Raw genomic sequence first — 111987 nt, forward strand, 5'->3', positions numbered from 1 at the left:
AGCAGCGGAGATGCACGGCCGAGTCGGAAGCGGCGGGCTGTCACGGGCGGGTCCTAACTGAAGCGGAGCAGGGTGGTGAGGTAGGTAAGGCGGGTTAGAACCCGCCTTACCACTCACGACAACTTGCGCCGGGACTCAGCCGAGGTTGATCGACTTGGCCACGTACGCCCGGGCCGGCGTCTCCAGCTGGGCGTGCAGCGCGAAGAACAGCTCGGCCGCGCGAATCCCGGACCAGCCGCGGGGCAGGAACTCCGCCGGCAGACCGGGATCGAGGTACGGCATCCGCCGCCAGCCGGTCAGCACGCGGACGTAGTCGGCGAAAGCCTGTTCTTCGGTCACCGGCTTCCGGCGCAACGCCGGGCCGTGCTCGTCGAGGAACGTCGTGTAGAGCTCGTCCAGCCGGTCCAGGTCCCACCACTGGCGGACCTTCGCCACGACGTCGCCGAAGGCGAGGTGGTCGGCGCGGAACAGGTCGGCGTACCCGGCGAGGCCGAGCCGGGTGAGCGCTTCCTCGGTCGCCGCGTGGAGGTGGGCCGGGGCGATCCAGACGCCGGAGGCCGCGGTGCCGAACCCCATCCGGGAGAGCTGGGTGCGCAGGAGGTGCCGCTTGTGGCGTTCGGTCTCGGGGACGGAGAACACCGCGAGCAGCCAGCCGTCGGCCGGGGTCGCGCGCCCGCGGCGGAAGATCCGCTCGTCGCCCTCGCGCAGGATTTCGCGGGCTTCGTCGGACAGCTCGTAGCCGGCGGTGGCGTCGCGGCGCACGGCTTCGAGGATCCCGCGCCGCTTCAGCCGCGAGATCGACGAGCGCACGGCGGGCTCGTCGACACCGACGGCGCCGAGCAGGTCGATCAGCGAGGCGACCGACAGCCAGCCGCCTTCGGTGCGCGAGTAGAGGCCGTACACCGTCACGATGAGCTGACGAGGCTGAGCGGCCCGGCCGGAGCCGTCCAGTTCGGTTGCCTCGGGTACGGCCGTCATCGGGCCACGATAGCAACCCCGTCCGGGTCGCTCCGCTACGATTTCGCCGCGATGCTGCCAGCCACCAAGGGGATCTTCGACCGGCTCACCCGCCGCGGGCGCCTGATGACCAAGCGGGCCTGCGACCGGCAGGGCCATGTCGTGCGCAGCGGGCGCTTCCTGTTCCGGACGCCGACCGCGTGGGAGTACGCCGCCGCCGTGGCCGGGGGCAGTGATCCGGGCGCGCAGCGGTGGCTCGGCTGGCAGCGCGACTCGATCGTCGCCGAGGCGTCGCGGGCGGACGCGCTGCGCGTGGTGCCCGGCACCGGGCCGGACTGGGCCTCGCCCGATCCGCAGTCGGTCGACCTGGTGATGATCGACGTCGAGGCCAACCGCTGCGTCGGGCTGGTGAGCGTGCACACCGGCGAGGACGGCGGCCCGGAGACCGGCGGCTACCTCGCCCCGGACTACCGCGGCCGCGGTCACGGGCGGGTGCTCTTCGCGGCCGGGCTGACCCTGGCGCACGACCACCTCGGCCTGTCGCGGGTGCGCGCCGGCGCGGAGGTCGGCAACGTCGCCAGCGCGCGGTCGCTGCAGGCCGCCGGGCTCGTCCGGGTCGGCGGCCCGCCGACGTACCGGCTGCCGGACGGCCGGGTCACCGAGGCGTGGTGGTTCCAGCACGACGTCCCGCGCCCGGCGCGGTGCGGTGGTCCGCAAGCGACGTGGTTCCCGGTGTCTTCGGTGCTCTGATGCTTCGGTCTTCGCCGACGTTTCCCGCAGCTACCTTCGCCGCATGACTTCGCTTTCCGCTCCCGTTCCGCCCGTGCCTTCCGAAGTTGCGCTGGGCAGCATCGCCTGGCTGCGCGCGTCCGTGGCCCGCTTCAGCAACGGCCCCGACCACACCCGGCGGCGGGCGCTCGCGGTCGACGCGCTCGCGCCGGTCGACACCGATGCCTTGCAGGGAACGGCTTTCTCGCGGACCCACCGGATCGTCGCCGGTCTCGACGTCGTCGACGTGATGGCCGAGATCGCGCGGCCGGTGCCGGTCGGGGTGCTCGCCGAGGCGTTGGGCCTGCCGGACGTCTCCGCCGACGTCACGCCGGTCGCGGCCGCCTACCACCCGCACGTGCTGCCCGGCGCGGCCGCCGAAGCGGCGTTGACGCGGCTGATCGCGGAATGCGGCGGGCCGACCGAGCTCGCGGCGGCGCGGATCGGCCTGCTCGTCCAGGCCTGCGACGCCACGGCGGGACTCGTCGGCAACGGGCTTTTGGCTTCGCTGACCGGAAAACCCGCCGAGCAGCCGGTGCTCGCCACGCGTCGCCGGATCGACGGTGAGGACGTCACGGTGTCCCTCGACGGCACGCCGTTCGGGGCCGGCCCCCGCGCCTGCCCGGGAGCGCGGCAGGCCGTGGCCCTCGCGACCGGCGTTCTCGAGGCGTTGCGCGGTTTCCGCCTGACAGAAGTGGAAACGACGTGGGTTCCGGCGCCGAATCTCCGGATGCCCGCGGTGCTGCGGGTGACCCGCGGCTGACCGGTCAGGGGGTTCTGCTAAGACTTACCGCGTTCATTCTCGGGGGAAGGTGGGGAATTGCTGTACTTCAACGGCCTGCTCGGCATCATCACGTTCGGGTTGTGGATCTTCTGCCTGGTCGACGTGATCACGACGGACGAATCGTCCTGCCGCAACCTGCCGAAGGGGCTGTGGCTGCTGCTCGTGCTGGTGGTGCCGCTGGTCGGCTCGATCATCTGGCTGGTCGCGGGCCGTCCGCAGCAGGTGATGCGGGCGCGCGGCCCGTACGAGCGCCAGGCGTCGGCGTTCCCCGAATACGACCGCCCGGGCCGCTTCGCGGCGACGAGCCCGGAAGACGACGAGGAATTCCTCCGCAAGTGCCGCGAACGCGCGGAGGCCCAGCGCAGGCTGGCCCGCGAAAAGCGCGGCGACGCCTAACAGGCCGGTCCGTCGCAGGTGCCGCGTTCGTAGGCTTCCAGCGTGGTGATCACCAGCTGCCGCTCGGCCGGGGTCAGCGGGGTCAGCGCGTCGCTCCACGCCTTGGCGCCGCGGGCCAGCCAGGCGTCGACCGCCGGGCGCTTGCCCGGGGTGATGCTGACGATCGTGCGGCGGCGGTCGGCCGGGTCCTCGTCGCGGTTCAGCACGCCCTGCCGGCTGAGGTCGCCGACCATCAGGCTCGCCGTCGTCGGCGCCACCTGCAGGCGGGTGGCCAGCTCGGTCACCGTCATCGGGCCGTCGAAGAGCAGGTACGACAGCAGCGAAAGGTGCCGCGGCGCCAGCGCGCAGCCGTTCAGCTCCTCGGGCACCGGCGTGCGCTTCGCGCGGCCGACCAGGCGTGGCATGAGCAGCAGGAGCTGCCTCACGCCGTCCTCGACACTCGGTCCGGCCTCCGTTGACACCGCTCACCTCCCGTCGGTAGTTTTGCTTGCAAAGCAAACTCTTCGCCCGAGCGTACCTTCCGCCCGCTCGAGCCTACCGGCCAGAAACAGGGGATCCCATGACCGCACCAGCCGACATGAACGAGTTCAACCAGCAGCTCGCCGCCGAGTTCCGGGCCAACGAGGGCAAGGTCGGCGGCATGTTCGCGGACAAGAACGTGCTCCTGCTCACCACCATCGGCGCGAAGAGCGGCGAAGAGCGCCTGTCGCCGCTGGTCTACACCCGGGACGGCGACCGCTACGTCATCGCCGCGTCCATGGGTGGCGCGCCGAAGAACCCGGCCTGGTACCACAACCTGGTCGCCAACCCGAAGGTCACCGTCGAGGTCGGCACCGAGAAGTTCGAGGCCACGGCCACCGTGATCGCCGACCGCGCCGAGCGCGACCGCCTCTACGCGGGCATGGTCGCGCACGCCGAGGGCTTCGCCGACTACGAGAAGAAGACCGACCGGGTCATCCCGATCGTGGTCCTGGAGCGTTAAGAACCGACCGGCGCGGGCTCGGCGCGCGTCTCGGCAGGACGCTGTTCTTCCTGCCGCTCGGCGCGCCGGGCTTCCTTGCGGGCGATGAGCCCCTTGCCGACGTCGATCAGCGGTTTCTCGACCCAGCGGTGGATCAGGTCGGCGATCGCCAGCCCGACCAGGAACACCGTCAGCGCCGAGACCGTCCGGTGCTGCCCGAGCCCGGGCACCGCCTGCACCACGACGAAGTGCACCGGCCCCTGCAGCAGGTACAGCGAGTACGACCGCTCGCCGACGAACCGCATCGGGGCGGTGCCGAGCAGCCACCGCAGCGGGCCCGGGCTCACCAGCACGATCAGCAGGAGCATCGTCAGCGCCGCGTACCCGACCAGCAGCCACAGGTTGTTGCGGGTCTCGTGCCAGAGACGGTCGAAGTTCGTGTGCAGCAGCGCGAACGCCGCGACGATCGGGATCGCCGCCAGCGGGTGCGTCAGCGGCTTCAGCAGCGCGTACCCGCGGCGGTAGTGCAGCATGATCGCCAGCAGGCAGCCGCCCGCCAGGATGAAGTAGTGGATCGTCGACCGGTAGATGGCGGTCATCGAGTTCTCGAGCACCCAGCCGCCGGAGGTCAGCGGCACCAGCGCCAGCAGCACGGCCATCGCGACCGCGACCAGCAGGAACTTGCGCTTCGCCGCGCCGATCCCCACCGCGACCAGCAGGAACGGCCAGACCAGGTAGAACTTCTCCTCGATCCCGAGCGTCCACGAGCCGCTGAAGAAGTTGTCCGCGCCGTTGGTGTACGACGGCAGGAACTCGTTGAGGAACGTCAGGTAGAACTTCAGCGCGCGCGGGAAGTCACGCGAGTAGAACTCGCCGCGGAGCAGGACGAAGGCGACGATCCCGCCCAGGATCACCAGGTACGGCGGCAAGATCCGGAACACGCGCCGGATGTAGAAGTTCGACAGCGAGATCCGGCCGGTGCGGTCCTGCTCGCGCAGCAGCAGCGTCGTGATCAGGAACCCGGACAGCACGAAGAAGAGGTAAACGCCGACCCAGCCGGACAGCCACGTCCAGCCCGGCCCGCCGAAGTGGAAGAAGATGACCATCGTCGCGGCGAGCGCGCGCAGGCCGTCGAGCCCGGGGAACCGCCGCAGGCCGAGGTAGTCCTCGTGGCTCATCGTGCGCAAGGCGGTTCCCCTATCGGTCTGATCGGCCGGCCGAGTATATGGCTACGATTTCCGCGCCATTTCCCCGGCCGGGGTGCGCATCACCCGGCCCGGAAGCGGTTCCCGGGTCGTAGCGGCGCTTGAGCTCCCGGAGCCGCCGCAGGTCAGCGGCCGGAAAGACGCTCTCCGCGACCTCCTCCGGCGCGTGCTCGCCGTACACGAAGGGCAGCAGCCGGCCGGTCGTCCACGGCGCCAGCGCGTCGAACAGCTTCGTGTGCTTGCGCCGGACGGTCGCGACACCGTCGTCGCCGACCACCGACAGGGCCCGGACGACGTACTCGGCCGAGCGGTCCCAGCCCACGCCCGGCGTCTCCGGCGTCCGCGCGAGTGCGCCGCCCAGCCGGTCGATGATCAGCACCGGCGGTGCGGCCGCGCCCGGGCCGGCGTGTTCGCCGATCGCGTCGAGCATGGCGTCGTTCAGCTGGGAGACGGTCGCGTTGGTCCCGTGGTAGCCGTGCGGCTGCCGCGGCTCGGCCGCGATCGACCCGGACTCGGTGAACGGCATCGGCCTCAGCGTGTCCAGCAGGCTCGAGGCGGTGGCCCGCAGCGGCGCGACGAGGTCGTCGCCGTCTTCGCCGAGGTAGGCGATCCGGACCTGGGCGATGTGCCGGCCGCGCACGGGCGCCGGGACCATCGGCAGGTCGGGGTACTGGACCATCGCGAGCGACGTCGTCAGCGTGTCGGGCGCGGCCGCCGACCACGTCCGCCAGGCCCGCAGCACGGCCGGCACATCGGCGCTGTCGAAGGTGAGGCTGCCGCCGTAGAGCTCGCCGACCGGCATGAGGTCGAACTCGATCGCCGTGACGACACCGAAGCCGTCACGGCCGCCGCGCAGCGCCCAGAACAGGTCCGAGCCCGGCTCGACGCGCCGGAGCTCGCCGTCGGCGGTCACGACGTCGAGCGCGCGGACGTGGTCGGCGGCGCGGCCGTAGCGGCGGGCCATCAGCCCGAAGCCGCCGCTGAGCGTGTAGCCGACGACGCCGACGTCCGGCGACGAGCCGCTGAGCGGTGCCAGACCGTGCTTGCCGGCGGCTTCGATCACCGCTTCCCACCGGGCGCCCGCTTCGACGCGGGCGGTGCGGGCCGCGGCGTCGACGTCGACGCCGGTCATCCGGCGGGTGCTGATCAGGAGCCCGTCGGTGCCGGCGGTCAGGCCGTGCCCGGTGGCCTGGACCGCGACGCGCAGCCCGTGCTCGGCCGCGTAGCGCACGGCGGCGGCGACGTCCTCCGCGCTTTCGGCGGCGACGACGACCGCGGGCGAGCTGGGCACCGCCGTCTGGAAGCCGGCGGCTTCTTCGGCGTAACCGTCCTGACCGGGGCGGAGGAGGTTCATCTCGAGTCCTTTCGTTTGCTCCTTCCAGCTTCGGACGGACTCGATCAGAAGTCCAAGATCTGGTTTGTCTACCGACTAGAATCAGAGCTTATGGAACTGCATCAGCTCGCGTACTTCGTCGCCGTCGCGGAGGAAGGCAACTTCACGCGCGCGGCGGAGCGGCTGCACGTGGCCCAGCCCGGGGTGAGTGCGCAGGTCAGGCGCCTGGAACGGGAGCTGGGACAGGAACTGCTGGACCGCTCCGGCCGGACGGTCCGGCTCACCGACGTCGGCGCCGCGGCCCTGCCGCACGCCCGGGCCGCGCTCGCGGCGGTGCAGGGCGTGCGCGAAGCCGTCGAGGAGCTGGCTGGGCTGGTCCGCGGGCAGGTCGCGATCGGCGCGGTGACGTCGGCGGGCCCGGTCGGGCTGCCGGACCTCCTGGCCGGCTTCCACCAGCGGTACCCGGCGGTGGAGATCACGCTGTCGGAAGCCAACTCGGACACGATGCTGACGGCGCTGCGCGAAGGACGTCTCGACCTCGCCGTCGTCGGCCTGGCGACCGGCCCGCCGCCCGGCATCGCGACGCAGGTGCTGCTCGACGAGCCGTTCCTGGCCGTCACCGCGCCGACGGGTCCGCTGGCCGGCCGCGACGAGGTCGAGATCTCCGATCTCGACGGCCTGCCGCTGATGGCGCTGCCGAAGGGGACGGGCCTGCGGACGGCCTTGGACGCCGCCTTCGCGCGGGCGGGGCTGACACCGCGGATCGCGTTCGAGGCGGCCGACCCGAACGTCCTGGTGCAGCTGGCGACGCGGGGTCTCGGCGTGGCGATCGTGCCGGAGTCGCTGGCCCGGTACCACCAGGCGGAGCTGTGGGTCGTCGGCCTCGCCGGACCGGGGTTGCGGGGCGTGCTGGCGCTGGCGTGGCGGGCGGACGGCCCGGTGAGCCCGGCCGCGCGCGCCTTGATCGCGTTCGCCCGGGCGGCTTACGGCTCTGGTGCAGCGCTTCCGCGACCCGTCCGCTCGGTTGAGAGTTGACCGCTCCACCCTGGACCGCGAAGGTGGGCCGATGAGCGGCGATGAGGTTCGGCACGGCGTCAAGCTGAGCAGTCTCGACCAGGAGGTTTTCCCCGACGCGGGCGTCACCAAGCGCGAACTGCTCGACTACCTCGAAGCGGTGTCCGAACGGATGCTGCCGGAGCTGCACGACCGGCTGCTGAGCGTCGTGCGGGTGCTGCGCGGCCAAGGGCCGTTCATGCAGAAGAATCTGCCGAAGTACACGCCGGAGTGGGTGGAGCGCCGGGCGCTGTGGGCCGACCGGTCCCGGCGCGAAGTCACCTACGCGCTCTGCAACGACCTTCGCACGTTGGTGTGGTTCGGCAACCAGCGGGCGATCGAGTACCACACGACGCTGTTCCGCGGTGAGCCCGCGAACGGCCCGACGCACCTCATCCTCGACCTCGACCCGCCGGAGGACGGCCCGTTTTCCCTGGCCGTGGGCGGCGCGAAACTGGTGCGGGAGGCGTTGCGCAACGACGGTCTCGACGGCGCGGTGAAGACCAGCGGCGCCAAGGGCGTCCACGTCTTCGTGCCACTGGCGCCGGGACAGTCGACGGAGGACATCGCGGCGGCCACCCGCGCGGTCGCGGCCCGCGCCGAGCGCATCGACCCGGCCCTGGGCACGACGGAGTTCGTGCGGGAGCGCCGCGAAGGCAAGGTGTTCCTGGATTCGACGCGGGCGGGCGGCGCAACGGTCGTCTCGGTCTACAGCCCGCGCCACCGCCCGGGCGCACCGGTGTCGTTCCCGGTCCGCTGGGCCGACCTCGACGGCGTCAAGCCGGCCGACTTCACCGTCCACACGGCCCCGGCCTTGCTGGCCGGCGACGACCCGTGGACCGCCGAGATGCCCGAGCCGTTCGTACTGCCCGCCGACCTGGTCGAAGAAGGGCACACCATCCCCATCGCCCGGGTGGTGGCCATGCACGAGGGCAAGCGCCGAGCCCGCGCCGCCCGCGACTCCACCCCCAAGCCGTAGCTTTCACGTGAAAGCTACCCGGAGCGCTCACTCCGGATCACTTTCGTAGGGAAAGTGGCCTCAGGCGGCCTGGTTGTGGGTGGGGTGGGAGTAACGCAGGGACGTGCGGGTGATCGTGACGATGCGGGCCGGGCGGTGCTCGACGCGGTGCCCGGCCAGCCAGACGACGTCCCGGCCGAACGACCAGACCAGCGACGCCAGGGCGAGCGCGACCGCGGCGAAGGCCAAGGCAACCGGCAGCAGCCCGGACACCGCCACCACCAGGACCACACCCTGGACCGCGGCCACCGTCTTGCGGGCCATGCTCGGGTACAGCGGCGCCGTCAGCCAGGGCATCGCCCAGGCCGCGGCCACGAACGCGTACCGCATGAGCCCGATCGCGAGCACCCACAGCCCCAGCGTCCGGGACACCTGGATGCACAGCAGCAGGATCAGGAACGCGTCGACCTCCATGTCGAACCGCGCGCCGAACTCCGACGCCGTTCCGGTGCGGCGGGCCACCTGGCCGTCGAGGCCGTCCAGGAGCAGCGCCACGCCGACCAGCCCGACGAGCCAGCCGAGGGAAAAGTCACCCTCGGCGATCAGTTCGGCCGCACAGCCGACGAGCATCGCGCGGGCGAACGTGATCCAGTCCGCCGGTCCGAAGGTGCCACGGCCGCTGCGGCGCAGCCCCCACTCCGTGAGCAGCACCAGCGCGAGGCCGTAGACGATCCCGGTGACCCAGGCGAGCGGGGCGAAACCGCCCACGACGAACCCCGCGGCGAGCACCGGCGCCGGGATCACCGCACGCAGGAGAAGGTCCTGTTTGATCATCGTCGACTCCGCGAATAACTCATAGGGTGGCGACACCAGCCTCCGGTCGCCCGCTGAGGAGAAACACGTGGAACAGGCTTTCTGGGTTCAAAGTCCCGGCTCGGGACAGCTGCGGGAGGAGCGGCTGCCCGCGCCCGGGCCGGACGACGTGCTCGTCCGCACGCTGTGCTCCGGCGTCAGCCGCGGCACCGAGACCCTCGTCTTCCGCGGGGGCGTCCCGGCGAGCCAGCACGACGTCATGCGCGCCCCCTTCCAGGAGGGCGAGTTCCCCGGCCCGGTCAAGTACGGCTACCTCAACGTCGGCGTCGTCGAGCAGGGCCCCGCGCACCTCGAAGGCAAGACCGTGTTCTGCCTCTACCCGCACCAGACCGCGTACGTCGTGCCGGCGGCCGCGGTGACGCCGGTGCCGGACGCCGTCCCGCCCGGCCGCGCGATCCTCGCCGGCACGGTCGAGACCGCGGTGAACGCCGTGTGGGACGCGCGGCCGCGGCTCGGCGACCGGATCGCCGTTATCGGCGCCGGCATGGTCGGCTGCAGCGTCGCGAAGCTCCTCACCGGATTTCCGGCGACGCGGGTGCAGCTGATCGACGTCGATCCGGCCAAAGCGGACATTGCCGCGGCGCTCGGTGTCGACTTCTCGACGCCGGAGAACGCGCTCGGCGACTGCGACCTCGTTGTGCACGCGAGCGCCAGCGAGGCCGGGCTCGGCCGCGCGCTGGAACTGCTCGCGCCGGAAGGGGAAGTCGTCGAGATGTCGTGGTACGGCGACCGCCGGGTGAGCGTCCCGCTCGGCGAGAACTTCCATTCGCGACGGCTGGTGATCCGCAGCAGCCAGGTCGGAACGGTCGCGAGGCCCGACCGCAGCTACGCCCAGCGCCTCGGCGTCGCCCTGGATCTGCTGGCCGATCCGGCCTTCGAAGCACTGGTGAGCGGCGAGTGCAAGTTTGAAGATCTCCCGTCCGTGTTACCCCGGTTGGCCGCGAATGAACTTTCCGCCCTCTGCCTCCGTGTCATGTATCAGCCGCAGTGACCACGTCCACCCGAACGCATCGGAGGTCTTGGTGTTCAGCATCACCGTCCGTGACCACGTGATGGTCGCCCACAGCTTCCGCGGGGAAGTGTTCGGCCCCGCGCAACGCCTGCACGGCGCGACTTTTGTGGTGGATGCGACGTTCCGCCGCGCCGAACTCGACGAGGACAACATCGTCGTCGACATCGGCAAGGCCACGGAAGAGCTCAAGGCGGTGCTGAGCGACCTGAACTACCGCAACCTCGACGACGAGCCGGAGTTCAAGGGGATCAACACCTCGACCGAGTTCCTCGCGAAGGTCATCGCCGACCGCCTCGCCGACGCCGTCCACGCCGGACGCCTGGGCGAAGGCGCGCGCGGCCTCGACGGGATCACCGTTGCGCTGCACGAGTCGCACGTTGCCTGGGCGAGTTACGAGCGTGCACTGTGAACGGTGAGACCTATTCCGCCGTCGCCCGCCGCACGACTTCGGCGTCCACCAGCGGTCCCAGCGTGGGCGGCGGCGGGCTAGCCGAAATAGGCCTCAGTCTTTACGTGATCCTCCCCGGGGACGTCGACGACACGTCCGTCCCCAGTGGCGGCAACACCTACGACCGCCGGATGTGCGACCGGCTCGGTGCCGCCGGCTTCGACGTGCACGAGATCGCCGTCTCCGGCAGCTGGCCGCGGCCGGACACCGAGGCCCGCGCGGTGCTCGGCCACCTCCTCTCCGCGCTGCCCACCGGCTCGGCCGTGCTGCTCGACGGCCTGGTCGCGTGCGGCGTGCCCGAGGTCGTCGTCCCGCAGGCGCGCCGGCTGTCGCTGTCGGTGCTGGTGCACCTGCCGCTGGCCGACGAGACCGGCCTGCCGCCCGCGCTCGCCGCCGAGCTCGACGCGCTGGAACGCGACACGCTGCGGGCCGCCGGCTCGGTCGTCGCGACCAGCGAGTGGGCCGCGCGCCGCCTGATCGCCCACCACGGACTGGCCCCGCACCGCGTGCACGCGGTCACGCCGGGCGTCGACCTGGCCCCGCTCGCCGTCGGCACCGACGGGATGTCCCGGCTGGTCTGCGTGGCCAACGTGACCCCGCGCAAGGGGCAGGGCGTGCTCGCCCAGGCCCTCGAGACCGTCGCCGACCTGCGCTGGACGTGCGAATGCGTCGGCGGGATCCGGCGCGAGACCAAGTACGTCGAGCGGCTGCGCGAGCACCGGCTCGGCGCCCGCTTCACGCTCACCGGCCCCCGCACCGGCGCGGCCCTCGAGGCGACCTACCACACCGCCGACCTGCTCGTGCTGCCCTCGCGCGCCGAGACCTTCGGCATGGTCGTCACCGAGGCCCTCGCCCGCGGCGTGCCGGTGCTGACCACCGACGTCGACGCGCTGCCCGACACGGTCGGCGTCGCGCCGGACGGCTCGGTGCCCGGGATGCTCGTTCCCGGCGACGACGTCGAAGCGCTCGGTGCCGCCCTGCGCCGCTGGCTCACCGAACCGGCGCTGCGGACGCGGCTGCGCGCGTCGGCGAGGCTGCGCCGCGAGACCCTGACCGGCTGGGACGACACCGCCCGCCGGATCGCCGACATCCTCCTGCGGCAGGAGGCGGCGGCATGACCGCGTTCGCCCCCGACTGGCTCTACCTGCGCGAACCCGCCGACGCCGCGGCCCGCGCCACCGAACTGCTCGACCCGCTCCGCTCGTTCCTCCCGGCCGGCGAGGACATCGTCGTCCGCGACCTCGGCTGCGGCACCGGCTCGCTCGGCCGCTGGCTGGCCGCCCGCCTGCCCGGCACCCAGCACTGGATCCTGCACGACCACGACACCGCCCTGCTCGCCCACGCGCAGGAAAGCCTCCCGGGCACTGCGCTCGACGGCAGCCCGGTCGACGTCGTCGCCGAGCGGCGCGACATCACCGCGCTGCGGGCCGCCGACCTGGCGGGGACGTCGCTGGTCACCGCGTCCGCGCTGCTCGACCTGCTGACCAGGGACGAGGTCACGGCGCTGGCCACGGCGGTCGTCGAAGCGGGCTGTGCGGCGCTGCTGATGCTCTCGGTGACCGGCAAGGTGGAGCTGTCGCCCACCGATCCGCTCGACCCCGCCCTCGCCGCCGCGTTCAACGCCCACCAGCGCCGGATCACCGACGGCCGCCGGCTGCTCGGCCCCAACGCGGTGGACGTCGCCGCGGCCGCGTTCGGCAGGCTCGGCGCCCAGGTCGTCCGCGCGGACAGCGCCTGGCGGCTCGGCCCCGACCAGGCGGAACTGCAGCGGCAGTGGCTCGAAGGCTGGGTCGGCGCCGCCGTCGAACAGCTGCCGGAGCTGCGCCCGGTCGCCGGGGTCTACCTGCAGCGGCGGCTGGAGCTGGCGGCGGCGGGCGAGCTGCACGCGGTGATCCACCACGGCGACCTGCTGGTCCTGCCGCCGAACCGGGAGGCGGCGGCGTGAAGCGCGCACTGGCCTGGCTGCGGATCCTCGGCGCGGCGGGCATCCTCGCCGTGCTGGTCTGGCAGTTCGGCAGCGCCGCCTTCCTCGACGGCCTCGGCCGGATCAGCGCCGCCGGCGTCCTGGCCGCGCTCGGCATCGGCTTCGCGACGACGCTGTTCAGCGCGGGCCGCTGGCAGATCGTCGCCACCCGGCTCGGCCTGCGGCTGCGCCTGCGCACCGCCGTCGCCGACTACTACCGCGCGCTGTTCCTCAACGGCGTGCTCCCCGCGGGCGTCCTCGGCGACGTCCACCGCGCGGTGCAGCACGGCCGCGACGCCGGCGACGTGCCGCGCGGCGTGCGGGCCGTCGTCCTGGAACGCACTGCCGGCCAGGTCGTGCTGATCGCGTCCGCGGTCACCGTCGTGCTCGCGTCCCCGGGTGTCGTGCCCGGCGCGTTCCGCGAGGTCGTAGTGGTGGCCGGGGTGGTCGTCGTGCTGGCCGCCGTCACCGCGCTGGTTGTGGGCCGCCTGCTCGGCGGGCGCTGGATCCACAGCCCGTCGAAGTGGCGCCGCGGCTTCGCCGTCACCCTCGCCGACGTCCGGCTCGGCCTGCTGACCCGCGAGACCTGGCCCGGCGTGGGCTTCCTATCGGCCGCGACCCTGGCCGGGCACCTGGCGCTGTTCGTCGTCGCCGCCCGCGTCGCCGGGGTGGCCGCGCCGGTGGGGCAGCTCCTGCCGCTGATGGTCCTCGCGCTGCTGGCGATGGGTCTTCCGCTGAACGTCGGCGGCTTCGGTCCCCGCGAGGGCGTCTGCGCCGTGCTCTTCGGCGCCGCCGGGCTCGGGGCCGCCCAAGGTGTCACCGTCGCCGTCGTCTACGGCGTGCTCACGCTGGTCGCGAGCCTGCCCGGCGCCGGTGTCCTGTTCGTTCGGAGTGTCGCCGGTGCACTTTCACGTGAAAGTGCCGCACGAACAGCCCCGCACTTTCACGTGAAAGTGCGGGGGTAGAGAGGTGGAGGCCATGACAGCAAGAGAGGCGCGCCGGGCCGTGGTCGAGCGGGTGGTCGAGACCCGGCTACCGACCCGGCACGGGACGTTCCGCGCGGTCGGGTACCTCGACCGCACCGGCACCGAGCAGGTCGCATTGGTCTACGGAGACATCGCCGAACTCGGCACGCTGACCCGGGTGCACAGCGAGTGCCTGACCGGGGACGTCTTCGGCTCGACGCACTGCGAGTGCGGCGACCAGCTGGCGGTGGCGCTGGACCGCATCGTCGCGGAGGGCTCCGGCGTGCTCGTGTACGTCCAGGGCCACGAGGGCCGCGGGATCGGCCTGCTCGCGAAGCTCGAGGCGATGCGGCTGCAGCAGGACGAGGGCCTCGACACGGTCGACGCGAACGTGGCGCAGGGCCTGCCGGTCGACGCCCGTGACTACCACGCGGCGGCGGGCATCCTGACCGACCTGGGCGTCCGCTCGGTGCGGCTGCTGTCCAACAACCCGGAGAAGGTCGAACAGCTCACGCGCTACGGAATCCGCATCAGCGAGCGGGTCCCGCTGCTGGTCCCGCCGAATCCGGAGAGCCTGCGGTACCTGCGGACGAAGGCCGAGCGGATGGCCCACCTGCTGCCGCACCTCGACCAGGCCTGCTCAGGCGCCTAGCGCCTCGAGGACGCCGGCGAAGCGCTGGACCAGCGTGTCCAGCAGGACGTGCCCCTTGGCCGCACTGGCCAGCGAAGGGCGGCCGACCACCCCCGACTCCGTGTACGCCCGCAGGCCCAGCGTCAGCAGGTGGTCCCGGTCGGTGACGTGGTCGGCCGTCTCGTGTCCCGGGCGGACCAGGTGCGGGTGGGCGTGCAGGAGGATCGACGTCTCCAGCTCGCCCGCGTGCATGTCGTCGTCCAGCGACGTCCGCAGGCCGGCCGCGGTGTGCGCCGCCTGCCAGTCCGCGACGCCGGGGAACAGCGCCATCGCGCCCGCGGCTTCCTGGACCACATTGGACAGTACGTAGTTGCCGCCGTGCCCGTTGACCAGCACCAGCCGGTCCACCCCGGACGCCGTCAGTGACGCGGCGATGTCGGTGACCACGGCGTGCAGCGTGCGCGCCGAGATGCTCACCGTGCCCGCCCACCCCGCGTGCTCGTGCGAGCACGAGATCGTGATCGGCGGCAGGTGGAGCACGGGGTACGCGCCGGCCACCGCGCGCGCGAGGGTCGCCGCGATCACCGTGTCGGTCACCAGCGGGAGGTGCGCGCCGTGCTGCTCGAAGCTGCCGACCGGCAGCACCGCCACCGACGCCCGCCGCTCCTGCTCGTCGGCGGTGGTGGCGAGCGGGAACAGATCGGTCATGACCGCGGCCCTTCACTAGGTTGGTGGCATGACCGAGCATGCCGCACTACTGGACGTCGCGCGCGAGGCCGTGGCGAAGGCGACGGAGATCGTCCGGTCGCGCCCGAGTTTTTCCGTTTCCGCGAAAGGCGATCGGGACTTGGTGACCGACGTCGACACGGCGGTCGAGGACGCGCTGCGGGAGTTCCTCTCCGCCGAGACGCCGGAGATCGGCATCCTCGGCGAGGAGCGCGGCCTCAGCGGGGACGGCGGTGACCGCTGGTGGGCGCTCGACCCCATCGACGGGACCGCGAACTTCGCCCGCGGAATTCCGCTCTGCGGGATTTCCCTGGCGCTGGTGGAGGGCGAGCACAGCACGGTCGCCGCGATCGCGCTGCCGTACCTCGGTGTCACCTACACCGCGGCGCGCGGCGAAGGCACCTTCGCGAACGGAAAGCGCGTCGGCGCCTCCACGGCGACGGAGATTTCGGACGCCATGATCGCCGTCGGCGACTTCGCGATCGGCGAGCTCGCCGAGGAGAAGAACCGGGCCCGGCTGACGCTGCTGTCGGACCTCGGCGCGCGGGCGCAGAAGATCCGGATGCTCGGCACGGCGGCGATCGACCTCGCCTGGGTGGCGGACGGAAAGCTCGACGCCGCAGTGATCTTGTCCAACAACCCGTGGGACACCATGGCGGGCGTGCTGCTCGTGCGCGAGGCGGGTGGCGCCGTCGTCGACCGCGACGGCAGCGAGCACACGGTGGGTTCCGCGGCGACGATCGCCGTCGGCACCGGGCTGCGCAAGGAGATCGTGGACGCGCTTGATCGGGCGTACGGGGTTGTTCGTTAGGATTCCTGGGTACACCGTGGGCGGCGCCACAGCGCTCTTTTGCGCTGTCCGCGCAAGGCTTTCGGTTACGTTGGTACCGGTCGGCCGCCCAGGCTGGCATGCTGACCGGATCTCGTCGGCCACTTCGGAGAATGGTGGATGCTCGTGGAAAGTCGCCGGATCCGCGATCGGTACCGGCTGCTCGAGCCGATCGGCGGCGGCGCGATGGGCACGGTGTGGCGGGCCCAGGACGAAAAGCTCGACCGCACCGTGGCGATCAAGGAACTCCTGCTGCCGCACGACCACGACGAGCACCGCACCGAAGAGGCGAAGAACCGCGCGATGCGCGAGGCGCGGATCGCCGCCCGGCTCCAGCATTCCCACGCGATCACCGTGTTCGCCGTCCTCGAGGAGGAGGACCGGCCGTGGCTGGTGATGGAGTACCTGCCGTCGAAGAGCCTGGCCGTCGTGCTCGGCGAGGAACCGGCCACGGTGGACGACGCCATCCGCGTCGGCGTGCAGATCAGCTCGGCGCTGGCCGGCGCGCACCGCGCCGGGATCGTGCACCGCGACGTGAAGCCGGCCAACATCCTGGTCTCCGAGGACGGCACGGCGAAGATCACCGACTTCGGCATCTCGCGCGCGATCGGTGACGTCAAGCTGACGGCCACCGGGGAGATCGCCGGCACGCCCGCGTACCTCGCGCCCGAGGTGGCCCGCGGTGAGGACGCGGACTTCGCCGCCGACGTCTTCTCGCTCGGCGCCACGCTGTACGCCGCCGTCGAGGGCCAGTCGCCCTACGGCGTCGCCGACAACCCGATCGCCTTGCTCTACAAGGCGTCCAGCGGGGAGACCGCCCCGCCGGAGAAGGCGGGCCGGCTGACGCCGCTGCTGGTGCGGATGCTCGCCACCGAGCCGGCCGAGCGGCCGTCGATGGACGAGGTCGAGCAGGAACTGCGGGCGCTGCTGCAGGACGCGGAACCGGGTGACTCGGTGCTCGCGGCGACGTTGCCCGAAACCGAGCCGCCGGCGGTCCCGACCGTGCCGGCCGCGGTCACCGTGCCCGTGGGGGAGGTCACCACGGTGTCGCCGGGCGCGCGCAAGGGCCTGATCGCCGTCGGGGCGGGCGCGGCGCTGCTGTGCGTGGCGGTCGTCGTGGCGATCCTGCTGGTCGTGCGGCAGAAGCCGCCGCAGGACACCGCCGCGCCGCCGCCGTCGGAGACGCCGGCGACCTCGGCGTCGGCCACCCCCTCTCCGTCGCCTTCGCCGACGCCGTCGCCGTCCGCCACGCCGACGTCGGCGCCCTCGACCGCGCCGACTTCGCAGACGGTTTCGACGGTGGCTTCGTCGAAGTCCGCCGTCGACGCCCTCACCGCTTACTACGGGTTGCTGCCGAACAATCCGGCGGCGGCCTGGAACCTGCTGACGCCGCACTTCAAGGCTTCGCGCAACCAGACGTACGAGACGTACAAGAGCTTCTGGAGCCGGTACAAGTCGGTGAACGTGAGCAATCCCCGGGAGGTCGGGCCCGGCCGGGTCACCGCGCGCGTGTCCTACGACGGCGGGAACGCCGAGAACGACACCTTCACGCTCGTCCAAGAGGGCGGCGTCTGGAAAATCGACTCGCAGAGCAGCTGAACCTTCGCGGGTCGGGGTGCGTGTGACGTATGAGCCGTCACCGCCGTCGATCCACGCTGGAGGAAGCCGTGTCCGTTCCCGAACCCGACCTGCTCCGGCGCGCGCGATGAGACCCGCCGACCCGATGGTGTTCATCCTCCCGGCCGCACCGCCGGGCAGCGACACCTACGACAAGCGGATGTGCCAGAACCTGCCCGCCGTCGGGCAGCCGGTGCTGGAGCTGCCGATCGCCGGCGACTGGCCGGAGCCGGACGCGACGTCGAGACGCCGGCTGGCGCGGTCGCTGGCCGCGCTGCCGGACCGGACGGTGGTGCTGCTCGACGGCATGATCGCCTCGGGCGTGCCGGAGATCGTCGTCCCGCACGCGCGGCGGCTGCGGCTGGCGGTGCTGGTGCACCAGGCCCTCGCCGACGAGCCCGGGCTGGCCCCGGCGCACGCCGCGGAGCTGGACGCGTGCGAGCGCGAGACGCTGCGGATGGCCGGGATGGTCGTCGCGACGAGCCCGTGGCTCGCCCGCCTGCTGATCGACCGCCACGACCTGGACCCGAGCCGCGTGTACGTCGCCAAACCGGGCACCGACGCGGCCCCGCTCGCGGCGGGCGCGGACGGCGTGTCGCGGCTGCTGTGCGTGGGCGACGTGACCCGCCGCAACGGCCACGACGTGCTGGTCCAGGCCCTCGGCGAGGTCGACCACCTGGCGCTGTCGTGCGTGTTCGCCGGCTCGCTGGAGACGGACAAGGCGTACGTCGAGGAGCTCGGCTGGTCCATCGAGCGGCTCGGCCTCGGCAACCGGATCACGCTGGCCGGCGACGCGGTCGACCTCGGCGCGGCCTACAACGCGGCCGACCTGCTGGTGATCCCGGCCCGCGCGGCGACGTCCGGCATGTTCGTGGCCCAGGCGCTGGCCAGGGGAATCCCGGTACTGGCCACCGAGGTGGGCGGGGTGTACGACGCACTGGGCGTCGACGCCGACGGCGAGATGCCGGGCCTGCTGGTCGAGCCGGAGGACCCGTACGCACTGGCGGACGCCCTGCACCGCTGGTACGCCGATCCGGAGTTGAGAAGGTCCCTGCGCACGGCGGCGCTGGGCCGCGGAAGCGCGCTGGAGGAGTGGGAGGTGGCGGCGCGCCGGCTGACCCACGTCCTGTCGCGGCTGGCGTCGGAACCGCGGATCGTCGCCTGAGGCAGCCTCCGGAGCTCACCGATTCCTTTCACCGCCCGCACCGGTCGGCAAAGGTATGACCGTGGACTTCGAGCCGTACCGCCGGGAGCTGCTGGCCCACTGCTACCGCATGCTCGGCACCCCCGACGAGGCCGAGGACGTGGTCCAGGAGACCTACCTGCGCGCCTTCCGCGCCTACGACCGCTTCGAAGGCCGGGCATCGCTGCGCACCTGGCTCTACCGCATCGCGACGAACGCCTGCCTCACCGCGCTGGAGCAGCGCCGGCGGCTGCCGCTCCCCTCGGGGCTGGGCCCACCCACGACGGACCCGGACGCCCCGCCGGTCCTGGCCGACGCCTGGCCGCGGCCGATCCCGGACGCGCTGATCACCCCGGACTCGGCGGACCCGGCAGCCATCGCCGAAGCCCGTGACGGCGTCCGGCTGGCTCTGATCGCCGGCCTCCAGCTGCTTCCGCCGAAGCAGCGCGCGGTCCTGATCCTGCGCGAGGTGCTGGCCTTCCCGGCGGCCGAGGTCGCGGAAATGCTCGGCACGAGCGTCGCGGCGGTGAAGAGCGCGCTCCAGCGAGCCCGGGCCACCCTCCACGACGCCCCGGCGGTCGGCGAGCTCACCGAGCCGGAGCAACACGAGCTGCTGGACCGCTATCTGACGGCGTTCACGAACTCCGACCTGGCCGCCTTGGAGCAGATCCTGCGCGAGGACGCGGTGATCGAGGCGCTGCCGTCCCGGACGTGGTTCGCCGGAAAGCGCACTTGCGTCGCCTTCCTGCGACACGTAATCGGCGAGCCCGGGGAGTGGCGGATGACGCCGTCGCGCGCGAACGGCCAGCCGGCGGCCGCGGTCCGGTACCGCGGCGAGCCGTTCGGGGTGGTGGTGCTGACCGCGGGCCACGGCGGCATCGCGCGGATCACCGTGTTCGGCTTCCCTGACCTGGCGGAACGGTTCGCCGGGGAGCCGGCGAACCGGACCGTCACGCCAGGGTGAGCGCGTAGAGCTCCACCCGCGGGTCGTTCGGCAGGCTCACCGACTGCACCGTCTTCGCGCCGTCCAGCGCGGCCGAAACCCCGAACAGCCGGACCGGCGGCCCGTCGACCCCGCTCCCGGCCTTGATCCGGTGCGGCATCTCGAGCACGACCGGGCTGCCCGACCCCGCCCAGTCGCCGAACGTCACGGCCAAGTCTGCGCTGGTCCCGTCGGTGTAGTGCGCCGTCACCGTCGTCGACACCGGGCCGTTGTGCGACGACCCGACCAGCTTCAACGCCGCATGCTGACCGGCCGGGAGCAGCAGCGACTGCCCGCGGGCCTCGACGAAGTTGGGCGAAGTCCCCGAAGCGTCCGGCGCCGCGTACGTGACGCCGTCCCAGACCACCGGGCCCGCCGCCGGGAGCAGCGCAGCGTCGTAGCTCCACCCGCTGCCGTCGAAGTTGCCGTCAGAGGAGGCTTCCACCGTCGCCGTGCCGTCGTGGTTGCGGTCGCGGGCCAGGTCGACCGCGCACTGCGAGCCGGCGGAAGCGCACACCGACGGCATCCGGACCTCGATCGTCGCCGAGCGCGTCACCGTGTTCGCGCCCAGCCCGGACACCTTGACGTCCACCGGGTACGTCCCGAGCGCCGCTCCCGCCGGGACGTTCACCGTGATCGGCACCGTCTGCTGCACCGGCAGCCGTCCGGACCAGATCAGCTGCAGCGGCCGGACCCGCGTCTTCCACGCACCGGCCGAGACCGAAACCGTCACCGGCTGCAACGCCGGGTTCTGGGCGAGGACGTCGAGGTCGAGGTGCACCTGCTGCGCCGGGCCGGACGGGATCACCACGGACGTCTGCCGCAACGCGGCGTCGACGTGCCGCCGGGGGTCGCCCGGCGCCTTGTTCACCGACGGCGGTGTCGCGGACGGCGAAGTTCCCCACGACGACGGCCGCGACCCGAGCTTGTGCAAAAGCGTCCCGCCGTGCGCCAGCGCCGACCAGTCGAGGGACGTCTGCCGGACGTCCCGGCCGTTGAGCGACACGCTCTGGATGTACCGGTTCGCGTCGCTCGCGCCCGGCGCCGACACCGTGAGCGTCCCGCCCTGCGCGGAGCCGTACTGTCCGATCCGGACGGTCGCCGACTCGAACTGCGGGCTCGACAGCGCGAGGAAGTTCGCGCCGCTCATCGTCGGGTACAGCCCGAGCGACGAGAAGACGTACCAGGCCGACATGGTGCCGAGGTCGTCGTTGCCGGTCATGCCGTCGGGGCCGGTGGTGAACAGCGTCATCGCCGCGCGGACCACGGTCGCGGTCTTCGACGGCGCGCCGACCCAGTTGTACATGTAGGGCGCGAGCAGGTCGGGCTCGTTGTTCGGGTTGTAGGTCGGCTTGCCGTAGTAGTCGTACGGGCTGGCGATCCAGTCCTTCCGCGCGGTGCCCGCCGGGTCCTTCAAGAGGTTGTTGTAGGCGAAGAACGCGTCGAGGCGCTTCTCCGTCGCCGTCCGGCCGCCCATCAGGGAGACCAGCCCGGCCGGGTCCTGCGGCACCAGCCACTGGTACTGGTACGCGCCGCCCTCGTGGAACTGGTGGTCGGCGTCGACCGGGTTGTACGGCGACAGCCAGGTGCCCTCGGCGGTGCGGGGGCGGAACTGGCCGATCGAGGAGTCCCAGAGGTTGCGGTACCACTGACCGCGGTCGGCGAACACCCGCGCGTCGGCCTGGTGGCCGAGCCCCTTCGCCATCAACGCGAGCGCCGCGTCGGCCGCCGAGTACTCCATGGTCGCCGACGCCGGGTGCGTGCAGTCGTTGTCGCCGCCCTTGTCCGCGCAGTCCTTGCCGAGCGTCAGCCCGCTCGGGATGTAACCGCGGTCGTTGTAGTAGTTCACGCCGGAGCGGCCGTTGTACGGCGAGTCGGCGGGCGGTGTGCTCGTCGCGTTCTTCTTGAGCAGCGCGTAGGCCTCTTCTTCGTGCCCGGCGAGCAGGCCCTTCGACCACGCCTCGACGAGGAACGGCGTCACCGGGTCGCCGGTCATGATGTTCGTTTCGCTCTCGGCCAGCGCCCAGCGCGGCAGCCACCCGCCGTCCCGCCCGATGGCGACGACCGACAGCGCGACGTCCCGCGCGACCTGCGGTTCCAGCAGCTCCAGGAGCTGGTTCTGCGGACGGTAGGTGTCCCACAGCGAGAAGTTCTGGTACGGCGTGTAGCCGCTCGCGGTGTGCACCTTGCCGTCGAAGCCGGTGTACGTGCCGTCGGTGTCGCCGGCCAGGTTCGGGTGCAGCTGCGCGTGGTAGAGCGCGGTGTAGAACGCCGTCTGCCGCTCGGTCGTGCCGCCGGCGATCTTGATCGCCCCGAGCCGGTCGGCCCACTGCTGGTGCAGCGCGGCGCGCGTCGCGTCGAAGTCGTAGTTCGACGTCTCCGCCGCGAGGTTCTTCCGCGCGCCGTCGAGCCCGGTGTAGGAGAGGCCGACCTTGAGCACGACGTCGTGGTCGGTGGTCGCGTCGAAGCTCGCCCAGGCGCCGTTGCCGCCGGTGCCCGCGGCGTCGCGGCCGCCGGGCGTGCGCGTCGAATCGCGCCAGGTGCCGAACGAGCTGAACGGCCGGTCGAAGGTCGCGGTGAAGTAGACGGTGTGTTCGTCGTGCCCGGCGCAGAACCCGCCGGCGCGGACGCGGCCTTCGAGGGTCCGGTCGCCGACCACGTGGATCTCGGAGTCCTTGACGGACTGGTTGGCCTCCCCGGTGTTGAACAGGACGTTCGCCGCGCCGGTCGAGGGGAACGTGTAGCGCTGCCACCCGGTGCGCGCGGTCGCCGTCAGCTCGGCGTTGACGCCGTACTTCTGCAGGCCGACGCGGTAGTAGCCGGGCTCGGCGTGCTCGTCGTCGTGGCTGTACTCGGACCGGTAAGCGTTCTTGTCAACGTTGTCCACGGCGCCGGTCGTCGGCATGATCGGCAGCTCGCCCATGACGCCGCAGCCGACGCCGGACAGGTGCGTCTGGCTGAAGCCGTAGATCGCGTTCTGCAGGTAGTCGTAGCCACCCTGGCCGCCCGTGTCCGGGCTGACCTGCACCATTCCGAACGGCGCACTGGCGCCGGGGAAGGTGTTGCCGAAGTTCTGCGTGCCGACGAACGGGTTGACCAGGCTCACCGGATCGACCGGCGCGGCGGCGTGTGCGGTGGCTTGGCTCGTCGCGGCGACCACGAGCCCGACGGCCGCGGCGGCGATCAGCCGTCTGCTTTGCGACCCCATGGGGCGCACCTCCCAGTGGTGACAACGTTGTCAGGAGCGGACTGTCCAGCAGCTTTTCACATCGCCGGGGATTTGAGAAGGCGGCAACCAGGTCAAACCGTTGTCATAGCCTCGCGAAGCAGCCGCGCGGCGGCGTCGACGCCGGTGTCGGCGAGGTTGCCGTAGCCGAGGACGAGGGCGGGCTCGCCCGGGGCCGAGCGGTAGTCGTCGAGATCGGCCACCTTGACGCCCGCCGCCTTCGCCTTCCGGACGACCGCCGCGGCGTCTCGGTCGAGGTGAAGCACGAGGTGCAGCCCGGCCGCGGCGCCGGAAAGCCGCGCGGGCTCCAGCGCGGCGACGAGCCGGTCGCGCCGGGCGCGGTACCGCAGCCGGGCACTGCGCAGGTGCCGGTCGTAGCCGCCGCTTTCGACGTAGCCGGCCAGCGCGAGCTGGTCGACCACGGGCGGCGGGTGCGCCCGCACTGTCCACTGTGGAGGCAGCACGGCCCAGCCGAGCCCGAGCGCGGGGCCGAGCGTCTTGCTGACCGACCCGAAGAGCGCAACCCGCCCCGGGTCGGTGCCCTGGACGGTGCCGACGGGCCGCCGGTCGTACCGGAATTCGGCGTCGTAGTCGTCTTCGAGGATCAGCCCGTCGACGTCCCGCGCCCAGGCGAGGAGCTCGGCCCGCCGCCGCGGCGAGAGGACGGCGCCGGTCGGGAACTGGTGCGCGGGCGTGACGAGCACGGCGCGCACGCCCGCCGGAATCCGCCCGACGTTGATGCCTTCGTCGTCGACCGGCACCGGATCGACGGTCATCCCGGCGCTTTCGGCCGCCCGCCACAGCCGCGTCCACCCGGGGTCCTCGACGGCCAGCCGGGTGCGGCCGCGCTCGGCCAGGGCGCGGCACACGCCGGTCACCCCGTCGGTGACGCCGCCGCAGACCAGCACGGTGCCGGGCGCGGCGCCGCGGACGCGCCGGAGGTAGTCGCCCAGGACCCGCCGCAGCCGGGGGTGCCCGGCCGGCTCGGGCAGCCCGAAGTCCGGGTGCGGCGTGGTCGTGAGGACTTCGCGCACCGCTTCCGCCCACGGCCGGCGGGGGAAGTTCCGCAGGTCGGGCAGGCCCGGAGCGAGGTCGTACCGCGGCGGCGCCGGGCGCACCGGTTCCGGTGCCGCCACGGCGTCACCCACCCGCCGGACCCGGGTGGCCGACCCGGTGCGCCCGGCCAGGTACCCCTCGGCGACGAGCTGGGCGTAGGCCTGCGTGACGACCCACCGCGAGCACCCGAGGTCGGCGGCGAGCCGGCGGCTCGGCGGGACAGCGCCGTCCAGGACGCCGTCCCGGATCGCCTTGCGCAGGGCCCTGGCCAGCTGTTCGTGCTTCGGGCCCGGTCCGGCCGGTTCCAGCAGCACGCCCCAATCGGTCTGTGATCCCGCCACGATATTGGACTGTAGTACCGGACCGATCCGGGCTTAGCGTGGTCGGCATGAAAAAGGTGGAACTGGGCCGGACCGGCCAGTACGTGAGCCAGGTGTCGCTGGGCTGCATGCTGATGGGCACGTCGACGGACGAGCCGACGTCCGCCCGCATCCTGGACGCCTACCTCGACGCCGGCGGCGACTTCCTGGACACGGCGAACTGCTACGCCTGGTGGGTGGACGAGCAGTTCTCGGGCGGGGAGAGCGAAACCCAGCTCGGCAAGCTGTTGCGGGGCCGGCGCGACCGCATCTTTCTGGCGACGAAGGTGTCGGCGGGCATCACGGATCTCCCGGCGGCCCGCGCCGCCCGGCAGCCGGACGGCACGACGGACTGGGACGCGGTGGGGCGCGCGTTCGAGGGTGCCGGCGCGGCGGTGATCGAGCGCGAGGCCGAGGCGAGCCTGCGCCGCCTGGGCACCGACCACATCGATCTCTACTACGTCCACGTCGACGACCGGCGCACCCCGCTCGAGGAGACACTGTCCGCTTTGGACAATTTGGTCCGTTCGGGCAAGGTGCGGTACATCGGCTGGAGCAACGTCCGGACGTGGCGCCTGGAGCGCATCCGGTCGCTGGCGGCGGCCAACGGCTGGGCTTCCCCGGTGGCGGTCCAGGTCCAGCACTCGTACCTGCGCCCCACTGGCGCCGACGTTTCCTCGATCGCGGGCGCCGAGCTGCTGGACTGGCTCGACGAGCACCCGGATGTCTCCCTGGCGGCGTATTCCTCGCTGCTGCGCGGAATCTACGACGACGCCGCCTACCGGGAGTCGACCCCCATCTGGCGGTCGTACGCGGGCCCGGACAGTGAGGCGCGCTTGGCCGCGGTGTCCAAAGTGGCCTCCTCGCTGGGAGCCACCGGCAACCAGGTGGCGCTGGCGTGGCTGCTGCGCAAGGGAGCCCTCCCGCTGATCGGGCCGCGCACGTGGGAGCACTACGAGTCGATCGCCCCGGCCTTCACCTTGGAGCTGCCGGACGAGCTGCTGTCGGTGCTGGACAACGCGTAGGCGGTGGCGAGCAGCGCGGCGACGCTCGGCTTGTGCTCGTCGCGCCGCCGCCACGTCATGGTGACGTCGGTGGTCTCCCCGGCCAGCGGGACGGCGACCGCGCCATCGTGGTCGACGAGGGCGGGCACGAGCCCGCACCCCAGGCCGGCGGCCACGCACCGCGCGAGGGCGGCGAGGCTGCCGACCTCGGCTTCGACGACGGGTCCGTCGATCCGGTCCAGCATCTCCCGGAAGCCGCAGCCTTTCGGCGTCGCCAGGAAGCCCACGCCGTCGAGGTCGCCGGGCCGCACTTCTTCCTTGTCCGCCAGCGGATGTCCCGGCGGGACGAGGACGACGAGCGGTTCGGTGCCCAGGGACGCACTGGCGAGCGCCGGATCGGCGGGTGCGTCGCCGAAGGTGAAGCAAACGTCCATTTCGGACCGTTGGACGGCTTGGTACAGCTCGCCGCGGCCGCCTTCTTCGAGCCTGACCCGCACGCGCGGCCAGCGCGTCCGGTAGGCGCCGAAGAGGGCCGGGATCCGTTGCGCGCACAGCGTTTCGAGGGCACCGATGGTCAGCTCGCCTTCGGGTTCGCCGCGCTCGTCGTCGACCGCGGCCTTGGCTTCCTCGACGAGCTCGAGCACCTGGTCCGCGTACCCGATGAGCCGTTCCCCGGCGCCGGTGAGGCGCAGCCGCCGCCCGCGTTCGAACAGCTTCGAGCCGAGTTCGGCCTCCAGGGCCTGGATCTGCTCGGTGACGCTGGATTGCGCGTAGTGCAGCTCGGCGGCGGCGCGGGTGAAGTTGAGCGTCCGCGCGACGACGCGGAAGGTGCGCAGGTGGCGCAGTTCCATGGCAGCCCCCATCGGCGTTCCCGATACCCGCCATCGTAACTGCCTGCTTCCACCGGCGTCACCGAGCGTCCAGGCTGCTCTGGTGGCAAGACTCCTCACCGGCCTTTCGCTGGGTTACTTCCTGGTCATGCTGGACACGACGATCGTGACGGTCGCGCTCCCGGCCCTGTCGCCGTCTTTGCCGGCGCAGCAATGGATTTCGAACGGCTACACGCTGACGTTCGCGGCGTTCCTCCTGACGGCGGGAGCGTGGTCCGACCGCTTCGGCGCCCGCCGGGTGTTCTCGCTCGGCCTGATCGCGTTCGCGGCGCTGTCCGGTTTGTCGGCGCTGTCGTTCTCGACGCCGATGCTGATCACCCTCCGGGCCCTCCTCGGCATCGCAGGCGCGCTCCTGGTGCCTTCGTCGCTGTCGCTGATCGCGGCGGCCTACCCGGCGTCTGCCGCGCGGGCGAAGGCGATGGGGGTGTGGGCCGCGGTCAGCGGAACCGGCTTGGTGGCCGGCCCGCTCCTGGGCGGTGTCCTGACGGAGGTGTTCGGCTGGCGGGCGATCTTCGTGGTCAACGTCCCGGTGGCCGCGGTGGCCTGGGCGCTGTCCCGATCGGCTCCGGCGAGTCCGGCGCGGCCCGGCCGCATCGACGTCACGGGCCAGCTTTCGGCCGTCGTCGCTTTGTCGACATTGTCCTACGCGCTGATCGAGCGGTCGTGGGTTGCCTTGCTGCTCGCCGTCACCGCGGCCGCGGTGTTCGTGCGGTTCCAGCGGGTGCTCCCGGCGCGCCTGTTCCGCGCCCGCGCGTTCCCGCTCGGGCTGGCGGCCGGCGCGATCGTGAACTTCGGGTTGTCCGGGGTGCTGTTCGTGCTGTCGCTGTATTTCCAGGAAACCCGCGGTTATCCGCCGTCGACGACCGGCCTGGCCTTCCTGCCGCTGACGATCCCGACGGCGGTCAACCCGATTTTCACCGGCCGATTGGTGGCTCGTTTCGGCCCGCGAATTCCGGCGGTTTCGGGCTTCGTGCTGATGTCGGGAGGAACGCTGCTCCAGGCGTGCACGACGGCGGCCACCCTGTCGGTGGTCGCGCTGGCCCTGCTGGGCTTCGGGGTCTCGTTGGCGATCCCGTCGCTGCTCGCGATGGTGGTGGCCGCGGCCCCGCTCGAGCTGACCGGCGTCGCCGGGGGCGCGTTGAACGCCTCCCGCCAGGCGGGTGCGGCCCTCGGAGTGGCCATTCTGGGCGCCCTGCTGACCGCGACGACGACGTCGATTGCGCTGTTCACGGCCGCGGGCGTGCTCCTGGCCGGGGCGGCGGCGCTGAGCCGGGAACTGTTTCCTGTTCGTTTATGAAACAGGAAACCCCTTGTCGGTCAATGCGGTGACGCGAATCCTCGGTGGTGGGCACGGAATTCTCCGAAGCCCGGATCGATCACCCATTCCCGAGGAGGATTCGTCATGTTCAAAAAGCTGGCCAAAATCGGTGGCTCGGTGTTCGCGATCGGCGCCCTCGCGGCGCTGCCGCTGATCGGCTCCACCACGGCGTCCGCGGACGACAACGGCGGCGCGCCGGCCGCCCCCGTCGTCACCCCGACGCCGACGCCCACCACCGACGGCAACCCCTGGCACGGTTGACGGTTCGCCGTGAGTGGCAGCCGGGGCGGCCGCTCACGGCTCACCGCGGGCCGCAGGCGCAGCTCAGCGCCGAACGTTCCTCGCGGACCTCGCCGGCCTCCGGCAGGTCGAGGGCGGCGAACTCGGCTTCGGCCGCGGCCCAGTGGGCCACCGCGCCTTCGTGGTCGCCCATCGTGTGCAGCGTCTCCGCGACACCGCGGTGCGCCCGGGCCCGGTAGGCGCGGTTCCCGTTGCCGTCGGCCAGGTCCAGGGCCGATTTGCCGGCGGTGAGCGCCTCCTGCCGGGCCCCACGGGCCAGCGCCGTCGCGGCGCGGTCCAGGTACAGCTGCGTGCGCAGGTCCGCGTCCGGCACGTTCGCCGCCACTTCCCGGGCCTTGTCGTGGTAGCGCACGGCTTCGGCGTACCGGCCGCGCTGCCGGTGCACGTTCCCGATGTTGTTCAGCGCGTAGGCCTCGACGCAGTGGTCGCCGACTTCGGCGGCGTGCGCGTGCGCGTCGGTGTAGCTGGCCAGCGCTTCGGCGAGCAGGCCGAGCCGTTCCTGCACGGAGCCGAGGTTGTTGAGCGCGTGGGCCACGCCCTGGACGTGGCCGATCTCCCGCAGCATCCGCGCGGCGGATTTGTGCTGGTGCAGCGCGACCTGGAGGTTCCCGTGCAGCTCGTTGAGGTAGCCCAGCATGCTCAGCGCGTGGGCCTCGCCCCGCCGGTCTTCGGTCTCCTCGTACTTGGCCAGCGCGGCCTCGAGGTGCGCGATCGCCTGCTCGTGCTTGCCCAGTTCCATCGTGGGGATCGCGAGCGCGCACAGCGTTGCCGCTTCGCCGCGCGGGTCACCGAGGCGGCGCCACTTGGGCAGGGCCTTGGCGGCGCGTTCCAGTGCCTCGGCGAGCTCCCCGCGCCGGTCGTGCGCGGTGGCCAGGCGCAGCAGGACGTGCGCCTGGCCGTAGTCGTTGCCGGGGTCGGCGGAGACGATCCGCCAGGCGAGCTCGAGGGTGCCGACCCAGTCCTCGAACTGGTTGGTCGTGTTGAAGTAGCGCCACAGCAGCACGGCCAGCCGCCACGTGTGCTCGGGCAGCGCGTGACCGGCGGCGTAGCGGATGGCGGCGACGAGGTTGTCGCGTTCGGCGACGATCCAGCGCAGCCCGGCGTCGGCGTCGGCGAAGACCGGCGTCACCGGGCAGGACCGGTCCGACGTCGAAGGCAGCTGAGCCCGGTCGAAGGGGTACGCGGCGTGGACCGCGGCCGCCAGCGTGACCAGGTAGTAGTCGAGCAGCCGCACCAGCGCGTGCCCGGGCGACGGCTCGTCGGCGGCGAACTCCTTCAGCGGATCGAGCATCTGGTACCGCTCGGGCGCGGCCTCCTCCAGCAGGCTGACCTCGTGGAGGTCGTCGAGCAGCGACCGCGCTTCGGTGACGTCGCAGCCGGCGAGGGCGGCCCCGCCGGTGATGCCGACGTCCGGCCCGGGCAAGCTGCCGAGCAGCCGGAACATGGCGCGCTGCGGCTCCCCGAGCTGCTGGTAGGACACCCGGACGGCGGCGATGCCGTCCGCCTCGCCCCACGGCCCGTTCTCTTCGAGCAGGCGGAGCAGGTGCTCCAGCGGCCACCGGTCGTGCCGCCGGAACAGCGCGGCCGCGACGCGGATGGGCATCGGCAGGAAACCGCACCGCGTGACCACCGCGGCGACCTCGGCCGTGCGGCCGCGCAGCCGCGCCGGACCGGCCAGAGCGTGGAACAGCTCGGCCGCTTCCCCGGGCGGCAACGGCGAGAGCCGGATGTTTTCGCCGGTGTCGGCGTCGCCCATCCGCCGGCTGGTGACGACGGCCAGGCAGCCGTCTGCATCGGGCAGCAGCGGCCGGATCTGCTCCGGCGACGCGGCGTTGTCCAGCACGACGAGCGTCCGGGTGCCCCACAGCGTCGTCTGGTAGAGCGTGACCTTGCGGCCCACGGTGGCCGGGATCTGTTCGGCGGGCACGCCGAGTTCGACGAGCAGCTCGCTGAGGGCGTCGCCGACGTCGACCGCGTCGACGCCCGGGGTGAACCCGTTCAGGCGAACCAGGAGCTGGCCGTCGGGGAAGCGGTCGCGCAGGCGGTGGGCGGCCTCGACGGCCAGGCCGGTCTTGCCGACACCGGGCGCGCCGCTGACCCAGACCGCGCGCCGCCCGGCCGCGGCGGCCGTCTCGATGGCGGCGATCTCCGCGGCCCGGCCGGTGAACCCGCCGGGCCGGGACGGCAGCGAGCTGGGCGGATCGCCCTGTTCGGCCCGCGCGGCGAGCTTGCGCAGCACCGGCCCGGGCGCCATCCGCAGCCGGGCGAGGGCATCGCGAGTCGTGTTGAAGACGCGGAGTGCGCCGACCTGGTCGCCGCCGGCGAGCAGGGCGCGCATCAGGAGCGCGGCGTGCTTCTGGCTGGCCGGATCGGCCTGCACGAGCGGCCGCAGCCGGTCGCGCGCCGAGCGGTGATCGCCGGACTCGAGCTCGAGTTCGGCCAGGTCACCGACGACGTCGGGGTAGCTGTCGTCCGGCGAAATCACCTCGGGCCCGCCGACGCGGTCGATGTCGATGTCCTCGAGGAACTTCCCCCGCCACAGCCCGACGGCGGCGCGCAGCAGCGTGATCGCCCGGCGCGGGTCGTCGACGCGGACGTCCGCGGCTTCGGCGCGGAGCCGGGCGAACCGCGCGGTGTCCAGCTGGTCCTCGCCGACCCGCAGCAGGTAGCCGGTCGGGGTGGTTTCGATGGTCGCGTCCCCGACGACGTCACGCAGCCGCTTGATGTAGCTGCGCACGAGGGTGGGGCGGGTTTCCCGGCCGGCCCAGACGATCTCGGTGAGCCGAGCGGGCGGCACCGGCTTGTTCGCGTTCAGGAGCAGCACGACGAGGACGAACCGCTGCTGCTGGTCGCCCAGCTGCACCGGCACGCCGTCGTGCCACGCCTCCAGCGGGCCGAGCATCCGAAACTCCACGCGGCCTCCCCGGCGTCAGCTTGCTGTCCTCTTTTGATGTCGCGCAATCGGCCGTCCGGGTTTCGGAAATCCGCATTTCTTCCACGTTCGGTGCACGCGGGCTTGGCACACTCCGCCGGTCCACCCGGGGTGTGAAGGAGAAACCAATATGGGGTCCGACGTGTTGCCGTGTTACGTGGCCTGCGATGTCTCGCTTTCGATGACCGACCACATCGACGAGCTGAACACCGGGCTGCGCGAGTTCCGCGGCGCCGTCCACGCGGACGCGTCGGTCGCTGGCCGCGTGTTCTGCAGCGTGGTCGGATTCGGGGAGAAACCGCAGGTGGTCCAGTCGCTGCTGCCGATGGACGACCTCGCCGAGCTCCCCGAACCGGGGCCGTGCGCGGGAACGAACTTCGGCCCGCTGTTCACGTTCCTCAGGTCCTCGATCGACCGCGATGTCCGGGCTCTGGAGCGCCACCGGGTGCGCGTCCACCGCCCGCTGGTGTTCTTCCTGTCCGACGGCCAGCCGACGGACCCGGTGACCTGGCCTTCCGCGTTCGCGTCACTGACGGACCCGTTGTGGCCCCGCTGTCCCCGGGTGGTGGCGTTCGGCCTGGGCGACGCGGACCAGGACGCGCTCGACCGCATCGGAACGTTCCGCACGTACCTGGGCCGCGACGGCATCCGCATGGGCACGGCGCTGATCGCCTCGGTGATGCACGTTCTGTCCACTTCCCGTCCACCGGCCGACCGCACCCTGTCCGGGAAGGAGGCGTCATGGAAACGCACTGAAGGAGACAACGGTGGAGCGCGCTGAGCTGGTATCGGAGCTGAAGACGTTGCGGAAGGGCCGCGGCCTGCAGGCGAGCAGGCTCCCGGACCGGGTAGGTCCTTCGCTTCGCGCGGCGTGCGGGATTGCGGAGCCGGACGGAATGGTGGCGATCCGGGAAAAGGTGTCCGGCCGGCTGTCCGAGCTGGTGGCGCATTTACCGCAGGATTTGCAGGTAGCGGCGTTGGCGGCCTTCGCGATTTCGCCGGAGGCCCGCCAGCCGCTGTACCAGGAGAGAGTGCGGTGGGCAGCGGATCGCTTGGACCGAGACCCGCGAACGGTCCGGCGCCGCGTGGACGAGGCGATCGATTTGCTGGCGGAGCTGGCATCGCCGCCCCCGTCTCCGCTCGTCGAGCCGGGCCGCTGGCACACGGCGGCGTTGACGGTGGCGCTGGTGGTGGAGGAGTCGTGTGTGTTCGAGCAGCACCGGGTGGTGGCCGATCAGGACGGTCTGCGGTCGTTCGACCTGGCCTTTTCCGCCGGCGAGGGTTTCGTGCTGTACGGAGGAACGCTGCGGGAGGGGTCCGTGGAGCTGCCGGCTGCGTTGTCGCGGGGCGAGTCGTGGGAGTTCGCGGCGGTGTTCCCGGTGGAGCAGTCGTCTCGGATGGTTTACGTCCCGCGGCACCGGTGCGAGGTGTTCGACCTGAGGGTGCGGTTCGGCAAAGAGGGCCCTTTGGAGGTGGTGGCGCTGGACGGCGCGTTCGAGAGGGACATCGCAGACCCGGGCTATCGCGGGCGTGCCCTGCAACTGGACGCGGCGGGGGAGGCGCACTTGCAGTTCCGCTACCTGACGCCGGGCCTGGCGTACGGCGCCCGGTGGGCGGACCAGCTGTGAGCAGTCAGGCCCAGACGGTGTCGAAGGCCATCGGTCCCCGGAGTTCACCAGCATGCTTCGTGCGGTACGAACGATACTATTCCACCTTATGGCCCGAAGTTTGCCGAAATCTGCGATGCGGTTGGCCGGCCGGTGGCGGATCACGGAGATGAGCGCCTGGGACCGCGAAGCGATCGACCTGGACGGACCCGGCTTCATCGAGTTCGCCACCGACCAAACCGGACAGGTCAGGTTCATCGCCGTCACCGGATGGCTGGACTGCCGCGGGATCGAACGTGACGGTTCGCCCGGCGTCGAGTTCACCTGGGACGGTGTCGACGAGGGCGACCAGGTCAGCGGACGCGGCTGGGCGCTCTTGGTCGACGACAACACGTTGGAAGGACACTTGTTCTTCCACCTGGGCGACGAATCGAGTTTCCGGGCGAAGCCGTTCACCAGCGCTGACGAACTGGACGAGCCGTGAGCGAATACCAGTACTACGAGTTCCTGGCGATCGACCGGCCACTGGACGCCGGCGAACAAGCTGAGATCAGGTCCCTTTCCACCCGGGCGAGGATTACCGCCACCAGCTTCGTGAACGAATACCACTGGGGCGACTTCAAGGGGGACCCGCGTCATCTGATGGAGCGTTACTACGACGCGCACCTGTACGTCGCCAACTGGGGCACCCAACGCGTGATGTTCCGCCTGCCGTCTGAATTGCTCGATCCGGATGTCGCGGGGGACTACTGCGTCGGCGACGGGGTGACTGCCTGGGCAACGGGCGAGTTCACCGTGCTCGACTTCACGAGCGAAGACGACACCGGCGACTTCGACTACGACCCCGAAGATCTGCTGTCGGCGATCGTCGGAGTTCGCGACGAACTCGCCGCCGGTGACCTCCGGCCGCTCTACCTCGCCTGGCTGGCGGCTTACGGCGCATGGGAGCGCGACGAGGACATGTTCGACCGCGACGCCGACAACGACACCGAACCGCCGGTGCCGCCCGGGTTGGGCGCGCTCAGTGCGGCGCAGCGAGCACTGGCTGACTTCCTCCGCCTCGACGACGACCTCCTCGCCACCGCGGCCCAGGCTTCTCCGCCGCTCGAGGACACCGCCGAAGATCCCGATGATCTGGCAGCCTGGGTGCCCGACCTGCCGACCGCCGAAAAGAACCGGCTCCTCGTGCGTGTCCTGCTGGGGGAGGGCGCGCGGGTGCGAATGGAGCTGCTGCGCTGTTACCGCGGAGACACTGCTCCGGCCGTCCCCCTCCCGGCCCGCCGGACCGTGGCCGATCTGCTCGACGCAGCGGCGCGTCGGCGGGGCGATCACGAGCGTTGTGCGGCCAGGCAGCGCGCTGAAGAGGAGGCACGTTGGCAACAAGCGCGCTCCTTGGCCCGCGAGCGACGACTCGACAGGCTCGCCGAAGAGGGAGACGCCGCGTGGTCGCGCGTCGACGCGCTGATCGCTACCCGAAAACCGGCTGACTACGACGCCGCCGTCGCGCTGCTCACCGATCTCCGGGCACTCGCCGATCGTGAGGACCTCGACAATACTTTCGCCTTGCGTACCACCGCATTGCGGCAGACGCACGCGCGCAAACCCAGCTTCATCGAACGGCTGAACCGAGCTGGTATCTGATTGCCCTATGGCGGGTTCCGCCGAAGAGGTGGTCCGCTCGTGGGGCAGTCACTGAAAGGGAGGTTTTGATCGCCGGAGTGCCCGAGCGAAACGTGGTGTGCCCCCGGCAGGATTCGAACCTGCGACACCCGCTTTAGGAGAGCGGTGCTCTATCCCCTGAGCTACGAGGGCCTGCTACTGCCGGGTCAGCTTAGCCTGCCGAAGCCACCTGCAGCAGCAGGGGCACGGATGGAGTAACCCGACTCTCGTCGTCACCCAGGTGAGTGGTTCTCGGGCCTCTCCCACATGGCGGATACACCTCACCGGGTGGCGGACCGCACCTGACCTGGACGGACCAGTGCCTCACCTGGTCGTGTCTGGTTTCGAACTGCTGAACAACAGTAGGTAACCTTCGTTAACGGGATGCGGGGAGCCGCCTCCACCGGCTGTTGCGGAGGGCTTCGTTGATCAAGCTCATGTTCGCCGACGACGAGGAACTGGTGCGCTCGGGGCTGCGCGCGATGATGTCCGGGGCTCAGGACATCGAGATCGTGGGCGAGGCCAGCGACGGCAGGTCCGCCGTGGAGGTTGCCCGGCGCTACCACCCCGATGTGGCCCTGCTCGACATCAAGATGCGCGCTCCCGACGATGGCATCCGCGCGCTGCGGGCCATCCTCGCTCTCCCCGACCCGCCCACCGTGGCCATGCTGACCACCTTCGACATCGACGAGTACGTCAGTCTCGCCCTCCGGCTCGGGGCCAACGGCTTCCTGCTCAAGGACATCGATCCCGCCGCCCTCCTGCGTGCCGTCCGGGATCTGGCCAAGGGTGGTGCCGTGCTCGACCCCGGTGTTGCTGCGCGGATGGTTCAGTCGCACCGGGACGAACAACGTGCTGCTCAGCCCGCCCGGAAGCTGCTCGCCTCGCTGTCCGAACGGGAGCGTGAGGTTGTCGCGCTGATCGGGCAGGGCCTCTCCAACGCCGAGATCGGGGGGCGGCTTCACCTCTCCGAAGCCACCGTCAAGGGGTACGTCTCCGCCGTGCTCTCCAAGATCGGCGCGGCCAACCGGGTGCAGGCCGCGCTGCTGGCCTACCGCGGTGGCCTTCTCGATCAGTAAATGCTGCTCACGGCGCTGGAGTTCGTCGGGCTCGTCGCCTTCGCCGCGTCCGGCGCGCTCGCCGCCGTGCGAGCGCGGCTCGATGTCTTCGGTGTGGTCGTGGTCGGGCTCACCACCGCGCTCGGCGGTGGTGTCATCCGGGACGTCCTGCTCGGCATCCACCCGCCCACGACCCTGCGGCACTGGCCCTCCCTCGCCGTCTGTGCCGGGACCGCCCTGGTCGTGTTCGTCTTCCACCCGCAGGTCGCGCGGCTGCGGCGCGGGGTGCTGCTCGCGGACGCGCTGGGCCTCGGCATCTTCGCCACCGCCGGGACGACCACCGCGCTCAACGCCGGCGCCACCGTCTACGCCGCGTGTCTGATCGGGATGACGACCGGCATCGGCGGGGGCGCCGTGCGCGATCTGCTGCTCCGGGAAATCCCGCTCGTCCTGCGGAAGGAGATTTACGCCGTCGCCGCGCTGGCCGGCTCGGCGCTCGTCGCCGTCGGTCACGCTGTGCAACTTCCGGAAGGGCCGGTGACCGTCGCTGCGGCCGCGGTGGTGGTCAGTGTCAGGGTGGTCGCGCTCTGGCGGCGCTGGAACGCCCCGGTCGCGCGGGGTCCGGAGTGAGAAATCCTTTGTTGGTTCTGTGTGTGTTCTTAGGCGGGTCTCAGCACGCTGCGTAAAACTAGCGCCATGCGCATCCTTGTGGTGGACGACGACCGCGCCGTCCGTGAGTCGCTCCGGCGGTCCCTGGAGTTCAACGGCTACCAGGTCCAGCTGGCCAGCGACGGTGCGCAGGCGCTGGAGGCGATCATCGCCGACCGGCCGGACGCCATGGTCCTGGACGTCATGATGCCCCGGCTCGACGGCCTGGAGGTCGCCCGCCGCCTGCGCAGCACCGGTGACGACCTGCCGATCCTCGTGCTCACCGCCCGCGACACCGTCTCCGACCGGGTGTCCGGGCTGGACGCCGGCGCCGACGACTACCTGCCGAAGCCCTTCGCGCTCGAGGAGCTGCTCGCCCGGCTGCGGGCGCTGCTGCGCCGCGCCATCCCGGAGGGCCCGAACGGCCAAGCCTCGGAGGCCCTGTCCTTCGCGGACCTGACCCTCGACCCCGGCACTCGCGAGGTCCGCCGCGGCGGCCGCGAGATCAGCCTGACCCGGACCGAATTCGCCCTGCTGGAACTGTTCCTTTCCTACCCGAAGCACGTCCTCACGCGTGGCCGGATCCTGGAGGAAGTATGGGGTTACGACTTCCCGACGTCGGGCAACGCGCTGGAGGTCTACGTCGGCTACTTGCGCCGCAAGACGGAAGCCGAGGGGGAGCCGCGGCTGATCCACACGGTGCGGGGAGTGGGGTACGTCCTGCGGGAAACCCCGCCGTGACCGAACCCGGCGATCCCCGCGGCACGCGCTGGGGAGCCCGCCGGTTCTCGCTGCGCGGCCGGGTGACGCTGCTCGCCGCCGCCTGTGTCGCCGGCGCCGTCGCGCTGGTGTCGATCGGCGCGTACATGGTCGTGCGCAACAACCTCTACCAGCAGCTCGACGACAGCCTGATGGCCCGCGCGCAGGCGGCGGCCGACTCGCCGCAGGTGCAGACCGAGCTGCGGCAGGTCCCCGGCGCGTTCCTGGCCAGCGCCGACCTGCAGATCGGGCAGCTCAACGCCGCGCCCGACGTCCAGCACGCGGTGATGACCTACCCGTTGTCGAGCGCGCCGCCGCCGTTCGGGCAGGACGAGCTGGCCGTCGCGAACGGTGATTCGGCGGAGTCGCTGCGGACGGACTTCCGCTCCGACAGCCGCGTGGTCGCGCTGCCGACCGGCCACGGCGAGGCCATCGTGCTGGCCCAGTCGATGGGTCCGACCAAGCGCACGCTGAACGAGCTCGCACTGGTGCTCTTCCTGATCGGCGGGGCCGGCATCCTGGTCGCCGCCGCGGCGGGCACCGCGGTCGCGCGCACCGGCCTGCGCCCGGTCGACCGGCTGACGTCGGCCGCCGAGCGCGTCGCCAAGACCGGCGACCTGCGGCCCATCCCGGTCAGCGGCGACGACGAGCTGGCGCGCCTCACCCAGACCTTCAACACCATGCTCGGCACGGTCGCGGACTCCCAAGAGCGCCAGCGCCAGCTGGTCGCGGACGCCGGCCACGAGCTGCGGACACCGCTGACGTCGCTGCGGACCAACCTCGAGCTGCTGCTCGCCGCGAGCAAGCCGGGCGCGCCGCCGCTGCCGGACGCCGACCGGATCGACATCGTCGCCGACATCAGCGGGCAGCTCGACGAGCTGACCCAGCTCATCGGCGACCTGGTCGAGCTCGCGCGCCAGGACGAGCCGCGCGAGCGGTTCGAGCGCGTCGAACTGCTGGAGGTCGTCGAGCGGGCGCTCGACCGGGCACGGCGGCGGGCGGGTGAGATCAACTTCGACGTGTCGCTGCAGCCGTGGGTGCTCACCGGCGACAACAGCGCGCTCGAGCGCGCGGTGCTGAACCTGCTCGACAACGCGGTGAAGTTCTCGCCGCCCGATGCGACGGTCTGGGTGCGGCTGTACCCGCTCGGCGACGGCACCGCCGTCGTCGAGGTCGCGGACGCCGGGCCGGGCATCGCCGAAGAGGACCTGCCCAAGGTGTTCGACCGCTTCTACCGCTCGTCGGAGGCGCGGACGCTGCCCGGTTCGGGCCTCGGGCTGGCGATCGTGAAGCACGCGGCCGAGCGGCACGGCGGCAGCGTGTACGCCTCCCAGGCGCCCGAAGGCGGCGCGTTGATGACGATCCGGCTGCCGGGGGCGCCCGGCTGACCCTTTGTCGGCCAGTGTGGCGCTCCTCGCGTGGTGACCTGGACATTCGAAGTTCACCCTCCTCTGGACAGCGGAATCCTTGTTGAATCGTGTAGGATTTTGTGTGGTTGATTCGACGGGGACGGAGTTGAACGGTGCTGGCGCGTCAGCGACAGGCGGTGATCCTGGAAGAGGCACGGCGGACCGGTGCGGTCCGGGTCAGTGACCTCGTGACCAGGCTGGGCGTGTCCGACATGACGGTGCGCCGCGACCTCGACGTCCTCGCCGGGCGCGGGCTCGTCGAGAAGGTGTACGGCGGCGCCACTTCGATCGTCGGCAAGAGCACCGACGAACCCGGCTTCGAAGCCAAGTCCGTGCGCCAGCGGGCGCAGAAGGAAGCCATCGCCGAGCTCGCCGCGACGCTCGTCCGGCCCGGCACCGCGATCGGCATCTCCGCCGGCACCACCACGTGGACGCTGGCGCGGGCGCTCGACGCCATCCCCGGGCTCACCATCGTGACCAACTCGATCCAGGTCGCCGACGTGCTCCGCGGGTCGACGCAGCCGGACCGCACGGTCGTGCTCACCGGCGGGGTGCGGACGCCGTCGGACGCGCTCGTCGGGCCGGTTGCCGTGCACAGCCTGCGTTCGCTGCACCTGGACGTCGTCTTCCTCGGCGTGCACGGCATGGCCGACGGGCCGGGGTTCACGACCCCGAACCTCACCGAGAGCGAGACCGACCGCGCGCTGGTCGAGGCCGGGCGCAAGCTCGTCGTGCTCGCCGACCACACGAAGTGGGGCACCGTCGGGATCTCGACGATCGCCGATCTCGACGAGGCCGACGTCGTCGTCACCGATGACGGGATTCCGGGCGAGGCCAAGGAAATACTCGCCGAAAGGGCAGGGGAACTCATGATCGCCGAAACGGCGGAGACGGTCGAGGCCGAAGAAGCGTGAAGCGAACCGTACGACACCTGGCCGACGGCCGGGAGATCATCTACTTCGACCAGCCCGGCGCGCCGGATCGCGTCGCCGAGGACACCCGCGACCTGCCGCCGGTTTCGGCCGCGTCGGAGATCCGGCTGGACCCGCTGACCGGGGAGTGGGTCGCGATGGCCGCGCACCGGCAGACGCGGACCTACAAGCCGCCCGCGGACCTCTGCCCGCTGTGCCCGAGCAAGCCCGGCAAGCCGAGCGAGATCCCCGAAAGCGACTACGACGTCGTCGTCTTCGAGAACCGGTTCCCGTCCTTCGCCGAGGACGTCGTCGGCGAGCCGTCCACTGTGGATGGCCTCGGGCTGGTGCCGGTGCGGCCCGGCCGCGGCCGCTGTGAGGTCGTCTGCTTCACCAGCAACCACGACGGTTCTTTTGCGCAGCTGAGCGCGAAGCAGGTGCGGGCCGTGGTGGACGCGTGGGCGGACCGCACGACCGGGCTGTCCGCGGTGCCCGGCGTCGAGCAGGTCTTCCCGTTCGAGAACCGCGGCGAGGAAATCGGCGTCACGCTGTCGCACCCGCACGGTCAGATCTACGGCTACCCGTTCGTCACCCCGAAGACCGAGCGGATGCTCGACGTGGCGCGCGCCTACCAGGCCGAACACGGCCGCCCGGTGCTCGGCGACGTGCTCGCGGCCGAACTCAAGTCCGGCGCGCGCGTGGTGGCCTCCGGCGAGCACTGGACGGCGTACGTGCCGCCGGCGGCCCGCTGGCCCGTCCAGGTCCAGATCGTGCCGCACCGGCAGGTCCCGGACATCCCGGCGCTGACCGACGCCGAGCGCGACGACTTCGCCGACGTCTACCTCGACGTGCTGCGCCGCTGCGACGCCCTGTACGACCGGCCGCTGCCCTACATCGCGGCGTGGCACCAGGCGCCGGTGCACCGCGACCGCGAGCTCGGCTGGCTCCACCTGGAACTGTTCTCCGTGCTGCGCGCGAAGGACAAGCTGAAGTACCTGGCGGGGTCGGAATCGGGCATGGCGGTGTGGATCAACGACGCGACGCCGGAGCAGATCGCGCAACGGCTCCGCGCGGCGGGCTGAACCCGGCCATACTCATCTCCGATGCACAGGTTCGGCTCAGGAACCTCTCAGGACCATCGCGCAAGGTGAGGACATGACCGAGAACGACCCCAGCGCGCACGACCCCGCGGCGCCGCGGCACCCCGAGACCGGCCAGCAGGCGGCTCAGGGCGGTTGGCCGGGGAGCCCGTACGGTGAGCAGGCCCAGCCCGAGTCCGGCGGTGTGCCGCAGTACTCCGAGCCGTCCTACCACGCGGTCACGGGGGCCGATCCGGGGTACGGCGCGCAGGCCGCGAACCCCTGGTCCGCCCCCGGTGCGCAGCTGCCGTCCGGCCAGAACCCGCAGAGCGTCTACCCGCCGCCGAACCCGTACGGGCAGCACGGCACGTCCGCTTACCCCGCACCCGCACCCACGGAGCCCAAGCGGTCCGGCGGGAAGCTGCTCGCCGGCGTCGCGCTGGTGGCGCTGCTGGTCGGCGGCATCGCGGGCGGGACGGTCGGGTACTTCACCGGCGGGTCGTCCGGCCCGGTCGGCAACGCGCTCGACGCGCCGAAGCCGGCCCAGCAGACCGGCAACGCGCCCGCCGGCTCGGTCGAGGCCGTCGCGCAAAAGCTGTCGCCGAGCGTGGTCGAGCTGCAGGTCAGCGGCCAGCAGGGGGCCGGCGAGGGCTCCGGGTTCGTCATCAGCACCGACGGCTACATCCTGACCAACAATCACGTCGTCGAGGTCGCCGCGAACGGCGGGCAGATCCAGGCGGTGTTCCAGGACGGCAAGAAGGCCGCCGCCAAGGTCATCGGCCGCGACCCGACGACCGACATCGCGGTCGTGAAGGTCAGCGGCGTCAGCAACCTGACCCCGGTCGAGATCGGCCGGTCCGACGACCTGCGGGTCGGCCAGTCGGTGGTCGCCATCGGCTCGCCGTTCGAGCTGGCCGGCACGGTCACCTCGGGCATCGTCAGCTCGCTGCACCGGCCGGTGCGCGCCGGCGGCAGCAGCGGCGACCAGACCACGGTGATGGACGCCGTCCAGACCGACGCGGCGATCAACCCCGGCAACTCGGGTGGCCCGCTGGCGAACATGGCCGGGCAGGTCATCGGCATCAACTCGGCGATCTACAGCCCGCAGTCGGCCTCCGGTGGCCAGGGGCAGGGCGCCTCCGAAGGCGGCAACGTCGGCATCGGCTTCGCCATCCCGATCGACCAGGCCCGCCGCACCGCGGACACGATCATCAAGACCGGCCAGGCCGTGCAGACCTACATCGGCGCGCAGGTGAAGGACGCCCCGCAGGGGGGCGCCCAGCTCGGCGCCATCGACAGCGGCAGCCCGGCGGAGAAGGCCGGCCTCAAGGCGGGCGACATCGTCACCAAGATCGACGACCGCCCGATCGACTCGGCCGACACCCTGGTCGCGGCGATCCGCACCCGGGCCCCGGACGAGAAGGCGACGTTCACGCTGGCCGACAACCGCACGGTCGAGGTGACGCTCGGCGGCAAGCCCGTCCAGCCCAACTGATCCGTTCCAGAGACGCTCGGCCGCCGTGGTGCGGCCGAGACCAGCTTCGGCTCGACCCCCGTTTTCGGGGCCGGACCCCCAAGGCCACGCGCGACCAGGCACTCGATGCCGGTCGCGCGTGGCCGCATTTGTGGCCGGGGTCAGGAGCCGGGACGGTCGGCCGGCGTACCTGGAGGGTCGGCTCGTGTGCCTGGAGGGTCGGTTGGTGTGGCTGGAGGGGTATCTCGCGTGACTGGAGGGGCATCACGCGTGATTGGGACGGCTTCTTGCGTGATTGGAGGGGCATCACGGGTTGTTGGGGGGATGGCGCGGGGGCGGAGGGCGGTCAGGACCACGGCCAGCCAGACCGTTGCGGTGGTGAGGGCCAGGCCGAGGGCCGGGTTGCCGTCGTGGAGGCCGGGCATCGGCGGGGTGCCGTACGGGCGCCAGAGCAGCGGGAACGCCAGGATCGCCAGCGCGGCGGTGATGACCGTGCCCGCGATGACGGGGGTTCGCCAGTGGGGCGGGAGGAGGCGGGACAGGACGACGCCGAGCACGGCCGTCAGCGGGGCGATGACGGCGTCGTTGACGATCGGCCCGCCGATGATCCAGCCCACCGTCCCGAAGACGTCCGGACGCAGGGGCAGCGCGTACTCGGCGAACAGCACCACTCCCCACGCTAGCGCCGCAAGACCCGGCAGGGCGAGGAGCACGCGGACGGTCTTCACAGCGCCTCCAGCTTCGTGACCCACTTCGTCTGCAGCACGCCGGGCCGGTTCGGGGCGATGATCCGGCACGGGAAGCCGTGGTCGATGTCGAGCACCTCGCCGTTCAGCTCCAGCGCCAGCAGCGTCAGGTCGTCGGCGGTGTGCTCGCCGGGCAGCACACTGACGCCGTACAGCCCGGAACGCTCCGAAGAGGACACCCGGACCGCCGTGCCCGGTGCCGCGCCGACGGCTTTCAGCAGCGTGGGCAGGGAGATCCCGCGCCAGGTGGCCGACTGGCTCCAGCCCTCCACACAGGCGATCGGCAGCTCCGCCGTCGTCTGCGGCAGCGCGCGCAGCTCGTCGAGCGAGAACTTCGTCGTGCCGCGCGGGGTCACCACGGAGAGCCGCCAGGCCGGCGACCACGTGACACCCGCGGCCGCCGCCGTGCGGTTCACCGGCAGGTTCTGCGTGCCCTTGCCCGTCTTCCAGGCGAGGCCGGAAACCCCGCGCAGGAACGGAACCGTCGCACCGGCGGTGGCGACGACCGCGACTCCGGTCGCCAGCCCGGTGGTGACCAGGAAACCCCGCCGGGACAGCCCCGCGGCCGGTGGTTCCTCGACGGTCGCCCGGCTCAGCGCGCGGCGGATGACCGGCAGCTTCACCGCGACGTGCACCAGGATCGACCCGATCGCCAGCCACGCGACCGCGTAGTGCACCTGCGGGAAGTAGAAGCCCCACGGGTAGTTCTGCGCGACGTTCAGCAGCCCGGTCGTCAGCTCGAAGAACGCCGAACCGGACAGCACCAGGATCGACAGCCGCTCCAGTGCGTGCGGCAGCGAGCGGACGAGCGGCCGGCCGAACAGCTTCGGGTAGACGCTCCACAGTTTCGCCGGCAACAACGGGATCGACGCCACGCCGGAGATCACGTGCAGCCCCTGCGTGACGCGGTAGAGCCCGATCGGACGGCTGGGCCAGGAGAACCACGTCGGCGGGTGCTGGATCAGGTGGCTGATCAACCCGGTCACGAAGCACGTCGTGAAGGTGATCGCGAGCGCCAGGCCGATCTTCGACGTCACCCGCTCGTGGTGCGCCGGGGCCTGGAACTGTGCTTCCGCCGGGATGGGGAGCTTCACGGCCGCTCCAATCGCGCGAACCAGCGCTGCCCGCACCGGGTGGTCCAGCCGACGCGCAACCCGGCGCGCGCGGCGACTTCGGCGATCGCGTCCACCCCGACCCAGGCCCAGGTGAACCAGGCGACGTCGGCGTGGCCGGGCCGGAGCCGGACGCGCTCGTGCCGCAGGCCGTGACCGGGCGGCTCCAGCTCCACGAGGACGTCGCCGTCGGCGGCGATCAGCTGCGCCGTGCGCCGCAGCAGCGCCGCCGGGTCGCCGCCGATGCCGATGTTGCCGTCCGCGAGCAGGGCGTGCCGCCACCGGCCTTCGCCGGGCAAGCGGTCGAAGAGGTTGCGCTGCAGCGCACTCCCGCCGCGCCGCCGGGTCAGCCCGACGGCCGTGCGCGAGCTGTCCACGCCCAGCGCGACGACCCCGCGCCCGGCCAGCGCCGCGGTGAGCCTGCCGGGGCCGCACCCGAGGTCGACGGTCGGGCCGGAACACGCGTCGAGCAGGACGTCGTCGCCCTCGGACGGCGCGGTCCAGCGTTCCACCGGCAGCTCGATCCGGTCGCCGTTCGCCAGTTCGAGCCAGCACCGGTGGCCGAGCAGGCCGCGGTCGAACTCGTGCCCGCCGAGCACCGGGGCCGTCATCACGCGACCGCCCGTCCGCCGACGGCCACGACGGCGCGGGCGAACCGGCCGCCCGGGCAGGCCGCCGCCACCGAGCGCGCGTCCGCCATGGTGTCCACATCGGACAACCGGGCGGCCTGTTCCGGCCGCAGCCCGGAGGCGGTGAGGGCGCGCAGCGTGCGCTCGCCGGTGTCGTCGCGGGACATCGGGACGTCCGCGAGCACGTGCGCGTGCCGCGGCTCGGCGAGGCCCAGTGCCCACCAGCCGCCGTCCGCGGCCGGCCCGAGCACCGAGTCGTGGCCGCCGTGCAGGACCGGTGCGGCCGCCGCGGCGAGGGACTCCGGCGTGACCTGCGGGGTGTCCATGCCGATCTGCAGGATCGGCAGGCCGGCGTGCGCCGCGGCGGCATCGGCGTGGGCGTTCGCCAGCCGGACGCCGAAGTCCCGGCCACGCTGGGGGAGCACGGTGGTGCGCCGCAGCGCCACGCCGATTTCGGCGGCCCGGGCGGCCGCGCCGAGCTCACCGGTCATCGCGACGACGGGCACGGCACCCGGCACCGCGCAGACGGCGTCGAGCGTGTCGAGCAGCGCGGCGGCGGCGACCTCCGCCGCCTCGGCCGGCGTCGCCGGCGGGCAGAGCCGGGTCTTGGCCAGCCCCGGGATCGGCGCCTTGGCCACGACCAGCAGGACGAACGGGCGCGTCATCGGGCCAGCACCCGCCCGAAGTCGCGGACCGCGCGCAGCGTCCCCCGCACCGACCCGGACACCTTCGACTTCGTGCCCTTGGCGCGCTCGCCGTAGCGGACGTCGAACTCGCGGACCCGCCACCCGGCGCGCTGAGCCTTGATCAGCAGCTCCAGGGGGTAGCCGAACGCCCGGTCGGCGACGCCCAGGCGGAGCAGCGCCAGCCGGTCCGCGGCGCGCAGGGGCGCGATGTCCCGGACCGGCAGCCCGCGGCTGCGCAACAGCAGCGCCAGCACGACGTTGCCCGCTCGCGCGTGCCACGGCCACACCCCGGGACCGGCCGGCACCCGGCGTCCGACGGCCAGGTCCGCCCCGTCCTCGACCGCGCTCACCAGCCGCGGCAGGTCGGCGAGGTCCAAGGACCCGTCGGCGTCGGCGAAGCACACGATGTCCGCGGTGGCGGCTTCCAGCCCCGCGTGCACGGCCGCGCCGTAGCCGCGGCGCGGTTCGTGGACGACCTTCGCGCCGAGTGAGGCCGCCACCTCGGGGGAACCGTCGGCCGAACCGTTGTCGACCACGATCGCGCGGTAGCCCGGCGGGAGGCCCGCCAGCACGCCGGGGAGGGCCCTTGCTTCGTCGAGGCAGGGAAGGACGACGTCCACTTCTGAATCAGTCACGGCGCCGACCGTAGAACCGCCCGTGAACACCGCAGAACCCTTGCGGGGCTTACCGAATCATGACATCCGGCGAGTTCTTACCGCGTCGTTACAGGTGCCGTTCCGGCGGCGCCGATCACGGCCGTCGGACCTAGGGTGGACGGCGATGAGCGAGCCGACATCGGCAGCCCGGCTCGCCGAGCCGCCTGCCCGCGAACCCGAAGCCCCGGTCCCCGGCCGCCGCGCCGACCTCCTCGCCGTCGCCGCGGCGGTGGTGCTCGTGGCCGCGGCCACGGCGGTCGGCCTGTACTACAACCGGCCGCACTCCGGTGTGGTCATCTTCGTGTCGGCGCCGCCGTTGTTCGCCGACTGGCTGCCGCACGTCGGCCCGGGCTCGGTGTTCGCCGTGCTCGTCGCTGTCGCGGTGGTCCTCCACGGCCCGGCGCTCGCCGCCCGCCTGCCGTGGCGCCGCGCGCTCGCCGCCGGCTACCTCGCCTCCCTCGCCTGGATCTTCTCGCTGGCCATGGTCGACGGCTGGTCCCGCGGGTTCGCCGGGCACCTCACCATTCCGCAGGAGTACCTCCACGAGGTGCCCGGGATCACCGACATCCCGCGGATGCTGCGCGAGTTCTCCTCCCGCATTCTCGACTTCCAGCCGCACTCGTGGACGACGCACGTGTCCGGGCACCCGCCGGGTGTGACGCTCGTCTTCGTCTGGCTGGACCGGATCGGCCTGCACGGCGGCGCGTGGGCGGCCACGGCCGTGGTGCTCGCCGGCAGCCTGGTCGCGGTGGCCGTGCCGGCCACGGTCGCCCTGCTCGGCCGGCCCGAGGCGGCCCGCGCGGTGCTGCCGTTCGCCGTCCTCACCCCCGGCGCGGTGTGGAACGGGGTGTCCGCGGACGGCCTGTTCGCCGGGGTGACCGCCACCGGGCTGGCTCTGCTCGCGTTGTCCGCGAAGGGGTTCACCGACGGCCGCCGGTACGCCGTTCCGGCCGGGCTGCCGGCCGGCGTGCTGCTCGGCTTCGGGATCTTCCTGTCGTACGGCCTGGTGCTGCTCGGCGTGCTCGCCGTGGCCGTCGCCGTCCTCGGCCGGCAGTGGCGGGCGGCGGCACTGGCGATCGCCGCGGCACTGGCCGTCGTCGGCGTCTTCGCCTGGGCGGGCTTCTGGTGGCTCGACGGTTACCACCTGGTCGTCGAGCGCTACTACCAGGGTGTGGCGCTGGTCCGGCCCTATGCGTACTGGGTCTGGGCGGACCTGGCGGCGGTGGCCGTCGCCCTCGGCCCCGCGGTGGTGGCCGCCGTCCGGCGCGGTCTCGGGTCCCCGCGCCGGGCCCTGCTCACCGATCCGGTGCTCCTCCTCGGCCTGGCCGCGCTGACCGCCATCCTCTTCGCCGACGTCTCGGGCCTGTCGAAAGCCGAGACCGAACGAATCTGGTTACCGTTCGGGGTGTGGTTGCTGCCGATGACGGCGTTGCTGCCGCGGCCCGGGCGCCGGTGGTGGCTCGCCGCCCAGGCGGCGACGGCGCTGGTGGTCAACCACCTGCTGCTGACGGGCTGGTGAGGGAGACGTGATGCACGATCAGGCCGGGCGGGTGCTCGTGGTCGACGACGACGAGACGGTCCGCGACGTCGTTCGCCGCTACCTCGAGGTGGCCGGGTTCACCGTCGACATGGCCGGCGACGGTGCCCAGGGTCTGGCGAAGTTCGCCGCCCACGAGCCCGACCTGGTCGTCCTCGACGTCATGATGCCGGGGATCAACGGCCTGGAGGTGTGCAAGCGGCTGCGCCAGGTCAGCCAGGTGCCGATCGTCATGCTCACCGCACTCGGCGAGGAGGAGAACCGCATCGCCGGGCTCCAGCTCGGCGCCGACGACTACGTGACGAAACCCTTCAGTCCCAAGGAACTCGCCCTCCGCGTGGTGTCGGTGCTGCGCCGCGCGCGGATGCCGCGCCCGGAGCCGGCCGCCGCGGAGTTCGTGGACGGCGACCTGCGCCTGCAGATGAAAGCGCGCACCGCGACCCTCGGCGGCCGCGAACTGCCGCTCACCACCCGGGAGTTCGACCTGCTGGCGTTCTTCCTCGCCCACCCCGGTGTCGCCTACTCCCGCGCGGACCTGCTTGAAAAGGTGTGGAGCTGGGACTTCGGCGATCAGTCCACAGTGACCGTCCACGTGCGACGGTTGCGCGAGAAGATCGAGCGCGACCCGGCCAAGCCGACCCGGGTGGCGACCGTGTGGGGCGTCGGCTACCGCTACGACCGGGAGCAGCCGTGATCGGCCCGGGCGAGTCCTTGCCGGAGATGCTCACGCATCTCTGGCACATCCTGCCGTTCGCGCTGCTGTTCTCGCTGCCGGTCGCGGCGCTGGGCGGCGTCGCGCTGTACGTGCTGCGCCGCGGTTCGCTGGCCACCACGCTCACGGTGCTGGTGCTGATCCCGGTGCTCGCGACGCTGGTCGGGGTCCTGGGCATCAGCGGGTTCATGTTCACCCCGGCGCTGACCACGATGCTGCTGGTCTGCCTGCTCGTCGCCCTGGTCACCGTGCCCGCGGCGATCATCCTCGGCCGGGCCATCGCACGCCGCAGCGTGTGGGAACGCGAGGCACGCGAGCGGGAACGCGCCGCCGAGGCGTCCCGGCGCGAACTGGTCGCCTGGATCAGCCACGACCTGCGCAGCCCGCTGGCCGGCATCCAGGCGATGGCCGAAGCGCTGGCCGACGGCGTGGTGTCCGAACGCGCCGAGGTCGCCGACTACGCCCAGCGGATCAGCGGCGAGACCCGGCGGCTGTCCGGGATGGTCGGCGACCTGTTCGAGCTCTCGCGGATCACCGCCGGGGCCCTCGAGCTCACGATGTCCGCGGTGCCGCTGCGGGACGTCGTGAGCGACGCCGTCGCCGCCCAGGCGCCGGTCGCCCAGCGGAAGCGGGTGCGGGTGCTCGCCAACGCGTCGACCTGGCCGGTGGTGACCGGCAGCGACCCGGAACTGGCCCGGATCGTGCGGAACCTGGTGTCCAACGCGATCCGGCACACCCCGCCCGACGGAACGGTCGCGGTCCAGATCGGTGTCGACGGCGACGAGGCCCTCCTCGCCGTCGACGACTCCTGCGGCGGCATCCCGGACGACGAGATCAGCCGGGTCTTCGACGTGGCGTTCCGCGGGACGCAGGCCCGGACCCCCGAGCGCGGCGGGACGACCAGCGGCGGCGGGCTGGGGCTGGCCATCGCCAAGGGGCTCGTGGAGGCGCACCGCGGGCGGATCGGGGTGCACAACCACGGGCCGGGGTGCCGGTTCGAGGTGCGGCTGCCGCTGGCGATGTCCTAGACGAGTGATGCGTGACCCGATCAGTGGTCGTAGGCGGTCAGGGATCGGGTGATGGGTTGGCCGGTGGTGTGGTTGTGCCGGATGGCGGCGGTGCGGGCCAGGAGGCTTCGGGCGGTGCGGACTGCGACGCCTTCGATGGTGCGTCCCTCGTCTAGGTGTCCTGACCGTAGACGCGGTTCATCGCGCGCAGGGCCCTGAGCATCTCCGATCGAAGCGCCTCCGGGGCGATGACCTCGACGTCGCCGCCGAACTTGAGGAGGTCGGGGACGGCCGCCTCGATCGATTCGATGGGGATCTCGAGCTCGGTCCAGCCCGCCCGGTCCGGTCCGGCCGTCGTCCTGCGGGCCGCGACGACGGCCGGTTCCAGCAGGTGCGGCAGCCGGTCGAGGCCGCGGCGGGACAGCCGGACGACCGCGGTGCCGCGGTGGCGCCGGCGGTCGAAGTGGGCGAGGTAGCCCTCCCAGTGGCTCGCCAGGTCGAACCCTTCCGCGCGGTCGAACGACCGGTGGAGGACTTCCACCTCGAGGATCCGGGAGATCCGGTAGGTGCGGAACTGCTCCCCGCCACGAGCGACGAGGTACCAGTTGCCGGCCTTCAGGACCAGTCCGTGCGGCTGCACGGTCCGCGTGATCTCGTGCGGCTCCGCCCAGCGCAGGTAGCGGATCCGCAGGACGTGCTGGTTCCAGGTCGCGGCCGCGATCGGTGCCAGGTGGGGAGTCCGGTCGGCGCCGAGGTACCAGGGCGGGAGGTCGAGGTGGAACCGGTCGGCGACGCGGCCCGCGCGGCCGCGCAGTTCGGCGGGCAGGGCGGCCATCAGCTTGCGCTGGGCGGTGGCCGCCGCGGACGTCAGGCCCAGCTGGGCGGCCGCGGCCGGGAGATTGGTCAGGAAGAGCGCTTCGGCCTCGTCCGCGGTGAGTCCGGTCAGCCGCGTCTGGTAGCCGTCGAGCAGGCGGTAGCCGCCCTCGTGCCCGGGCTCTCCGTACACCGGCACCCCCGCGGCACTGAGCGAGTCCACGTCCCGGTAGACCGTCCGGACCGACACCTCCAGCGCTTCCGCCAGCTCCCGGGCGGTGATCCGGCCCCGGGACTGCAGCAGGAGAAGCAGGGACACCAGGCGGCTCGCGCGCATGCTCGCAAGTCTGCCGCGATCCACTGACAGGAGGTGTCAGGAAACCCGCTTTAACGTCCTGGCCATGCTTTCACCCCTAGCCGACCGCTACGTGGCGGTGTGGAACGAGCCGGACCCCGCCGCGCGACAGCGGGTCGTCGCCGAGCTGTGGGCCGAAGACGGTGCGCAGTACACCGAAACCGCCGAAAACCGGGGACGCGAGGCCATCGAGGCCCGGATCACCGGCGCGCACGACCGGTTCGTCGCGACGGGAGCCTTCGTCTTCACCGCCGCGGACGACGTCGTGACCCACCACGACGCGGTCACGTTCACCACCCACATGGTGCCCGCGGCCGGTGGCGCCTCGGTGTGGAGCGGCACCGTTTTGCTGCTGCTGGACCAAGACGGCCGGATCCGGCGCGACTACCAGTTCACCGGCGCGGCGGCGAGTACCCGGGCCGTCGTGACCGAGTTCCTCGGCCGCTTGGCCGATGGGGAGCCGGACCGGATCGCCGAGCTGTTCGCGGACGTCGTCGACTGGCGGCTCGACTGGCCCGAGGCGGGCCACCCCGCGGTGCCGTGGATCCGTCCGCGGTCGACGCGCGCCGAGGTCGCCGACCACTTCCGGGAGCTCGGCGCGGTCCACGAAAAGCGAGGTGGGATGACGCCGAGGATCCTGGTCGACGGCCGCGACGCCGTGGTCCTCGGTGACATCCGCCAGACGGTGAAGGCCACCGGCCGGGCCTACGCAGCCCGCTGCGCGCTGCACCTCACCGTCGACCATGGCGTGATCACGCGCTACCACGTCTACGAAGACAGCCTGACCGTCGTCCAGGCGTTCACGGGCTGACGGGAGCACGCAGCTCCGCTGTGGCGAAGTCGGCGATGCCCTCCGCGAAACCGATCTCCGCGGTGAACCCGAGCAGCTCGCGGGCGCGGGCGGGATCGGCGACCACGTGGCGGACGTCGGCCGGGCGGGCGCCGCCGATCACCTCGGGGGCCGGGCCGTTGCAGGCCCGGGACAGCTCCTCGGCCAGCTCACCCACCGTGTGAGGCACGCCGGAGCAGATGTTGACCGGGGTGAGGTCGTCCGGACCGGCTGTCCGGAGGGCCAGAACGTTCGCCCTCGCTACGTCGTGGACGTGGACGAAGTCGCGTTGCTGGCCGCCGTCCTCCAAGACCTGGGGAGCCTCGCCACGGACCAGGGCCGAGCGGAAGAGCGATGCGACTCCGGCGTACGGCGTGTTCTGGGGCATGCGGGGGCCGTAGACGTTGTGGTAGCGCATTGCCCACACGGTGCCGCCCGTCTGGCGGGCCCACGCGCCCGCCAGGTGTTCCTGGGCCAGCTTCGTCGCCGCGTACGTGCTGCGGGGATTCAGCGGCGCGTCTTCGGGTACGAGCTGCCAGGCCAGCTCTGCGTCGCAGGCCGGGCAGCGCGGCTCGAAGCGGCCTGAGTCCACATCGGACCGGCGTCGTGGTGACGGCGGCACCACGCCGTGGTCCGGGCACGCGTACCGGCCTTCGCCGTAGACCACCATCGAGGACGCCAGCACCAGCTTCCGCACGCCCGCCGCGTGCATGCCCGCCAGCAGGACCGCCGTGCCGTAGTCGTTGTGCAGGGCGTACGACGGCGCGTCCGACGGGTCGATCCCGTGCCCGACCACCGCTGCCTGGTGGCAGACCGCGTCGATGCCGTCCAGCAGCTCCGCGACGATCTCCGCGTCGGTGACGTCGCCGCGCAGGAACCGGTGCCTGCCCGTGTACGGCGGTGGGGTGCGGGAGCCGTGGGCCGTGGGGAGCAGGTTGTCCAGCACCACGACCTCGTCCCCGTCGTCCGCCAGGAGGTCGGCGATGTGTGACCCGATGAACCCGGCTCCGCCGGTGACCAGTACGCGCACACCGGCCACGCTAGGGGCCTTCGGCCGGCCTCGCGGGAACCCGCGGGGTGACGTCACGCAATCGTCAGAACTCACCCGGCACCTCCCGGCGGCGGGTCGTGGAAACCGGCTACGGTGGGCGCCATGGAACGGAGTGCACAACGGCTGGGCCGGGCCCTCGTGGTCATCGTGGACGATCGCGTGGCGCACGGCGAGCACGAGGACACCACTGGCCCGCTGGTCACGGAGCTGCTCGAAGAAGCGGGCTTCATCGTCGACGGTGTTGTGGTCGTCGAGGCCGAGACCGCGGGTATCCGCAACGCGCTCAACACCGCCGTGATCGGCGGCGCCGACCTGGTGATCACCGTCGGCGGCACCGGCGTGCTGCCGCGTGACCGCACCCCCGACGCCACCTCCGGTGTGCTCGACCGCCCGATCCCGGGCATCAGCGAGGCCATCCGCGCTTCCGGCCTGGCCGCGGGCGCGGTCGACGCCGGGATCTCCCGCGGGCTCGCCGGGGTCTCGGGCAGCACCCTCGTGGTCAACCTCGCCGGGTCGCGCTCCGCGGTCCGCGACGGAATGGCCACGCTGACCTCGCTCGTCCCGCACGTGATCGACGAGCTTTCGGGCCTCGAAGAGGTGTGACGCCCGGCTTCCGCATCGGCGGCAGGCTGGGTGTCCGCAGGCTCGGTTTCGGGGCCATGCACCTGCAGGCCGAAACCGGGCCCGGCCGGGCGGACGCGATCGCCGTCGCCCGGCGGGCCGTCGAGCTGGGCGTCACGCTCATCGACACCGCGCACCTCTACGGCGGCGGGGCCAACGAGGAACTCCTCGCCGAGGCCCTGCACCCCTACCCGGAAGAGTTGCTGATCACCACCAAGGTCGGCGTTGCGCGGACCGGCCCCGGGGGTGAGTGGCGGCTCGACGCCCGGCCCGAGATCCTGCGTGACCAGGTCGACCAGGCCTTGCGCCGGCTCCGGCTGGAGCGGATCGAGCTGCTGCAGCTGCATCGCATCGACCCGGGAACGCCGCTGGCCGACCAGCTCGGCACGCTCCGGGAACTGCAGCTCGCCGGAAAGGTCGGCCTGCTCGGGCTGTCCGAAGTGACGGTGGACGAGCTTTCCCGCGCACGGGAACTCGCCGAGATCTCCAGCGTCCAGAACCGCTACAACCTGCTCGACCGCGAGCACGAGCCGGTCCTGCGGGCTTGTGCCGCGGCCGGAATCGCGTTCCTGCCCTGGCGGCCGGTGGCTCCGGCCGCGGACGGCGGCGCGGAGATCGCCGCTGTCGCGCGTGAGCTGGGTGCCACCTCCGCCCAGGTCGCCCTCGCGTGGCTGCTGGCCCGCGCACCCGTGGTCCTGCCGATTCCGGGGACCGGCCGGATCGCGCACCTGGAGGAGAACGTCGCCGCCGCCGGGCTCGAACTGACCGCTGAGCACCTGCGCCGCCTCGAAGCGCTCGGGTAGGGGCGCGTCCGGCAATGCGTGGCCGGGATCGCGGCGCTCTCACTCTCTGGAGTTGTCAAACACCACGTCGTGGGACACTGGGGTCATGCCGGCCGAACAGCGGAAACCCCAGACCAGCGAGCAGCGCCGCCGGGTCGACGACATCTTCGGGGACGTCCTGCCCGAGACGACCTCCGACGAGCGCGACCCCGAGCGGCGCACCGGCCTCCCGGACGACTGGTACCGGGAGAACCGGCCACCGCACCACGACCGCTGACCGCTTCAGCCGCGGTCGGTTTCGCGCTGGTGCTGGGCGCGCAGCAGGTCGCGGATCTCGATCAGCAGCTCCACGTCCGTCGGCTCCGACGGGCCCGGCTCCTGGCCGCGCTTGCGGCGCTCCTGCAGCTTCTTCACCGGCATCACGATCACGAAGTACACCACCGCCGCGACCAGCGCGAAGTTGATCGCCGCGTTGATCACGCCGCCGAAGTCCAGGAACGTCGCCGGGTTGCTGGGGAAGATCTTGAAGCCCAGGCCCTGCGCGGCTTCCGTGCCGCCGATGGTGTTGATCAACGGCTTGATCAGGCCGTTGGTGAACGCCGTGACGATCGCCGTGAACGCCGACCCGATGACCACCGCCACGGCGAGGTCGACGACGTTGCCGCGCATCAGGAAGTCCTTGAAGCCTTTGAGCACCTTGCTCTCCTCACGAACCGGGAAGGGGACACCTCGCCCGTCTCGGCGGGCGCAGGCTAGCGGAGAGTAACCGCTACCGGACGCTCCAGTGAAACCGCCGCCACCCTCGTCGCGATCGCTTCCGGCAGCCGGAGCAGCACCAGCGGCCCCTTGCTCGTGGACGGCTCCTGGTGGCCGACCGTCACCACCGTCGCCCCACTGGCCAGCACGGCCGCCTCCGGCTCAAGGGCCGTGACGACGTCCACGCGCTGACCGGGCCGTAGCAGCTCGGCGACGGCCGCGTCGGCCAGCCGGACGGGCACGGTCGCCGAGCCCGGATCACCCCGGGCCGGCACCGTGGCCAGCCGGACATCGGTCAGCGGCTCGCCGGCGCGGACCGCGCCCGCCAGCACCTGCCCGTCGACGGAGCCGGGAGAGTTCAGCACGCCGGACGGCCGCGCATCGTCGGGGAATTCGGCCAGCCGGACATCGGCGGCGCGCAGGATCGCGCCGGAAGGGAGGTCGTGCGCCGCCACGACGGTCGGAGTCGTCGGTGCACCCCGGGCCAGACCGGGGCAGGCGAGCAGCAGGACACCGGCCAGCAACAGGACGGCGGCGAGCCAGCGGCGGATCAGCCGCGTCCGCCGGCTCGGCAGCCGGGTGAGATCGGGTATGCGGAGCTTCGACAGGACGTCCACGGGGCCCCCTCGGCCGGATCGGGTGCGGCGCTGTGCCGCACGAGATCGACGTTAGGGAAGCCGGACGGGCCGCCGGAAGGGCCGCGTCCGGCATCTGTGGACAACCGGGGTGTTGTGGACAACCCCGGGGGTCAGGACGCCGCGGCGGCCGTCTTCGTCGTTCCCGAGGAGGAGGATGCCGAGCTCGTGTCCGGCTTCGACTCCGTCTTGGTCTCGGTCTTCGCCGGCGTCGCCACGGTGCTCGACTTGCTCGAGTCACGCGAGTCGGTGCGGTAGAACCCGCTGCCCTTGAACACCACGCCGACCGAGCTGAAGACCTTGCGCAGCACCCCGGAGCACTGCGGGCAGACGGTCAGGCTGGGGTCCGAGAACGACTGCACGGCTTCGAACCGGTGGTCGCATTCTTTGCAGGCGTACTGGTACGTAGGCACTGACGGCTCCTTTGCTGGCACTCATCCGACCAGAGTGCTAACCCGATTGTGCGGGAAAACATTCCCCGAAAGCAATTCCTGGTTGCTCACACCGGCAGCTCGACCACGCCTCGACCGGGCGTCAAGGCCCCGGTCATGCGCACGTCGTGCGGCTCGCCGGGCAGCCGCTCGACGAGCTCTTCGTCCCGGACGACGGCCAGCAGCGCGGCGCCGGCCGAGGCGAAGACCAGCGAGCGATCGTAGTGGCCGGCCCCGCGCCCGAGCCGGACGCCCCGGCGGTCCACCGCGAGGGCCGGCACCAGCACCAGCTCCGCCGCCCCCACGGCGTCGGTACCCAGGCGTTCCCCGCCCGGCTCGCGGATGCCGCGGAACCGGCTGGGCACAAGATCGGCCTCGCCCGTGTACTCGGCCCAGTCGAGCGGACCCGGCTCCGGCCGGATGACGGGCAGCAGGACGCGCGCACCCCCGGCCGCCAGCGCGTCGACGAACGCAGTCGTGCCCGGTTCGGTGCCGAACGGCAGGTACGCGCACACGGTGCCGGCTGTGACCTTCGACACCGCACTGACCAGCGCCGACGCCTCCCTGGCGTGCAATTCGGCTGCCTGCTCCGCCCGTGCGCGGCCGAGCCGGTCACGCCACTCCGCTTTGCTCAGGTGCTCATTGCCCAGCGCGTGCATGACCTCACGTTAGGCTCTGCGCCCATGACGGGCGCCGCAACCTCCCAGACGTTCAGAACCGCCATCGTGCCTGCCGCCGGCCTCGGGACACGGTTCCTCCCGGCGACGAAGGCCGTGCCCAAGGAGCTCCTGCCCGTGGTGGACACCCCGGGGATCGAGCTGGTCGCGGCCGAGGCCGCCGCCGCCGGCGCGGAACGCCTGGTCATCGTGACCTCGCCGGGCAAGGAAGCCGTCGTCAAGTACTTCGAGGCCCAGCCGGAGCTGGAGGAGAACCTCCAGGCGAAGGGCAAGACCGACCTGCTCGACAAGGTCCGCCGGGGCCCCGCGCTGCTCGCGGTGGAGACCGCCGTCCAGGAGCAGGCGCTCGGCCTCGGCCACGCCGTCGCGCAGGCCGAACCGAACCTGACGCCCGAGGACGAGGCCGTCGCGGTGCTGCTGCCCGACGACCTGGTGCTGCCCACCGGCGTGCTCGAGCGGATGAGCGCGGTCCGCGCCCAGTACGGCGGCAGCGTGCTCTGCGCGTTCGACATCCCCAAGGCCGAGATCTCGCCGTACGGCGTCTTCGACGTCACCGACACCGACGACGAAGACGTCAAGCGCGTGCACGGGATGGTCGAGAAGCCGAAGCCGGAGGACGCGCCGTCGACCTACGCCGCGGCCGGGCGGTACCTGCTCGACCGGGCGATCTTCGACGCGCTCAAGCGGATCACCCCGGGCAGCGGCGGCGAGCTCCAGCTGACCGACGCGGTCGCGCTGCTGATCACCGAGGGGCACCCCGTGCACGTCGTCGTCCACCGCGGTGGACGCCACGACCTGGGGAATCCGGGTGGTTTCCTGCGCGCCGCGGTCGATTTCGCGCTCGAAACGCCCGAGTACGGTCCATCTTTACGGGCGTGGCTGACGGAACGGATCGGGACAGAGCGCCCATGACGGAATCCCTCGACGCGGCGCGGCCCGAAGTGGCCGGGGACGAGGCCGAGCTGCGCTCGGTCGACGAGCAGATCTCGATGACCTTGGACGCCGCCGTCCGGCCTCAGCCGGTACGCGTGGCGATCTCCGAGGCCCAAGGGCTGCTCTGCGCCGAGGAGGTGGTCGCCGAGCACGCGCTGCCCGGCTTCGACCAGGCCGCGATCGACGGGTACGCGGTGCGCAGCGTCGACGTCCGCACCGCCGGGCAGGAGCCGGTGCAGCTGCCGGTCGTCGGGGAGATCGCGGCGGGCTCGCGTCAGCCGCGGCGGCTCCAGCCCGGCCAGGCCGTGCGGGTCGACACCGGCGCGCCGCTGCCGACGCTGGCCGACGCGGTCGTGCCGCTCGCCTACACCGACGGGCACCAGGCCAAGGTCACGGTGCACCGCTCGGTGCCGTCGGCGGGGTACGTGCGGCGGGCGGGCGAGGACGTCCAGATCGGGGACGTCGCGGTGCGCCGCGGCGACACGATCGGTTCGGCCCAGGTCGGCCTGCTGGCCGCGGTCGGCCGGGCGAAGGTCCTGGTCTACCCGCGGCCGCGGGTGTCGATCGTGTCCGTCGGCGACGAGCTGGTCGACGTCGACCGGACGCCGTCGGTCGGGCAGGTCTACGACGTCAACTCCTACGCGCTGGCCGCGGCCGCCCGGGACGCGGGCGCCGAGGTCAGCCGGGTCGGCATCGTGCCGAGCGAGCCGAAGCGGCTGCGGGAGGTCGTCGAGGGACGGCTGCTGATGTCGGAGATCGTCGTGGTCGCGGGCGGCGCCGGGGGCGTCACCGGCGACGAGGTCCACGCGGCGCTGTCGGACCTCGGCCGGATCGACATGACGCGGGTGGCGATGCACCCGGGCTCGGTGCAGGGGTTCGGCAGGCTCGGCCCCGACTCGGTGCCGACGTTCCTCATCCCGGGCAACCCGATGAGCGCGCTGGTGGTGTTCGAGGTGCTGGTGCGGCCGTTGATCCGTGCGGCGCGCGGCACCCGCAACCCGCACCGGCGGATCGTCGGCGCGCGGCTGCTGTCGCCGATCACCTCGACCGAGGGCAGGCGCGGCTTCCTCCGCGGCCAGCTGCTGCGCGACGAGGCCAACGGCGAGTACCTGGTCCAGCCGCTCGGCCAGTCCGGTGCGCACCTGCTCGCGTCGCTGGCGGAGGCGAACTGCCTGATCAACGTGCCGGAGGAGCTGACCGAAGTCGCCGCGGGCGAGCAGGTGCAGGTCACCTTCCTGGCCCAACGGGCCTGATGAATTCCGTGTCGGGCGTGTCCTACCCGGTCGAAAGCCGGCACCCGGGCTGGCCGGCCCGGCTCGGCCCGCTGCGGGTGCCCGCGGGCGAGGTCGCCGTCCGGCCGGTCCGGCTGCGCGACGCCGGCGAGTGGAGCCGGATCCGGCTCCGGGACCGCGCGCACCTCGAAATGTGGGAACCGACGGGTGTCGGACCGTGGCCCGAACGCAACGCCTTCTGGTCGTGGCCGTCGCAGTGGGCGGCGTTGCGTTCGCTCGCTCGGCGTGGTCAGTGCCTGCCGTTCACGATCACCCTGGACGGTCGTCTCGCGGGACAGATCACTGTGGGTAACGTCATCCGGGCGTCGCTCCGGTCGGCCTGGATCGGCTACTGGGTGTCGTCCGACGTGGTTCGCGGCGGGGTGGCGACCGCCGCCGTCGCGCTCGTCACCGACCACGCTTTCGGCCTGGCCGGGCTGCACCGGCTGGAGGCCACCGTGCGCCCGGAAAACACGGCCAGCCTGCGGGTTCTCGCCAAAGCAGGCTATCGGCAAGAGGGCCTGTTCGAGCGCTACCTCGACGTCGCGGGGGCCTGGCGGGACCACTACTGCTACGCCGTCACGCGCGAAGAAACCGGGGCCGGGCTGGTGTCGCGGCTCGTGGCCGCGGGCCGCGCCGACTACGCCTGAACGTGATTACCCACCCGGGTCCGTAGCCGCGTTACCACATGCTGTGAGTTTCACCTAATTCGGTGAGGCTTTTCCGTGATTGAACCCGGCGAGTCTCCGCCCGATCTGTTACTCCTGTGACTAACGTGATTTCTGGTGGAAGGATCGGGGGAGGTGACGGGAGATGCCCAGCTCCGTGATCATCGTCGCGCTCGCCGCGGCATGGCTCGTCGTACTCGTGCCCATGGTCGCGCGACGGCGGCAGCAGGTCGCGAGAACGACCGACTCGGCGCTCGCGGCCAGGGTCGTGCGCAGCGGACGCAACGAAGACCGGGAGGAATTCGCCATGTCCGACGACCCCGGGAGGTCCCGGCCTTCGGTGGAGGACGACCTGGCCGAGCTGGAGGCCGAGCTCGAACTCGAAGACGACCTCGAGGAGCCCGAACCCGAGCCCGACCCACTCCCGCAGCCGGCCCGCGGCTCGCGGGCCGAACGCGACCGGCCCGGCTACCGGCCCGGCCGCGGCGGCTTCGACCCCGAAGCCGCCGAGATCGCGGCCCGCGCCAAGTACAGCTTCCGGCAGCGCATCGTCGTCATCCTGCTCGTGGTCGCGGTGGCCACGGGCGCCGTCGCCGGCTTCCTCTTCCCGATGGCCTGGTGGGGCCACGGCTTGATCGACGTCGTGCTCGTCGGATACCTCGTGTACCTGCGCCGCCAGGTGCGCATCGAGGAGGAGATCCGGCAGCGCCGGCTCGCCCGCTTCAACAGCACCCGCTCGCCGCGGCGCCCGTCTTCGCCTCCGGCTCCTTCTTCGGGTCCGGGTTCAACTTCGGCTGTGGCTTCGGCTTCGGCTTCGGCTTCGGTCGAGGAGGAACACGCGGAGGAGGATGTCGAGGTTGTCGAGCCGGCCCGTCGCGAGGTGGTCGAGCGCCGCCCGTCCCCGACATCCCGCGTCCGCCGCAGCGCGGTCGTCGTCGACCTCGACGACGAAGACCCGGCGTTCGAAGAGCTCGACGAGCCCGGGACCGGCCCCTACCGCCGCGCGGTCGGGGAGTGACCCCCCTGCGCGAGGTGCTCGTAGACCACTGCTAAGCTCTACGAGCACAACCAAGGGGCTGTAGCGCAGTTGGTAGCGCGTCTCGTTCGCATCGAGAAGGTCAGGGGTTCGATTCCCCTCAGCTCCACGTTTCGGAGGCCCGTGCCCGCGGAGGGCGCGGGCCTTTCTCGTGGAGCTTCCGTGTCTTGTGGGGGTGCAACCCCCACACCCCGCCCGGGGGCACGCCCCCGGACCCCCGGTTCGGTCGCGTTCGTGGGGAACTTCCGTTGGGTCTTGCGTAAGTTTCAGGTCGGTCTTGAACCGGCGTGCGGTGTGAGAATCCTTGCGGCGTAAGGCTAAATGCTGCTGCCGGGCGTGTGGGTGGTTGCGGGGTTCTTGGGCTTGGCTAGTGACAGCCGGGGATGTTAGCGCTAACGTTCCTCTCCGCTGCGTGCCTGGCGAAAGGGGAACTCGGGTGTCCTCGTCCTTTGATCGACGGCGGTTGCTGCAAGCCGTCGGCCTCACTGCCGTTGCCACTGCTGCCGGATCTGCTGTGGGGTGGGCGCCTGCGTCCGCTGCCGCCGGGGCGGTTCGGTCGGAGGTGGGGGTCTCCGCCTTTCCCTTTGAGCTCGGGCAGGTTCGGCTGACCGCCGGCCGGTGGCTCGACAACCAGAACCGGACGCAGAACTACTTGCGGTTCGTCGATGTCAACCGGCTGCTCTATGTCTTCCGGGCCAATCACCGGCTCTCCACCAACGGTGCGGCCACCAACGGTGGCTGGGACGCGCCGACCTTCCCCTTCCGCAGCCACGTCCAGGGGCACTTCCTGACCGCCTGGGCCCAGCTGTGGGCCGTCGCCGGCGACACCGTTTCCCGGGACAAAGCCACCACCATGGTCGCCGAACTGGCCAAGTGCCAGGCCAACAATGGCGCCGCCGGCTTCGGGGCCGGGTACCTGTCCGGCTTCCCCGAATCCGATTTCGACAACCTCGAAGCCGGGCGCCTGACGAACGGCAACGTGCCGTACTACTGCATCCACAAGACGCTGGCCGGCCTCCTCGACGTGTGGCGGTACATCGGCAGCACCCAGGCCCGCGACGTGCTGCTCAACCTGGCGGGCTGGGTCGACCGGCGCACCGGACGGCTCAGCTCCGGCCAGATGCAATCCGTGCTGAACACCGAGTTCGGCGGCATGAACGCCGTGCTCACCGACCTCTACCAGGCCACCGGGGACACGCGGTGGCTCGCCGTCGCGCAGCGGTTCGACCACGCCGCCGTCTTCGACCCGCTGGCGGCCGGGCGGGACCAGCTCAACGGGCTGCACGCCAACACCCAGATCCCCAAGTGGATCGGCGCCGCGCGGGAGTACAAGGCCACCGGCACCACCCGCTACCGCGACATCGCCACCAACGCCTGGAACATCACCGTCGGCGCGCACACCTACGCCATCGGCGGCAACAGCCAGGCCGAGCACTTCCGCGCGCCCAACGCCATCGCCGGCTACCTCAACCAGGACACGTGCGAGAGCTGCAACACCTACAACATGCTCAAGCTGACCCGGGAGCTGTTCACGCTGTACCCGGATCGCGCCGACCTGGCCGACTACTACGAGCGCGCGCTGCTCAACCAGATGATCGGCCAGCAGAACCCGGCCGACAGCCACGGGCACGTCACGTACTTCAGCTCGCTCAACCCGGGCGGCCGCCGCGGCCTCGGCCCGGCGTGGGGCGGCGGCACCTGGAGCACCGACTACAACTCCTTCTGGTGCTGCCAGGGCAGCGGGCTGGAAACCCAGACGAAGCTGGCGGACTCGATCTACTTCTTCACCGACACCACGCTGATCGTCAACCTCTTCGTCCCCTCGGTGCTCAACTGGACCCAGCGGGGCATCACCGTCACCCAGGCCACGTCGTTCCCGGCCGGTGACACCACCACCCTGACGGTCACCGGTGCCGCGAGCGGGACGTGGGCGATGCGCATCCGCATCCCGGGCTGGACCAGCGGGGCGACCGTCAGCGTCAACGGCGTCGCGCAGAACGTGACCACCACCCCCGGCGGTTACGCCACCCTGACCCGGTCCTGGACCGCCGGCGACGTGGTCACCGTCCGCCTGCCGATGAAGGTCGCCCTCAAGCCGGCCAACGACAACACGAACGTCGCCGCGGTCACCTACGGGCCGGTGGTGCTGGCCGGCAACTACGGCACCAGCTCGCTCAGCGCGTTGCCGGCCCTCAACCCGAGCTCGGTCACCCGGACCAGCAGCAGCGCGCTCGCCTTCAGCGCCACCGCGAACGGCGCCAACGTGAACCTGGTGCCCTTCTACGACGCGCAGGGCTTCAACTACACGGTCTACTGGAACACCGGCGGCTCCGGCGGCACGACCTACCGCCTGGTCAACGCGGGCAGCGGGCTGGTGCTGGGCGTCGAAAACATGTCGACGGCCGACGGCGGCCGCGCGCTGCAGTGGTCGGACAGCGGCACCGCGGACCACAACTGGGAGATGATCACCGACGGGACCGCCGTCCGGTTCCGCAACGCCAACAGCGGCAAGGTGCTCGGCGTCCAGGACATGTCGACCGCGGACGGCGCCCGCGTGCTCCAGTGGTCGGACAACGGCACCGCCGACCACCGCTGGACGGTCGTCGACCAGGGCGACGGGACGGCGAAGATCCGCAACGTCAACAGCGGGAAGCTGCTGACGATCGAGAACAACTCCAGCACCGCGGGTGCGTTTGCCTTGCAGGGGCCCGACAACGGGGCCACCACCAACCGGTGGCGACTCGTGCGCAACACCTGACCCGAGTCGATTACCCGCCGGTAACTTATCCTCGGCGTATCAAAAACCGCATACGCGCCGGCAACGCCGTGCTGCCTTGAATAAGGGGCATGGCCGCGGTGGGGATGACGATCTACGGGTGCGAACGGGACGAGGCCGTCCTGTTCCGGGCGCTGGCGCCTCGGTTCGGGGTGGCGCCGACCATCACGGAAGCCGCCGTCTCCGAGGCCAACGCCGGGCTGGCGGCCGGCAACCGCTGCGTCAGCGTCGGGCACAAGACGCCGATCGCGAACTCTGCGCTGCGCGCGCTCAGCCGGGCCGGTGTGGCGTACGTGTCCACGAGGAGCATCGGATACGACCACATCGACCTCGAGTACGCGCGGAGCGTCGGCATTTCCGTCGGTAACGTCGCCTATTCTCCGGACAGCGTGGCCGACTACACGCTGATGTTGATGTTGATGCTGGTGCGAGACGCCAAGTCCGTCATCCGGCGTGCGGACGAATACGACTACCGGTTGAACGAAGTGCGCGGGAAAGAGCTGCGCGATCTGACCGTCGGGGTGGTCGGAACGGGACGCATCGGCGCCGCCGTCATCGACCGGCTGCGGGGCTTCGGCTCCCGGGTGGTGGCCCACGACAGCCGTCCTCACGCTGCTGCCGACTACGTCTCCCTCGACGAATTGGTGCGGCGGAGCGACATCGTCACGCTCCACACGCCGCTCACGGCGGACACCCACCACCTGCTGGATCGACGGCGGATCGAGCGGATGAAGCGCGGAGCGTTCGTCGTCAACACCGGACGCGGGCCCCTGCTCGACACCGACGCTCTCGCCGCCGCCTTGGAAAACGGCCGGCTGGGCGGCGCTGCGCTGGACGTTCTCGAAGGCGAAGAAGGAATCTTCTACGCCGACTGCCGGGGCCGGCCCGTCGAAAGCGAACTGCTGCTGCGGCTGCAGAAGCTCCCGAACGTGCTCATCAGCCCGCACACCGCTTACTACACGGATCACGCACTGAGTGACACCGTCGAGAACTCCATCGTCAATTGCCTGAAATTCGAAAACGGGGAGAAGCATGGCTAGGGTCAAGGTCGGGATCATCTTCGGGGGCTGCTCCGAAGAACACCCCGTCTCCGTGAAGTCCGCGCAGGAGGTCGCGAGGCACCTCGACGCCGGGAAGTACGAACCGTTCTGGATCGGGATCACGAAGAGCGGGGCCTGGAAGCTCTGTGACGGCCCCGGCGCGAACTGGGAATCCGGGCGGACAGCCGTGCTGTCGCCGGACACGAGCGTCCCGGGCCTGCTTGTCCTGGAAGACGGGAAGTACGAAACCATCGGCCTCGACGTGGTGCTGCCCGTTCTGCACGGCAAGCTGGGCGAAGACGGGGCGATGCAAGGCTTGCTGGAACTCTCGGGGATCCCGTACGCGGGTTGCGACGTCCAGAGTTCCGCACTGTGCATGGACAAGTCGCTCGCTTACGTCGTCGCCCGGGGTGCGGGCATCGCCACGCCGGACTTCCGGACCGTCTCGGCGGGCGAGGACCTCGAACAGCTCACCTATCCCGTCTTCGTGAAGCCGGCCCGTTCGGGTTCGTCCTTCGGCGTCAGCAAGGTGTCCGGCCGGGAAGAACTGGCGGCTGCCGTGGCCACCGCAGCGCAGTACGACTCGAAGGTGCTGGTCGAAGGGGCCGTCGACGGCAGCGAGGTCGGGTGCGCCGTCCTGGGCAACGGCTCGGAGCTGTTCGCCGGCGAGGTGGACCGGATCGCCCTCTCCCACGGCTTCTTCCGGATCCACCAGGAGGACGCCCCCGAAAGCGGCTCCGAGAACTCGACGCCGATCGTGCCCGCCGACATCCCGGCGGACACCCGCGTGCGCGTCCAGGAGACGGCGAAGGCCATCTACCGCGCCCTGGGGTGCCGCGGGCTGGCCCGGGTGGACATGTTCCTCAAGGAGGACGGAACCGTGGTCCTCAACGAGGTCAACACGCTGCCCGGCCTGACGTCGTACAGCCGCTACCCCCGGATGATGGCGGCCGCCGGGGTGGCGCTCACCGAACTGATCGACCGGATCGTGTCGCTGGCCCTGACCGGAAATGCCCGATGAACGACGACTTCGCCTTCGTGGACGAGCTCGTGCCGGGCATCCGCTGGGACGCCAAGTACGCCACCTGGGACAACTTCACCGGCAAGCCGGTGGACGGCTACCTCGTCAACCGCGTCGCCGGTACCAAGGTCTTGTGCGCCGCCCTGCAGGAGGTCCAGGAGAAGGCCGCGTCGCTCGGCTTCGGCTTGCTCCTCTGGGACGGCTACCGCCCGCAACGCGCCGTGGATTGCTTCCTGCGCTGGGTGGACCAGCCGGAGGACGGCCGGACGAAGCTGTGGCACTACCCGAACATCGACCGTGCCGCGATGTTCGCGAAGGGTTACGTGGCGGCCAAGTCGGGCCACAGCCGGGGCAGCACGGTCGACCTGACCCTCTACCACCTGGACACCGGTGAGCTCGCGGCCATGGGCGGTGGCCACGACCTGATGGACTCCGTGTCCCACCACGGCGCTCGGGGTATTTCGCAGACTGAAACCGGAAACCGCCGCTACCTGCGGTCCATCATGGAGGACTGTGGTTTTGCCTCCTACGACCGCGAATGGTGGCACTACAGCCTGAAGGACGAGCCCTACCCGGACACCTACTTTGATTTCCCCATCGCGTAGCCGCGTCGTCGTCGCCGGTGGTCATTCGGCCGGGCACATCGAGCCCGCGATGAACTTCGCCGACGCGCTGCGCCTGCTGGATGCCGCCGCCGAGATCACCGCGCTGGGCACTGTCCACGGCCTGGACACCACGCTCGTCCCGGCCCGCGGCTACCCGCTCGAACTCATCCCGCCGGTGCCGCTGCCGCGCAAACCGAACCGGGCCCTGCTGCGGACGCCGGGCCGGCTGCGCGAGTCGGTGCTGGCGGCCGGGGCCGTCCTGGAGCGGGTGCGGGCCGAGGTCGTGGTGGGTTTCGGCGGCTACGTGGCCATGCCCGCCTACCTCGCCGCGCGCCGGCTGGGTCTGCCGATCGTCGTCCACGAGGCCAACGCCCGGCCCGGCGTGGCCAACCGCTTGGCGGCCCGGATGACGACCCGCGTGTTCACCGCCGCGCCGGGGGTCCGGCTGGCGCACGCCACCGCCATCGGGATCCCGCTGCGGCCGTCGATCACCGGGCTCGACCGGCCCGCGCTGCGCGTCGCCGCCCGGCAGCGGTTCGGGCTGCGGCCCGACGGGCCGGTCCTCGTGGTCACCGGCGGTTCGCAGGGCGCCCGGACGATCAACGCCGCGGTGTCCGGCGCGGCGGCGGCCTTGCGCGCGGCCGGCGTGCAGGTGCTGCACATCACCGGACCGCGGCACGTGGTCCAGGTGCCGGACGGTGACCTGCCCTACGTCGTTGTCCCCTACGTCCACGAGATGCAGTACGCCTACGCCGCGGCCGACTTCGCCATCTGCCGCTCGGGAGCGATGACGTGCGCCGAACTGGCCGCGGTCGGCCTGCCTGCCGCGTACGTCCCGCTGCCGTTGCGCGGCGGTGAGCAGCGGCTGAACGCCGAGCCGGTCGTCGCGGCCGGCGGGGCGCTGCTCGTCGACGACGCCGTCCTCGACCGGGCCTGGATCGAGACCACCCTGCTCCCGGTGCTCACCGATCCCGGCCGGATCGCGGCGATGTCGGCTCGCGCTTCGGCGGCCGGCGCACTCGACGCGGGTGTCGTCCTGGCCCAGTACGTGCTCAGCGCGGTCGCCGACCGGCGGAGGCGGGCGACGGCGCAGCGGGCAGCCGGACGGTGACGCGGAGGCCGCCGTCGGGGCGTGGTGCGAGGGTGAGGGTGCCGTCGTGGGCGTGGGTGATGCTCTTGACGATGGCCAAGCCGAGGCCGACGCCCGCGTGGTCGGTGCGGATGCGCTCGGTGCCGCGCCGGAACGGTTCGGCCAGGGTGGCGACCAACGGCTGCGCGAGGGGCTCGCCGGTGTTCTCGACGGTGAGCACCACGGTCCCGGGGTGACCGCCGGTCGTGACCCACACCGCGCCCCGCCCGGGCAGGTTGTGGACGATCGCGTTGTGCACGAGGTTCGTCGTCAGCTGCAGCAGGAGCGCGGATGAACCGACGGTGGGGGCGGCGTCGCCGGCCGTCTCGACGGTGATCCCCCGCTTCTCGGCGAGCGGCAGCAGCGTTTCGGCGGCTTCTTCCGCGATCAGGGACAGGTCGACGTGATCGCGGCTGAAGGACCGCTGTTCGGCGCGGCTGAGCAGCAGCAGGGCCTCGGTGAGTTCGATGGCCCGCGTGTTGACGACGCGGAGGCGTTCGTCGAGCTCGCCGGTGTCGCGTTCCGGATCGTTGCGGGCGACGTCGAGCAGGCTCTGCGTGATGGCCAGCGGCGTGCGCAGTTCGTGGGAGGCGTTGGCGGCGAACCGCCGCTGCTCGGCGACGTGCGCCTCGAGCCGCGCGAGCATGGTGTCGAAGGCGTCGGCGAGTTCGCGGAATTCGTCGGTGCGGCCCGGCAGCCGGATGCGGTGGGAGAGCGACCCGTTCGCGGCGACGCGGGTGGCGTCGGTGATGCGCGTCAGCGGGGCGAGCATCCGGCCGGCGAGGACCCACCCGCCCAGCAGCCCGAACACCAGCAGGAAGACCAGCACGACGGCGATGAACGGAGCGAACTCGCGGACGAGGAGCGCCCGGTTGATCATGAAGTTGCCGTCGGTGATGAGCCAGCCGTTGGGCAGGAAGTACAGGTAGAAGACGAGTACCGCGGTCAGCAGCAACGTCCCCGCGAGCATGACAAAACCGGCGTAGCTGAGCGTGAGTTTGAGGCGCGCGCTCGGCCCCGGTTCCCTATCCACGGCCCGCGCCCCCGGTGTCGATGCGGTAGCCGACCCCGGGCACGGTGGTGATGATCCCGGGTTCGCCGAGCCGTTTGCGCAGCACCGAGACCGTGATGCGGACCGCGTTGGTGAACGGGTCCGCGTTCTCGTCCCACGCCCGCTCCAGCAGTTCTTCGGCGCTGATCACCCCGCCTTCGGCCGCGACGAGGACTTCGAGCACCGCGAACTGCTTCCTCGTCAGCGCCACGTACCGGCCGTCGCGGTAGACCTCGCGGCGGAACGGGTCCAGCCGCAGGCCGGCGATTTCGTGCACGGGCGGCCGGTTGTGGGCGCGCCTGCGGTCGAGGGCGCGGAGCCGGAGCACCAGTTCCCGGAGTTCGAACGGCTTCGTGAGGTAGTCGTCGGCGCCGAGCCCGAACCCGGTGGCCTTGTCGTCGAGCCGGTCGGCCGCGGTGAGCATGAGGATCGGCATGCCGCTGCCGGAGGCGACGATGCGCCGGGCGATCTCGTCTCCCGACGGGCCCGGGATGTCACGGTCGAGGACGGCGATGTCGTAGGTGTTGACGCTCAGCAGTTCCAGCGCGGTGTCGCCGTCCCCGGCCGTGTCCGCCGCGATGGCCTCCAGCCGGAGGCCGTCGCGGATGGCGTCGGCCAGGTAGGGCTCGTCCTCGACGATCAAGACACGCACGTTCCCGATGCTACGAGCCGCCGCCTATCGGCCGCATATCGGAAACCACGTACGTGACGGCAACACCGCGCCGCCTTGACTCGGACGGTATGACCTCCAGCCAACGCACCTTCCCGGGCGCCCTCGGCAAGGGACACGGCGCCGTCCCGGACGGCCTGCCGGTCTTCGACGACGAGTCCCCGGCCGTGGCCAACCTCGATCCCGAGCTCCTCGACGCCCTGCGCCGGGCCGCGGCGGACGCCGCCGCCGACGGCGTCGGGTTCGTCGTCAACGGCGGCTGGCGGTCCTGGGCGTACCAGGAACAGCTCCGGCGTCAGGGCGTCGCGAAGCACGGCTCGGAAGCGGCGGCGGCCCGGTGGGTGACCACTCCGGACAGGTCCGCGCACGTGCGGGGCCAAGCGGTCGACATCGGGCCGGCCGCGGCCCGGGCGTGGCTGTCCGAGCACGGGGCCCGGTACGGGCTGTGCCAGATCTACCGCAACGAACCGTGGCACTACGAACTGCGGCCCGAAGCCGCCGAACGCGGTTGCCCGCCGATGTACGCCGATCCGTCGCAGGACCCGCGGACGCGGTAGTCAGCCGGCGAAGGCCGCCACGTGGTCGCGGACGGCGTCCACGATATGGCTCGTGCTACAGGGTCTTCAGCCAGTTGGTCACGACCCCGAAGTACGCCGGGGCGTTCGGGGCGTAGTTGATCGCGTGGCCGTAGCCGCCGAGGATGTACGTCTTCAGTGATGGGGTGCCGAAGAACGGGGCCTCCGATGCGCGCAGCGCCTCCGCGGACGAGCAGTCGCTGCCCAGGGTTCCGCAGAAGTGCGGGTCGTTGCCCACCACCAGCAGGACCGGGGCCGTGATGCCCCGGGACGCCGGGGTGATCACCGTCGTCAACGTCAGGCTGTCGACCGCTTCCGTGGCCGCGAAGACGTCCTTTGTGGACTCGTCGTACGCGATCGCTCCCGCGTCGAGGGGGCCCGGGGTGTGGAACGCCTTGTAACGCGTTCCCCGGCCCGTGGTCAGGTAACCCGCGTCGAGGCCGCGGGCGGACAGGGCCGGGTCCAGCGGGGCCGGGATCATGTTGGCCAGCACCGGGACCACCGTCACCAGGTTCATCCGGTGCGTCATGCCCGTCACCAGCACCCCGTCGACGTCGCGGTAGCGGCCCGCCTCGATCATCGCCATCGCCGCGCCGATCGAGTGGCCGCCGACGACCACCTTCGCGAAGCGGGGGCGGATCGACTGGATCACCTGGTGGGCCGCCACCGCCTGGGCGGACGCGCTGAGCAGCGTGCTCAGCGGCTTCGAGCTCCCGCCCGTGCCGAGGCGGTCCAGCGCCAGCGTCGCGACGCCCGCCTGGTTCATCGCCAGGCGGAACGAGCGGATCTCCGGCGTGTAGCCGATGTCCCAATAGGACGCGTTGTACGTGCCGCCGGGGATCAGGACCACCACCGTCGACGCTCCGGGCGGGGCGCACAGGCGGCCGTGCATCGTCTGCGGGAGCAGGGTCACCGTGACCGGGACGGACAGGTCCTCGCACGCCGGGGCCGCGCTCGCCGGGGCCGGGGTGAGGAACGCGGCCAGCAAAACGAAAAGGGCAGCACAAAGACGAAGACGTGACACGGGGGGACGACCTCCAGCTAGCGGGGGACTGCCGTCATCGGCAGGCTGTCGGGGTAAGCGGCGGAGGTGAACTTCACTCGCACCGGCCGGCCCGGCACCGGGACCAGCCGCCAGCGCGCGGCCACCGTGGCCACCGTGATGACGATTTCGTTCTGGGCGAAGCGGTTCCCGATGCACTGCCGGGTGCCCGCCCCGAACGGGACGAACGCGCCCTTCGGCGCCTCGGCGGCCCGCTCCGGCGTCCAGCGGCCAGGATCGAACCGGCGCGGGTCGCCGAACGAGGCGGGATCGTGGTGGAGCGCGTGCGGGCTGACGATCACCTCGGCCCCCTCCGGCAGCCGCACGCCACCGAGGTCGACCTCGGTGAGGGTCCGGCGCATCAGCATCCAGAGCGGGTAGCGCCGCAGCACCTCGTCGACCACCTGCCGGACGTAGGTCAGCCGGGCGAGGTCGTCGACGGTGACCGGACGTCCGCCCAGCACCTCGTCGACTTCGGCGTGCACCCGCGCTTCGACGTCCGGGTGCCGTCCGAGCTCGTGGAACGTCCAGGCCAGCGCCAGCGCCGTCGTCTCGATGCCCGCGGTGAGCAGGGTGAGCACCTCGTCGCGCGCCTGCTCGTCGGTCATGCCGGCCAGCAGCAACGTCGACAGCAGGTCGCCGTGGTCGGTGCCTTCGCGCCGCCATTCGTGGATCACTTCGGTGACGATCCCCTGCATCCGGGCGATGGCCTCGTCGAACCGGCGGTTCCCGGGTATCGGGAGCTTTTCGACGAACTTCGGTGACAACGCGCGAATCATCCCCTGCTGGATGATCACGTAAATCGACCGGCGGGCTTCGGCGATCGCCGCTTTTCCCAGTTCGGTGGAAAACAGGGCTTCGCCGACGATCGTCACCGCGAGGCCCTGCAGGTCTTCGTCGATCTTCCGCACTTCGCCCGGCCGCCACGCATCGCTCAGTTCCGCCGCCGCGCGCCGCATGATCTCCGCGTAGGCGGTCAGGCGGTCGCGGTGGAACGCCGGCTGCATGAGCCGCCGCTGCTGCAGGTGGAAGTCCCCGTTCGAAAGCACCAAGCCATTTCCGACGAAGGGCCGGAACTTGTCGAACATGGCGCCCTTGCGGAACTTCGGACCCTCGTTGACCAGCACTTCGTGCGCCAACCGGGGGCTCGCGACGAAGTAGACGGGTGCCGGGCCGAGATAGAGTTTCACGATCTCACCGTGCTCGTGCAATGCGTCGGTGAAAGCGAAGCGCTGCCGCAGCAGTGCCGGGGTGTGCCCCAGAAAAGGCCACCGGCCCGGTGCTACCGGGACGCTCATGCGGACTCCTCGTTGCGCCATTGTGTGGATTTCCCAAGGAGACGGCCCACGGTAGGCCTGTCCGGCCGAACGGGACAGTGCCCGATCGGGTGGTGTGGGCTCACGCGGATGGCCCAGTAGCCGAGCCGCGGGGAATCGCTAAGCTCTTCCCCGGCCCGACATACTGAGAAGGTGTTCTTCGTGACACGATCACCGGAATGGATTCCCCCGGGTGTCGATATCTCCGTGCCGAGCATCGCTCGCACTTACGACTTCATGCTCGGCGGCGGCCACAACTTCGCCGTCGATCGCGCGGTCGGTGCGGAGATCGAACGCGTGATGCCCGGCTTGCGCGACTCCGCGCGCGTGAATCGCGCGTTCCTCGGCCGCGCGGTGCGGTACATGGCGGGCCAGGGGATCCGGCAGTTCCTCGACATCGGTTCCGGCATCCCGACGGTGGCGAACGTGCACGAGGTCGCCCAGGCGCAGGATCCGGGCTGCCGGGTCGTGTACGTCGATCGCGACCCGGTCGCGGTCGCGCACAGCGAATTGATGCTCGCGGGCAACGACCGCGCGGCCGTGGTGCACGCCGACATGCGGGATCCGGAGAAGATCCTCGATTCGCCGCAGGTGCGCGGGCTGCTCGACCTCGACGAGCCGATCGGCCTGCTGATGCTGCTGATGCTGCACTGGATCCCGGACGAATCCGGGCCGCACGAGCTCGTCGCGCGGTACCGGGCGGCGCTGGCGCCCGGCAGTTTCCTCGCCCTCACCCACGTCACGGGCGACCACCAGGGCGAAAACCTGGAAGAAGCGACCGAAGTGATCAAAGAGAGCCGGAGCCCCGATCAAGTGACCCTGCGGACGCATGCCGAGGTTTCCGGGCTTTTTGCCGGATTCGAAATCGTCGATCCCGGATTGGTCGGCTGTGGTGAATGGCGGCCCTCGGGGCCGGCGGACATCGCCGACGCCGCCGCCATGAACATGCTCGTCTACGCCGGAATCGGCCGCAAGAACTGATGCGGACACCGCCGATGCCGATGATCGAATCCAGTCCGGACCAGCCCGCACCCGAAGCGGAACGCGGGCGGACCGTGCTCGCCCGGAAATGGGCCTACCTGCTCAGCGGGGTGACCGTCGTCTCATTGAGCCGCGAAGAGCTCGACGTCGAGCTCCGAACCCTGCTCGACCAGCTCTGCGACTCCTTGTGCCGCACGACGGCGGACCTGACCCCGGCCGAGCGGATCGGCGCCCGGCTGGTCGCGCTCGGCTACGTCGGCGAGCCCGGGCTGCGGTGCACGCTCGACGTCCTCGGGAAGGGCCTGCCCGCGCTGCCCGAACTCCAGGCGGTGGACGGCGGCGCCGACCGGGTCGTCGCGGCGCTGGGCGCGCTTTCCTGCGGCTTCCTGCTCGCGCACGAGCGCAGCGTCCTCGACCAGCAGGAGATCATGCACCTGTCGCTGCTCAAAGCGGTGCGGGACGCCCAGTGGAACCTCAAGCAGAGCGAAGCGCGTTTCGAAGAGGTGGTGACGTCGTCGGCGAGCGGCATCGCCGTGGTCGCCCTCGACGGCCGGATCGTGCGGGCCAACGCGGCGCTGGCCGAAATGCTCGGGCACCCGTCCGGCCGGCTGACCGGCTCGGTGCTGTTCGACGTCGTCCACCCCGAATCCGTCGACGTCCTCCGCGACGCGATGCTGGCCCTGCTGGACGGCGGCAAGGAGCGGATCCGGCAGACGCAGCGGCTGCTGCGCCGGGACGGCGACGTCGTCCGCATCTCGCTCACCGCGTCGCTGCTGCGCGACGCCGAGGACCGGCCCGCCCACTTCGTCGTCGTGATCGAGGACGGCACCGAGCTGATGCTGCTGCAGGGCGAGCTGAGCCGCCAGGCGCTGCACGACGTCCTCACCGGGCTGCCGAACCGCCAGTACTTCGGCACCCACCTGGAAACGGCGCTGCGGCGCGCCGACCCGGTGTACGGTGTCACGCTGTTCCACGTCGACCTCGACGCGTTCGGCATGGTCTGCAACAGCCTGGGCCGCCGGGTCGGCGAGCAGCTGCTGGTGCACTTCGCGCAGCGGCTCAAGGCGGTGATGGCCCGCGAGAAGGCGATGATCGCGCGGTTCCACAGCGACGAGTTCGGCATCCTGGTCGAGAACACGGCGTCGACGCCCGGCATCGGCACCATCGTGCGCGCGATCAACGACGAGCTCGCCGAACCGTTCTTCGTCGACGGGCACGGGCTCGCGCTGTCGGCCAGTGCCGGGGTGGTGCACCGGCCGGCGAAGGGCATCGACCCGGTGGAACTGCTGCGCCAGGCGGACCAGACGCTGCGGCGGGCCAAGGCGCGGCGGCGCGGCCAGTGGAAGATGTTCGACCGGGAGGCCGACGCCCACGACCGGCGGACGCAGGCGCTGGCCGTCGGCATGGCCGGGGCGTGGGAACACGGCGAGATCGGCGTGCGCTACCGGCCGGTGGCGCGGCTGGCGGACGGCGGCGTCGCCGGTGTCGAAGCCCGCCTGCACTGGGACCGGCCGGACGACACGGCGCTCTCGCACGAGTGCTGCGTGGAGCTCGCCGAGCCGACCGGGCTGACGCTCCCGCTCGGCGACTGGCTGCTGCGCGCGGCGGGCCGTCAGGGCGCGTGGTGGCGGCAGCGCGCGGGCTTCGGGCTCCCGATGGTCGCCGGCCTGACCGGGCACCAGGTGTCGGACGACGCGCTCGGCACGCGCGTGACGCGGCTGCTGCAGGACACCGGCCTGCCGCCCGAACAGCTGATGCTCGGCGTTCGGGCCGGGGCGCTCCCGGTGTCCGGCGTCATCGACAACGTCACCGCGCTGGCCGACCTCGGCGTCCACGTCATGCTCGACGAGTTCGGGCTGGGACCCGACGACCTGCGGGCGATCCAGGACCTGCCGGTGGACATCGTGCGCGTCGACCGGCGGCTCGCGGAGTGGCAGGCGTGGTCGGACTCGACGTTCCTCGGCGCGCTGGTGCCGCTGGTCCGGCAGGTCGGCGCGACGCTCGTCGTCGACGGGATCCACACCGAGGACCAGGCGAGCTGGTGGCGCACGGCCGGTGCGGAGCTGGCGACGGGCGACTACTTCGGGGTCGCCAGGCCGCCGGCCGAGCTCGCCGGGCAGTTCGCCGTCACCTGAGGCCGCCGGCGGGTCAGCCCCACGGCGACCAGCACGACCGCCATCCCGCCGAGGACCCGTGGGGTCAGCGGCTCGCCGAGGAAAACCGCGCCGAGCCCGACCGACACCACGGGCAGCAGGTAGCCGACCGTCGCCGCGGCGGTCGGGCCTTCGTCGGCGATGAGCCGGTAGTTGAGGTAGAAGGTGATCCCGGTCCCGAAGACGCCGAGGATCGTCACCGCGACGACGGCGGTGAGCGTGAGGTGCGGCGCGGTGGACGCGACCGGCAGCGCGAGCGCGGTCAACGCGGTGGCGGTCATCAGCTGCGCCGCCGAGAGCGCGAGCGGCGCGCCGTCCGGCGGCAGTTTCCGTGCCATGTAGGCGAAAGCGATCGCGTAGCTGAGGCCGGCCCCGAGCAGGGCCAGCGCGCCGCCGCTCAGCAGACCCGCCTGCTGCCACGGCGCGAAGATGATCAGGATGCCGGCGAAGCCGAGGACCAGCCCGAGCAGCCGCGCGGGGTTGAGCCGCCGTTCCGTGCCGAGCGCGACGCCGATCAGGAGCGACCACAGCGGGGTGGTGGCGTTCATGACCCCGGCGACCCCGGAGTCGACGGTGCGTTCCCCGATCGAGAACAGTGCGAACGGCAGCGCGTTGCAGAAGAACGCGGCGACTATCAGCCGGCCCCAGGTGCCGCGGTCCCGCGGAAGCCGCTGCCGGGCCGCGAACGCCATGGCGAGGAGCGTCAGCGCGCCGAGGGCGCACCGGACGAGGGTGAGGTGGACGGGGCTCAGCCCGGTCAGGGCCAGCTTGATCCAGAGGAAGCCCGAGCCCCACAGCAGCGCCAGAACCACCATGCGCGCCGAGGCGCCCCGTCCACCGTTCATGCGGTCAACGGTGCCGAACGAGATCCGTCAGGACAAGTGAAGAGTTCTGGGCGGATCCTTAAGGCCTGCTACAGCGTTCTGCGGCCACAGCCGATCCCCGAGCAGCGCCAACGCGGCAGGCAGCAGGACGCCGCGGACGATCGTCGCGTCGAGCAGGATCGCGAACGCCATGCCGAGGCCGAGCATCTTGTACTCGACCGCGGCGAGGCTGAGGAAGATGCTGAACACCCCGGTCATGATCAGCGCGGCGCTCGTCACCACGCCGGAACTGCTCGCGGTGCCTTCGACGATCGCCTGCCGGGCCGGCACCCCCGGCCGCCGCCGTTCGCGGATCCGGCTGAGGATGAACACGTGGTAGTCGGTGCTCAGCCCGAACAACAGCACGAAGAGGAACATCGGCAGCCAGCCGAGCACCCCGCCGTAGGGCGTGAAACCCAGCAGCGGGGCGAGAAAGCCGTCCTGGAAGACGAGGGTGAGCACGCCGTAGGCCGCGCCGGCCGAGAGCAGGTTGAGCAGGATCGACACCACCGGCACCGCGACCGACCGGAACACCACGAGCAGCAGCACGAACGCGAGCAGCAGGATGAACCCGAAGACGTACGGCGCGCGGGCGAGCACTTGCGCGGTGAAGTCGTGGGCTTCGGCGGTCCGGCCCGCCACCGCGTACCCGACGCCGTCGATCCGCCCCACCGTGCGCGGCAGCAGGGTTTCGCGCAACGCCGTGAGCGTGCGGCTCGCCGCTTCGTCGTTGCCGCTGCCGCCGAGCGGGATCCGGACGACGAGGGCCCGGTCCACCGGGACGACGACGGCCGGGTGCGGGACTTCCGCGGTCAGTTCGCCGATCGCCCGCCGCAGCGCCGGGGTGTCGACCGGGCCGCCGCGGGTGTTCCAGAGGACGACGTGCGCGGGCATCGTGACGCCGGGAAACGCTTCCTGGACGCGCACGGCCGCGTCGATCACCGGGATGCTGCGCGGCAGGCTCTCGGTCGGCGCCGGGTCCTGCAGCCGCATCCCCAGCGTGGGCAGGGTGAGCAGCACCAGCAGCGCGGTGGCGAGCCCGCTCCAGAGCGCGGGCCGCCGGGTGACGACGGTCGCCGCGGTGGCCCAGAACCGCGAGCGGGTCCGGCGCCGGCCCAGCAGGGGGATCCGGCCGCGGTCGAGGCGGGGGCCGAGCAGGGAGAGCGTCGCGGGCAGCACCGTCACCGCGGCCAGGACGGCCAGGCCGACGACGAGGACCGTGCCCACGGTCAACCCTCGGAGGTTGTCGAGCCCGGTGAACAGCAGGCCCGTCACGCACAGCACGACGGTCAGCCCGGACACGACGATCACGTGTCCCGACGTCCGCGCGGCGATCCGGATCGACTCGTCGACACCGTGCGCGCGTTCCTCCCGGACCCGGCGCAGGAAGAACAGCGAGTAGTCGACGCCGACCGCCATCCCGATCAGCAACGTGATCGCGGAAGTCGCGCTGTTGACCGGGATCCAGTTGTCCACAAGGGACAGAAAGCCGAACGCCGCGAGCACCGAGGTGCCCGCCAGCAGGACCGGGACCGCGGCCGCGACCAGCGAGCCGAACACCACCAGCAGGATCAGCACGGTGATCGGGAGCGAGCGGGCCTCCGACCGGCCGATGTCCTCCTTGATGCTCTTGTCGACCGCGCCGGAGACGGTGAGGTCGCCGGCCTGGGCCAGCCGGACGCCGGTGTGCCGGGCGGCGACCGCGTCGACGCTTGCCGTTGCCGTCGCGAGGCTCTTCCGGAGTTCGGTTCCGGTGCCGGTGAGCCGGAAGGTGACCAGGCCGGAGTGGCCGTCGGCGGACACCTGGGCGGGGTCGTCGAGCGGGGAGCGGATGTCCGCGGCCGCACCCGACGTCGTCAACGTGGTCACCAGGTCGGCCGTGGCCGCTCGAGAGAGGGGCTGGACGAGGGCGTTCTCCCAGAAGGGTTCCCGGGTGCTCTGGCGGTCGAGGACGGCTTGGCCGGTCCCGGCGTCGCCGGCGGGGCTCGACCGCGCGTCGGTGCCGGGTGCGAACGTGCCGACGGCCCAGGCCAGCGCGACGAGCGCCAGCCAGCCGAGGATCGCGGCGGCGCGGTGCCGCAGCGACCAGTTCGTGACGGTTTCGACCACCGGCCCCCGCCGGTGAGCCGAGGTGCCTGCAGGCAGCATGAACTAAAGTCCTTCCGTGAAGGAGTGATCCGATGAGAACTCGCCCTCGGGCGAGGTGATTGCTGCTTCCTCCTGGGTCGCCGAGTTGCCGCTCGGCGGCCCAGGGCCTCAGTTGCGTTTCGGGGGTTCCGGTGGCGGAGCCCCGGTTGTCACAGGTCAGTCGACCTCCTTGAGCACGCGTTCGATGGACCGAAGCCGGTCCTGGACGTCCCGCAGCTGCCGTTCGGTCTCTTCCTGCGTCCGGACGGCTTTCTCCGCGAGGCTCCGGTATTCCTGTTCGCGGGCGAGTGCTGCCTTGGCGCGCCAGGTCGCGGCCAGCTGCACGATCGCGATCGACAGCACGACGGTGATCAGGACGAAGACCCCGGTCACGCCGATGATCTCCTGCCACTGGTGCCAGTTCATGTCCGTCCCTCCTCGCCGTCCGCGTTTCCGTGAACGGAGTCCGGTGTGGTCAGCGTCGGCACGGCGGCCGCGATCGCCTCCGGCGTCAGCACGGCGGAGAACGGGGTGAGCTCGTAGAACCGCAGCGTCTTGCCGTCCTCGCCGACCTCGAAGCTGGCGGTGACCAGGCCGGCGGCTTCGAGTTTGCGCAGGTGGACCTGCAGCAGCGCCCGGCTGATCCGCAGCTCGCGGGCCAGCTTGCTGACGTAGGTGCGTTCCGCGTGCAGGGCAGCGACGATCCGCAGCCGGTGCGGGTTGCCGAGGGCGCCCAGCTGCCGCAGGAGCTCGTCACCCGTCGTCCACATGCCAACAAAAGTTAGCAGGTGTCGGCCCGGATGACCATCGGGGTGATCCCCGAGATCACCTCGGTGTTCCGGTCAGGCGTTCGGCTTCGCGTAAGTCGCCGGGAGGCTCAGCGCAGGGCCTTCTGCCGCCGGGTGAGCGCGGACGGGTCGAGGTTCGCTCTTGTGCCGGCGTCGTGGCCGTCGAGGTAACCGCTGCCGGACAGCCGCCGGGGCGAGGCGGCGCGCAGGTCGCCGTACTCGGAGTCGAACGCGTGCTGCACCATCTGCGCGCGGTCGCGGACCACCAGCTCCGCCGACCGCTCGCCCGGCACCGCCGTGCGGACGGCTTCCTGCTCGGCGTGCGAGAGCCGTTCGTGCACCGCGCGGGCGAAGCCGTGCAGCCACGTGCGCCGGTACGCGGCCAGGGATTCGCCGGGGAAGAACCCACCCGGCCGGACGCGGGTCAGCTGCGTGCTCGCCTGCAGCAGCAGGCTGGTGAACAGCAGCTCCACCCGGCCGAGGTCGGAGCGGAAACCGAACACCGTGACGCTCTCGACCTTCTGGCCGAGGCGGTGCAGCAGGGTCCGGCAGCGCAGCGGGTACGCGACCGAGGTGAGCAGGCTCGCCTTGTCCCGGCTGTACGGGTCGTCCATCGGGATCTTCAGCGTGCCGATCTCGTCGGTGCTGGCCCCGGACGCGGCGAGCATCGCCTGGTCGATGCCGTAGCGCGCGACGAGCTCGGCGGCCTTCTGGTTGTACGCCTCGGCTTCCGCCTCGGTGACCGCCGGGTCTTCCGCCTTGGCCAGCAGCTTGCGGATGCGCTCGAGCTGCGGGTCTGACTCGGTCATGCCGAGAGGGTATTCGACCAGGTGTTCGGGCGCGTGGACCGGGTCGGCGTGTCGCCCGCTCGAGACCAGGCCGGAGCGCTAGGTGAGGTACGCGTCGAGCGTGACGGCCAGTGCCGCTTCGGGGGACGGCGCAAAACTCGCCCCCGCCAACCCTCCCCACAGCCACAGCTGGGCGAGGCCGTGCAACGCGGCCCACAGCGACGCGGCGACCAGCCGCGGGTCGGCGCGGTGGTGGCCGACCGCGGCGACCAGCGCCGCGAACTCGTCGAAGACCGCGCTGGACACCGCCGCGAGCGCCGGCTCGTCCGGGTCGATCAGGTCGCGGCGGAACATCAGCTCGAACATCGCCGGGTTCTGCAGCGCGAAGTCGACGTAGTTGTGGCAGGCGGCGGTCAGCCGTTCGCGCGGGCCGCTGTCCGGCAGGCGGGTGCGACGGTCCAGCAGTTCCGTGAAACCCTGCGCGGCCACCGCCGACAGGAGTTCGGCGCGGCCCGAGAAGTGCCGCAGCGGTGCGCCGTGCGAAACCCCCGCGGCCTTGGCGATCCCGCGCAGCGTGACCGCGCCGACGCCTTCCTCGGCGAGCAGCTCCGACGCCGTCGTGATCAGGCGTTGCCGGGTGCCCACGCCTCGTCCAGTGCCATCGGGAGCAGGTCGGGACGCTTGGGGAAAAAGCCGTCGCCGGGCTGGCGGCCGATCATCCGGTTGCGCGTGCGCGTCACCGCGACCGGCAGCACCTCGCGGAGCAGCCAGTTCAGGTCGGCGCGCCGGCTGCCGGCCGCCGCGGTGCCGGGCAGCGGCGCGAGCCAGGCGGGGTCGTGGCCGACGCCGAGGCGGGCGAGGACGTAGGCGGCGAGCCTGCGGTGGCCGTGGGCGGACAGGTGGAGCCGGTCGGGGCCGAAGTAGCGCGAATCGGTGACGGCCTGGTCCGGCCACAGGTCGATGAGCAGCGCGCCGTAGCTGACGGCCGCTTCGCGGATGGCCTCGTTGAGGGCGATGATCCGCGGCCGCATCCGGGCGCCGAGCGGCATGCGCCGGGAGACGTCGCTGAGCGTGAACGTGACGACCACGGGCGAAATCTCGGTGCAGGCCCGGATGGCGGCGTCGACCCGGCGGGCGACGGTGCGCGCGTCCCAGCCGCGGCTCATGACGTCGTTGCCGCCGCCGAAGAGGGCGACCAGGTCGGGTTCGAGCCGGGCCGCGGCCGGGACCTGCTCGGGGACGATCTGGTCGAGCCGGCGGCCGCGGACGGCGAGGTTGGCGTAGCGGAAGCCCGGTTCGTCCTCCGCCAGGCGCGCGGCGACGAAGTCGGCCCAGCCGCGGTAGCGGCGCTGATCCGGGTACGGGTCGTCGAGGCCTTCGGCGCAGCTGTCGCCGAGGACGACAAAACGGTGGTGGCTCATCCCGATCTCCGTAACCCGTGGTTCACCTTGCCGACACTGTCTATCAAACTTCTGTAGACGGTGTCTACTTCGGGATCACCCGAGCCAGGGGCGGAGCTTGTCGGGGTTCCGGACGGCCCAGATGTGCGTGATCCGGTCGTCCGCGACGGCGAAGGCGTACACGGCGGCGAGGTCGTCTCCGCGGCGGAGGACCAGGCCGGGGAGGCCGTTGACCGTGCGCTCCTCGAAGGTCAGCGCACCGAAGGAGGCGAGCTCGGCCACGTACCGCGCGACGAGTTCGCCGCCTTCGATCGGCGCCAGTGCGGCGCGGACGCGGCCGCCGCCGTCGGCGGTCAAGGTGGCGCCCGGGTCGAGCAGCCCGATCAGGGCGTCGATGTCCCCGGCCGCCCAGGCCTGCTTGAAGTCGCGCACCAGCCCGGCCTGCCGGGTGGCCGGGACGGCGGGCCGATCGGCGCGGATCCGGCGGCGGGCCGCGGAGGCCAGCTCCCGGCACGCCGCCGGGGTGCGCCCGGTGATTTCGGCGACCTCGGCGAAGGAGTAACCGAAGACGTCGTGCAGGACGAGCGCGACGCGCTGGGCCGGTGTCATCGCTTCGAGCGCGACGAGGAACGCCATGCTCACCGACTCGTCCAGGGTGATCCGGTCGGCCGGGTCGCTCTGGTCCGGCAGCGGCTCGGGCAGCCATTCGCCCACGTACCGCTCCCGCCGCACCCGTGCCGAGCCGAGCACGTCCAGGCAGACGCGGCTGGCGACGGTCGTCAGCCAGGCGCCGGGCGAGGCGATCGCGTCCTGCTGCGCCGGGGACAGGGCGTACCAGCGCGCGTAGGTCTCCTGGACGGCGTCTTCGGCCTCGGCCAGCGAGCCGAGCAGCCGGTAGGCGAGGTTGACCAGGTGCCGTCGTTCGGCGACGACCGGTTCCGATGGCGTTGTCATGACTCCTCCGACGACACAGTGTTCCGGAACGTCAGGACCTGACGTCCGCGCCGGCTGCTTCGTCGTACTGGTCGGAACCGACCGAACAGGGGAGAACGATGATCAAGATCGGAATCGTGCTGGGCAGTACCCGGCCCGGCCGCGTGGGTGACCAGGTGGCCCGCTGGGTCCACGAGCGGGCGGCGCGCCGGGGTGACGCCGGGTTCGCCGTGATCGACCTGCGCGACCACCCGTTGCCCCACCTCGAGGAGCCACCGGGCTTTTCCGGCCGGTACGAGGACGAGCGCACCCGGGCCTTCGCGGCGGAGATCGCGGCGTGCGACGGGTTCGTGTTCGTCACGCCGGAGTACAACCACGCCATGCCGGGCGTGCTCAAGAACGCCCTGGACCACGTGCACGTCGAGTGGAACAGCAAGGCGGCCGGGTTCGTCTCGTACGGCGGCGTGGGCGGGGCCCGCTCGGCCGAGCAGCTGCGGCTGGTCTGCGGGGCCCTGCAGGTGGCCGACGTGGCCCCGCAGGTGACGCTGCCCCTGGTGACCGAGTTCGAGAACCGCACGCTCTTCCGGCCGGGTGACCACCAGCTCGCCGCCCTGGACACACTGCTCGACCTCGTCGTCGCCTGGAGCACGGCGCTGGCGCCGCTGCGGGGCGGGGAGGCGGAAGCCGCGATCAGGGGACGGCTCGACGAGGTCGTCGAAGCGCTCCGGGCCAAGGACCTCGAGGCCCTGCGGCAGATCTACGCACCGGACGTCGTGTCCTTCGACGTCGAACCGCCGCTGCAGCACGTGGGTGTCGAAGCGAAGCTGCAGAACTGGGCGAAGGTGTTCACGTTCTTCGAGAAGGTGGACTACGAGCTGCGCGATCTCACCATCACCGTGGGCGCCGGCCTGGCCGTCGGGCACGGCTTCGGCCGGGTCAGCGGGACGTTGAAGAACGGCGTGGTGGCGGACGGCATGTGGGTCCGGGCGACGTTCGTCTTCCGGAAGCTCGGCGGCGAGTGGGTGATCGTCCACGACCAGGCGTCCGTGCCGTTCGACATGGCGAGCGGGCGGGGAGTGGTGGACCTCGAGCCCTGACGGGGACCAGCGCTGCCCCGGCGAACCGGGAAACTAAACGAACGGTCGTGCTATCTTCCCGGTATGAACGTCGAGAGCGTGTACGTGGGGGAACCGAGCGTCTTGGGCTACCGCCGCGAGCGGCCGGTGCTGAGCGCGATCACCAAAACGCTGGTCACGGTGCCCGAGCTGACCCTGACCGAGCTGAACCTCGACGGCGACCGGCAGGCCGACCTCACCGTGCACGGCGGGGTCGACAAAGCGGTCTACGTCTACCCCGCCGAGCACTACCCGGCGTGGGCGGCCGACGGCCTCGAAGCCGGGCCGGGCGGCTTCGGCGAGAACATCTCGCTGACCGGCGTCACCGAGGACGACGTCCGGATCGGGGACGTCTGGGCCTGGGGCGACGCGCTGGTGCAGGTGTCCCAGCCGCGGCAGCCGTGCTTCAAGCTGGCCATGAAGACCGGCCGCAAGGACGTCACGCCGCTGATGATCGACAGCGGGCGCAGCGGCTGGTACCTGCGCGTCCTGCGGCCCGGCACGGTGCCCACGTCCGGGCCGGTCGAGCCGGCCGAGCGCGCGGACGGGCCGACGATCACCGAGGTGAACCTGGTCTCCTTCGCCAACTACGGGCAGCTGCCGGAGGACAAGGTCGAGGCGGCGCTGGACCTCGCCGACCGCGTGCTGGCCACCCCCGCGCTCGCGGCGTCCTTCCGCGACGGCGTCCAGTCCACTGTGGATCGCTGGCGGGCGCGGCGTGCCGGTTGACGGCCGGATCGCCCGCGGCGACGCGACCCGGCGGCTGGTGCTGCGCCGGGCGGTGGACGTCGCGTCGGTCGACGGCCTGGAGGGGCTGTCCCTCGGCAGGCTGGCCACCGAGCTGGAGCTGAGCAAGAGCGGGGTGTTCGCGTTGTTCGGCTCCAAGGAGGAGCTGCAGCTGGCCACGATCGACGCCGCGCTGGCGATCTTCCGTGCGCACGTCGTGACACCGTCGCTCTCGGCCGGCCCCGGGCTGCCCCGGCTGCGTGCGGTGTGCGAGAACTGGCTTAACTATTCGGAACGCCGGATCTTCCCGGGCGGCTGCTTCTTCTTCAACGTCGGCGCGGAGTTCGACGCACGCCCGGGCCGCGTGCACGACGCGGTGGCGGCGGCGAGTGGCGCGTTCGCGGAGTGCATCCGGGAAGCGGCCCGCGACGCGGTGGCGCTCGGCCACGTCGACGCGGATGCCGAACTCCTGGCGTTCGAGCTGCACGCGCTGGGCCGCGCGGCCAACGCCGACGCCGTCCTTAACGGCGGCACCCGGGCTTACGAACTGGCCAGGCGGGCGATCCGCGCCCGCCTGGCCGGCACGTGAACTACTTCCAGTCGACCTGCGGGGAGCGGTAGAAGTCGATGCCCTGCGCCACCCACCGCGGGGCCTGCTTCGCCAGCCGCGCGCGGTAGGCGTCCCAGTTGTGCGACGCCCGAGGGGACCAGCCGATCTCCGCGATGCCCGGCAGCCGCGGGAACGCCATGTACTCGATGTCGTCGGAAGTCCGGATCGTCTCGGTCCACAGCGGCGCTTCGACGCCCGCGATCTGGTTCTCACCGACGCCTTCGACGAGCGTTGCCGGGTCCCAGTCGTACCCGTCGCGCACCTCGATCAGCGCCGCCCAGTCCTGGCCCAGCGGCGTTGACGGGTTGTACTTCATGTCCAAGTACGCGTAGTTCGCCGGCGACATGAGGATCTTGTTGCCGCGGGCGGCGGCCGCCGCGACGTCCGGTGCCGCGCCGCCGAAGTCCCAGTACTGCGGGACCGCCGAGACCGGCGGGTTCGACTTGGCGATTTCGTGCCAGCCGGTGACCTTCTTGCCGTACTTCGCGACGATCGGCTGCACCTTGTGCTCGAACGTCAGGTAGTCCGCGGGCAGCGTGGAGTGTGCCTCGTCGCCGCCGATGTGCAGGTACGGGCCGGGGGTGAGCGCCGCCAGCTCGCGCACCACGTCCTCGACGAACTTGTACGTGATGGGCGAGGAGATGCACAGCGAGCTGTAACCGACCTCGGTGTCGGTCCGGGGCGGCACCGCGACGCCGTCGCAATTCAGCTCCGCGTACGTCGACTGCGCCGCGTTCGTGTGGCCCGGCATGTCGATCTCCGGGATCACCGTGATGTGCCGCGAAGCCGCGTACGCGACGATGTCCTTGTACTGCGCCTGCGTGTAGTAGCCGCCCGGGTCGCCGTACGCGGCCGTCTTGCCGCCGACCGTCGCCAGCTTCGGCCAGCTCTTGATTTCGATGCGCCAGCCCTGGTCGTCGGCCAGGTGCAGGTGCAGCGTGTTGACCTTGTACTGGGCGATCTGGTCGATGTACAGCTTCACCTGGTCGGGTCGGAAGAAGTGCCGGGCGACGTCGAGCATCGCGCCGCGCTCGGCGAAGCGCGGGTAGTCGAGGATCGTGCCGCCGGCGATCGTCCACGTCCGGTGCTGCACACGCTTGGCCTCGATCGCCGACGGCAGCAGCTGCCGCAGCGACTGCACGCCCTCGAAGAGGCCGTCGGCGGTGTTGGCGCGCAGGGTGACGCCGTCGCGCGCGACCTTCAGCTCGTAACCCTCGGTGCCGACGCGGGAATCGTGGCCCAGCTTCAGCGAGATCGACGGCAGGCCGACAGCGTGCGGTACGACCGGCAGCGGGTAGCCGGTCGCCGGGCGGAGCAGCCCGCGCAGGTAGTCCGCGACCTGGCCGGCGCCGCGGTCGGCCGCGATCACGGTGAACGGCGTCAGCTTGAAGCCGCCCCGTGGATCGGCTTTCGCCGAGACGGGCGCGGGCACGACGTCGGTCACGCTCCGTTCGGGCGCGGCCGTCGCGGCGGCCGCGGAGGCGGGCAGGCCGGCCGCCGTGAGACTCACGACAGCCGCGGTCAGGACGGCTCTGGACAAGCGCATCGGGGCACCTCCGGTCGGGGACTCCCCTGCAAAGGTACAGACCAGCCGGAGCATTTGGAACAATCCTTAACGAAGGGCGTTCCGGATCGCCTCCAGCACGCTGGGGTCCTCGATCGTGGAGGGCACCGCCTCGTCGCGGCCGTCGGCGATCGCGCGCATCGTCTTGCGGAGGATCTTGCCCGACCGCGTCTTCGGCAATGCGTCCACAATGGACACGTCGCGGAAGGCGGCGACCGGGCCGATGTCCCGGCGGACCAGGGCCACGAGCTCGTCGCGCAGCTGGTCCGCGGACACCTCCACCCCCGCCTTCAGCACCACGAACCCGCGCGGCAGCTGGCCCTTGAGCTGGTCGGCCACGCCGATCACGGCGCACTCGGCGACCGCCGGGTGCGAGGCCAGCACGGCCTCCATCGACCCGGTGGACAGCCGGTGCCCGGCGACGTTGATGACGTCGTCGGTCCGGCCCATGACGAACAGGTAGCCGTCTTCGTCGAAGTAGCCGGAGTCGCCGGTCAGGTAGTGGCCCTCGTAGCGCGAGAGGTAGGCCTCGCGGTACCGCTCGTCGTCACCCCACAGCGTCGGCAGCGATCCGGGCGGCAGCGGCAGCTTCACCGTGATGGCGCCTTCGCGCCCGGCCGGCAGTTCCTCGCCCGCCTGGTCGAGGATCCGGACGTCCCAGCCGGGGACCGGCTTGGTCGCGGACCCGGCCTTGACCTCCATCGGCTCGAGGCCGCGCGGGTTCGCCGCGATCGGCCAGCCGGTCTCGGTCTGCCACCAGTGGTCGACCACCGGCACGCCGAGCTTCTCGTGCGCCCAGTGGTAGGTCTCCGGGTCGAGCCGCTCGCCCGCCATGAACAGCGTCCGGAATCGCTCCAGCTCGTACTTCCCGAGCTCGCGGGCGTCCGGGTCGACCTTCTTGACGGCCCGCAGCGCGGTCGGCGCGGTGAACAGCGCCTGCACGCCGTGTTCGGCGATGACGCGCCAGAACGCGCCCGCGTCGGGTGTGCCGACGGGCTTGCCCTCGTACATCACCGTCGTCGCGCCGACCAGCAGCGGCGCGTACACGATGTAGGAGTGCCCGACGACCCAGCCGACGTCGGACGCCGTCCACCAGACGTCGCCGGCGTGGACGTCGTAGACCGCCTCCATCGAGTAGGCGAGCGCGACGGCGTGGCCGCCGGTGTCGCGCACGACGCCCTTCGGCTTCCCGGTCGTCCCCGACGTGTAGAGGATGTACAGCGGGTCGGTGGCCGCGACCGGCACCGGGTCGGCCGGGTCGGCGCCCGCCGCCAGCTCGCGCCAGTCGAAGTGGCGGCCGGCCGTGGCCGGCGCCTGCTCGCGCTGCAGCATGACGACGTGGTCGGGCTGGTGCTCGGTCATGCCCAGCGCGGCTTCGACGATCGGCTGGTACTCGACCACCCGCGTCGGCTCGATGCCGGCGGACGCGGCCAGGATGACCTTGGGTTTCGCGTCCTCGATCCGCGCGGCCAGCTCCTTCGGCGCGAACCCGCCGAAGACCACCGAGTGCACGGCCCCGATCCGCGCGCAGGCCAGCATCGCGATCGCGGCCTCCGGCACCATCGGCAGGTAGACGATCACCCGGTCACCCTTCGTGACCCCGAGCGAGCTGAGCGCGCCGGCGAAGCGCGCGACGGTGTCCCGCAGCTCTTCGTAGGTGTAGGTGCGTTGCTGTCCGGTCACGGGCGAGTCCCAGATCAGCGCGGCCTGGCCGCCGCGGCCGGCCTCGACGTGCCGGTCCAGCGCGTTGTACGAAGTGTTCAGCTCGGCGTCCGGGAACCACCGGTAGAAAGGCGGGTTCGAGTCGTCCAGCGCCCGCTCCGGCGCTCTGGTCCAGCTGATCGACTGGGCCGCGGCCAGCCAGAACGCGTCCCGCTCGGCCAGGCTGCGCCGGTAGGCTTCGGAGTACGCGCCCATGCTCCGCTCCTTCGGGTCGGATGTTGCGCCGATCTCCATCATGGCGCGGGAGCGGCGGGCCTGCCGGATTCCCCCGCGAAAGACCCGGCAACCTCAGGGAGCCCGGGAGCGTCCTAAGCTGGACCGCGGGGAAACGCCGCGTGACGGCCACGAAGTGAACACGGACAGTGAGGGGAGCCCGGCGGTGAACGGACTCGCGAGCGCGTTGCTCTCGCTAGCCCATTCCTTGTTCGGCCCGGGCTTTTGCCCCGGCGACTGGGTCTGGGCCACGAGTGCGGCCGGCGCGCTCGTCGCGCTGCTCCCGCCGATCGGCGCGGTCGCCGTGTCGATCATCCGGAAGGGCACGGGCAACCGCTACGACGCCACGACACTGGGCGTCTTCGGGGTGATCGGCCTGTTCAGCACGCTGGTGCTGCCGTGGCTGCTGGCCATCGGCGTCTCGGGCGTCTTCCAGGCGGCGTACGGCAAGCAGACGACCGGGCTGTCCTCGACCGAGCTCTCGACGCTGAACAGCGCCGGTGGCTGCTGGGTGGACAACCAGCGGGAGTACCTGGGCGGCGGCCAGACCGTCTTCGACGTGCTGTCCTCGCAGAACGGCAAGGACATGCCGTTCTTCGTCTACCTGCTGGCGTTCATCGTGCTCGGAGCCGGCTCGCTGTTCTTCGTGATGCTGCAGGGCCGCACGGCGTTCCGCCGCGGCCCGAAGTGGCCGTCGCGGTTCTTCTGGATCCCGTTCGCCGCGATGCTCGTGTTCAGCGTCGGCATGGAGGCGAACACCGCGCTGCACTTCTGGCTGGGCTTCCTGCCGTTCACCGTGCTGGGCCTGATCCCGGTCGCGATGGTCGGCCCGCCGCCGTGGTCGGTGATCAACCGGCCGGACCGCTCGGACGAGCCGCCGCCGCGCCGCCAGCCGGAGCCGCAGGGGCCGCCGCCGTCGCAGGTCCAGCCGCGCCCGACCCCGCCGCCTCCGCCGCCGCCCCCGGTCAACCGCCCGTACCCGAAGACGGCGCTGGCCTCCGCGCCCGAGCCGCCGTCGCCGCCGCTGGGCGCGCTGGCCGCGGCGCCGGGCCCGATCCCGCCGCCGCCCGGCTCCCGCAACGCGGGCGGCAGCCGCTACCGCCGGGTCAAGCAGCTCGGCGCGGGCGGGTTCGGCACGGTCTGGCAGGCCGTCGACACCCAGCTGAACCGCACGGTCGCGCTGAAGATCGCGCACGCGCCGGACCGGGACACCGCCGAGCGCATGCAGCGCGAGGCCCGCGCGCTCGCCGTCGTCAGCCACCCCAACTGCGTCAAGGTGTACGACCTGGCCGAGGAGCCGGACGGCCTCGCGCTGGTGATGGAGTACCTCGAAGGCCGTCCCCTGGCCGAGCTCGTCGACGGCCAGGGCCCGCTCGACGACGTCGCCGCGGGCCGCCTGTGGGCCACGATGGCGGGCGCGCTCGCCGCGGCGCACGAGAAGGGTGTCCTGCACCGCGACATCAAGCCGTCGAACATCGTCCTCGACCGGAGCGGCTTGGCCCACCTGATCGACTTCGGCATCGCCCGCAGCCAGGGCGACTCCAAGATGACGGCCACCGGGATGATGATCGGCACGCCCGACTTCGTCGCCCCGGAGCAGGCCATGGGAGCCACGGCGTCGCCGGCGTCGGACGCGTGGCAGCTGGCCGCGACGATCAGCTACGCGCTGTCCGGCCAGCCGCCGCGGGGAACGCGCGAGACGCCGATGGCGGCCCTGATGGCCGCGGCCCGGGCCGAGCCGGTGTCCCGGCTGCCCCAGCGAAGCGCCCACGCGCGGCTGCTGGCGGCGTCGCTGGACCCGGAGCCGCGTCGCCGCCCGACGCTGAACGCGGTGCGGCGCGAGGTCGAGGGCTGGCTGTCGCGGGCGGGCAAGTCCGCGGACGGCCCGGTGACCCGGGTCGTGCCCCGCCAGCCGGGGAGCGGGCTGCCCCGCCGCTAGCCGCTCGTGAGTGGTAAAGCGGGTTCTAACCCGCCTTGCCACTCACGAGCGTTGTGGCTTGACCGCCGAGAAGGTCACGATCTCCTTCGGCCGGCTCTTCACCTCGACCTGCTCGAAGCCCGCTCCGGTGAGGCGGGCGGGCAGGCGGCCGGCGTCGAGCACGTTCATCGTGTCGCCGATGTGCAGGAGCCGGAAGCGGAAGCTGAGCTGGCTGTCCGTCCCGCAGAACTTCCCGCCGGGCCGCAGCACCCGGGCGGCTTCGGCGAAGATCGTGTCCTGCAGCGCCGGCGTCGGGACGTGGTGCAGCATCGTGAAGCACACCACTGCCGAGAAGCGACCCGCGTCGAACGGCATCCGCGCGCCGCTGCCCTCGTGGACGTCGGCGCGGTCGCCGAACTTGGTGCGCAGCAGCTCGGTCGACGCCGGGTCGATCTCCAGGACCGTCAGCTTCGGGACGACGTCGAGCAGGACCTTCGTCGTCGCGCCGAAGCCGGGGCCGATCTCGAGGACGTCGTCGCCGAGGTCGTGGCGGGCCAGCCACGGTGTCAGGCGCTCTTCGACCGTGTCCGCCCACTTCGCGGAGCTGCAGATCTTGCGGTGGATGAGGTTCATCGGCATGCGTCCGACGCTATTGCGGCGCGCGGGTGGCCGGTAGCCGATACGCTGCCAACCGATGTCGCGAAACAGTCAAGCCGTGCTGCTGGGCGCCTTCGACCTGCCCGCCGGCACCTGGTTCCCCTGGCACGAGCACCCGGCGCACCAGCTGGTCTGGTCGGCCCGCGGCGTCGTCGCGGTCAAGGCGGGCGACGCGGGCTGGGTGCTGCCGCCGACGCGTGCCCTCTGGATGCCCGCCGGCGTCCGGCACCGCACCGGCGCACTCGGGCGCGCGGAGCTGCGCGGCATCTACACCGACCCGGCGCGGTCGCCGGTGTCGTGGCCGCAGCCGCGGATGGTCGTCGTCCGGCCGCTGCTGCGGGAGCTGCTGGAGTACCTGACCGGCGACGGCGTCGCGCCCGCGGCCCGGCTGCGCGCCGAAGCCGTGGCCTTCGACCTGCTCGAACCGCTGGACGTGCTGCCGATCGTGGTGCCGTCGCCCGCCGACCCGCGCGCCCTCGACGTGGCGGCGGCGGTGCTCGCGGACCCGGCGGACTCGCGCACGCTCGCCGAGTTCGGCCGGGACGTCGGCGCGGCCGAGCGCACGCTGGCGCGGCTCTTCGTCCGCGAGTGCAGGATGCCGTTCGGGACGTGGCGCACCCAGGTGCGGCTGCGTGCGTCGCTGCCGCTGCTGGCCGGGGGCAGCCCGCTGGAGACAGTGGCCCACCGCGTCGGCTACAGCTCGGCGAGCGCGTTCGTCGCGGCCTTCCGGCGGGCCGTCGGCGTCACGCCGGGGGCTTACTTCGCGGGCTGACTACCGCCAGGAGGGAAGCCAGCGCTCGGCTTCCCACTGGCCGTTCGTGATCGCGATGCCGTTCAGGATCGGCCACAGCCACGCGAAGTTCGCCACCACCAGCCCGACGTACAGCGACACGACGAGCAGGCCCGTGCCGCGTCTCTCGAAGCCGCGGCGGGCGCTGCCGAGGATCTGCCCGAGGCACAGCGTCAGCCCGAGCACCAGGAACGCCGCCAGCGGGGTTGCGTAGAAGAAGTACATCTGGCGGTCGATGTTGGTGAACCAGAAGGCGTACCCGCCGAGGTAGCCGACCAGCACGGCCGCGTAGCGCCAGTCCGCGCGGAAGATCGAGCGCCACGCCGCCCAGCCGAGCATCGGGATCGCCAGCCACCACATCGCCGGCGTGCCGATCAGCATCGTCGCGCTGATGCAGCGGGCCTCGCCGCAGCCGGTGACTTCGCCGTTGTAGCTGTAGAGCATCGGGCGCAGCCCCATCGGCCACGTCCACGGCTTCGACTCCCACGGGTGCGGGTTGTCCTTGGGCGTGACCAGCGTTTCGTGGAAGTGCAGGACGTTGCCCATGTAGTCGCCGAGCGAGCGCAGCGCCGGCGGCATCCACGACCAGAAGCCCGGGTCGATGGCCTTGATCTCGGTGTAGTGCCGGTCGGTGGCGGTCTCGCTGGCGAACCAGGCCCAGTACGCGGCGAAGTACATCAGGACCGGGATGACCAGGATCGCCCACAGCGCGGGCAGCACGTCCCGGCGGATGGTGCCCAGCCAGGGCCGTTCGACGCCGGCCGCGCGCCGCGCCGCGACGTCGAAGAACACGCACAGCAGCCCGAACGCGACGATGTAGTACAGCGCCGACCACTTGACGCCGAAGGTGAGCCCGATCATCAGCCCGGTCGCGAACCGCCACCAGCGGAACCCGAGCTTGGGGCCCCAGACGGACTCGTTGACCCAGCCCTCGCGGACCGCCGTCGCGAGCCGTTCGCGCACCTGGTCGCGGTCGGCGAGCAGGCAGGCGAACGCGGCGAGCACGAACAGCGCGATGAAGATGTCGAGCATGCCCATGCGCGACTGCAGGTGGAGCACGCCGTCGCTGATCACCAGGATGCCCGCGATGCCGCCGAGCAGCGTCGAGCGGGTCAGCCGGCGGGCGATGCGGATGGTCAGCAGCACGATCAGCGTGCCGGCCAGCGCGGGCATGATGCGCCAGCCCCAGCCGTTGTAGCCGAACAGCCACTCGCCGATCGCGATCAGCTGCTTCGCCAGCGGCGGGTGGACGACCAGCTCGTAGCCGTAGTTGTCCTCGTAACCGCCGTTGCGCAGCACCTGCCACGCCTGCGGCACGTAGTGCTTCTCGTCGAAGACCGGGCTGCCCTTGTCGGTCGGCTCGCCCAGGTTCTGCAGGCGGACGATGCCGCCGATCACGGTCAGCACGATGGTGACGACCCACCCGCGCAGCCGGTCGGCCGGCATGCCGCGGCCGAGCAGGGTCATCTCGCGGTCGGTGGGCGGCCGGAGCGCCTCGACCGGGTCCGGCCGGACGCTTTCGTCGTCGGGACGGGTCAGCACGGCGGTCACGGGGCGATCCTACGGGCGGGAGAGGGCGTGCGTCGTGGCGGATCCGCTGATCAGCCTAGGCTGACGGGGTGACTTCGGGCCGCTTGATCCTCGCCGCCACCCCGCTCGGCGACGTCCGCGACGCTTCCCCGCGCCTGGCTTCGGCCCTGGCGGACGCCGACGTCATCGCGGCCGAGGACACGCGGCGGCTGCGATCGCTGGCTTCCGCGCTGGAGGTGACCCCGCGCGGGCGGGTGGTGAGCTTCTACGAGGACGTCGAGACGGCGCGCCTGCCCAAGCTGCTGGAGGCGCTGCACGCGGGCGAGACGGTGGTCCTGGTGACGGACGCCGGGATGCCGAGCGTGTCCGACCCGGGCTTCCGCCTGGTGGCGGCCTGCGTGGCGGAGGACCTGCCGGTGACGTGCCTGCCGGGGCCGTCGGCGGTGACGACGGCGCTGGCGCTGTCCGGTCTGCCCTGCGACCGGTTCTGCTTCGAGGGGTTCGCCCCGCGCAAGCCCGGGGAGCGGACTCGCTGGTTGACATCGCTGCGCGACGAGCCCCGGACGGCGGTGTTCTTCGAGTCCCCGCACCGGCTGGGCTCGCTGCTGGCGGACGCGGCGTCGGTGCTGGGCGGTTCGCGGCAGGCGGCGGTCTGCCGCGAGCTGACGAAGACGTACGAAGAGGTGAAGCGGGGCCCGCTTTCGGAGCTGGCGGCGTGGGCCGCGGAGGGCGTGCGCGGGGAGATCACGGTGGTGCTGTCCGGGGCCGAGCCGAGGCAGGTCTCGGTGGCGGACCTGGTGGAGGAGGTCTCGGCTCGCGTGGCCACCGGCGAGCGGCTGAAGTCGGCGGCGGCGGAGGTCGCCGAGGCGGCCGGGGTGTCCAAGAAGGAGCTCTACGACGCCGTGCTGGCGGCCCGGGTCAAGTGAGCAGCGCCGTGACGGCGGCGTGCGCCTTCGCCGCGTCCGGGGCGTCCCCGGTGATCACGTCCGTGTACACGAACGACTCGCCGATCCGCACCAGCAGGTAAGCCAGGTCCGGCACCGGCAACGGCGGCTCCAGGCGTCCCGCGGCGACCTCGGCGGTCACCAGTTCGACCAGCTTCGCCGTGGTGCGTCGCTGACACACGCTCGCGCGGGTCGTCAGCAGCCGCAACGCCCGCTCCGGCTCGCGGCGCAGGAAGTCGCGGAACGGCGGTGAGTCGTTCGCGAACCGGACGTACCCGCTCACGAAGTCGGCCACCCCGGCCGCCCCGCGGCCCACGCAAGACGGCCACAGCCGGGCGATCGAGACCTCCGACAGCGACCACAGGATCTCGCCCAGGAGCCGGTCGCGGCTGCCGATCCGGCGGTGCAGCGTCGCCCGGCTGATCGACAGCTCCTGGGCCAGTTCGCCCATGTCCAGCCGTCGACCGGACAGGAACCACGCACGGGCCAGCTCGAACTCCTGAGACATATGCCAGAATGTCTCACAACCGCGACGGAGAGGGAACACGACATGCGCGCAGTGCAGGTGACCGAGTTCGGTGGACCCGAGGTGCTCACGCCGGTCGAGCTCCCCGACCCGGTGGCCGGGCCCGGCGAGGTCCTCATCGACGTCGAGCGCATCGGCGTCAACTACGCCGACACCCACCAGGCGGAGAACTCCTACCTCGCGCCGTCGCAGCTCCCGCTCGTCCCGGGTGGCGAGGTCGTGGGCCGGACGGCGACCGGTGAGCGCGTTGTCGCCCTGCTCAACGGCGGTGGCGGGTACGCCGAGAAGGCCGTCGCCCCGGCGGCCACGACGTTCCCCGTGCCCGACGGCATCGACGACCTCACCGCGCTGTCCATGCTGGTCCAGGGCACGACCGCCTGGGTGCTGCTCCGCAAGAACGCCCACCTGGCCGAAGGCGAGTCGGTTGTCGTGCACGCCGCCGCCGGTGGGGTCGGGACCGTGGCCGTGCAGCTCGCCAAGGCATGGGGCGCCGGTCGCGTCGTTGCCACCGCCAGCAGCGACGAAAAGCGCGCGCTCGCCCTCGAGCTCGGGGCCGACGTCGCCATCGACTCGCGCGCCGAAGACATGACCGAGGCCCTCCTCGACGCCAACGGCCGCCGCGTCGACATCGTGCTCGACATGGTCGGCGGGACGACGACCGACCAGAGCATCGCCGCGCTCGCCCCGTTCGGGCGGCTGGCCTTCTACGGCATGGCCGGCCGCGAGAACCCGAAGCCGGTCGAGCTGCGCAACGTCCTCGGCCACAGCACCACGATCAGCGGCATGTGGCTGCCGCACGTGTTCCGCCTGCCGGGCAACGTCTTCGGGACGGCGCTGACGGAGCTGTTCGACCTGGTGCTGGCGGGCAAGCTCAAGGCGATCCCGGGCGGCGAGTACGCCCTGTCGGACGCCCGGGGCGCGCACGAGGCCCTGCGCTCCCGCCAGACGGTCGGCAAGCTACTGCTCGACCCCGGCAAGTAGCGGTCGTGAGTGGTAAGGCGGGTTCTAACCCGCCTTACCACTCACGATGGGGTGGCAAGTAGGCGTTCCAGGGGTGCCGCCTTGTGGAGGCACTCCTGCCACTCCGTCTCCGGGTCCGAATCCGCCGTGATGCCGCCGCCCACGCCCAGTGCGATGGTGCCCGAAGCGATCTCGAACGTCCGGATCGCGACGTTCAGCTCCAGCCCCGCCGCCGGGGACACCAGGCCGATCGCGCCGGTGTAGACGCCCCGGCCGCACGGCTCCAGCGACGCGATCAGGTCCAGCGCGCGGATCTTCGGCGCGCCCGTCACCGAGCCCGGCGGGAACGTCGCGTCCAGCAACGCCGCGTCCGGCACCGACGGCCGCAGCACCCCGGTCACCGTGGAATCCAGGTGCCACACCCCCGGGGCCGGCCGGACCCGGAGCAGGGACGGCACCGTCACCGAGCCCACTTCGCACACCCGGCCGAGGTCGTTGCGCACCAGGTCGGTGATCATCACGTTCTCCGCCACGTCCTTCGTGGACCGGCGCAGCAGCAACGCGTTCCCGTCGTCCGCAGGCCCGCGGCGGGGGAGCGTTCCCTTGATCGGCGTCGACCGCACCGCACGGCCGTGGCGCGCCAGGAACAGCTCCGGCGAGAACGAAACCACCGATCCCCACGACCCGGACACGAAAGCCGCGCGGCGGGGGGACAGCGAAGACACCCCCGAAGCGAACAACGCCGCGGGCGAGCCCGAGAACGACCCCGTGAACCGGCAGCAGATGTTCGCCTGGAACAGTTCGCCCGCCTCGATCGCGTGCACGCACGCCTTCACCGCGTCCCGGTGTTCCGACGGCAGCGGCCGCCGCAGCGGTCCCGCCGTCCACGAAAGCGACGGCGGCGGAGCGGCCAGCAAGGATTCCATTGTGGACGCCGACGGGCCGCCGCCGTCGAGGGACTCCAGGTAGCACGTCCCGGAGGCGGACCACCGCAGCACGTGGTCCGCCCAGCCCCACGCGGACGCGGGCAACGCGCCCGTGCGGGCCGAAGGGTCCGCCAGGTCGTAGGCCAGGTACCCGAACCAGCCGCCGCCGATCACGCCGGGTGCGGCGTCGACCTCCGGCGGGAAGGAAGGCAGCGCGGCCGGGGAGACCGGCAGCGACGGCGCGATCACGGCCCGGGAAGAAAACCACTCACCGGACAGCATCGCCGGGGGCGGCAACCCCCGCGAAGCGGCGTGGTGAGCGAGTACCGAAAAAGCGCGCGAAGGGGTCACGTCCGTCCGGAGTGGCCTGCTCGTCACGCGCATGGCGACATTGTCGCCGCTCCTACAGCAAAAGGTCGCCCAATGTGAACGGGTACACGACGGCGTTCTGCTCCACCGGCGCGGCGATGCCGGGGACGTCCGGGGCGTACGCGTGCTGGTGCACACCGAGCCGCGAGTGGAACCAGCCCGGCCGCCCGGGGATGCCGTTGTGCCGGATCAGCCACAGCACGACCTCGCTGTCGGCCCAGCGGTCCGGGTGCAGCCGGTGGGCCCAGCAGTCGTGGTCGGCGTAGATCAGCACCCGCTCGATGCGCGCCGCGTGCCGGACGTGCTTGATCCACGCCTTGACGAACCGGTCGTCGACGCTCGGCGCCGCCACCTCCAGCGCCGGCGCGAGCGACCCGGTGGCGAACGCGCCGAGCCTGCTCGCCGTCCGCACGAAGAACTCCGCCTGGTCGTGCACCGCGCCGGGCCGGGCGTAGTGGCGGCCACCGGCGTGCAGGCCGGCCTCCTGGGCGCCGGCCAGGTTGCGTTCCGCGGCCGAGCTGCTCCAGTTGACGTTCTCGCTGATCGTCACCGACACGAACCGGGTCTGCGCGGCGCGCACCGCCTGCCAGTCGGCCACGCGCTCGCGGTGCGACAGCGAGATGCCGAGCTCGCTCTCCGGCTCTGTCACGGTCCCGCCCCCGGCGCGTCGGTGGAGAGCACACCATACGTCGCCGGAGGCGGACCCGCAGTGACAACACCCGGGTTGCCCAGGCCGTGGTGATCAGGCGTTTTCCTTCTGGAAGGTGCGGGTGCCCCACCACACGGACAACACGGCCATCACCAGCACCACGACGCTGCCGGTGAACAGGGCGTCCACCGTGAAGTCGCCGCTGAAGGCGTTCCGTTCGACGTCGACGACGTGCCGGAACGGGTTGATCTGCGAAATCGTGTACAGCCACTCCGGTGCGACCCCGGACGTGATCGGCAGGAGGATCCCGGAGAGCAGCAGCAGCGGGATGAGCACCGCGTTGAGCAGGGCCGGGAACGTCTCCTCGCTCTTCAGCGTCAGCGCCAGCGCGTAGGAGCACGACGCCAGCGACACCGCCAGCAGGAACACGATGACCAGGCTCAGCAGCACGCCGCCGGCCGGCGCGTCCAGGTCGAACGCGAGATACGCCAGCGCGATGATCAACAGGGCCTGGACCACGGCCTGCAGCGCGCTGGCCAGCACCTTGCCCAGCAGCAGCGCGACCCGGCTGACCGGGGTCACCCGGAACCGCTCGACGACGCCGGAGCGGTACTCGGCCAGCAGCCCGAAGCCGACGAACGAGCTGCCGAACAGCGCCAGCTGGGTGATCAGCGCCGGCGTCAGCAGCATCCAGCCGTCCACTTCGGACATGCCCTGGGCCTGCACGGCCTTGACCATCAGCGGGCCGAAGAGGAACAGGTAGAGCAGCGGCTGCATGATCCCGATCAGCACCCAGGTCGGGTTGCGCAGCGCCGCCGTCATTTCGCGGCGGAAGATCAGCCAGGTGTCACGCAGCACGGCCGGCCTCCTCCGCTTCCCGCAGCGAACGCCCGGTCAACGTCAGGAAGACGTCGTCGAGCGTCGGCCGGTGGACCTGCACCGAGAGCATCGTGATGCCCTTGGCGTCCAGGGCCCGCAGCAGCTCCGGCAGGGCGACGTCGCCGCGCGGCACCCGGAACCGGACCTCCCCGCCGTCGACGGACAGCTCCTGCGCGCCCGCGAGCCGTCCCGCGATCTCCGCGGCGTCCGTGGCCTGCCCGGGGTCGACGCCCACCTCGACGCGGTCGCCGTTGACCCGCGCCTTCAGCGCGTCCGGCGTGCCCTCGGCGACGATCCGGCCGTCGTCGATCACGATCAGCCGGTCCGACAGCGCGTCCGCCTCGTCGAGGTAGTGGGTGGTGAGGAAAACCGTGACGCCCTGTTCGGCGCGCAGCCGGCGGATGTGGTCCCACAGGTTGGCGCGGCTCTGCGGGTCGAGGCCGGTCGACGGCTCGTCGAGGAACACCAGGCCCGGCGAGTGGATCAGCCCGAGCGCGATGTCGAGCCGCCGCCGCTGCCCGCCGGACAGCGTCTTGGTCAGCCGCTGGTCCAGCCCGGTCAGGTCGAGCTGCTCGGCGAGTTCGGCGCCGCGCGCGATCGCGTCGGTCTTGCTCATCCGGTAGAGCCGTCCCTGCAGCTCGAGCTCGTCGGCGACCTTGCTCTCCGGCGCGCTGCCGCCGCCCTGCGCGACGTAGCCGATGCGCTCGCGCACGCCGAGCGGGTCGTCGAGCAGGTCGCGGCCGCCGACGGTCGCGGTGCCCGCGGTCGGCTTCAGCAGCGTGGTCAGCATGCGCAGCGTGGTCGTCTTCCCGGCGCCGTTGGGCCCGAGGAAGCCGACCAGCTCGCCCGCTTCGACGTCGAGGTCGACGCCTTTGACCGCGTGTACTTCCCCCCCAGTGCGGCCCTTGCGGCGGAACCGCCGCTCGAGACCGCGTGCCGTGATCATGAAAACCCCTCTCGCGGTAGTCAATCAACTAGTCAATCTTGACTAGTTGAGGTGCACACTGTGCCCGAGAAGGATGCGCTAGTCAAACTTGATTACCGGGCTGGTGGTGCGCCGAACGGCTCGCCCGGCTCGTCGGCCATCACGTATTCGCCCGCTTCGAGCCGCTCGACCAGGCCCTGCAACCAGGTCAGGCTCGCGTCGGTGATCCCGCCCCACAGCCGGTACAGCTCGCCCACGTGCTCCGGGGTGCCCAGGCCCATGTTGACCTTCAGCTCTTCGAGCATCAGCCCCGCCTGCCGCTGCTCGGCCTCCAGGTGCACCAGCCGGTGCCGGAGCAGGTTGATCACGCGCGCCCGGGGCAGGGTGGTCATCAGCGAAATCGCGGCCGACAGATCGGGGTGGTTGAGCTGGGGATCGGACAGCGCCTTCGAGAGCAGGACCTGGTACTCCTGCTCACCCTCGGCGGTGAGCCGGTAAGCGACGCGGTCCGGGCCGCCCTCGCCCGGCTCGACGTCGACCTGCTCCAGCAGGTCCTCGGCCGTCATCTTCTTCAGCGCGTGGTAGATCGACCCGGGCTGGACGTTGGCCCACTTGTCCGCCGACCAGGTCAGCAGCTCGCGCCGCACCTGGTAGCCGTGCGCGCGGCCGTACATGCGCACCACCCCGAGCACGAGCAACCGTGTCGCCGACAACCGGGCCTCCCTCTCGACAAAGCGCGTGACGCCCTCCGTAGGCTAATAAGGTATGAGCACCCCTGTGTTGACCGCGGTGGCCTGGCCCTACGCCAACGGCCCCCGCCACATCGGCCACGTGTCCGGATTCGGCGTCCCGTCCGACGTCTTCTCCCGCTACCAGCGAATGGCCGGCAACCGGGTGCTCATGGTCTCCGGCACCGACGAACACGGCACCCCGATCACCGTCCAGGCGGACAAGGAGAACTCGACCCCGCAGGAAACGGCGGACAAGTACACCCGCCAGATCGGCACCGACCTGCAGGGCCTCGGCCTGTCCTACGACCTGTTCACCCGGACCACGACCGGCAACCACGCCGAGGTGACGCAGCAGATCTTCCTGGCGCTGCACCGCAACGGCTACGTCGTGCCGAAGACCACGCGCGGGGCGATCAGCCCGTCCACCGGCCGCACGCTGCCCGACCGCTACGTCGAGGGCACCTGCCCGATCTGCGGGTACGACGGCGCGCGCGGCGACCAGTGCGACAACTGCGGCAACCAGCTCGACGCCGCGGAGCTGATCAACCCGAAGTCGCGGATCAACGGCGAGACGCCGAAGTTCGTCGAGACCGAGCACTACTTCCTCGACCTGCCGGCGTTCACCAAGACCCTCGGCGACTGGCTGGGCACCAAGACCGACTGGCGCCCGAACGTCCTCAACTTCACCAAGAACCTGATCGACGACATGCGGCCCCGGCCGATCACCCGTGACCTCGACTGGGGCGTCAAGATCCCCCTCGACGGCTGGCGCGACCAGCCGCTGAAGCGGTTCTACGTCTGGTTCGACGCGGTGATCGGGTACTTCTCGGCCAGCGTCGAGTGGGCGCGGCGGTCCGGGAACCCGGACGCGTGGCAGGAGTGGTGGAGCAACGCCGACGCCCGGTCGTACTACTTCATGGGCAAGGACAACATCACCTTCCACGCCCAGATCTGGCCGGCGCTGCTGTTCGGGCACAACGGCGAGGGCGACAAGGGTGGCGAGCCGGGCAAGTACGGCAAGCTGCACCTGCCGGACGAGATCGTTTCCAGCGAGTTCCTCACCATGAGCGGCTCGAAGTTCTCGACCTCGCGCGGGCGCGTGATCTACGTCGAGGACTTCCTGCGCGACTTCGGGCCGGACACGCTGCGGTACTTCATCTCGGTCGCCGGCCCGGAGACCCAGGACACGGACTTCACCTGGGACGAGTTCGTCCGCCGGACCAACTTCGAGCTGGCCAACGAGTGGGGCAACCTGGTCAACCGGTCCATCTCGATGGCGCACAAGAACGTCGGCGCCATCCCGCGCCCGGAGGCCCCGACGGCGGCCGACGAAGAGCTGAAGGCGTTGTCGCGCAAGGCGTTCGACACCGCGGGCGCGCACCTGGCCCGGTCCCGGTTCAAGCAGGCGGCGAGCGAGGCGATGAAGGTCGTCACCGCGGCGAACAAGTACATCTCCGACCAGGAGCCGTGGAAGCTCAAGGACGACCCCACGCGGCGCGACACCGTGCTCCACACCGCGCTGCAGGTCGTCTCGGACGCGAACACGCTGCTGACGCCGTTCCTGCCGCACTCGGCGCAGAAGGTCCACGAGGCCCTCGGCGGCACCGGTGTCTGGGCCGCCCAGCCGGAGCTCAAGGAGGTCGACGACCTCGACATCGACGGCCGGGTCAACCCGATCCTCACCGGCGACTACGCGGCCGAGCAGGCGAAGTGGGAGTCGACGCCGATCGAGGTCGGCAAGCCACTGGAAAAGCCGTCGCCGCTGTTCACCAAGCTCGACCCGGCCCTCGGCGAGACCGGGCCGGAGTGGGCGCCGATCACCAAGGAGTAAGAGGTCATGCATGGGTGAACAGAAGCGCGAGCTGCCGCCGGTCCCGGACCGGCTCCCGGTGGCGGTGGTGGACGCGCACACCCATCTCGACGCGTGCGGCGCGGTCACCGCGGCCGATGTCACGGCCATGGTCGACCGCGCCGAGCGCGCCGGCGTCGCCCGCGTCGTCACGGTCGCGGACGACCTCGCCTCGGCCCGCTGGGTCGCCGAGGCCGCGGGCTGGGACCCGCGCGTCTTCGCCGCCGTCGCGATCCACCCGACCCGGACCAAGGAGTTCGGCGAGGCCGAGAAGACCGAGGTGGAGCGCCTGGCGGCGCACGACCGCGTGGTCGCCGTCGGCGAGACCGGACTCGACTACTACTGGGACTACTCGCCGCACGACGCCCAGCAGGAGGCGTTCCGCTGGCACATCGACCTCGCCAAGCGGCTGGGCAAGCCGCTGATGATCCACGACCGCGAGGCCCACGACGACGTGCTGCGCATCCTGGCCGAAGAGGGTGCGCCGAACGCCGTAATTTTCCATTGTTTCTCCGGCGACGCGGAAATGGCCCGCAAGTGCGTCGACGCGGGGTATGTCCTTTCCTTCGCGGGCACCGTCACGTTCAAAAACGCGAAGGGCCTCCACGAGGCCGCCCGGCTCTGCCCGGCCGGGCAGTACCTCGTCGAGACCGACGCGCCGTTTCTGACCCCCCACCCGTTCCGTGGGCGGCCGAACGAGCCGTTCGGCGCCGCCTACACCGTGCGTCACCTCGCGGCGCTCAGGGGCGAAGCTGTCCACGAAGTGGCCGAAGCCGTCCGGACCACCGCCGAGCGGATCTACCGACTCCCCAGTGTCACAACGGGTTGAACGCATTGCGACAACAGGGTTCCCGGCTCGTCCACCTGATGGAGTGACCCAGATCACGACACTCCGGGGGGTGTTTGCGCAACCCGCCGCAACCCGTTACTGTCCCGTGATCGTGCCGGTCGGTACTGCGGACTGCAGTTGCCGACTGTTACGCCCACAGTCACGTCAGTGCACGTCGGGGAAGCGGAACCAGGAGCGGTACGGCCTGGAACCGTGACGATGGCGCCGGCTGAGGGCCCAGACGTAAAGGTGCCGCCCCGAACGGCGCCTTGGGAAAGGGAACGACCCGGTGACAGGTAGCAGACAGGCTGGAGCGCGCTCCGCGGCCGTCCTCGAGCGCGATTTCGAGAACACTGCGTACGGCCAGCTCGACTTCTCCGACGACCCGAACATCACGCAGCAGGACATCCTCGCCGCGCTCGGCCCGGACGCCGACGCGATGATGGCCGAGATGGACGTCGACGTCGACGAACTGATCCGCCTCATCAACGCGGAGACGACGTACCTGCCGCCGATCGTCATCCCGGACGGCCTCGACGAGGACCGCACCGCTTCCCCCGAAGCGCGTCGCGCGGCCCTGGACGAAGGCCTCCGTCAGACGACCAAGGTCTGGAAGCGCCGGTTCCTCAAGGGCGCCGTCCTCAGCGTCATGATCAGCGTCGCCGGCGGCGGCGCGGCCGCGCTGGCGATGAACAAGAGCGTCACCGTCGACGTCGACGGCCAGCAGCAGACCATCCACTCGTTCGGCGACACCGTCGGCGAGGTGCTGGAGGACGCGGGCCTGTCCGTCGGCGAGCACGACTCGCTGTCCCCCTCCCCGCAGGCCGAGGTCGGCGACGGCGGGGTCATCAAGCTCGAGCGCGGCCGCCAGCTGAAGATGATCGTCGACGGCGCGGAGCACACCTCCTGGGTGCGGGCGACCCACCTCGGCGAGGCGCTGTCGCAGCTCGGCATGACCGGGATGGACAAGCCCGGCACGTGGATGTCGATGCCGAAGGACGGCGAGCTGCCGCTCCAGGGCGCCACCGTCGTCATCAAGACCCTGAAGAACATCACCCTGTACGACGGGGCCAACGCGCCGAAGCAGGTGAAGACGACCGCGGTCACGACGAAGGAGTTCCTGGGCGAGTACAAGCTCACCCTGGGCCCGGAGGACCAGGCCGAGGGTGGCCTGGACGTCAAGCTGACCGACGGCGCCGAGGTGCACATCAGCCGCACCGGCGTCTCGACGGTCACCCAGAAGGAGAGCATCGACCCGCCTGAGCAGCGCGTCGACGACCCGAACCTGGCCAAGGGCAAGACGCAGGTCGAAGACCCCGGCACGCCCGGCGAGAAGATGGTGACCTACAAGGTCACGCAGAAGAACGGCAAGGAGGTCGGCCGGGAGAGCATCTCCGAGGAGGTCATCACCCAGCCGAAGCCGAAGATCGTCCACGTCGGCACCAAGCAGGCCCCGACCCCCGCCATCGGCGACGGGTCCTCGTGGGACCGCATCGCGCAGTGCGAGTCGGGCGGCAACTGGGCCATCAACACCGGCAACGGCTACTACGGCGGCCTCCAGTTCGACAAGCGCACCTGGGACGCCTACGGCGGCGACCAGTACGCGAACCTGCCGAGCCAGGCTTCCCGCGAGCAGCAGATCGCGGTCGCGGAGAAGGTCCGCGACGCCCGCGGCGGCTACGGCGCCTGGCCGGTCTGCGGCAAGAAGGCCTGACCGCTTCCCGCAACGGCCCCCGTCCTCCCGGACGGGGGCCGTTCCGCGTGCGCAAAAAGGCATCACGCGTGTCCAGCAAGGCATCACGCGTGTCTGGAGGGGCATCACCCGTGATGCCCGCCCAATCACGCGAGATGCCCCGCCAATCACGTGAGTTACGGGCTCAATCACGTGAGTTCCGCCGCTGATCACGCGAGTTCCGGGGTCAAGTAGGCTCGTCCGGTGGTTGAACTGTTGGGACCTGCCGAGATCCGCGGGCTGGCGGCCGAGCTGGACGTGCGGCCGACGAAGAAGCTCGGGCAGAACTTCGTGCACGATCCCAACACCGTCCGCCGGATCGTCGAACTCGCCGGCGTCACCCCCGGCGACGTCGTCCTCGAGGTCGGGCCCGGGCTCGGGTCGCTGACCCTCGGGCTGCTCGCCACCGGGGCGCGGGTCGTCGCCGTCGAGATCGACCCCAAGCTCGCCGAACGGCTGCCGGAAACCGTCGCCGAGCGGGGCCCCGAAGCCGCGGGGAACCTCACCGTCGTCGGGGCCGACGCCATGCGCGTCACCCGGGAGGAACTGGGCGAGCCGACGGCCCTGGTCGCCAACCTGCCCTACAACGTCGCCGTGCCGGTGGTGCTGCACCTGCTGGCCGAGGTGCCGTCGCTGAAGACCGGCCTCGTCATGGTCCAAACCGAAGTCGCCGAGCGGATGGCCGCCGGCCCCGGCAGCCGGATCTACGGCGTGCCGAGCGTCAAGCTCGCCTGGTACGGCAGCGCACGCAAGGTCGCCGCCGTGCCACGCTCGGTGTTCTGGCCCGTGCCGAACGTCGATTCCGCGCTCGTCGCCTTCGAACGCGGAGACACCACCGCGTCCGAAGACCGGGAGCTGCTCTTCGGCCTGGTGGACGCCGCCTTCTCCCAACGCAGGAAGACGCTCCGCGCCGCGCTCGCGGGCTGGGCGGGCTCGGCCGAACGCGCCGGCGAACTCCTGACGGCCGCCGGGATCGACCCGAGGACCCGCGGCGAACAGCTGGACGTGCACGACTTCGCCCGGATCGCCGCCGCGCGTTAGCCGTTCCACAGTGGAGACGGGTAAAAATACGCCCTCCCCGCCGTGATCCCGCGATTCGGACACCGCCACTCGTGTGATCTGGGCCAACAGGCTTGCGTTCGCTCCTCGGGATCGGTTTTACTCAGTACGTCCATCCCGAGCGACTGAGAGACCTGGCTCGCCGAAGTCGCAGCAACCACCCTCCGCAGGGCAGGTGCTACCGCCAGGACCGATGGAGGCCGTTTTAGATGAAGAGGGTAGCCCGCCCCCTGCTCCTGACCAGGCGTCGCGTTGTCGACGAAGGCCGCCGCTCCGTGACCGCATGTCGACGCTCCAACTGAGCTTGTCGTAGCCGGTCCACCTCTTCTTCACGCACCGTCCGAACAGGACGGAACTCGCTTGCGGCCGGGTGCCGCGCCATGCGCGCACCCCGTTTTCTGGAGCCTTCGTGATCACCGTCGAAAATCTGTCCAAAACCTTTGCCACCAACGGAAATTCGGTCGTCGCCCTGCGGGACGTGAGCGTTGAGGTCCAGGCCGGCTCGCTGTTCGGCGTGGTCGGTCCCGCCGGGTCCGGCAAGTCCGTCCTCGCCCGCTGCATCGCGCTGCAGGAGCGCCCCGACCGCGGCGTCGTCCGCCTCGACGGCCTCAACACCGGCACCCTCGACGGCCGCCGCCTCCGCGAAATCCGCCGTCAGCTCGGGGTCGTGTCCACGAAGCCGGAGCTGATCGCCGAGCGCACCATCGCCGGCAACATCGCGTCCCCGCTCGAGCAGCTCGGAGTCGACGGCCCGCAGCGCCGCAGCCGGGTCGGCTCGCTGCTCGACCTCGTCGGCCTGACCCCGCGCGCCGCGCAGCACCCCGGCGAGCTGTCCGCCGGTCAGCTCCGCCGCGTCGCGGTCGCGAAGGCGCTGGCGGCGGCCCCCGCCGTGCTGCTTGCCGACGACCCGACCGCCGGCGTCGACCCGGAGGAGGCCGGTGCGGTGCTCGCCGTCCTCGACCGGGCGCGGTCCGAGCTGGGCGTCACCGTCGTCGTCACGACGCCGGACGCGGGCGTGGTCCGCCGGGTCTGCGACGACGTCGCGGTGCTGGAGGACGGCACGGTCGTCGAGCGCGGCACGGTGCTCGACCTGATCTCCGACCCGGCCAGCCGCACCGCCCAGGCGCTGCTGCCCGCCATCGAGACCAGCCGCGCGCAGGCGGCGCGCTACGACCGCTCGGCCGACGTCGTGCTGGTCGGCTTCGCGTCGGTGGGCGCGCTGCTGCCCGAGGCCGCGGGCCGCTTCGACGTCGAGTTCGCCACCATCGGCGGCGGCCTGACCCGGATCGGCGACACCCCGGTCGGCCGGTTCCGCCTCGGCGTCCGCGGCGAGCGGGCCGACGCGGCGCTGGCCTGGGTCGCCGAGCGCGGCGGGCACGTCACCCACACCGCCCGCGGTCCGCAGGGCATCGCGGCCGCCTGACCCGTACCGGCCCCAAGCGCCCCAATGTGGCGTTCGGTGCGTCCAACGCACCCAATGTGGCGTTCGGTGCGTTGGACGCAACCAACGCCACATTGGGGCGCTTTGGCGGGCACGTAGGCTGGTCGGGTGCTCGCCGTAGTTCCGCCCCCAGTCACCGTCCGGGTTCCGGCCAAGGTCAACCTGCACCTTTCGGTCGATGACCTGCGCGAAGACGGTTACCACGAGCTGGTGACCGTCTTCCAGGCGCTGTCGCTGACCGACGAAGTGACCGTCGCGGTCACCGAAGAACCCGGCATCGAGGTCTTCGGCGAAGGGGAGGGCACCGTCCCGACCGGCCCCGAAAACCTGGCCTGGCGGGCCGTCGAAGCGCTGGCCGCGCACGTCGGCCGCACCGAGGAGCCGAAGGTCCGGGTGGTGCTGCGCAAGGGCATCCCGGTCGCCGGCGGCATGGCGGGCGGCAGCGCCGACGCGGCGGCGACGCTCGTCGGCCTGGCGAGCCTGTGGAACCTCGACGTCACCCGCGACGAGCTGGCCGCGATCGCCGCCGGCCTGGGCAGCGACGTCCCGTTCGCGCTCTACGGCGGCACCGCGCTGGGCACCGGGCGCGGCGAACAGCTGGTCCCGGTGCTGTCGCGGCACACGTTCCACTGGGTCTTGGCCTTCGACGCCGAAGGGCTGTCGACGCCGAAGGTGTTCGGCGAACTGGACCGCCTGCGCGCGGCGGGCAACCCGCCCCGGATCGGCTCGCACACGCCGGTGGTCGAGGCGCTCGCCTCGGGTGACCCGCGCCAGCTGGCCCTGCTGCTGGGCAACGACCTGCAGGCGGCGGCCGTCTCGTTGCGGCCGGACCTGCGCCGCACGCTCCGGGCGGGCGTCAACGCGGGCGCCCTCGCGGGCACGGTGTCCGGCTCCGGTCCGACGTGCGCGTTCCTCTGCGAAGGCGCGCAGTCGGCGGTGGAGGTCGCGGCCGAGCTGTCGGGCGCCGGCGTGTGCCGGACGGTCCGCGTGGCCCACGGTCCGGTCCCGGGAGCCCGGCTGGTGGGCGGGGACGACGCGCCGCGCCCGGCGCCGCGGGTGCACGCGTGAAGCACGCCGAGTTCGCGTTCCCCGGTCCGCTGCGCGACAAGCTGGTCGCGGCGATCCTGCGCGGGGAAAAGACTTCGACCACCGGCCTGCTCGTCGAGTACGAGAAGTACGGCGAGGAGCTGCCTGCCGTCGGCGAGCGCGAGCTGATGATCGATTCGGCCGGTGCCGGGGTCGCGGTTCTCGAGACGACCGAGGTTCGCGTCCTGCCACTGTCCGAAGTGGACCTGCAACACGCCCTCGACGAGGGTGAGGGCTTCACGAGCGTCGCCGAATGGCGCGCCGACCACACGGCCTACTGGCACAGCGCCGAAATGCGCGCCGCGCTGGAGGACCCCGAATTCACCGTGGACGACACGACCATGGTCGTGGCAACCCGGTTCGTCATCGTAGAAAGGATCGGCTGAACGGATGGCCAACCTGGTCAATCTCGAGTCGGTGAGCAAGTCCTACGGGGTGAAGCCACTGCTGGACGGCGTTTCTCTCGGTGTCGCGGCCGGGCAGCGCATCGGCGTCGTCGGGCTCAACGGTGGCGGCAAGACCACCCTGCTGGAAGTCCTTTCCGGACTCGCCGAGCCGGATTCCGGGCGGGTCAGCCACGTCGGCGGCCTGCGGATGGCCGTGGTCACCCAGCGCACCGAACTCCCGGACGGCAGCACGGTCGGCGACGTTGTGCTCGAGCGGTACGGCGCCGAACACGAGTGGGCCGCCGACGCCCGCGTCCGCTCCATTGTGGACGGGCTGGGCATCACGGCGATCGGGCTCGACAAGCCCACCGCGAACCTGTCCGGTGGCGAGCGGCGCCGGGTCGCCCTGGCCGCCGCGCTGACCGGCGAACTTGACCTCGTTGTGCTCGACGAGCCGACCAACCACCTGGACGTCGAAGGTGTCCGCTGGCTCGCCGACCACCTGCTCGCGCGCCGGATCGCGGTTGTGGTCGTCACGCACGACCGGTGGTTCCTCGACACCGTCGCGACCCTGACGTGGGAGGTCGCGAACGGCCGCGTCGAGCAGTACGAAGGCGGTTACGCCGACTGGATCTTCGCGCGCGCCGAGCGGGCGCGGCTGGCCGCGACGGCCGAGGAGAAGCGGCAGAACCTGGCCCGCAAGGAGCTGGCGTGGCTGCGCCGCGGCCCGCAGGCCCGCTCGTCGAAGCCGCGCTACCGCATCGAGGCCGCCGAAGCGCTGATCGCCGACGTCCCGCCGCCCCGCGACTCGGTCGAACTGCAGGCGTTCGCGAAGCGGCGGCTCGGCAAGACCGTGCTGGAACTGGAAGACACGACGTACGCGGTCGGCGACCGGACGCTGCTCGACCACGTCACCTGGCGGATCGGGCCGGGCGACCGGATCGGCCTCGTCGGCGTCAACGGCTCGGGCAAGACGTCGCTGCTGAAGCTGCTCGGCGGTGACGTCGAGGGCAGCACCGGCCGCCGGATCGAGGGCAAGACGGTCGCGCTGGCGCACCTGCGCCAGGAGCTCGACGACCTGCCCGGCGACCTGCGGGTGCTGCAGGCGATCGAGCAGGTGGCCGGGCGCGTGGTGTTCGGCAAGCAGGAGATGACGGCGTCGCAGCTGGGCGAGAAGCTGGGTTTCCCGGCGGCCCGGCAGTGGACGCCGGTCGGTGACCTTTCGGGCGGCGAGCGACGCCGGCTGCAGCTGTGCCGGCTGCTGATGGCCGAGCCGAACGTGCTGCTGCTCGACGAACCGACGAACGACCTGGACATCGACACGCTGCAGCAGCTGGAGGACCTCCTCGACGGCTGGCCGGGCACGATGGTCGTCGTCTCGCACGACCGCTACCTGGTCGAACGCGTTTGCGACACGATCGTCGCGCTGTTCGGCGACGGCCGGATCACCCACCTCCCGGGCGGCATCGAGGAGTACCTGAACCGCCGGGCCCTCGCCAAGGAACCGGCGGCCGCGGCGGCTCCGACGGCCGCCAAGACCGAGGCGAAGAAGTCGGCGGCGGACTTGCGCGCGGCGCAGAAGGACCTCGGCCGGCTGGAGCGCAAGCTCGATCAGCTGCACGCCAAGGAGGAGAAGCTCCACGCGTCGCTGCTGGAGGCCGCGACGGACCCGGCGAAGCTGATGGAGCTCAACGCCGAGCTGAAGGGCGTCCAGGGCGAGATCGAGGACGTCGAGGGCCGGTGGCTCGAGACGTCCGAGCTGCTGGAATGAGGGTGCTCGGGCCCGACGAGCCCCTCGGCGTACCGCAGCTGCGGCGGATCGCGGTGGCGGGCGGGGCGGGCTCGGGCAAGTCGACCCTCGCGCAGACGCTGTGCGAGGGCCTCGGCGTGCCGTACGTGGCGCTCGAATCCTTCTACCTCGGGCCCGGCTGGACCGTGCGGGACACCTGGGAGGCCGAGGTGCTCGACTTCCTGGACGGCGACGTCTGGGCCATCGAGTGGCAGGGCGAGCAGGTCCGGGACCGGATGACCGCCCGCCTCGACGTGCTGGTGTGGCTCGACCACCCGCGGGCGCTGGTCATGGCCCGGGTCGTCATCCGCACGCTGAAACGTCGCTTCGGCCGCGGTTCGAAGATCGCCGCGGGGAACGTCGAAGGCCCGTTGCGCACCTTCTTCACCGACCGTGAGCACATCGTCAAGATGGCGTGGCGGTACCACCCGATCCTGCGCGCGCGGGTCCGTCAGGTGATCGGAGAGGACCGCTACCCCGGCCTCGTGGTCGTCCGGCTGCGGGGCCAGCGCCAGGTGAACCGGTGGCTTCGCGGCCCGCTTTCCGCTTTGCTCGGCGGACGTTGACGCCGAGACAGTAGTGTTCCCGCCATGAGCAGGTTCGTGGACACGCTCGTCGCCACCGCGACGAAGCGGGGGCAGCAGCGCGGCATGGTGACCGGAGAGCCGAAGGAACCGGTCCGGCGGACCTGGGCCGAGGTGCACGCCGAAGCCCGGCGGATCGCCGGTGGTCTGGTGGCCGGCGGGTTCGAGCGCGGGGGTGCCGTGGCGGTGCTGGCCGCGGCGCCGGTGCTGATCGCGCCGACCGTGCAGGCCGTGTGGCTGGCCGGCGGCAGCGTCACGATGCTGCACCAGCCGACCCCGCGCACCGACCTCGCCGAGTGGGCCGAGGACACCGTGCGGGTGCTCGGGATGATCGGCTCCGACCTGGTGCTGCTGGGCGAGCCGTTCGATCAGCTGGCGCCGGTGCTGGCGGAAAAGGGCATCGGCTTCAAGCTCATCACCGAGCTCGCGGAAGCCGAGCCGCTCGCCAATGTGATTGTCACGGACGAGGGCGACACCGCGCTCCTGCAGCTGACGAGCGGGTCGACCGCCGATCCGAAGGCCGTGCGGATCACCTACGGGAACCTGTACTCCAACGTCAAGGCCATGGTCGAGCGCGCGGAGTTCGACTTCGACGTCGACGTGATGGTGTCGTGGCTGCCGACGTTCCACGACATGGGGATGGTCGGCTTCCTGACCGTGCCGATGACCTTCGGCGTCGAGCTGGTCAAGATCACGCCGGTCGAATTCCTCTCCGGGCCGTTGATCTGGCCCGAGCTGATCACGAAGTACCACGGCACCACGACGGCGGCGCCGAACTTCGCGTACGCGATCGTCGGGCGCCGGATGGCCCGCGTCGACGAAGACGACGCCTACGACCTGTCGAAGCTGCGCATCGCGCTGAACGGCGCCGAGCCCATCGACGAGACCGCCGTCCAGACCTTTGTGGACGCCGGCGCCCGGTTCAAGATGCCTGCCGAGTGCGTCTTCCCGGCCTACGGCATGGCGGAAGCGACGCTCGCGGTCTCGTTCGCGCCGCTGTTCACCGGCCTCACCCTCGACGTCGTCGAGGCGGACGCGCTGGAGGCGGAGAACCGCGCGGTGCCGGTCCCCGAGGGCGACCCGCGGCGCGGCACCGACGGCGTCCGGTCGTTCGCGCTGCTCGGCCGGCCCCTCGACGGGCTGGAGGCGGAGATCGTCAACGACGCCGGCGCGCCGCTGGGTGAGCGCGAGGTCGGCGAGATCCGGCTGCGCGGCGAAGCCGTGACGCCCGGCTACCTGACCATGGACGGCCCGCTCGACACGCAGGACGCGGACGGCTGGCTGAACACCGGCGACCTCGGGTACCTGGTGGACGGCCAGATCGTCATCTGCGGCCGCCGCAAGGACGTCATCATCATGGGCGGCCGCAACCTGTACCCGACGGACATCGAGCGCGCGGCGACCTCGGTCGACGGGGTGCGCGCGGGCAACGCGGTGGCGGTCCGGCTGGACGCGGGCAGCCGTCGCGAGCGGTTCGCGGTGGTCCTGGAGTCGAAGCTGGCGGGCGACGCCGAAGCCGAGAAGAACCTGATGAAGCAGGTGTCGGCCCGGGTCCGCGACGCGGTGGACATGCGGCCGTACGCGGTGGTGGTGCTCCCGGCGGGCAGCCTCCCGAAGACGCCTTCGGGCAAGGTCAAGCGCGCGGCAACGGCCCAGCAGTTCGCCGACCGAATCAAGAAGAACGCCGACGCCTGACCCGTCACTTTCCCTATGAAAGTTGCGTGCCTGGGGCCTGGAGGCGTCACTTTCCCTATGAAAGTTGCGTGCCCGGCGCCTCGAGGCGTCACTTTCATAGGGAAAGTGACGTCTTAGCGTTGCTGGACGCGGATGGCGCGGAGCGTGGGTGGGGCGGCTCGCTCGGTTGTGGCTTCCGGGGCCGTGCGGGCGCCCGGGAGGTCCGGGGCCTGGCCGGTGCGGGCGGCGAGCTGGTGTTCCACCGCGTCGAGGAACTCGTCGACTTCGCGCTCGTCGTAGCCTCGCTTGCCGATCAGCGGCTTCGAGAACATCACGTGGTGCACTTCGGCGGCGGTCAGGTCGTCCTCCTCGCCGAGCGTCTTGGCGATCCGCCGGACGAACTCGTCGACCTCGTGCTTCGCGTAACCACGACGGCCGATCGGGGCGTTACCGAAAGTGACCTCGGCGAGGTCTTCGGCGGTGAACGACATGGAACTCTCCGATTCCGGGTTGGACGGGATGCGAAACTCCCGTACACCGTCCTAACCCGTGAACAGGCTGCCCGAAAGGGGCTTTCCCCAACCTCACCCCGAAGGACGGCCTCCGGCCCGCCTTCGGGTGACTCCGCGCTACCGAGCGCTGTGTGGCCGGCTTCACACCGTCAGCCGCGGCCGAACCACTTCCGCGGCCCCTGCGACGGCTTCTCGTCCTCGATGACCGGTCGCGGGTTGCGCAGCTCCACCAGCGCCGCCTCGGCCTCGTCGAGGAACAGGTCGACCTGGGCCTGGTCGTAGCTGCGCATGCCGACCGGCATGATCGTGAACTCGACGTAGTGGATGTCGTCCGGGGTCAGGATGTTCCGCCCGGCCAGCGCCTCGGCGATGAGGTCGAGGAAGGCGTCCACCTCGTCCTCGTTGTAGCCGCGACGGCCGAACCGGGGTTTGCCGAAAGCGATCGCCCGGACTTCGTCGGGGGTCATGGCTTCACCTTGCCACCCATGTCAGCCCGCGTGGAAGGCGTTCTGCGCGGCCGCGAGGCCGGTGCCGATCAGCGCTTCGGTCGCGTCCGCGCACCGATCCACCTCCAACGGGAGTTCCTTGCGCTCGACCGTCGAAAAGTCCTTCAGCACGAAGTCCGCGGGGTCCTGGCGGCCCGGAGGGCGGCCGATGCCGAACCGCACCCGGTAGTAGTCGCGGGTGCCCAGCGACTTCGAGATCGAGCGGAGTCCATTGTGGCCGTTGTCGCCGCCGCCGAACTTGAGCTTCAGCGC

Annotated in this window: 112 protein-coding genes, 2 tRNA genes and 1 riboswitch (1 of these 115 only partly in view); of the genes, 67 read left to right on the top strand and 47 right to left on the bottom strand. The window is 71.6% G+C overall.

Annotated elements, in window-relative coordinates; translation table 11 throughout:
• Positions 1-135 precede the first annotated feature (135 nt).
• Positions 136-978 (bottom strand): PaaX family transcriptional regulator C-terminal domain-containing protein, encoded by an 843-nt coding sequence (locus Q5425_RS15370; RefSeq protein WP_308672893.1) that lies wholly within the window; start codon positions 976-978, stop codon positions 136-138.
• Between the two features lie 51 nt (positions 979-1029).
• Between Q5425_RS15370 and Q5425_RS15375 the strand changes: the two genes are divergently transcribed.
• From Q5425_RS15375 to Q5425_RS15385, 3 genes are all read left to right on the top strand, one after another.
• Positions 1030-1707 (top strand): GNAT family protein, encoded by a 678-nt coding sequence (locus Q5425_RS15375; protein ID WP_308672894.1) that lies wholly within the window; start codon positions 1030-1032, stop codon positions 1705-1707.
• A gap of 121 nt (positions 1708-1828) precedes the next feature.
• Positions 1829-2488: a hypothetical protein gene (locus tag Q5425_RS15380; protein WP_308673108.1), complete on the top strand. Its 660-nt coding sequence runs from the start codon at positions 1829-1831 to the stop codon at positions 2486-2488.
• Between the two features lie 57 nt (positions 2489-2545).
• Entirely contained in the window at positions 2546-2905 is a 360-nt protein-coding gene (locus tag Q5425_RS15385) for a PLDc N-terminal domain-containing protein (protein WP_308672895.1), read from the top strand.
• Here the strand turns inward: Q5425_RS15385 and Q5425_RS15390 are convergent.
• Positions 2902-3366, bottom strand: coding sequence for a MarR family winged helix-turn-helix transcriptional regulator (locus Q5425_RS15390; protein ID WP_308672896.1), 465 nt, complete (start codon positions 3364-3366; stop codon positions 2902-2904). The genes Q5425_RS15385 and Q5425_RS15390 overlap by 4 nt on opposite strands.
• A gap of 98 nt (positions 3367-3464) precedes the next feature.
• Here Q5425_RS15390 and Q5425_RS15395 point away from each other — a divergent pair, with 98 nt between their 5' ends.
• Entirely contained in the window at positions 3465-3887 is a 423-nt protein-coding gene (locus tag Q5425_RS15395; RefSeq protein WP_308672897.1) for a nitroreductase family deazaflavin-dependent oxidoreductase, read from the top strand.
• On the opposite strand, the gene Q5425_RS15400 is transcribed toward Q5425_RS15395, so the two are convergent.
• Complete coding sequence (locus Q5425_RS15400; RefSeq protein WP_308673109.1) at positions 3884-5044, bottom strand: acyltransferase; 1161 nt, start codon at positions 5042-5044, stop codon at positions 3884-3886. The two genes, Q5425_RS15395 and Q5425_RS15400, sit on opposite strands and share 4 nt — an antisense overlap.
• 19 nt (positions 5045-5063) lie before the next feature.
• Positions 5064-6425, bottom strand: a complete 1362-nt coding sequence (locus Q5425_RS15405) for an FAD-binding oxidoreductase (RefSeq protein WP_308672898.1) — start codon at positions 6423-6425, stop codon at positions 5064-5066.
• A 90-nt stretch (positions 6426-6515) separates the two neighbouring features.
• Here Q5425_RS15405 and Q5425_RS15410 point away from each other — a divergent pair, with 90 nt between their 5' ends.
• A complete protein-coding gene (locus Q5425_RS15410) occupies positions 6516-7439 on the top strand; it encodes a LysR family transcriptional regulator (RefSeq protein ID WP_308672899.1) in 924 nt (307 codons plus the stop codon).
• 31 nt (positions 7440-7470) lie between these two features.
• Positions 7471-8436, top strand: coding sequence for an ATP-dependent DNA ligase (locus tag Q5425_RS15415; RefSeq protein WP_308672900.1), 966 nt, complete (start codon positions 7471-7473; stop codon positions 8434-8436).
• Positions 8437-8496: 60 nt separating this feature from the next.
• On the opposite strand, the gene Q5425_RS15420 is transcribed toward Q5425_RS15415, so the two are convergent.
• Positions 8497-9249: a CDP-alcohol phosphatidyltransferase family protein gene (locus tag Q5425_RS15420; protein WP_308672901.1), complete on the bottom strand. Its 753-nt coding sequence runs from the start codon at positions 9247-9249 to the stop codon at positions 8497-8499.
• Positions 9250-9316: 67 nt separating this feature from the next.
• On the opposite strand from Q5425_RS15420, the gene Q5425_RS15425 reads away from it, so the two are divergent.
• The 6 genes from Q5425_RS15425 (at position 9317) to ribA (ending at position 14328) form a co-directional block, all read left to right on the top strand.
• Positions 9317-10279 (top strand): zinc-binding alcohol dehydrogenase, encoded by a 963-nt coding sequence (locus Q5425_RS15425; RefSeq protein WP_308672902.1) that lies wholly within the window; start codon positions 9317-9319, stop codon positions 10277-10279.
• A 31-nt stretch (positions 10280-10310) separates the two neighbouring features.
• Positions 10311-10709, top strand: coding sequence for a 6-carboxytetrahydropterin synthase (locus tag Q5425_RS15430; protein ID WP_308672903.1), 399 nt, complete (start codon positions 10311-10313; stop codon positions 10707-10709).
• 104 nt (positions 10710-10813) lie between these two features.
• Positions 10814-11866, top strand: coding sequence for a glycosyltransferase family 4 protein (locus Q5425_RS15435; protein WP_308672904.1), 1053 nt, complete (start codon positions 10814-10816; stop codon positions 11864-11866).
• A complete protein-coding gene (locus tag Q5425_RS15440) occupies positions 11863-12693 on the top strand; it encodes a class I SAM-dependent methyltransferase (RefSeq protein ID WP_308672905.1) in 831 nt (276 codons plus the stop codon). Before Q5425_RS15435 ends, Q5425_RS15440 begins: the two co-directional genes overlap by 4 nt.
• Complete coding sequence (locus Q5425_RS15445) at positions 12690-13676, top strand: lysylphosphatidylglycerol synthase domain-containing protein (protein WP_308672906.1); 987 nt, start codon at positions 12690-12692, stop codon at positions 13674-13676. The genes Q5425_RS15440 and Q5425_RS15445 overlap by 4 nt, the downstream gene beginning before the upstream one ends.
• Positions 13677-13689: 13 nt before the next feature.
• The gene (ribA, locus tag Q5425_RS15450) at positions 13690-14328 is read left to right on the top strand and encodes a GTP cyclohydrolase II (RefSeq protein ID WP_308672907.1); all 639 of its coding nucleotides are present in this window, start codon (positions 13690-13692) and stop codon (positions 14326-14328) included.
• Here ribA and Q5425_RS15455 read toward each other — a convergent pair.
• Positions 14317-15015 (bottom strand): creatininase family protein, encoded by a 699-nt coding sequence (locus Q5425_RS15455; protein WP_308672908.1) that lies wholly within the window; start codon positions 15013-15015, stop codon positions 14317-14319. The two genes, ribA and Q5425_RS15455, sit on opposite strands and share 12 nt — an antisense overlap.
• 28 nt (positions 15016-15043) lie before the next feature.
• On the opposite strand from Q5425_RS15455, the gene Q5425_RS15460 reads away from it, so the two are divergent.
• From Q5425_RS15460 to Q5425_RS15475, 4 genes are all read left to right on the top strand, one after another.
• On the top strand, positions 15044-15844 hold the full coding sequence (locus Q5425_RS15460; protein ID WP_308672909.1) for an inositol monophosphatase family protein: 801 nt from the start codon (positions 15044-15046) through the stop codon (positions 15842-15844).
• A 138-nt stretch (positions 15845-15982) separates the two neighbouring features.
• A complete protein-coding gene (locus tag Q5425_RS15465; protein WP_308672910.1) occupies positions 15983-17461 on the top strand; it encodes a serine/threonine-protein kinase in 1479 nt (492 codons plus the stop codon).
• A 124-nt stretch (positions 17462-17585) separates the two neighbouring features.
• A complete protein-coding gene (locus Q5425_RS15470) occupies positions 17586-18644 on the top strand; it encodes a glycosyltransferase (protein WP_308673110.1) in 1059 nt (352 codons plus the stop codon).
• Positions 18645-18699: 55 nt separating this feature from the next.
• Positions 18700-19626: an RNA polymerase subunit sigma-70 gene (locus Q5425_RS15475; RefSeq protein ID WP_396135176.1), complete on the top strand. Its 927-nt coding sequence runs from the start codon at positions 18700-18702 to the stop codon at positions 19624-19626.
• Here the strand turns inward: Q5425_RS15475 and Q5425_RS15480 are convergent.
• The gene (locus Q5425_RS15480) at positions 19613-22852 is read right to left on the bottom strand and encodes a GH92 family glycosyl hydrolase (protein WP_308672912.1); all 3240 of its coding nucleotides are present in this window, start codon (positions 22850-22852) and stop codon (positions 19613-19615) included. The two genes, Q5425_RS15475 and Q5425_RS15480, sit on opposite strands and share 14 nt — an antisense overlap.
• A gap of 92 nt (positions 22853-22944) precedes the next feature.
• A complete protein-coding gene (locus tag Q5425_RS15485) occupies positions 22945-24267 on the bottom strand; it encodes a PLP-dependent aminotransferase family protein (RefSeq protein WP_308672913.1) in 1323 nt (440 codons plus the stop codon).
• A 47-nt stretch (positions 24268-24314) separates the two neighbouring features.
• Here Q5425_RS15485 and Q5425_RS15490 point away from each other — a divergent pair, with 47 nt between their 5' ends.
• Positions 24315-25310 carry an aldo/keto reductase gene (locus Q5425_RS15490; RefSeq protein WP_308672914.1) on the top strand — a complete coding sequence of 332 codons (996 nt, stop codon included), beginning with the start codon at positions 24315-24317 and terminating at the stop codon, positions 25308-25310.
• Here Q5425_RS15490 and Q5425_RS15495 read toward each other — a convergent pair.
• Positions 25238-26140: a LysR family transcriptional regulator gene (locus tag Q5425_RS15495; protein ID WP_308672915.1), complete on the bottom strand. Its 903-nt coding sequence runs from the start codon at positions 26138-26140 to the stop codon at positions 25238-25240. The genes Q5425_RS15490 and Q5425_RS15495 overlap by 73 nt on opposite strands.
• Between Q5425_RS15495 and Q5425_RS15500 the strand changes: the two genes are divergently transcribed.
• Positions 26139-27476 (top strand): MFS transporter, encoded by a 1338-nt coding sequence (locus Q5425_RS15500; RefSeq protein WP_308672916.1) that lies wholly within the window; start codon positions 26139-26141, stop codon positions 27474-27476. The genes Q5425_RS15495 and Q5425_RS15500 overlap by 2 nt on opposite strands.
• A 105-nt stretch (positions 27477-27581) precedes the next feature.
• Positions 27582-27758 (top strand): hypothetical protein, encoded by a 177-nt coding sequence (locus Q5425_RS15505; RefSeq protein WP_308672917.1) that lies wholly within the window; start codon positions 27582-27584, stop codon positions 27756-27758.
• A 40-nt stretch (positions 27759-27798) separates the two neighbouring features.
• Here Q5425_RS15505 and Q5425_RS15510 read toward each other — a convergent pair whose 3' ends face one another.
• Complete coding sequence (locus tag Q5425_RS15510) at positions 27799-30711, bottom strand: tetratricopeptide repeat protein (RefSeq protein WP_308672918.1); 2913 nt, start codon at positions 30709-30711, stop codon at positions 27799-27801.
• Positions 30712-30859: 148 nt separating this feature from the next.
• On the opposite strand from Q5425_RS15510, the gene Q5425_RS15515 reads away from it, so the two are divergent.
• The 4 genes from Q5425_RS15515 (at position 30860) to Q5425_RS15530 (ending at position 33977) form a co-directional block, all read left to right on the top strand.
• Positions 30860-31510 (top strand): hypothetical protein, encoded by a 651-nt coding sequence (locus tag Q5425_RS15515; protein WP_308672919.1) that lies wholly within the window; start codon positions 30860-30862, stop codon positions 31508-31510.
• Positions 31511-31625: 115 nt separating this feature from the next.
• Complete coding sequence (locus Q5425_RS15520; RefSeq protein ID WP_308672920.1) at positions 31626-32357, top strand: hypothetical protein; 732 nt, start codon at positions 31626-31628, stop codon at positions 32355-32357.
• Positions 32358-32505: 148 nt separating this feature from the next.
• Positions 32506-32820 carry a hypothetical protein gene (locus tag Q5425_RS15525; protein ID WP_308672921.1) on the top strand — a complete coding sequence of 105 codons (315 nt, stop codon included), beginning with the start codon at positions 32506-32508 and terminating at the stop codon, positions 32818-32820.
• On the top strand, positions 32817-33977 hold the full coding sequence (locus tag Q5425_RS15530; RefSeq protein WP_308672922.1) for a hypothetical protein: 1161 nt from the start codon (positions 32817-32819) through the stop codon (positions 33975-33977). Before Q5425_RS15525 ends, Q5425_RS15530 begins: the two co-directional genes overlap by 4 nt.
• A gap of 98 nt (positions 33978-34075) precedes the next feature.
• Here Q5425_RS15530 and Q5425_RS15535 read toward each other — a convergent pair.
• A tRNA-Arg gene (locus tag Q5425_RS15535) sits at positions 34076-34148 on the bottom strand.
• A 272-nt stretch (positions 34149-34420) separates the two neighbouring features.
• Between Q5425_RS15535 and Q5425_RS15540 the strand changes: the two genes are divergently transcribed.
• The 7 genes from Q5425_RS15540 (at position 34421) to Q5425_RS15570 (ending at position 41354) form a co-directional block, all read left to right on the top strand.
• Positions 34421-35074: a response regulator transcription factor gene (locus tag Q5425_RS15540; RefSeq protein WP_247058120.1), complete on the top strand. Its 654-nt coding sequence runs from the start codon at positions 34421-34423 to the stop codon at positions 35072-35074.
• Entirely contained in the window at positions 35075-35683 is a 609-nt protein-coding gene (locus Q5425_RS15545; protein ID WP_308672923.1) for a TRIC cation channel family protein, read from the top strand.
• Positions 35684-35749: 66 nt separating this feature from the next.
• The gene (locus Q5425_RS15550; protein ID WP_308672924.1) at positions 35750-36442 is read left to right on the top strand and encodes a response regulator transcription factor; all 693 of its coding nucleotides are present in this window, start codon (positions 35750-35752) and stop codon (positions 36440-36442) included.
• Positions 36439-37848, top strand: a complete 1410-nt coding sequence (locus tag Q5425_RS15555; RefSeq protein ID WP_308672925.1) for a HAMP domain-containing sensor histidine kinase — start codon at positions 36439-36441, stop codon at positions 37846-37848. Before Q5425_RS15550 ends, Q5425_RS15555 begins: the two co-directional genes overlap by 4 nt.
• Before the next feature lie 134 nt (positions 37849-37982).
• Entirely contained in the window at positions 37983-38783 is an 801-nt protein-coding gene (locus tag Q5425_RS15560) for a DeoR/GlpR family DNA-binding transcription regulator (protein WP_308672926.1), read from the top strand.
• On the top strand, positions 38780-39862 hold the full coding sequence (gene galT / locus Q5425_RS15565) for a galactose-1-phosphate uridylyltransferase (RefSeq protein WP_308672927.1): 1083 nt from the start codon (positions 38780-38782) through the stop codon (positions 39860-39862). The genes Q5425_RS15560 and galT overlap by 4 nt, the downstream gene beginning before the upstream one ends.
• A 73-nt stretch (positions 39863-39935) precedes the next feature.
• Positions 39936-41354: a trypsin-like peptidase domain-containing protein gene (locus Q5425_RS15570; protein WP_308672928.1), complete on the top strand. Its 1419-nt coding sequence runs from the start codon at positions 39936-39938 to the stop codon at positions 41352-41354.
• Positions 41355-41494: 140 nt separating this feature from the next.
• Here the strand turns inward: Q5425_RS15570 and Q5425_RS15575 are convergent, their stop codons facing one another.
• The 5 genes from Q5425_RS15575 to Q5425_RS15595 are packed head-to-tail and all read right to left on the bottom strand — an operon-like array spanning position 41495 to position 45126.
• Complete coding sequence (locus Q5425_RS15575; protein WP_308672929.1) at positions 41495-42061, bottom strand: hypothetical protein; 567 nt, start codon at positions 42059-42061, stop codon at positions 41495-41497.
• Complete coding sequence (locus Q5425_RS15580) at positions 42058-43173, bottom strand: molybdopterin-dependent oxidoreductase (RefSeq protein WP_308672930.1); 1116 nt, start codon at positions 43171-43173, stop codon at positions 42058-42060. Before Q5425_RS15580 ends, Q5425_RS15575 begins: the two co-directional genes overlap by 4 nt.
• Positions 43170-43802: a class I SAM-dependent methyltransferase gene (locus tag Q5425_RS15585; RefSeq protein WP_308672931.1), complete on the bottom strand. Its 633-nt coding sequence runs from the start codon at positions 43800-43802 to the stop codon at positions 43170-43172. The genes Q5425_RS15580 and Q5425_RS15585 overlap by 4 nt, the downstream gene beginning before the upstream one ends.
• A complete protein-coding gene (locus Q5425_RS15590; protein ID WP_308672932.1) occupies positions 43802-44485 on the bottom strand; it encodes a DUF2064 domain-containing protein in 684 nt (227 codons plus the stop codon). The genes Q5425_RS15585 and Q5425_RS15590 overlap by 1 nt, the downstream gene beginning before the upstream one ends.
• Positions 44482-45126: a glycosyltransferase family 2 protein gene (locus tag Q5425_RS15595; RefSeq protein WP_308673111.1), complete on the bottom strand. Its 645-nt coding sequence runs from the start codon at positions 45124-45126 to the stop codon at positions 44482-44484. Before Q5425_RS15595 ends, Q5425_RS15590 begins: the two co-directional genes overlap by 4 nt.
• A gap of 160 nt (positions 45127-45286) precedes the next feature.
• Between Q5425_RS15595 and Q5425_RS15600 the strand changes: the two genes are divergently transcribed.
• The 3 genes from Q5425_RS15600 to Q5425_RS15610 are packed head-to-tail and all read left to right on the top strand — an operon-like array spanning position 45287 to position 48439.
• Entirely contained in the window at positions 45287-46681 is a 1395-nt protein-coding gene (locus Q5425_RS15600; protein ID WP_308672933.1) for a hypothetical protein, read from the top strand.
• Between the two features lie 10 nt (positions 46682-46691).
• Positions 46692-47393 carry a response regulator transcription factor gene (locus Q5425_RS15605; RefSeq protein ID WP_308672934.1) on the top strand — a complete coding sequence of 234 codons (702 nt, stop codon included), beginning with the start codon at positions 46692-46694 and terminating at the stop codon, positions 47391-47393.
• Positions 47390-48439 (top strand): HAMP domain-containing sensor histidine kinase, encoded by a 1050-nt coding sequence (locus tag Q5425_RS15610; protein WP_308672935.1) that lies wholly within the window; start codon positions 47390-47392, stop codon positions 48437-48439. Before Q5425_RS15605 ends, Q5425_RS15610 begins: the two co-directional genes overlap by 4 nt.
• Before the next feature lie 151 nt (positions 48440-48590).
• Here the strand turns inward: Q5425_RS15610 and Q5425_RS15615 are convergent, their stop codons facing one another.
• Complete coding sequence (locus tag Q5425_RS15615) at positions 48591-49568, bottom strand: YafY family protein (RefSeq protein ID WP_308672936.1); 978 nt, start codon at positions 49566-49568, stop codon at positions 48591-48593.
• A gap of 64 nt (positions 49569-49632) precedes the next feature.
• Between Q5425_RS15615 and Q5425_RS15620 the strand changes: the two genes are divergently transcribed.
• Positions 49633-50397, top strand: a complete 765-nt coding sequence (locus Q5425_RS15620) for a nuclear transport factor 2 family protein (protein WP_308672937.1) — start codon at positions 49633-49635, stop codon at positions 50395-50397.
• Here Q5425_RS15620 and Q5425_RS15625 read toward each other — a convergent pair.
• Positions 50387-51445 (bottom strand): NAD-dependent epimerase/dehydratase family protein, encoded by a 1059-nt coding sequence (locus tag Q5425_RS15625; RefSeq protein ID WP_308672938.1) that lies wholly within the window; start codon positions 51443-51445, stop codon positions 50387-50389. The genes Q5425_RS15620 and Q5425_RS15625 overlap by 11 nt on opposite strands.
• A 123-nt stretch (positions 51446-51568) precedes the next feature.
• Between Q5425_RS15625 and Q5425_RS15630 the strand changes: the two genes are divergently transcribed.
• From Q5425_RS15630 to Q5425_RS15640, 3 genes are all read left to right on the top strand, one after another.
• Entirely contained in the window at positions 51569-52069 is a 501-nt protein-coding gene (locus Q5425_RS15630) for a molybdenum cofactor biosynthesis protein B (protein WP_308672939.1), read from the top strand.
• The gene (locus Q5425_RS15635) at positions 52066-52890 is read left to right on the top strand and encodes an aldo/keto reductase (protein WP_308672940.1); all 825 of its coding nucleotides are present in this window, start codon (positions 52066-52068) and stop codon (positions 52888-52890) included. Before Q5425_RS15630 ends, Q5425_RS15635 begins: the two co-directional genes overlap by 4 nt.
• A gap of 85 nt (positions 52891-52975) precedes the next feature.
• Entirely contained in the window at positions 52976-53146 is a 171-nt protein-coding gene (locus Q5425_RS15640; RefSeq protein WP_308672941.1) for a hypothetical protein, read from the top strand.
• Positions 53147-53151: 5 nt separating this feature from the next.
• Here Q5425_RS15640 and mscL read toward each other — a convergent pair whose 3' ends face one another.
• From mscL to Q5425_RS15660, 4 genes are all read right to left on the bottom strand, one after another.
• The gene (mscL, locus tag Q5425_RS15645; RefSeq protein WP_308672942.1) at positions 53152-53565 is read right to left on the bottom strand and encodes a large-conductance mechanosensitive channel protein MscL; all 414 of its coding nucleotides are present in this window, start codon (positions 53563-53565) and stop codon (positions 53152-53154) included.
• 56 nt (positions 53566-53621) lie between these two features.
• Positions 53622-54242 carry an SAF domain-containing protein gene (locus Q5425_RS15650; RefSeq protein WP_308672943.1) on the bottom strand — a complete coding sequence of 207 codons (621 nt, stop codon included), beginning with the start codon at positions 54240-54242 and terminating at the stop codon, positions 53622-53624.
• 131 nt (positions 54243-54373) lie between these two features.
• Positions 54374-54673, bottom strand: coding sequence for an FmdB family zinc ribbon protein (locus Q5425_RS15655; RefSeq protein ID WP_308672944.1), 300 nt, complete (start codon positions 54671-54673; stop codon positions 54374-54376).
• Between the two features lie 86 nt (positions 54674-54759).
• Positions 54760-55350, bottom strand: a complete 591-nt coding sequence (locus Q5425_RS15660) for a 5-formyltetrahydrofolate cyclo-ligase (protein WP_308672945.1) — start codon at positions 55348-55350, stop codon at positions 54760-54762.
• 24 nt (positions 55351-55374) lie between these two features.
• Between Q5425_RS15660 and Q5425_RS15665 the strand changes: the two genes are divergently transcribed.
• The 10 genes from Q5425_RS15665 (at position 55375) to Q5425_RS15710 (ending at position 65829) form a co-directional block, all read left to right on the top strand.
• The gene (locus Q5425_RS15665) at positions 55375-56280 is read left to right on the top strand and encodes a UTP--glucose-1-phosphate uridylyltransferase (RefSeq protein WP_308672946.1); all 906 of its coding nucleotides are present in this window, start codon (positions 55375-55377) and stop codon (positions 56278-56280) included.
• Positions 56277-57554 carry a gephyrin-like molybdotransferase Glp gene (gene glp, locus Q5425_RS15670; protein WP_308672947.1) on the top strand — a complete coding sequence of 426 codons (1278 nt, stop codon included), beginning with the start codon at positions 56277-56279 and terminating at the stop codon, positions 57552-57554. Before Q5425_RS15665 ends, glp begins: the two co-directional genes overlap by 4 nt.
• Positions 57554-58222: a GNAT family protein gene (locus Q5425_RS15675; protein WP_308672948.1), complete on the top strand. Its 669-nt coding sequence runs from the start codon at positions 57554-57556 to the stop codon at positions 58220-58222. The genes glp and Q5425_RS15675 overlap by 1 nt, the downstream gene beginning before the upstream one ends.
• A gap of 163 nt (positions 58223-58385) precedes the next feature.
• Positions 58386-59258 (top strand): gephyrin-like molybdotransferase receptor GlpR, encoded by an 873-nt coding sequence (glpR, locus tag Q5425_RS15680; RefSeq protein WP_308672949.1) that lies wholly within the window; start codon positions 58386-58388, stop codon positions 59256-59258.
• A gap of 54 nt (positions 59259-59312) precedes the next feature.
• A tRNA-Ala gene (locus tag Q5425_RS15685) sits at positions 59313-59385 on the top strand.
• Positions 59386-59838: 453 nt separating this feature from the next.
• Positions 59839-62034, top strand: coding sequence for a beta-L-arabinofuranosidase domain-containing protein (locus Q5425_RS15690; RefSeq protein ID WP_308672950.1), 2196 nt, complete (start codon positions 59839-59841; stop codon positions 62032-62034).
• An 89-nt stretch (positions 62035-62123) separates the two neighbouring features.
• Positions 62124-63092, top strand: coding sequence for a D-lactate dehydrogenase VanH (gene vanH / locus Q5425_RS15695; protein ID WP_308672951.1), 969 nt, complete (start codon positions 62124-62126; stop codon positions 63090-63092).
• Positions 63085-64113: a D-alanine--(R)-lactate ligase gene (gene vanA / locus Q5425_RS15700; RefSeq protein WP_308672952.1), complete on the top strand. Its 1029-nt coding sequence runs from the start codon at positions 63085-63087 to the stop codon at positions 64111-64113. Before vanH ends, vanA begins: the two co-directional genes overlap by 8 nt.
• Positions 64110-64718, top strand: coding sequence for a D-Ala-D-Ala dipeptidase VanX (gene vanX / locus Q5425_RS15705; RefSeq protein WP_308672953.1), 609 nt, complete (start codon positions 64110-64112; stop codon positions 64716-64718). The genes vanA and vanX overlap by 4 nt, the downstream gene beginning before the upstream one ends.
• A complete protein-coding gene (locus tag Q5425_RS15710; RefSeq protein WP_308673112.1) occupies positions 64702-65829 on the top strand; it encodes a UDP-N-acetylglucosamine--N-acetylmuramyl-(pentapeptide) pyrophosphoryl-undecaprenol N-acetylglucosamine transferase in 1128 nt (375 codons plus the stop codon). Before vanX ends, Q5425_RS15710 begins: the two co-directional genes overlap by 17 nt.
• Here Q5425_RS15710 and Q5425_RS15715 read toward each other — a convergent pair.
• Together Q5425_RS15715 and vanR-Sc are read right to left on the bottom strand one after the other, a co-directional pair.
• Positions 65771-66880, bottom strand: coding sequence for a HAMP domain-containing sensor histidine kinase (locus tag Q5425_RS15715; RefSeq protein ID WP_308672954.1), 1110 nt, complete (start codon positions 66878-66880; stop codon positions 65771-65773). The two genes, Q5425_RS15710 and Q5425_RS15715, sit on opposite strands and share 59 nt — an antisense overlap.
• Complete coding sequence (gene vanR-Sc / locus Q5425_RS15720; protein WP_308672955.1) at positions 66873-67550, bottom strand: VanSc-type vancomycin resistance response regulator transcription factor VanR; 678 nt, start codon at positions 67548-67550, stop codon at positions 66873-66875. The genes Q5425_RS15715 and vanR-Sc overlap by 8 nt, the downstream gene beginning before the upstream one ends.
• 89 nt (positions 67551-67639) lie before the next feature.
• On the opposite strand from vanR-Sc, the gene Q5425_RS15725 reads away from it, so the two are divergent.
• Positions 67640-68125, top strand: coding sequence for a M15 family metallopeptidase (locus Q5425_RS15725; RefSeq protein WP_308672956.1), 486 nt, complete (start codon positions 67640-67642; stop codon positions 68123-68125).
• A 55-nt stretch (positions 68126-68180) separates the two neighbouring features.
• Here Q5425_RS15725 and Q5425_RS15730 read toward each other — a convergent pair whose 3' ends face one another.
• On the bottom strand, positions 68181-69056 hold the full coding sequence (locus tag Q5425_RS15730; RefSeq protein WP_396135179.1) for an alpha/beta hydrolase: 876 nt from the start codon (positions 69054-69056) through the stop codon (positions 68181-68183).
• 128 nt (positions 69057-69184) lie between these two features.
• Entirely contained in the window at positions 69185-70483 is a 1299-nt protein-coding gene (locus Q5425_RS15735) for a cytochrome P450 (protein WP_308672958.1), read from the bottom strand.
• Positions 70484-70663: 180 nt separating this feature from the next.
• Between Q5425_RS15735 and Q5425_RS15740 the strand changes: the two genes are divergently transcribed.
• Together Q5425_RS15740 and Q5425_RS15745 are read left to right on the top strand one after the other, a co-directional pair.
• On the top strand, positions 70664-71482 hold the full coding sequence (locus Q5425_RS15740; protein ID WP_396135177.1) for an SAM-dependent methyltransferase: 819 nt from the start codon (positions 70664-70666) through the stop codon (positions 71480-71482).
• A 14-nt stretch (positions 71483-71496) separates the two neighbouring features.
• Positions 71497-73617 (top strand): EAL domain-containing protein, encoded by a 2121-nt coding sequence (locus Q5425_RS15745; RefSeq protein ID WP_308672959.1) that lies wholly within the window; start codon positions 71497-71499, stop codon positions 73615-73617.
• Here Q5425_RS15745 and Q5425_RS15750 read toward each other — a convergent pair.
• The 8 genes from Q5425_RS15750 to sigJ all read right to left on the bottom strand — a co-directional run bounded on the left by Q5425_RS15750 (position 73560) and on the right by sigJ (position 80555).
• Positions 73560-74480: a DMT family transporter gene (locus Q5425_RS15750; RefSeq protein ID WP_308672960.1), complete on the bottom strand. Its 921-nt coding sequence runs from the start codon at positions 74478-74480 to the stop codon at positions 73560-73562. The two genes, Q5425_RS15745 and Q5425_RS15750, sit on opposite strands and share 58 nt — an antisense overlap.
• Before the next feature lie 27 nt (positions 74481-74507).
• Entirely contained in the window at positions 74508-76646 is a 2139-nt protein-coding gene (locus tag Q5425_RS15755) for an MMPL family transporter (protein WP_308672961.1), read from the bottom strand.
• A gap of 156 nt (positions 76647-76802) precedes the next feature.
• Positions 76803-77051 carry a hypothetical protein gene (locus tag Q5425_RS15760; RefSeq protein WP_308672962.1) on the bottom strand — a complete coding sequence of 83 codons (249 nt, stop codon included), beginning with the start codon at positions 77049-77051 and terminating at the stop codon, positions 76803-76805.
• Positions 77048-77395 carry a winged helix-turn-helix domain-containing protein gene (locus Q5425_RS15765; RefSeq protein ID WP_308672963.1) on the bottom strand — a complete coding sequence of 116 codons (348 nt, stop codon included), beginning with the start codon at positions 77393-77395 and terminating at the stop codon, positions 77048-77050. The genes Q5425_RS15760 and Q5425_RS15765 overlap by 4 nt, the downstream gene beginning before the upstream one ends.
• Before the next feature lie 107 nt (positions 77396-77502).
• Positions 77503-78222, bottom strand: coding sequence for a DUF2786 domain-containing protein (locus tag Q5425_RS15770; protein WP_308672964.1), 720 nt, complete (start codon positions 78220-78222; stop codon positions 77503-77505).
• A 78-nt stretch (positions 78223-78300) separates the two neighbouring features.
• Complete coding sequence (locus Q5425_RS15775) at positions 78301-78846, bottom strand: TetR/AcrR family transcriptional regulator (RefSeq protein ID WP_308672965.1); 546 nt, start codon at positions 78844-78846, stop codon at positions 78301-78303.
• Entirely contained in the window at positions 78825-79622 is a 798-nt protein-coding gene (locus Q5425_RS15780) for an SGNH/GDSL hydrolase family protein (RefSeq protein ID WP_308672966.1), read from the bottom strand. Before Q5425_RS15780 ends, Q5425_RS15775 begins: the two co-directional genes overlap by 22 nt.
• Positions 79623-79697: 75 nt before the next feature.
• Positions 79698-80555, bottom strand: coding sequence for an RNA polymerase sigma factor SigJ (sigJ, locus tag Q5425_RS15785; RefSeq protein ID WP_308672967.1), 858 nt, complete (start codon positions 80553-80555; stop codon positions 79698-79700).
• Between the two features lie 98 nt (positions 80556-80653).
• Between sigJ and Q5425_RS15790 the strand changes: the two genes are divergently transcribed.
• From Q5425_RS15790 to Q5425_RS15800, 3 genes are all read left to right on the top strand, one after another.
• On the top strand, positions 80654-81631 hold the full coding sequence (locus tag Q5425_RS15790; RefSeq protein WP_308672968.1) for an NAD(P)H-dependent oxidoreductase: 978 nt from the start codon (positions 80654-80656) through the stop codon (positions 81629-81631).
• A 63-nt stretch (positions 81632-81694) separates the two neighbouring features.
• Entirely contained in the window at positions 81695-82378 is a 684-nt protein-coding gene (locus Q5425_RS15795; protein WP_308672969.1) for an MOSC domain-containing protein, read from the top strand.
• Positions 82368-82964, top strand: a complete 597-nt coding sequence (locus Q5425_RS15800) for a TetR/AcrR family transcriptional regulator (protein ID WP_308672970.1) — start codon at positions 82368-82370, stop codon at positions 82962-82964. Before Q5425_RS15795 ends, Q5425_RS15800 begins: the two co-directional genes overlap by 11 nt.
• A 1-nt stretch (position 82965) precedes the next feature.
• Here the strand turns inward: Q5425_RS15800 and Q5425_RS15805 are convergent, their stop codons facing one another.
• Both Q5425_RS15805 and Q5425_RS15810 read right to left on the bottom strand, forming a co-directional pair.
• Positions 82966-84531 carry a beta-N-acetylhexosaminidase gene (locus Q5425_RS15805; protein WP_308672971.1) on the bottom strand — a complete coding sequence of 522 codons (1566 nt, stop codon included), beginning with the start codon at positions 84529-84531 and terminating at the stop codon, positions 82966-82968.
• 66 nt (positions 84532-84597) lie between these two features.
• Positions 84598-86466 carry a propionyl-CoA synthetase gene (locus Q5425_RS15810; protein WP_308672972.1) on the bottom strand — a complete coding sequence of 623 codons (1869 nt, stop codon included), beginning with the start codon at positions 86464-86466 and terminating at the stop codon, positions 84598-84600.
• 184 nt (positions 86467-86650) lie between these two features.
• Here Q5425_RS15810 and Q5425_RS15815 point away from each other — a divergent pair, with 184 nt between their 5' ends.
• Positions 86651-88423, top strand: coding sequence for a serine/threonine-protein kinase (locus Q5425_RS15815; protein WP_308672973.1), 1773 nt, complete (start codon positions 86651-86653; stop codon positions 88421-88423).
• Between the two features lie 42 nt (positions 88424-88465).
• Here the strand turns inward: Q5425_RS15815 and Q5425_RS15820 are convergent, their stop codons facing one another.
• Positions 88466-89041 carry a class I SAM-dependent methyltransferase gene (locus Q5425_RS15820; RefSeq protein WP_308672974.1) on the bottom strand — a complete coding sequence of 192 codons (576 nt, stop codon included), beginning with the start codon at positions 89039-89041 and terminating at the stop codon, positions 88466-88468.
• 55 nt (positions 89042-89096) lie between these two features.
• Here Q5425_RS15820 and Q5425_RS15825 point away from each other — a divergent pair, with 55 nt between their 5' ends.
• Positions 89097-89831, top strand: coding sequence for a helix-turn-helix transcriptional regulator (locus tag Q5425_RS15825; RefSeq protein ID WP_308672975.1), 735 nt, complete (start codon positions 89097-89099; stop codon positions 89829-89831).
• Here the strand turns inward: Q5425_RS15825 and Q5425_RS15830 are convergent, their stop codons facing one another.
• Positions 89832-91400: a phospholipid carrier-dependent glycosyltransferase gene (locus Q5425_RS15830; protein WP_308672976.1), complete on the bottom strand. Its 1569-nt coding sequence runs from the start codon at positions 91398-91400 to the stop codon at positions 89832-89834.
• A gap of 68 nt (positions 91401-91468) precedes the next feature.
• Between Q5425_RS15830 and rsmI the strand changes: the two genes are divergently transcribed.
• On the top strand, positions 91469-92305 hold the full coding sequence (gene rsmI, locus Q5425_RS15835) for a 16S rRNA (cytidine(1402)-2'-O)-methyltransferase (protein ID WP_308672977.1): 837 nt from the start codon (positions 91469-91471) through the stop codon (positions 92303-92305).
• Here the strand turns inward: rsmI and Q5425_RS15840 are convergent.
• The gene (locus Q5425_RS15840; RefSeq protein ID WP_308672978.1) at positions 92298-92831 is read right to left on the bottom strand and encodes a QsdR family transcriptional regulator; all 534 of its coding nucleotides are present in this window, start codon (positions 92829-92831) and stop codon (positions 92298-92300) included. The two genes, rsmI and Q5425_RS15840, sit on opposite strands and share 8 nt — an antisense overlap.
• A 42-nt stretch (positions 92832-92873) precedes the next feature.
• Between Q5425_RS15840 and Q5425_RS15845 the strand changes: the two genes are divergently transcribed.
• Positions 92874-93830 carry an NADPH:quinone oxidoreductase family protein gene (locus Q5425_RS15845; protein ID WP_308672979.1) on the top strand — a complete coding sequence of 319 codons (957 nt, stop codon included), beginning with the start codon at positions 92874-92876 and terminating at the stop codon, positions 93828-93830.
• A gap of 41 nt (positions 93831-93871) precedes the next feature.
• Here Q5425_RS15845 and Q5425_RS15850 read toward each other — a convergent pair whose 3' ends face one another.
• From Q5425_RS15850 to Q5425_RS15870, 5 genes are all read right to left on the bottom strand, one after another.
• Entirely contained in the window at positions 93872-95119 is a 1248-nt protein-coding gene (locus tag Q5425_RS15850) for an aminodeoxychorismate synthase component I (protein WP_308672980.1), read from the bottom strand.
• Positions 95120-95138: 19 nt separating this feature from the next.
• A complete protein-coding gene (locus Q5425_RS15855) occupies positions 95139-95753 on the bottom strand; it encodes a GH25 family lysozyme (RefSeq protein ID WP_308672981.1) in 615 nt (204 codons plus the stop codon).
• A gap of 93 nt (positions 95754-95846) precedes the next feature.
• A complete protein-coding gene (locus tag Q5425_RS15860; protein ID WP_308672982.1) occupies positions 95847-96611 on the bottom strand; it encodes an ABC transporter permease in 765 nt (254 codons plus the stop codon).
• Positions 96601-97578, bottom strand: coding sequence for an ATP-binding cassette domain-containing protein (locus tag Q5425_RS15865; protein ID WP_308672983.1), 978 nt, complete (start codon positions 97576-97578; stop codon positions 96601-96603). Before Q5425_RS15865 ends, Q5425_RS15860 begins: the two co-directional genes overlap by 11 nt.
• 92 nt (positions 97579-97670) lie before the next feature.
• On the bottom strand, positions 97671-98270 hold the full coding sequence (locus Q5425_RS15870; protein ID WP_308672984.1) for a PadR family transcriptional regulator: 600 nt from the start codon (positions 98268-98270) through the stop codon (positions 97671-97673).
• A 52-nt stretch (positions 98271-98322) separates the two neighbouring features.
• Here Q5425_RS15870 and metG point away from each other — a divergent pair, with 52 nt between their 5' ends.
• From metG to Q5425_RS15920, 10 genes are all read left to right on the top strand, one after another.
• The gene (gene metG / locus Q5425_RS15875; protein ID WP_308672985.1) at positions 98323-100119 is read left to right on the top strand and encodes a methionine--tRNA ligase; all 1797 of its coding nucleotides are present in this window, start codon (positions 98323-98325) and stop codon (positions 100117-100119) included.
• A 10-nt stretch (positions 100120-100129) separates the two neighbouring features.
• A complete protein-coding gene (locus Q5425_RS15880) occupies positions 100130-100966 on the top strand; it encodes a TatD family hydrolase (protein WP_308672986.1) in 837 nt (278 codons plus the stop codon).
• A gap of 289 nt (positions 100967-101255) precedes the next feature.
• Positions 101256-102680 carry a transglycosylase family protein gene (locus Q5425_RS15885; protein ID WP_308672987.1) on the top strand — a complete coding sequence of 475 codons (1425 nt, stop codon included), beginning with the start codon at positions 101256-101258 and terminating at the stop codon, positions 102678-102680.
• 222 nt (positions 102681-102902) lie between these two features.
• Positions 102903-103739 (top strand): 16S rRNA (adenine(1518)-N(6)/adenine(1519)-N(6))-dimethyltransferase RsmA, encoded by an 837-nt coding sequence (rsmA, locus tag Q5425_RS15890; RefSeq protein WP_308672988.1) that lies wholly within the window; start codon positions 102903-102905, stop codon positions 103737-103739.
• 127 nt (positions 103740-103866) lie between these two features.
• Positions 103867-103957: riboswitch (SAM riboswitch) on the top strand.
• A gap of 209 nt (positions 103958-104166) precedes the next feature.
• Positions 104167-105180, top strand: coding sequence for an ATP-binding cassette domain-containing protein (locus Q5425_RS15895; protein WP_308672989.1), 1014 nt, complete (start codon positions 104167-104169; stop codon positions 105178-105180).
• A gap of 126 nt (positions 105181-105306) precedes the next feature.
• The gene (locus tag Q5425_RS15900; protein WP_308672990.1) at positions 105307-106266 is read left to right on the top strand and encodes a 4-(cytidine 5'-diphospho)-2-C-methyl-D-erythritol kinase; all 960 of its coding nucleotides are present in this window, start codon (positions 105307-105309) and stop codon (positions 106264-106266) included.
• On the top strand, positions 106263-106670 hold the full coding sequence (locus tag Q5425_RS15905) for an ASCH domain-containing protein (RefSeq protein WP_308672991.1): 408 nt from the start codon (positions 106263-106265) through the stop codon (positions 106668-106670). Before Q5425_RS15900 ends, Q5425_RS15905 begins: the two co-directional genes overlap by 4 nt.
• Before the next feature lie 4 nt (positions 106671-106674).
• The gene (locus Q5425_RS15910) at positions 106675-108441 is read left to right on the top strand and encodes an ABC-F family ATP-binding cassette domain-containing protein (RefSeq protein WP_308672992.1); all 1767 of its coding nucleotides are present in this window, start codon (positions 106675-106677) and stop codon (positions 108439-108441) included.
• Entirely contained in the window at positions 108438-109025 is a 588-nt protein-coding gene (locus Q5425_RS15915; protein ID WP_308672993.1) for an adenylate kinase, read from the top strand. The genes Q5425_RS15910 and Q5425_RS15915 overlap by 4 nt, the downstream gene beginning before the upstream one ends.
• A gap of 24 nt (positions 109026-109049) precedes the next feature.
• Positions 109050-110738, top strand: coding sequence for a fatty acyl-AMP ligase (locus tag Q5425_RS15920; RefSeq protein ID WP_308672994.1), 1689 nt, complete (start codon positions 109050-109052; stop codon positions 110736-110738).
• A gap of 113 nt (positions 110739-110851) precedes the next feature.
• Here the strand turns inward: Q5425_RS15920 and Q5425_RS15925 are convergent, their stop codons facing one another.
• The 3 genes from Q5425_RS15925 to pth form a co-directional block, all read right to left on the bottom strand.
• Positions 110852-111208, bottom strand: a complete 357-nt coding sequence (locus Q5425_RS15925; protein WP_308672995.1) for a DivIVA domain-containing protein — start codon at positions 111206-111208, stop codon at positions 110852-110854.
• Positions 111209-111378: 170 nt separating this feature from the next.
• Positions 111379-111696 (bottom strand): DivIVA domain-containing protein, encoded by a 318-nt coding sequence (locus Q5425_RS15930; protein ID WP_308672996.1) that lies wholly within the window; start codon positions 111694-111696, stop codon positions 111379-111381.
• Positions 111697-111717: 21 nt separating this feature from the next.
• Positions 111718-111987, bottom strand: the final stretch of a protein-coding gene (gene pth, locus Q5425_RS15935; RefSeq protein ID WP_308672997.1) for an aminoacyl-tRNA hydrolase. The gene runs 324 nt beyond the window's last position; the window shows 270 of its 594 coding nt (coding positions 325-594); the start codon falls outside the window, past its right edge — the gene reads right to left on this strand; it ends in the stop codon at positions 111718-111720.

Origin of the sequence: Amycolatopsis sp. A133 (genome assembly GCF_031082405.1) — a bacterium.
Taxonomy (GTDB): domain Bacteria; phylum Actinomycetota; class Actinomycetes; order Mycobacteriales; family Pseudonocardiaceae; genus Amycolatopsis.

Bases quoted from the DNA above. Each gene is read 5' to 3' on its own strand.
- Q5425_RS15370 (WP_308672893.1), bottom strand. From the start codon at position 978: ATGACGGCCGTACCCGAGGCAACCGAACTGGACGGCTCCGGCCGGGCC.
- Q5425_RS15375 (WP_308672894.1), top strand. From the start codon at position 1,030: ATGCTGCCAGCCACCAAGGGGATCTTCGACCGGCTCACCCGCCGCGGG.
- Q5425_RS15395 (WP_308672897.1), top strand. From the start codon at position 3,465: ATGACCGCACCAGCCGACATGAACGAGTTCAACCAGCAGCTCGCCGCC.
- Q5425_RS15400 (WP_308673109.1), bottom strand. From the start codon at position 5,044: ATGAGCCACGAGGACTACCTCGGCCTGCGGCGGTTCCCCGGGCTCGAC.
- Q5425_RS15405 (WP_308672898.1), bottom strand. From the start codon at position 6,425: ATGAACCTCCTCCGCCCCGGTCAGGACGGTTACGCCGAAGAAGCCGCC.
- Q5425_RS15410 (WP_308672899.1), top strand. From the start codon at position 6,516: ATGGAACTGCATCAGCTCGCGTACTTCGTCGCCGTCGCGGAGGAAGGC.
- Q5425_RS15415 (WP_308672900.1), top strand. From the start codon at position 7,471: ATGAGCGGCGATGAGGTTCGGCACGGCGTCAAGCTGAGCAGTCTCGAC.
- Q5425_RS15420 (WP_308672901.1), bottom strand. From the start codon at position 9,249: ATGATCAAACAGGACCTTCTCCTGCGTGCGGTGATCCCGGCGCCGGTG.
- Q5425_RS15440 (WP_308672905.1), top strand. From the start codon at position 11,863: ATGACCGCGTTCGCCCCCGACTGGCTCTACCTGCGCGAACCCGCCGAC.
- ribA (WP_308672907.1), top strand. From the start codon at position 13,690: ATGACAGCAAGAGAGGCGCGCCGGGCCGTGGTCGAGCGGGTGGTCGAG.
- Q5425_RS15455 (WP_308672908.1), bottom strand. From the start codon at position 15,015: ATGACCGATCTGTTCCCGCTCGCCACCACCGCCGACGAGCAGGAGCGG.
- Q5425_RS15460 (WP_308672909.1), top strand. From the start codon at position 15,044: ATGACCGAGCATGCCGCACTACTGGACGTCGCGCGCGAGGCCGTGGCG.
- Q5425_RS15465 (WP_308672910.1), top strand. From the start codon at position 15,983: ATGCTCGTGGAAAGTCGCCGGATCCGCGATCGGTACCGGCTGCTCGAG.
- Q5425_RS15470 (WP_308673110.1), top strand. From the start codon at position 17,586: ATGGTGTTCATCCTCCCGGCCGCACCGCCGGGCAGCGACACCTACGAC.
- Q5425_RS15475 (WP_396135176.1), top strand. From the start codon at position 18,700: ATGACCGTGGACTTCGAGCCGTACCGCCGGGAGCTGCTGGCCCACTGC.
- Q5425_RS15480 (WP_308672912.1), bottom strand. From the start codon at position 22,852: ATGGGGTCGCAAAGCAGACGGCTGATCGCCGCCGCGGCCGTCGGGCTC.
- Q5425_RS15490 (WP_308672914.1), top strand. From the start codon at position 24,315: ATGAAAAAGGTGGAACTGGGCCGGACCGGCCAGTACGTGAGCCAGGTG.
- Q5425_RS15500 (WP_308672916.1), top strand. From the start codon at position 26,139: ATGGCAGCCCCCATCGGCGTTCCCGATACCCGCCATCGTAACTGCCTG.
- Q5425_RS15495 (WP_308672915.1), bottom strand. From the start codon at position 26,140: ATGGAACTGCGCCACCTGCGCACCTTCCGCGTCGTCGCGCGGACGCTC.
- Q5425_RS15505 (WP_308672917.1), top strand. From the start codon at position 27,582: ATGTTCAAAAAGCTGGCCAAAATCGGTGGCTCGGTGTTCGCGATCGGC.
- Q5425_RS15515 (WP_308672919.1), top strand. From the start codon at position 30,860: ATGGGGTCCGACGTGTTGCCGTGTTACGTGGCCTGCGATGTCTCGCTT.
- Q5425_RS15520 (WP_308672920.1), top strand. From the start codon at position 31,626: ATGGTGGCGATCCGGGAAAAGGTGTCCGGCCGGCTGTCCGAGCTGGTG.
- Q5425_RS15525 (WP_308672921.1), top strand. From the start codon at position 32,506: ATGAGCGCCTGGGACCGCGAAGCGATCGACCTGGACGGACCCGGCTTC.
- Q5425_RS15545 (WP_308672923.1), top strand. From the start codon at position 35,075: ATGCTGCTCACGGCGCTGGAGTTCGTCGGGCTCGTCGCCTTCGCCGCG.
- Q5425_RS15550 (WP_308672924.1), top strand. From the start codon at position 35,750: ATGCGCATCCTTGTGGTGGACGACGACCGCGCCGTCCGTGAGTCGCTC.
- Q5425_RS15570 (WP_308672928.1), top strand. From the start codon at position 39,936: ATGACCGAGAACGACCCCAGCGCGCACGACCCCGCGGCGCCGCGGCAC.
- Q5425_RS15585 (WP_308672931.1), bottom strand. From the start codon at position 43,802: ATGACGGCCCCGGTGCTCGGCGGGCACGAGTTCGACCGCGGCCTGCTC.
- Q5425_RS15590 (WP_308672932.1), bottom strand. From the start codon at position 44,485: ATGACGCGCCCGTTCGTCCTGCTGGTCGTGGCCAAGGCGCCGATCCCG.
- Q5425_RS15600 (WP_308672933.1), top strand. From the start codon at position 45,287: ATGAGCGAGCCGACATCGGCAGCCCGGCTCGCCGAGCCGCCTGCCCGC.
- Q5425_RS15605 (WP_308672934.1), top strand. From the start codon at position 46,692: ATGCACGATCAGGCCGGGCGGGTGCTCGTGGTCGACGACGACGAGACG.
- Q5425_RS15615 (WP_308672936.1), bottom strand. From the start codon at position 49,568: ATGCGCGCGAGCCGCCTGGTGTCCCTGCTTCTCCTGCTGCAGTCCCGG.
- Q5425_RS15620 (WP_308672937.1), top strand. From the start codon at position 49,633: ATGCTTTCACCCCTAGCCGACCGCTACGTGGCGGTGTGGAACGAGCCG.
- Q5425_RS15630 (WP_308672939.1), top strand. From the start codon at position 51,569: ATGGAACGGAGTGCACAACGGCTGGGCCGGGCCCTCGTGGTCATCGTG.
- Q5425_RS15640 (WP_308672941.1), top strand. From the start codon at position 52,976: ATGCCGGCCGAACAGCGGAAACCCCAGACCAGCGAGCAGCGCCGCCGG.
- Q5425_RS15660 (WP_308672945.1), bottom strand. From the start codon at position 55,350: ATGCACGCGCTGGGCAATGAGCACCTGAGCAAAGCGGAGTGGCGTGAC.
- Q5425_RS15665 (WP_308672946.1), top strand. From the start codon at position 55,375: ATGACGGGCGCCGCAACCTCCCAGACGTTCAGAACCGCCATCGTGCCT.
- glp (WP_308672947.1), top strand. From the start codon at position 56,277: ATGACGGAATCCCTCGACGCGGCGCGGCCCGAAGTGGCCGGGGACGAG.
- Q5425_RS15675 (WP_308672948.1), top strand. From the start codon at position 57,554: ATGAATTCCGTGTCGGGCGTGTCCTACCCGGTCGAAAGCCGGCACCCG.
- glpR (WP_308672949.1), top strand. From the start codon at position 58,386: ATGCCCAGCTCCGTGATCATCGTCGCGCTCGCCGCGGCATGGCTCGTC.
- vanH (WP_308672951.1), top strand. From the start codon at position 62,124: ATGGCCGCGGTGGGGATGACGATCTACGGGTGCGAACGGGACGAGGCC.
- vanA (WP_308672952.1), top strand. From the start codon at position 63,085: ATGGCTAGGGTCAAGGTCGGGATCATCTTCGGGGGCTGCTCCGAAGAA.
- vanX (WP_308672953.1), top strand. From the start codon at position 64,110: ATGAACGACGACTTCGCCTTCGTGGACGAGCTCGTGCCGGGCATCCGC.
- Q5425_RS15725 (WP_308672956.1), top strand. From the start codon at position 67,640: ATGACCTCCAGCCAACGCACCTTCCCGGGCGCCCTCGGCAAGGGACAC.
- Q5425_RS15735 (WP_308672958.1), bottom strand. From the start codon at position 70,483: ATGAGCGTCCCGGTAGCACCGGGCCGGTGGCCTTTTCTGGGGCACACC.
- Q5425_RS15745 (WP_308672959.1), top strand. From the start codon at position 71,497: ATGCCGATGATCGAATCCAGTCCGGACCAGCCCGCACCCGAAGCGGAA.
- Q5425_RS15750 (WP_308672960.1), bottom strand. From the start codon at position 74,480: ATGAACGGTGGACGGGGCGCCTCGGCGCGCATGGTGGTTCTGGCGCTG.
- Q5425_RS15755 (WP_308672961.1), bottom strand. From the start codon at position 76,646: ATGCTGCCTGCAGGCACCTCGGCTCACCGGCGGGGGCCGGTGGTCGAA.
- Q5425_RS15760 (WP_308672962.1), bottom strand. From the start codon at position 77,051: ATGAACTGGCACCAGTGGCAGGAGATCATCGGCGTGACCGGGGTCTTC.
- Q5425_RS15765 (WP_308672963.1), bottom strand. From the start codon at position 77,395: ATGTGGACGACGGGTGACGAGCTCCTGCGGCAGCTGGGCGCCCTCGGC.
- Q5425_RS15770 (WP_308672964.1), bottom strand. From the start codon at position 78,222: ATGACCGAGTCAGACCCGCAGCTCGAGCGCATCCGCAAGCTGCTGGCC.
- Q5425_RS15780 (WP_308672966.1), bottom strand. From the start codon at position 79,622: ATGAGCCACCACCGTTTTGTCGTCCTCGGCGACAGCTGCGCCGAAGGC.
- sigJ (WP_308672967.1), bottom strand. From the start codon at position 80,555: ATGACAACGCCATCGGAACCGGTCGTCGCCGAACGACGGCACCTGGTC.
- Q5425_RS15790 (WP_308672968.1), top strand. From the start codon at position 80,654: ATGATCAAGATCGGAATCGTGCTGGGCAGTACCCGGCCCGGCCGCGTG.
- Q5425_RS15795 (WP_308672969.1), top strand. From the start codon at position 81,695: ATGAACGTCGAGAGCGTGTACGTGGGGGAACCGAGCGTCTTGGGCTAC.
- Q5425_RS15805 (WP_308672971.1), bottom strand. From the start codon at position 84,531: ATGCGCTTGTCCAGAGCCGTCCTGACCGCGGCTGTCGTGAGTCTCACG.
- Q5425_RS15810 (WP_308672972.1), bottom strand. From the start codon at position 86,466: ATGGGCGCGTACTCCGAAGCCTACCGGCGCAGCCTGGCCGAGCGGGAC.
- Q5425_RS15820 (WP_308672974.1), bottom strand. From the start codon at position 89,041: ATGCCGATGAACCTCATCCACCGCAAGATCTGCAGCTCCGCGAAGTGG.
- Q5425_RS15825 (WP_308672975.1), top strand. From the start codon at position 89,097: ATGTCGCGAAACAGTCAAGCCGTGCTGCTGGGCGCCTTCGACCTGCCC.
- Q5425_RS15840 (WP_308672978.1), bottom strand. From the start codon at position 92,831: ATGTCTCAGGAGTTCGAGCTGGCCCGTGCGTGGTTCCTGTCCGGTCGA.
- Q5425_RS15845 (WP_308672979.1), top strand. From the start codon at position 92,874: ATGCGCGCAGTGCAGGTGACCGAGTTCGGTGGACCCGAGGTGCTCACG.
- Q5425_RS15850 (WP_308672980.1), bottom strand. From the start codon at position 95,119: ATGCGCGTGACGAGCAGGCCACTCCGGACGGACGTGACCCCTTCGCGC.
- Q5425_RS15865 (WP_308672983.1), bottom strand. From the start codon at position 97,578: ATGATCACGGCACGCGGTCTCGAGCGGCGGTTCCGCCGCAAGGGCCGC.
- metG (WP_308672985.1), top strand. From the start codon at position 98,323: ATGAGCACCCCTGTGTTGACCGCGGTGGCCTGGCCCTACGCCAACGGC.
- Q5425_RS15880 (WP_308672986.1), top strand. From the start codon at position 100,130: ATGGGTGAACAGAAGCGCGAGCTGCCGCCGGTCCCGGACCGGCTCCCG.
- Q5425_RS15910 (WP_308672992.1), top strand. From the start codon at position 106,675: ATGGCCAACCTGGTCAATCTCGAGTCGGTGAGCAAGTCCTACGGGGTG.
- Q5425_RS15915 (WP_308672993.1), top strand. From the start codon at position 108,438: ATGAGGGTGCTCGGGCCCGACGAGCCCCTCGGCGTACCGCAGCTGCGG.
- Q5425_RS15920 (WP_308672994.1), top strand. From the start codon at position 109,050: ATGAGCAGGTTCGTGGACACGCTCGTCGCCACCGCGACGAAGCGGGGG.
- Q5425_RS15925 (WP_308672995.1), bottom strand. From the start codon at position 111,208: ATGTCGTTCACCGCCGAAGACCTCGCCGAGGTCACTTTCGGTAACGCC.
- Q5425_RS15930 (WP_308672996.1), bottom strand. From the start codon at position 111,696: ATGACCCCCGACGAAGTCCGGGCGATCGCTTTCGGCAAACCCCGGTTC.